Origin of the sequence: Pseudomonas sp. LABIM340, from assembly GCF_040017195.2 — a bacterium.
GTDB lineage: Bacteria > Pseudomonadota > Gammaproteobacteria > Pseudomonadales > Pseudomonadaceae > Pseudomonas.
In genome coordinates, this window is record NZ_CM200227.1 from 884,693 (window position 1) to 995,588 (window position 110,896).

105 protein-coding genes, 1 tRNA gene and 1 pseudogene (2 of these 107 cut by a window edge) are annotated in these 110,896 nt (G+C 65.9%); 49 read left to right on the top strand and 58 right to left on the bottom strand.

All coding sequences use genetic code 11. The features are described from left to right. The 3 genes in view from mpl to ABKS89_RS04350 are tightly spaced (at most 2 nt apart) and all read left to right on the top strand, a layout consistent with a single transcriptional unit that may run on beyond the window. On the top strand, positions 1–821 hold the 3' portion of the coding sequence (gene mpl / locus ABKS89_RS04340; RefSeq protein ID WP_348589627.1) for a UDP-N-acetylmuramate:L-alanyl-gamma-D-glutamyl-meso-diaminopimelate ligase. 532 nt of this gene lie to the left of the window's left edge; the window shows 821 of its 1,353 coding nt (coding positions 533–1,353); its start codon lies off the left edge, out of view; it ends in the stop codon at positions 819–821. A 2-nt stretch (positions 822–823) separates the two neighbouring features. Continuing rightward, on the top strand, positions 824–1,453 hold the full coding sequence (ubiX, locus tag ABKS89_RS04345; protein ID WP_017521701.1) for a flavin prenyltransferase UbiX: 630 nt from the start codon (positions 824–826) through the stop codon (positions 1,451–1,453). Beyond that, positions 1,443–1,730 carry a YceK/YidQ family lipoprotein gene (locus ABKS89_RS04350; RefSeq protein ID WP_138212921.1) on the top strand — a complete coding sequence of 96 codons (288 nt, stop codon included), beginning with the start codon at positions 1,443–1,445 and terminating at the stop codon, positions 1,728–1,730. Before ubiX ends, ABKS89_RS04350 begins: the two co-directional genes overlap by 11 nt. Before the next feature lie 377 nt (positions 1,731–2,107). Here the strand turns inward: ABKS89_RS04350 and ABKS89_RS04355 are convergent, their stop codons facing one another. From ABKS89_RS04355 to ABKS89_RS04365, 3 genes are all read right to left on the bottom strand, one after another. Continuing rightward, a complete protein-coding gene (locus ABKS89_RS04355; RefSeq protein ID WP_138212106.1) occupies positions 2,108–2,749 on the bottom strand; it encodes an oxidoreductase in 642 nt (213 codons plus the stop codon). 30 nt (positions 2,750–2,779) lie between these two features. Then, a complete protein-coding gene (locus ABKS89_RS04360; RefSeq protein ID WP_348589626.1) occupies positions 2,780–4,510 on the bottom strand; it encodes a C13 family peptidase in 1,731 nt (576 codons plus the stop codon). Positions 4,511–4,603: 93 nt separating this feature from the next. Continuing rightward, positions 4,604–5,059, bottom strand: coding sequence for a MaoC family dehydratase (locus ABKS89_RS04365; protein ID WP_045217066.1), 456 nt, complete (start codon positions 5,057–5,059; stop codon positions 4,604–4,606). Between the two features lie 179 nt (positions 5,060–5,238). On the opposite strand from ABKS89_RS04365, the gene ABKS89_RS04370 reads away from it, so the two are divergent. Genes ABKS89_RS04370 through ABKS89_RS04380 form a run of 3 tightly spaced genes read left to right on the top strand, consistent with a single transcriptional unit; the run spans position 5,239 to position 6,923 of the window. After that, entirely contained in the window at positions 5,239–5,601 is a 363-nt protein-coding gene (locus ABKS89_RS04370) for a CidA/LrgA family protein (RefSeq protein WP_045217069.1), read from the top strand. Continuing rightward, a complete protein-coding gene (locus ABKS89_RS04375; RefSeq protein ID WP_138212109.1) occupies positions 5,601–6,314 on the top strand; it encodes an LrgB family protein in 714 nt (237 codons plus the stop codon). The genes ABKS89_RS04370 and ABKS89_RS04375 overlap by 1 nt, the downstream gene beginning before the upstream one ends. A gap of 18 nt (positions 6,315–6,332) precedes the next feature. Next, entirely contained in the window at positions 6,333–6,923 is a 591-nt protein-coding gene (locus ABKS89_RS04380) for an LON peptidase substrate-binding domain-containing protein (RefSeq protein ID WP_138212110.1), read from the top strand. Positions 6,924–7,197: 274 nt separating this feature from the next. On the opposite strand, the gene prpF is transcribed toward ABKS89_RS04380, so the two are convergent. The 5 genes from prpF to ABKS89_RS04405 form a co-directional block, all read right to left on the bottom strand. Next, positions 7,198–8,385, bottom strand: a complete 1,188-nt coding sequence (gene prpF / locus ABKS89_RS04385) for a 2-methylaconitate cis-trans isomerase PrpF (RefSeq protein WP_348589625.1) — start codon at positions 8,383–8,385, stop codon at positions 7,198–7,200. Positions 8,386–8,519: 134 nt separating this feature from the next. Next, the gene (gene acnD, locus ABKS89_RS04390) at positions 8,520–11,129 is read right to left on the bottom strand and encodes a Fe/S-dependent 2-methylisocitrate dehydratase AcnD (protein ID WP_171039337.1); all 2,610 of its coding nucleotides are present in this window, start codon (positions 11,127–11,129) and stop codon (positions 8,520–8,522) included. A gap of 29 nt (positions 11,130–11,158) precedes the next feature. Then, on the bottom strand, positions 11,159–12,319 hold the full coding sequence (gene prpC, locus ABKS89_RS04395; protein WP_138212113.1) for a bifunctional 2-methylcitrate synthase/citrate synthase: 1,161 nt from the start codon (positions 12,317–12,319) through the stop codon (positions 11,159–11,161). A 215-nt stretch (positions 12,320–12,534) separates the two neighbouring features. Continuing rightward, positions 12,535–13,422, bottom strand: a complete 888-nt coding sequence (prpB, locus tag ABKS89_RS04400; protein ID WP_138212114.1) for a methylisocitrate lyase — start codon at positions 13,420–13,422, stop codon at positions 12,535–12,537. Continuing rightward, positions 13,419–14,141, bottom strand: coding sequence for a GntR family transcriptional regulator (locus ABKS89_RS04405; RefSeq protein ID WP_081517269.1), 723 nt, complete (start codon positions 14,139–14,141; stop codon positions 13,419–13,421). The genes prpB and ABKS89_RS04405 overlap by 4 nt, the downstream gene beginning before the upstream one ends. Before the next feature lie 244 nt (positions 14,142–14,385). Between ABKS89_RS04405 and ABKS89_RS04410 the strand changes: the two genes are divergently transcribed. Continuing rightward, entirely contained in the window at positions 14,386–14,997 is a 612-nt protein-coding gene (locus tag ABKS89_RS04410) for a class I SAM-dependent methyltransferase (protein WP_138212115.1), read from the top strand. Here ABKS89_RS04410 and ABKS89_RS04415 read toward each other — a convergent pair. The 3 genes from ABKS89_RS04415 to ABKS89_RS04425 form a co-directional block, all read right to left on the bottom strand. Further along, a complete protein-coding gene (locus tag ABKS89_RS04415; RefSeq protein ID WP_348588169.1) occupies positions 14,976–15,233 on the bottom strand; it encodes a hypothetical protein in 258 nt (85 codons plus the stop codon). The genes ABKS89_RS04410 and ABKS89_RS04415 overlap by 22 nt on opposite strands. Positions 15,234–15,340: 107 nt before the next feature. Beyond that, positions 15,341–15,583 (bottom strand): hypothetical protein, encoded by a 243-nt coding sequence (locus ABKS89_RS04420; protein WP_348588168.1) that lies wholly within the window; start codon positions 15,581–15,583, stop codon positions 15,341–15,343. Positions 15,584–15,704: 121 nt separating this feature from the next. After that, complete coding sequence (locus tag ABKS89_RS04425) at positions 15,705–16,598, bottom strand: NmrA family NAD(P)-binding protein (protein WP_348588167.1); 894 nt, start codon at positions 16,596–16,598, stop codon at positions 15,705–15,707. A gap of 168 nt (positions 16,599–16,766) precedes the next feature. Between ABKS89_RS04425 and ABKS89_RS04430 the strand changes: the two genes are divergently transcribed. After that, positions 16,767–17,735: an AraC family transcriptional regulator gene (locus tag ABKS89_RS04430; RefSeq protein ID WP_348588166.1), complete on the top strand. Its 969-nt coding sequence runs from the start codon at positions 16,767–16,769 to the stop codon at positions 17,733–17,735. A 38-nt stretch (positions 17,736–17,773) separates the two neighbouring features. Here the strand turns inward: ABKS89_RS04430 and ABKS89_RS04435 are convergent, their stop codons facing one another. The 10 genes from ABKS89_RS04435 to ABKS89_RS04480 all read right to left on the bottom strand — a co-directional run bounded on the left by ABKS89_RS04435 (position 17,774) and on the right by ABKS89_RS04480 (position 28,747). After that, positions 17,774–18,100, bottom strand: a complete 327-nt coding sequence (locus tag ABKS89_RS04435; RefSeq protein WP_348588165.1) for a LasR-specific antiactivator QslA — start codon at positions 18,098–18,100, stop codon at positions 17,774–17,776. A gap of 767 nt (positions 18,101–18,867) precedes the next feature. Continuing rightward, entirely contained in the window at positions 18,868–19,317 is a 450-nt protein-coding gene (locus ABKS89_RS04440) for a hypothetical protein (protein WP_138212121.1), read from the bottom strand. A 240-nt stretch (positions 19,318–19,557) separates the two neighbouring features. Further along, positions 19,558–20,892 carry a two-component response regulator AauR gene (gene aauR / locus ABKS89_RS04445; RefSeq protein ID WP_138212122.1) on the bottom strand — a complete coding sequence of 445 codons (1,335 nt, stop codon included), beginning with the start codon at positions 20,890–20,892 and terminating at the stop codon, positions 19,558–19,560. Further along, positions 20,889–22,781, bottom strand: a complete 1,893-nt coding sequence (locus ABKS89_RS04450) for a sensor histidine kinase (protein WP_138212922.1) — start codon at positions 22,779–22,781, stop codon at positions 20,889–20,891. Before ABKS89_RS04450 ends, aauR begins: the two co-directional genes overlap by 4 nt. An 80-nt stretch (positions 22,782–22,861) precedes the next feature. Continuing rightward, the gene (gene ggt, locus ABKS89_RS04455; protein ID WP_348588164.1) at positions 22,862–24,535 is read right to left on the bottom strand and encodes a gamma-glutamyltransferase; all 1,674 of its coding nucleotides are present in this window, start codon (positions 24,533–24,535) and stop codon (positions 22,862–22,864) included. A 113-nt stretch (positions 24,536–24,648) separates the two neighbouring features. Beyond that, positions 24,649–25,383 carry an amino acid ABC transporter ATP-binding protein gene (locus tag ABKS89_RS04460; RefSeq protein ID WP_348588163.1) on the bottom strand — a complete coding sequence of 245 codons (735 nt, stop codon included), beginning with the start codon at positions 25,381–25,383 and terminating at the stop codon, positions 24,649–24,651. Then, positions 25,380–26,048, bottom strand: a complete 669-nt coding sequence (locus ABKS89_RS04465; RefSeq protein WP_138212125.1) for an amino acid ABC transporter permease — start codon at positions 26,046–26,048, stop codon at positions 25,380–25,382. The genes ABKS89_RS04460 and ABKS89_RS04465 overlap by 4 nt, the downstream gene beginning before the upstream one ends. Next, positions 26,045–26,791 (bottom strand): amino acid ABC transporter permease, encoded by a 747-nt coding sequence (locus ABKS89_RS04470; RefSeq protein WP_081517282.1) that lies wholly within the window; start codon positions 26,789–26,791, stop codon positions 26,045–26,047. Before ABKS89_RS04470 ends, ABKS89_RS04465 begins: the two co-directional genes overlap by 4 nt. A 194-nt stretch (positions 26,792–26,985) precedes the next feature. Beyond that, positions 26,986–27,894, bottom strand: coding sequence for a glutamate/aspartate ABC transporter substrate-binding protein (locus ABKS89_RS04475; protein ID WP_045217115.1), 909 nt, complete (start codon positions 27,892–27,894; stop codon positions 26,986–26,988). 238 nt (positions 27,895–28,132) lie between these two features. After that, positions 28,133–28,747 (bottom strand): phosphatase PAP2 family protein, encoded by a 615-nt coding sequence (locus ABKS89_RS04480; RefSeq protein ID WP_348588162.1) that lies wholly within the window; start codon positions 28,745–28,747, stop codon positions 28,133–28,135. A 143-nt stretch (positions 28,748–28,890) separates the two neighbouring features. On the opposite strand from ABKS89_RS04480, the gene ABKS89_RS04485 reads away from it, so the two are divergent. After that, positions 28,891–29,484, top strand: coding sequence for an MFS transporter permease (locus tag ABKS89_RS04485; RefSeq protein WP_348588161.1), 594 nt, complete (start codon positions 28,891–28,893; stop codon positions 29,482–29,484). Here the strand turns inward: ABKS89_RS04485 and ada are convergent. Next, a complete protein-coding gene (gene ada / locus ABKS89_RS04490) occupies positions 29,428–30,516 on the bottom strand; it encodes a bifunctional DNA-binding transcriptional regulator/O6-methylguanine-DNA methyltransferase Ada (protein WP_348588160.1) in 1,089 nt (362 codons plus the stop codon). The two genes, ABKS89_RS04485 and ada, sit on opposite strands and share 57 nt — an antisense overlap. Positions 30,517–30,651: 135 nt before the next feature. Here ada and ABKS89_RS04495 point away from each other — a divergent pair, with 135 nt between their 5' ends. From ABKS89_RS04495 to ABKS89_RS04515, 5 genes are all read left to right on the top strand, one after another. Next, complete coding sequence (locus ABKS89_RS04495) at positions 30,652–33,003, top strand: ATP-binding protein (protein WP_348588159.1); 2,352 nt, start codon at positions 30,652–30,654, stop codon at positions 33,001–33,003. A 101-nt stretch (positions 33,004–33,104) separates the two neighbouring features. Then, the gene (locus ABKS89_RS04500) at positions 33,105–34,286 is read left to right on the top strand and encodes an HD domain-containing phosphohydrolase (protein WP_348588158.1); all 1,182 of its coding nucleotides are present in this window, start codon (positions 33,105–33,107) and stop codon (positions 34,284–34,286) included. Between the two features lie 72 nt (positions 34,287–34,358). Beyond that, positions 34,359–35,255, top strand: a complete 897-nt coding sequence (locus ABKS89_RS04505) for a PA4780 family RIO1-like protein kinase (protein WP_045217128.1) — start codon at positions 34,359–34,361, stop codon at positions 35,253–35,255. Positions 35,256–35,260: 5 nt separating this feature from the next. Beyond that, a complete protein-coding gene (locus tag ABKS89_RS04510; RefSeq protein WP_348588157.1) occupies positions 35,261–35,812 on the top strand; it encodes a nucleotidyltransferase family protein in 552 nt (183 codons plus the stop codon). A 247-nt stretch (positions 35,813–36,059) separates the two neighbouring features. After that, the gene (locus ABKS89_RS04515) at positions 36,060–36,944 is read left to right on the top strand and encodes an EamA family transporter (protein WP_348588155.1); all 885 of its coding nucleotides are present in this window, start codon (positions 36,060–36,062) and stop codon (positions 36,942–36,944) included. 10 nt (positions 36,945–36,954) lie between these two features. Here ABKS89_RS04515 and ABKS89_RS04520 read toward each other — a convergent pair whose 3' ends face one another. From ABKS89_RS04520 to ABKS89_RS04540, 5 genes are all read right to left on the bottom strand, one after another. After that, positions 36,955–37,281: a type II toxin-antitoxin system HicB family antitoxin gene (locus ABKS89_RS04520; protein ID WP_348588154.1), complete on the bottom strand. Its 327-nt coding sequence runs from the start codon at positions 37,279–37,281 to the stop codon at positions 36,955–36,957. Further along, positions 37,278–37,532 carry a type II toxin-antitoxin system HicA family toxin gene (locus tag ABKS89_RS04525; protein ID WP_348588153.1) on the bottom strand — a complete coding sequence of 85 codons (255 nt, stop codon included), beginning with the start codon at positions 37,530–37,532 and terminating at the stop codon, positions 37,278–37,280. Before ABKS89_RS04525 ends, ABKS89_RS04520 begins: the two co-directional genes overlap by 4 nt. A gap of 92 nt (positions 37,533–37,624) precedes the next feature. After that, positions 37,625–38,026, bottom strand: a complete 402-nt coding sequence (gene cueR, locus ABKS89_RS04530) for a Cu(I)-responsive transcriptional regulator (protein ID WP_081517293.1) — start codon at positions 38,024–38,026, stop codon at positions 37,625–37,627. A 51-nt stretch (positions 38,027–38,077) separates the two neighbouring features. After that, entirely contained in the window at positions 38,078–40,483 is a 2,406-nt protein-coding gene (locus tag ABKS89_RS04535) for a heavy metal translocating P-type ATPase (RefSeq protein ID WP_138212134.1), read from the bottom strand. A gap of 105 nt (positions 40,484–40,588) precedes the next feature. Further along, positions 40,589–41,071, bottom strand: a complete 483-nt coding sequence (locus ABKS89_RS04540) for a hypothetical protein (RefSeq protein ID WP_138212135.1) — start codon at positions 41,069–41,071, stop codon at positions 40,589–40,591. Between the two features lie 153 nt (positions 41,072–41,224). On the opposite strand from ABKS89_RS04540, the gene ABKS89_RS04545 reads away from it, so the two are divergent. Then, positions 41,225–41,422, top strand: a complete 198-nt coding sequence (locus ABKS89_RS04545; RefSeq protein WP_081517296.1) for a heavy-metal-associated domain-containing protein — start codon at positions 41,225–41,227, stop codon at positions 41,420–41,422. Positions 41,423–41,458: 36 nt separating this feature from the next. Here the strand turns inward: ABKS89_RS04545 and ABKS89_RS04550 are convergent, their stop codons facing one another. Beyond that, positions 41,459–42,091, bottom strand: a complete 633-nt coding sequence (locus ABKS89_RS04550) for a TetR family transcriptional regulator (RefSeq protein WP_045217146.1) — start codon at positions 42,089–42,091, stop codon at positions 41,459–41,461. Positions 42,092–42,247: 156 nt separating this feature from the next. On the opposite strand from ABKS89_RS04550, the gene ABKS89_RS04555 reads away from it, so the two are divergent. From ABKS89_RS04555 to ABKS89_RS04565, 3 genes are all read left to right on the top strand, one after another. Further along, positions 42,248–43,432, top strand: coding sequence for an efflux RND transporter periplasmic adaptor subunit (locus tag ABKS89_RS04555; RefSeq protein ID WP_138212136.1), 1,185 nt, complete (start codon positions 42,248–42,250; stop codon positions 43,430–43,432). A gap of 12 nt (positions 43,433–43,444) precedes the next feature. Continuing rightward, positions 43,445–46,597 (top strand): efflux RND transporter permease subunit, encoded by a 3,153-nt coding sequence (locus tag ABKS89_RS04560; RefSeq protein ID WP_138212137.1) that lies wholly within the window; start codon positions 43,445–43,447, stop codon positions 46,595–46,597. A gap of 211 nt (positions 46,598–46,808) precedes the next feature. After that, complete coding sequence (locus ABKS89_RS04565; protein WP_348588152.1) at positions 46,809–47,984, top strand: multidrug effflux MFS transporter; 1,176 nt, start codon at positions 46,809–46,811, stop codon at positions 47,982–47,984. Here ABKS89_RS04565 and ABKS89_RS04570 read toward each other — a convergent pair whose 3' ends face one another. Continuing rightward, on the bottom strand, positions 47,985–48,164 hold the full coding sequence (locus ABKS89_RS04570; protein WP_138212139.1) for a hypothetical protein: 180 nt from the start codon (positions 48,162–48,164) through the stop codon (positions 47,985–47,987). 304 nt (positions 48,165–48,468) lie between these two features. Between ABKS89_RS04570 and ABKS89_RS04575 the strand changes: the two genes are divergently transcribed. Then, entirely contained in the window at positions 48,469–50,364 is a 1,896-nt protein-coding gene (locus tag ABKS89_RS04575) for a propionyl-CoA synthetase (protein WP_138212140.1), read from the top strand. A gap of 153 nt (positions 50,365–50,517) precedes the next feature. Beyond that, the gene (locus tag ABKS89_RS04580; RefSeq protein WP_138212141.1) at positions 50,518–50,952 is read left to right on the top strand and encodes a response regulator; all 435 of its coding nucleotides are present in this window, start codon (positions 50,518–50,520) and stop codon (positions 50,950–50,952) included. Positions 50,953–50,974: 22 nt separating this feature from the next. Here the strand turns inward: ABKS89_RS04580 and ypfJ are convergent, their stop codons facing one another. Both ypfJ and ABKS89_RS04590 read right to left on the bottom strand, forming a co-directional pair. Continuing rightward, positions 50,975–51,880 carry a KPN_02809 family neutral zinc metallopeptidase gene (ypfJ, locus tag ABKS89_RS04585; protein ID WP_138212142.1) on the bottom strand — a complete coding sequence of 302 codons (906 nt, stop codon included), beginning with the start codon at positions 51,878–51,880 and terminating at the stop codon, positions 50,975–50,977. A gap of 67 nt (positions 51,881–51,947) precedes the next feature. Then, entirely contained in the window at positions 51,948–52,808 is an 861-nt protein-coding gene (locus ABKS89_RS04590) for a PhzF family protein (protein WP_348588151.1), read from the bottom strand. 172 nt (positions 52,809–52,980) lie between these two features. Here ABKS89_RS04590 and alaC point away from each other — a divergent pair, with 172 nt between their 5' ends. Further along, entirely contained in the window at positions 52,981–54,198 is a 1,218-nt protein-coding gene (gene alaC, locus ABKS89_RS04595; RefSeq protein ID WP_348588150.1) for an alanine transaminase, read from the top strand. A 173-nt stretch (positions 54,199–54,371) separates the two neighbouring features. Here the strand turns inward: alaC and ABKS89_RS04600 are convergent. Continuing rightward, a pseudogene (locus tag ABKS89_RS04600) lies at positions 54,372–54,823 on the bottom strand (DUF411 domain-containing protein). 184 nt (positions 54,824–55,007) lie between these two features. On the opposite strand from ABKS89_RS04600, the gene ABKS89_RS04605 reads away from it, so the two are divergent. The 3 genes from ABKS89_RS04605 (at position 55,008) to ABKS89_RS04615 (ending at position 56,375) form a co-directional block, all read left to right on the top strand. Next, entirely contained in the window at positions 55,008–55,466 is a 459-nt protein-coding gene (locus tag ABKS89_RS04605) for a DUF4345 family protein (RefSeq protein WP_024763055.1), read from the top strand. Between the two features lie 164 nt (positions 55,467–55,630). Continuing rightward, positions 55,631–55,969: a hypothetical protein gene (locus tag ABKS89_RS04610; protein ID WP_138212146.1), complete on the top strand. Its 339-nt coding sequence runs from the start codon at positions 55,631–55,633 to the stop codon at positions 55,967–55,969. A gap of 103 nt (positions 55,970–56,072) precedes the next feature. Continuing rightward, positions 56,073–56,375 carry a DUF1883 domain-containing protein gene (locus ABKS89_RS04615; RefSeq protein WP_138212147.1) on the top strand — a complete coding sequence of 101 codons (303 nt, stop codon included), beginning with the start codon at positions 56,073–56,075 and terminating at the stop codon, positions 56,373–56,375. Positions 56,376–56,378: 3 nt separating this feature from the next. Here the strand turns inward: ABKS89_RS04615 and ABKS89_RS04620 are convergent, their stop codons facing one another. The 3 genes from ABKS89_RS04620 to ABKS89_RS04630 all read right to left on the bottom strand — a co-directional run bounded on the left by ABKS89_RS04620 (position 56,379) and on the right by ABKS89_RS04630 (position 59,470). Further along, positions 56,379–56,876, bottom strand: coding sequence for a DUF4136 domain-containing protein (locus ABKS89_RS04620; RefSeq protein ID WP_348588149.1), 498 nt, complete (start codon positions 56,874–56,876; stop codon positions 56,379–56,381). Between the two features lie 89 nt (positions 56,877–56,965). After that, the gene (gene trmA, locus ABKS89_RS04625) at positions 56,966–58,051 is read right to left on the bottom strand and encodes a tRNA (uridine(54)-C5)-methyltransferase TrmA (protein WP_348588148.1); all 1,086 of its coding nucleotides are present in this window, start codon (positions 58,049–58,051) and stop codon (positions 56,966–56,968) included. 123 nt (positions 58,052–58,174) lie between these two features. Then, positions 58,175–59,470 (bottom strand): NCS2 family permease, encoded by a 1,296-nt coding sequence (locus ABKS89_RS04630; RefSeq protein ID WP_054908404.1) that lies wholly within the window; start codon positions 59,468–59,470, stop codon positions 58,175–58,177. 401 nt (positions 59,471–59,871) lie between these two features. On the opposite strand from ABKS89_RS04630, the gene ABKS89_RS04635 reads away from it, so the two are divergent. Next, positions 59,872–60,267: a SecDF P1 head subdomain-containing protein gene (locus tag ABKS89_RS04635; protein WP_242015289.1), complete on the top strand. Its 396-nt coding sequence runs from the start codon at positions 59,872–59,874 to the stop codon at positions 60,265–60,267. A 223-nt stretch (positions 60,268–60,490) separates the two neighbouring features. On the opposite strand, the gene glyA is transcribed toward ABKS89_RS04635, so the two are convergent. Together glyA and ABKS89_RS04645 are read right to left on the bottom strand one after the other, a co-directional pair. After that, the gene (glyA, locus tag ABKS89_RS04640; RefSeq protein ID WP_024763060.1) at positions 60,491–61,744 is read right to left on the bottom strand and encodes a serine hydroxymethyltransferase; all 1,254 of its coding nucleotides are present in this window, start codon (positions 61,742–61,744) and stop codon (positions 60,491–60,493) included. A gap of 220 nt (positions 61,745–61,964) precedes the next feature. Then, positions 61,965–66,128 (bottom strand): EAL domain-containing protein, encoded by a 4,164-nt coding sequence (locus tag ABKS89_RS04645; protein WP_348588182.1) that lies wholly within the window; start codon positions 66,126–66,128, stop codon positions 61,965–61,967. Between the two features lie 420 nt (positions 66,129–66,548). Between ABKS89_RS04645 and ettA the strand changes: the two genes are divergently transcribed. Continuing rightward, positions 66,549–68,213, top strand: coding sequence for an energy-dependent translational throttle protein EttA (ettA, locus tag ABKS89_RS04650; protein ID WP_348588147.1), 1,665 nt, complete (start codon positions 66,549–66,551; stop codon positions 68,211–68,213). A gap of 64 nt (positions 68,214–68,277) precedes the next feature. On the opposite strand, the gene ABKS89_RS04655 is transcribed toward ettA, so the two are convergent. Beyond that, complete coding sequence (locus ABKS89_RS04655) at positions 68,278–68,574, bottom strand: hypothetical protein (protein ID WP_348588146.1); 297 nt, start codon at positions 68,572–68,574, stop codon at positions 68,278–68,280. Positions 68,575–68,791: 217 nt separating this feature from the next. Here ABKS89_RS04655 and gdhA point away from each other — a divergent pair, with 217 nt between their 5' ends. Next, positions 68,792–70,126: an NADP-specific glutamate dehydrogenase gene (gene gdhA, locus ABKS89_RS04660; protein ID WP_138212153.1), complete on the top strand. Its 1,335-nt coding sequence runs from the start codon at positions 68,792–68,794 to the stop codon at positions 70,124–70,126. A gap of 51 nt (positions 70,127–70,177) precedes the next feature. Here gdhA and ABKS89_RS04665 read toward each other — a convergent pair whose 3' ends face one another. The 8 genes from ABKS89_RS04665 to ABKS89_RS04700 all read right to left on the bottom strand — a co-directional run bounded on the left by ABKS89_RS04665 (position 70,178) and on the right by ABKS89_RS04700 (position 76,665). After that, positions 70,178–71,209: a cytochrome-c peroxidase gene (locus tag ABKS89_RS04665; RefSeq protein WP_348588145.1), complete on the bottom strand. Its 1,032-nt coding sequence runs from the start codon at positions 71,207–71,209 to the stop codon at positions 70,178–70,180. A 128-nt stretch (positions 71,210–71,337) separates the two neighbouring features. Then, the gene (locus ABKS89_RS04670) at positions 71,338–71,697 is read right to left on the bottom strand and encodes a hypothetical protein (RefSeq protein WP_138212155.1); all 360 of its coding nucleotides are present in this window, start codon (positions 71,695–71,697) and stop codon (positions 71,338–71,340) included. 102 nt (positions 71,698–71,799) lie between these two features. Then, entirely contained in the window at positions 71,800–72,825 is a 1,026-nt protein-coding gene (rtcA, locus tag ABKS89_RS04675) for an RNA 3'-terminal phosphate cyclase (protein WP_348588144.1), read from the bottom strand. 19 nt (positions 72,826–72,844) lie between these two features. Next, positions 72,845–73,423: a hypothetical protein gene (locus ABKS89_RS04680; protein WP_348588143.1), complete on the bottom strand. Its 579-nt coding sequence runs from the start codon at positions 73,421–73,423 to the stop codon at positions 72,845–72,847. Between the two features lie 9 nt (positions 73,424–73,432). After that, entirely contained in the window at positions 73,433–74,659 is a 1,227-nt protein-coding gene (locus ABKS89_RS04685) for an RtcB family protein (RefSeq protein WP_348588142.1), read from the bottom strand. After that, complete coding sequence (locus ABKS89_RS04690; protein ID WP_348588141.1) at positions 74,656–75,054, bottom strand: zinc-ribbon domain-containing protein; 399 nt, start codon at positions 75,052–75,054, stop codon at positions 74,656–74,658. Before ABKS89_RS04690 ends, ABKS89_RS04685 begins: the two co-directional genes overlap by 4 nt. Positions 75,055–75,085: 31 nt before the next feature. After that, positions 75,086–76,228: a slipin family protein gene (locus tag ABKS89_RS04695; protein WP_348588140.1), complete on the bottom strand. Its 1,143-nt coding sequence runs from the start codon at positions 76,226–76,228 to the stop codon at positions 75,086–75,088. A 364-nt stretch (positions 76,229–76,592) separates the two neighbouring features. After that, positions 76,593–76,665: transfer RNA gene (locus ABKS89_RS04700), tRNA-OTHER, on the bottom strand. 285 nt (positions 76,666–76,950) lie between these two features. Here ABKS89_RS04700 and rtcR point away from each other — a divergent pair. Genes rtcR through ABKS89_RS04720 form a run of 4 tightly spaced genes read left to right on the top strand, consistent with a single transcriptional unit; the run spans position 76,951 to position 81,155 of the window. Further along, the gene (gene rtcR / locus ABKS89_RS04705; RefSeq protein ID WP_348588139.1) at positions 76,951–78,564 is read left to right on the top strand and encodes an RNA repair transcriptional activator RtcR; all 1,614 of its coding nucleotides are present in this window, start codon (positions 76,951–76,953) and stop codon (positions 78,562–78,564) included. A gap of 35 nt (positions 78,565–78,599) precedes the next feature. Beyond that, positions 78,600–79,169 (top strand): riboflavin biosynthesis intermediates N-glycosidase, encoded by a 570-nt coding sequence (gene ybiA / locus ABKS89_RS04710; protein WP_348588138.1) that lies wholly within the window; start codon positions 78,600–78,602, stop codon positions 79,167–79,169. Beyond that, a complete protein-coding gene (locus ABKS89_RS04715; RefSeq protein WP_348588137.1) occupies positions 79,162–80,103 on the top strand; it encodes an SMI1/KNR4 family protein in 942 nt (313 codons plus the stop codon). The genes ybiA and ABKS89_RS04715 overlap by 8 nt, the downstream gene beginning before the upstream one ends. Further along, positions 80,100–81,155: a hypothetical protein gene (locus tag ABKS89_RS04720; protein WP_348588136.1), complete on the top strand. Its 1,056-nt coding sequence runs from the start codon at positions 80,100–80,102 to the stop codon at positions 81,153–81,155. Before ABKS89_RS04715 ends, ABKS89_RS04720 begins: the two co-directional genes overlap by 4 nt. Positions 81,156–81,203: 48 nt before the next feature. On the opposite strand, the gene ABKS89_RS04725 is transcribed toward ABKS89_RS04720, so the two are convergent. Both ABKS89_RS04725 and ABKS89_RS04730 read right to left on the bottom strand, forming a co-directional pair. Continuing rightward, positions 81,204–83,069, bottom strand: coding sequence for an Lnb N-terminal periplasmic domain-containing protein (locus tag ABKS89_RS04725; protein WP_348588135.1), 1,866 nt, complete (start codon positions 83,067–83,069; stop codon positions 81,204–81,206). 61 nt (positions 83,070–83,130) lie between these two features. Further along, positions 83,131–83,619, bottom strand: a complete 489-nt coding sequence (locus ABKS89_RS04730; RefSeq protein ID WP_038803701.1) for a DUF3015 domain-containing protein — start codon at positions 83,617–83,619, stop codon at positions 83,131–83,133. 231 nt (positions 83,620–83,850) lie between these two features. On the opposite strand from ABKS89_RS04730, the gene ABKS89_RS04735 reads away from it, so the two are divergent. The 6 genes from ABKS89_RS04735 (at position 83,851) to ABKS89_RS04760 (ending at position 89,090) form a co-directional block, all read left to right on the top strand. Then, entirely contained in the window at positions 83,851–84,174 is a 324-nt protein-coding gene (locus ABKS89_RS04735) for a TraR/DksA family transcriptional regulator (RefSeq protein WP_045217219.1), read from the top strand. A 96-nt stretch (positions 84,175–84,270) separates the two neighbouring features. Then, positions 84,271–86,778: a Lon protease family protein gene (locus ABKS89_RS04740; protein ID WP_348588134.1), complete on the top strand. Its 2,508-nt coding sequence runs from the start codon at positions 84,271–84,273 to the stop codon at positions 86,776–86,778. A gap of 146 nt (positions 86,779–86,924) precedes the next feature. Further along, positions 86,925–87,266 (top strand): PA4575 family protein, encoded by a 342-nt coding sequence (locus ABKS89_RS04745; RefSeq protein WP_024763074.1) that lies wholly within the window; start codon positions 86,925–86,927, stop codon positions 87,264–87,266. Positions 87,267–87,453: 187 nt separating this feature from the next. Further along, positions 87,454–87,948: a TIGR00645 family protein gene (locus tag ABKS89_RS04750; RefSeq protein ID WP_017521628.1), complete on the top strand. Its 495-nt coding sequence runs from the start codon at positions 87,454–87,456 to the stop codon at positions 87,946–87,948. 126 nt (positions 87,949–88,074) lie between these two features. Next, complete coding sequence (locus ABKS89_RS04755) at positions 88,075–88,371, top strand: DUF6482 family protein (RefSeq protein WP_138212167.1); 297 nt, start codon at positions 88,075–88,077, stop codon at positions 88,369–88,371. A gap of 101 nt (positions 88,372–88,472) precedes the next feature. Next, positions 88,473–89,090 carry an FKBP-type peptidyl-prolyl cis-trans isomerase gene (locus tag ABKS89_RS04760; RefSeq protein ID WP_348588133.1) on the top strand — a complete coding sequence of 206 codons (618 nt, stop codon included), beginning with the start codon at positions 88,473–88,475 and terminating at the stop codon, positions 89,088–89,090. A 133-nt stretch (positions 89,091–89,223) separates the two neighbouring features. Here the strand turns inward: ABKS89_RS04760 and ABKS89_RS04765 are convergent, their stop codons facing one another. Together ABKS89_RS04765 and ABKS89_RS04770 are read right to left on the bottom strand one after the other, a co-directional pair. Next, positions 89,224–89,448 carry a PA4570 family protein gene (locus tag ABKS89_RS04765; RefSeq protein WP_045217230.1) on the bottom strand — a complete coding sequence of 75 codons (225 nt, stop codon included), beginning with the start codon at positions 89,446–89,448 and terminating at the stop codon, positions 89,224–89,226. A 170-nt stretch (positions 89,449–89,618) separates the two neighbouring features. Continuing rightward, positions 89,619–90,587 (bottom strand): polyprenyl synthetase family protein, encoded by a 969-nt coding sequence (locus ABKS89_RS04770; RefSeq protein WP_081517332.1) that lies wholly within the window; start codon positions 90,585–90,587, stop codon positions 89,619–89,621. 241 nt (positions 90,588–90,828) lie between these two features. On the opposite strand from ABKS89_RS04770, the gene rplU reads away from it, so the two are divergent. From rplU to ABKS89_RS04795, 5 genes are all read left to right on the top strand, one after another. Next, entirely contained in the window at positions 90,829–91,140 is a 312-nt protein-coding gene (gene rplU, locus ABKS89_RS04775) for a 50S ribosomal protein L21 (RefSeq protein WP_138212169.1), read from the top strand. 41 nt (positions 91,141–91,181) lie between these two features. Continuing rightward, entirely contained in the window at positions 91,182–91,439 is a 258-nt protein-coding gene (gene rpmA, locus ABKS89_RS04780) for a 50S ribosomal protein L27 (RefSeq protein WP_017521622.1), read from the top strand. 159 nt (positions 91,440–91,598) lie between these two features. Further along, positions 91,599–92,819 carry an Obg family GTPase CgtA gene (gene cgtA / locus ABKS89_RS04785; RefSeq protein ID WP_138212170.1) on the top strand — a complete coding sequence of 407 codons (1,221 nt, stop codon included), beginning with the start codon at positions 91,599–91,601 and terminating at the stop codon, positions 92,817–92,819. A 116-nt stretch (positions 92,820–92,935) separates the two neighbouring features. Beyond that, positions 92,936–94,054, top strand: coding sequence for a glutamate 5-kinase (gene proB / locus ABKS89_RS04790; protein ID WP_081517334.1), 1,119 nt, complete (start codon positions 92,936–92,938; stop codon positions 94,052–94,054). 11 nt (positions 94,055–94,065) lie between these two features. Continuing rightward, positions 94,066–94,521, top strand: a complete 456-nt coding sequence (locus ABKS89_RS04795) for a CreA family protein (protein WP_348588132.1) — start codon at positions 94,066–94,068, stop codon at positions 94,519–94,521. A 130-nt stretch (positions 94,522–94,651) separates the two neighbouring features. Here ABKS89_RS04795 and rpsT read toward each other — a convergent pair whose 3' ends face one another. Beyond that, positions 94,652–94,921, bottom strand: a complete 270-nt coding sequence (gene rpsT / locus ABKS89_RS04800; protein ID WP_009617555.1) for a 30S ribosomal protein S20 — start codon at positions 94,919–94,921, stop codon at positions 94,652–94,654. 253 nt (positions 94,922–95,174) lie between these two features. Here rpsT and murJ point away from each other — a divergent pair, with 253 nt between their 5' ends. The 6 genes from murJ to ispH all read left to right on the top strand — a co-directional run bounded on the left by murJ (position 95,175) and on the right by ispH (position 102,604). After that, positions 95,175–96,713 (top strand): murein biosynthesis integral membrane protein MurJ, encoded by a 1,539-nt coding sequence (gene murJ / locus ABKS89_RS04805; RefSeq protein WP_348588131.1) that lies wholly within the window; start codon positions 95,175–95,177, stop codon positions 96,711–96,713. Between the two features lie 106 nt (positions 96,714–96,819). Further along, positions 96,820–97,758 carry a bifunctional riboflavin kinase/FAD synthetase gene (gene ribF, locus ABKS89_RS04810; protein WP_138212174.1) on the top strand — a complete coding sequence of 313 codons (939 nt, stop codon included), beginning with the start codon at positions 96,820–96,822 and terminating at the stop codon, positions 97,756–97,758. Positions 97,759–97,779: 21 nt separating this feature from the next. Beyond that, positions 97,780–100,614, top strand: a complete 2,835-nt coding sequence (ileS, locus tag ABKS89_RS04815) for an isoleucine--tRNA ligase (protein ID WP_348588130.1) — start codon at positions 97,780–97,782, stop codon at positions 100,612–100,614. After that, positions 100,607–101,116, top strand: a complete 510-nt coding sequence (gene lspA / locus ABKS89_RS04820) for a signal peptidase II (RefSeq protein ID WP_081517339.1) — start codon at positions 100,607–100,609, stop codon at positions 101,114–101,116. Before ileS ends, lspA begins: the two co-directional genes overlap by 8 nt. Continuing rightward, the gene (gene fkpB, locus ABKS89_RS04825; protein ID WP_138212176.1) at positions 101,109–101,561 is read left to right on the top strand and encodes an FKBP-type peptidyl-prolyl cis-trans isomerase; all 453 of its coding nucleotides are present in this window, start codon (positions 101,109–101,111) and stop codon (positions 101,559–101,561) included. Before lspA ends, fkpB begins: the two co-directional genes overlap by 8 nt. 98 nt (positions 101,562–101,659) lie before the next feature. Next, complete coding sequence (gene ispH, locus ABKS89_RS04830) at positions 101,660–102,604, top strand: 4-hydroxy-3-methylbut-2-enyl diphosphate reductase (RefSeq protein WP_348588129.1); 945 nt, start codon at positions 101,660–101,662, stop codon at positions 102,602–102,604. Positions 102,605–102,667: 63 nt separating this feature from the next. On the opposite strand, the gene ABKS89_RS04835 is transcribed toward ispH, so the two are convergent. The 7 genes from ABKS89_RS04835 to ABKS89_RS04865 all read right to left on the bottom strand — a co-directional run bounded on the left by ABKS89_RS04835 (position 102,668) and on the right by ABKS89_RS04865 (position 110,664). Then, positions 102,668–103,096, bottom strand: a complete 429-nt coding sequence (locus ABKS89_RS04835; RefSeq protein ID WP_348588128.1) for a type IV pilin protein — start codon at positions 103,094–103,096, stop codon at positions 102,668–102,670. After that, positions 103,093–107,808, bottom strand: a complete 4,716-nt coding sequence (locus ABKS89_RS04840) for a pilus assembly protein PilY (protein WP_348588127.1) — start codon at positions 107,806–107,808, stop codon at positions 103,093–103,095. The genes ABKS89_RS04835 and ABKS89_RS04840 overlap by 4 nt, the downstream gene beginning before the upstream one ends. A gap of 17 nt (positions 107,809–107,825) precedes the next feature. Next, on the bottom strand, positions 107,826–108,305 hold the full coding sequence (locus ABKS89_RS04845; protein WP_192290201.1) for a pilus assembly PilX family protein: 480 nt from the start codon (positions 108,303–108,305) through the stop codon (positions 107,826–107,828). Continuing rightward, complete coding sequence (locus ABKS89_RS04850; protein ID WP_192290199.1) at positions 108,302–108,979, bottom strand: PilW family protein; 678 nt, start codon at positions 108,977–108,979, stop codon at positions 108,302–108,304. Before ABKS89_RS04850 ends, ABKS89_RS04845 begins: the two co-directional genes overlap by 4 nt. Continuing rightward, positions 108,976–109,458, bottom strand: coding sequence for a type IV pilus modification protein PilV (pilV, locus tag ABKS89_RS04855; protein ID WP_192290197.1), 483 nt, complete (start codon positions 109,456–109,458; stop codon positions 108,976–108,978). Before pilV ends, ABKS89_RS04850 begins: the two co-directional genes overlap by 4 nt. Next, the gene (locus tag ABKS89_RS04860; protein WP_348588126.1) at positions 109,455–109,982 is read right to left on the bottom strand and encodes a GspH/FimT family pseudopilin; all 528 of its coding nucleotides are present in this window, start codon (positions 109,980–109,982) and stop codon (positions 109,455–109,457) included. Before ABKS89_RS04860 ends, pilV begins: the two co-directional genes overlap by 4 nt. A gap of 151 nt (positions 109,983–110,133) precedes the next feature. Beyond that, positions 110,134–110,664, bottom strand: coding sequence for a GspH/FimT family pseudopilin (locus ABKS89_RS04865; protein ID WP_138212183.1), 531 nt, complete (start codon positions 110,662–110,664; stop codon positions 110,134–110,136). A 194-nt stretch (positions 110,665–110,858) separates the two neighbouring features. Here ABKS89_RS04865 and thiO point away from each other — a divergent pair, with 194 nt between their 5' ends. Beyond that, on the top strand, positions 110,859–110,896 hold the beginning of the coding sequence (thiO, locus tag ABKS89_RS04870; RefSeq protein WP_348588125.1) for a glycine oxidase ThiO. Its footprint extends 1,072 nt past the window's final position; 38 of the gene's 1,110 nt are visible here — the first part of the coding sequence; it begins with the start codon at positions 110,859–110,861; its stop codon lies off the right edge, out of view.

Here is a 110,896-nt window from a genome sequence, read left to right on the forward strand (position 1 = left end):
CGCGCACGGCGATCCTGAACAACCTGGAATTCGACCACGCCGACATCTTCCCCGACCTCGCGGCCATCGAGCGGCAGTTCCACCATCTGGTGCGGACCATCCCCGGCGAAGGCCTGGTCATCCACCCGACGTCCGAGACCGCACTCAAGCGCGTGATCGACATGGGCTGCTGGACGCCGGTGCAGACCACCGGCGAAGGCGGCCAGTGGCAGGCGCGCCTGCTCAGCGAGGACGGCTCGCACTTCGAGGTGCTGTTCGACGGCAAGGCCCAGGGCACCGTGGATTGGGAACTGACCGGCCAGCACAACGTCGCCAACGCTTTGGCCTGCCTCGCGGCGGCCCGTCATGTCGGCGTGGTGCCGGAGTTGGGCTGCGCCGCGCTGTCGGCGTTCAAGAGCGTCAAGCGGCGCATGGAGAAGGTCGCCGAGGTCAAAGGCGTGACCATCTACGACGACTTCGCCCACCACCCGACCGCCATCGCCACCACCCTCGACGGCCTGCGCAAGCGCGTCGGCGATGCCAGGGTGATCGCCGTGGTCGAGCCGCGCTCCAACTCCATGAAGCTCGGCGCCCACCGCGACGGCCTGCCGGAGTCCGTGGTGCAGGCCGACAATGTGTTCTGGTACGCACCGCCGAACCTCGGTTGGGACCTGGCCGCCACCGTCGCCAGCTCCACCGTGCCCACTCAGGTGTGCGATTCGCTGGAAGCCATTATCGAGGGCGTGAAGGCCATCGCCACGCCGGGGACCCAGGTGGTGGTCATGAGCAATGGCGGATTCGGCGGCCTGCACGGCAAGCTCGCCCAGGCGCTGGAGGGCTGAGCATGGCCGGAGCCGAACGCGTCACCCTCGCCATGACCGGCGCCTCGGGCGCCCAGTACGGCCTGCGCCTGCTCGACTGCCTGGTGCAGGAAGACCGCGAGGTGCACTTCCTGATTTCCAAGGCCGCGCAACTGGTGGTGGCTACCGAGACGGACGTGACCCTGCCGAGCAAGCCGCAGGCGATGCAGGCTTTCCTCAGCGAATACACCGGCGCCGCGCCGGGGCAGATTCGCGTCTACGGCAAGGAAGACTGGATGGCCCCGGTGGCCTCCGGTTCCGGCGCGCCGAGTGCGATGGTGGTGGTGCCCTGCTCGACGGGGACGCTCTCGGCCATCGCCACCGGCGCCTGCAACAACCTGATCGAACGCGCCGCCGACGTGGCGCTGAAGGAGCGCCGCCAGCTGATCCTGGTGCCGCGCGAGGCGCCGTTCTCCAGCATCCACCTGGAGAACATGCTCAAGCTGTCCAATATGGGCGCGGTGATCCTGCCGGCCGCTCCGGGCTTCTATCACCAGCCGCAGACGGTCGACGACCTGATCGACTTCGTCGTCGCGCGCATCCTCAATCAGCTGGGCATTCCCCAGGACATGCTGCCGCGCTGGGGCGAACACCATCTTGTCAGTGACGAATAAGCTCCTCGCCGCCCTGTTGCTGCTGCAACTGGGCGGTTGCGCCACCGTGAAGACCCTCAATGACGGCCGGCCTGGCGATCCGCTGATCTATGCCGGCACCCGGCTGGACTGGTATTCGCTCAATGGCGGTTGCTGTCCGAAGGACCACTTCGGCACCGACGCGCCGGCCTACCCCGGCCTCGACCTGCCCGGCAGCGCGCTGCTGGATACCTTGCTGCTGCCGCTCTCGCTCGCCGCAGAGCTGGGCATCGGCCTGCAGGTGTGGGGCGGTAACTAGCCGCTTCCGCCCATTGCCGCAACGCCTCCCCCTGTGGAGCGGGCCACGCCCGCGAGCGCGGACTAGGTCCGCGCTCACATGAACGCACGTTGTTGGCCGGCTGGATGGGCATTCCCCTGCAAGGGCGCCTGCCGGCGCCTTCGCGGGCATGGCCCGCTCCTACACGGTGGGGCGTATCCGCCCGGCGATTGCTGCAGACTTCCCCTGTAGGAGCGGGCCACGCCCGCGAGCGCGGACAAAGTCCGCGTTCACTTGAGCGCACATTGCGACCGGATGGATGGGCATTCCCCTGCAAGGGCGCCTGCCGGCGCCTTCGCGGGCATGGCCCGCTCCTACAGGGAGTGCCGATCCCCCGAAAGCAGGGACACGGTGGGGGGTTATTTGCCCAGCTTGCGCAGTTCGTCCGACTCGACGACGCGCACGCCCTTGCCCGGCTCCAGGGCCAGGCGCCAGAGCGCACGGGCCAGGGCGATGGCTTCGATGCCGTGCAGCTTGCCCGGCAGGATGCGCGAGAAGGGCGCGGCGAGCAGTTCGGCGAGGCGGATCTCCTCGCGCTGGCCCAGCAGCAGCGATGGCCGGGCGATGGTCAGTTGCTGCCAGCCTTGCTGGCGCAGGGCGTCTTCCAGTTCGCCCTTGGTCCGGCTGTAGAAGATCGATGACTTGCTGTCGGCGCCCAGCGCGCTGACCACGATGTAGTGCCGCGCGCCCAGCGCGAGGCCGCGCTCGCCCAGGGCCAGCGGCAGGTCGAAATCGACGCTGCGGAAAGCCTCCTCGGAACCGGCCTCCTTGAGCGTGGTGCCCAGGCAGCAGAACACCGTGTCCACCGGCTGGAGCAGGTGCGGGATGAGCTCGGCCAGCGGGCCGATGGGATTGTCCAGGCGTGGGTGCTCCGCCAGCTTCCTTCGGGCCGGGGCGATGACGCGCTTGACCGTGGGCTCGTTGAGCATGCGGTCGAGCAGATGCTCACCGGTCAGGCCGGTGGCGCCAGCTAGCAGGATATTCGTCGGTTTCGAGTACATCTGTGTTTCCCCTCTGACACACCTTCCAGCTTAGTTGTCGCCCTGTCCTTTTGCCTGCGCATCGTTGCTGCCGAGCGCCAGGGCGCCGTGCGTCTGTTGCGCACGCAGGGCCTGCCAGCGAGTAATGACCGCATCCGGCGCCCAGAGTTGCGGCTCCGATGGCTCGAACTCTTCCTCCTTCTCGCGCTTGGCCACGGTGGCGCTGGCGAGCTTGAACGCCTGCCTGAGGTCGTCGGTCTGCTGGAAGGCCTTGGCAAAGAGCGCATCGCCGAAGTAGGTGAAGTCAGCCTCCTCGGAGCAACCGAAGGACACCCGGTCGCTGCGCGCGGCGGTCATGATCAGGGTCTTGTCGTCCTTGAGCGCGGGGATGAAGCCGCCGCTGTAGCAGGCGGAGATCACCAGCACCTTGGTGCGGTCCTTGAGCGGAGCGAGCAGCGTGGCCAGTTCGCTGGCCGGCAGGTCGTCGAGCTTCAGGCCCGGCATGTCCAGCACCAGTTGGTGGTCGTGGGAGCCGTGGCTGGTCAGGTAGATGAACACCAGGTCTTCCGGGCCGCTGCGCTCGGCGATGGTGCGCAGGGTGCGGGCGAGGGTTTCGCGGGTGGCCATGGGGCGGTCGGCCAGGTGATCGCGGTGGTTCACCAGGCGCACTACGCCGCGCGCGCCGAAGCGATCGCCGAGCAGGTTGGCGACGTAGTCGGCTTCGCGCAGGAACACGCTCTGCTTGCCGTCGCCGCCCAGGCTGACGCCGTAGAGCTCGATTGCCGGGGTGGACTGCGGGACGGCAGCCAGGGCTTTCTCCAGCATGGCGCCCTGTTCCAGCAAGCCGACTTCCAGTGGGTTGGGCAGTAGCTTGCCGGCGGCATCCTGGCGCAACTGGCCGGCGCTCCAGGTGCCTTTCTGCACGGTGCCGTCATGGCGGGTGAGGGTGCCGGCGCCGGAGTACTCGCCACGGGCGAAGCCGCCGCTGTAGGTCTGGCCGTCGGCCTTGGTCAGGGTGCCCTGGCCGTCGAAGCGCCAGAAGCGGAAGTCGCCCTTGTAGCGGCTGCCATCGGTGCCGATGAACTCGCCCGGCCCGCTCAGCGCGCCAGCCTTGAAGCGGCCGAACCAGACATCGCCGTCGGCGTTCTGGAAGCGTCCGGTGCCGTCGAACTGGTCGTTGCGGAACTCGCCGGCGTACTGGTCGCCCGCGTCGTCGCGGAAGATGCCCTTGCCTTCGAGCACGCCGTTCTTGAACGGGCCGCTGTACTGGTTGCCGAGGCTGTCGCGGCGGGCGCCTTCGCCATTGGCTTCGCCTCGGGCGAAGGCTCCCTGGTGGTGGGTCCCATCGGCTTGTTCGAGGCTGCCCAGGCCCTCGTAGCGACCCTTGCGGAAGCCGCCGCTGTAGGTGGTGCCGCCCTGGGAAATCCGCCCTTCGCCGTCGAATTCGCCGCGCTTGAACTGGCCCTCGTAGAAGCTGCCGTCGGCATACTGCAGGCGGCCACGACCTTCGAACAGGCCGTCGCGGAACTCGCCTTCATAGCTCGTGCCGTTGCCGTCGTTCCACTTGCCCTGGCCGCTCTGCAGGCCCTTGTCGAAGCCGCCCTCGTACCAGGAACCATTGCTGTAATCCAGCCGACCCGGGCCCTGCAGCTGGCCGTTCACCAGTTCGCCACGGTAGCGCGCGCCGTCGGGCAGGCGGGCGTCCGGGGGTGTCAGCGGTTCGCCTTCGCCGCAGGCAGTCAGGAGCAGGGCGAGGCTCAAGGGCAGGAGTTGGCGTGGCATCGGGACTCTCGAATCGACGGTGGGTCGCAGATTGAGTGTGACGTAAAAAAGCCCGCGGACGCGGGCTTTTTTCTCAACGCTGTGCCAGAGCCGTCAGACGAAGCACAGGCTCAGCGATTCGGCGATGTAGGCCGGCTTGGGCAGGCCTTCGATCTCCAGGGTGCAGCGGGCCTTGATCAGCCACTGGCCGGGGTTCTTCTCGGTGATGTCGGTGATGGTCACCTGCAGGCGCACGCGCGAATCCACCGGTACCGGCTGGATGAAGCGCACGCTGTCGAGGCCGTAGTTGACCACCATCTTGGGGTTCTCCGGCAGGACCAGCAGGCCCTCGCAGAGTTTGGGGATCAGCGACAGCGACAGGAATCCGTGGGCGATGGTGCCGCCGAAGGGCGTCTTCTTCGCCTTCTCCGGGTCGACGTGGATGAACTGGTGGTCCTCGGTGCACTCGGCGAACTGGTTGATGCGCTGTTGATCGACGGTGATCCACTGCGAATGGCCCAGGTCCTTGCCGATGTAGTCCTTCAGTGCGCTTACGGGTACGAATGCCATGTTTCCTCCGGGGATATCGTTGTTCTTCTAGTGCGGCCTGCGTAAGAGTCCGCCAACAGATCAGCATGGGGTCCGCGGCCGGTCAAGCCGCAGCGGCATTCATGCTTTGGGCGAATGCCGAGCCATAGCGGGTGCCGGGCGGGCATAATGGCGGCTCCTTGCGCTGGAGATGTTCCCTGATGTTGCTACGCGGCCTGACCTGGCTGGTGCTGTTCCAACTGCTCGGCACGGGCCTGAATGCTCTCATCCTGCACATGATTCCCGGCCCCATCATTGGGCTGGTGCTGCTGTTCGCCTTCCTGGTGTGGAACGGCGAGGTGAGCAAGCCGGTGAACGAGGCGGCCGCCTCGCTGCTGCGCTACCTGCCGTTGCTGCTGGTACCGGCGGCGGTGGGCGTGATGGCCTACGCGAAGCAGATCGCCGCGGACTTCTGGGCCATCGCCGGGGCACTGGCGCTGTCGCTGCTGGTGTCTTTCGTGTTCGCCGGCTGGCTGATGCAGAAGCTCATCGACCGCCAGCGCAAGCAGAAGGAGGGCGCGTGATGTTCGATTGGCAAGGCGCGCTGAACTCCGTCATCCACCATCCGCTGTTCTGCGTCGGCGTCACCCTGGGCGCCTACCAGCTGGCGCTGGCCGCCTACGAGCGCACGCGCTGGGTGTTCCTGCAGCCGGTGCTGGTGTCGATGCTGATGGTCATCGCGGTGCTGCTGGCCTGTGGCATCGACTACGCGGAATACAGCAACAGCGCCAAGGTGCTGACCATCCTCCTCGGCCCCGCCACTGTCGCGCTGGCGGTGCCGCTGTTCCTCAACCTGAAGCGCATCCGCCAGCTGTTCTGGCCGACGCTGATCACCCTGCTGGTCGGCGGCCTGTTCGCCACCGCGCTGGGCATCGGTCTGGGCTGGCTGTTCGGCGTCGACCACGAATTGCTGATGAGCCTGGCGCCCAAGTCGGTGACCTCGCCGATCGCCATGCTGGTGGCCAGCCAGATCGGCGGCGTAGCGGCGCTGGCGGCGGTGTTCGTGCTGATTACCGGCGTACTCGGCGCCATCCTTGGCCCGGAACTGCTGCGCCGCTTCGGCGTCCATCACCCCGCTGCGCAGGGCATGGCGCTGGGGATGACCGCCCACGCCGTGGGCACCTCCCGCGCCCTGCAGGAGGGCGAGGAGTGCGGCGCCTTCGCTGCTCTGGCCATGAGCCTGATGGGCGTGGCCACCGCTGTGCTGCTACCGTTGGCGGTAGCGCTGATCGCCTGACGAATCGACGGAGTGTCCATGAGTTTCCCGCTGTTCCCCCTCAACACCGTGCTGTTTCCCGGCTGCCGCCTCGACCTGCAGATCTTCGAGGCGCGCTACCTGGACATGATCGGCCGCTGCATGAAGCAGAACGGCGGATTCGGCGTGGTGGCCATCGTCGAGGGCGAGGAAGTCGGCGATGCGCCGGAGCGCTACAGCCTGGTCGGCTGCGAAGCGCATATCCGTGACTGGCAGCAGCGGCCCAATGGTCTGCTGGGCATCCGTGTCGAAGGCGGGCGGCGCTTCCGTGTGGTCTCCGCCAACGTGCAGACGGACCAGCTGACCGTAGCCGAAGTGCAGTGGCTGGACGAGCAGCCCGACCAGCCGCTGACCAAGGAGCACGACGACCTCGCCGCGCTGCTCGAGGCGCTGTCCATGCACCCGATGGTTTCCGCGCTGGAGATGGGCGGGGAGGTCAACGGCCAGCAGGCACTGGCCTGCCAGCTCGCCTACCTGCTGCCCTTTGAGCGCGACCAGAAGCAGGTGCTGCTGGAGATGGACGACCCCACCGTGCGCCTGGCGCGCATCCAGGTGCTGCTGGAGCAGTTGCAGGGCGATTTCATCGCCTGACACGCCGGCTCACCCTGCACTCCGCCTCACACTGTAGGAGCGGGCCATGCCCGCGAAGGCGCCGACAGGCGCCGTTGCCGGGGGAATGCCCATTCAACCTGTCGGCGCGGTGTGTCCATGGAAACGCGGACCTTGTCCGCGATCGCGGGCATGGCCCGCCCCTACAGGGATATATCGGCGCGCTGGGGAGGGGGAGCCCAGGCACGATTTACCCAGGAAAAAACGACAAGGCCCGCAATCGCGGGCCTTGTGCTTTTACGGGCAAGGCGAGCGCTTAGAACGAATCGCCCGGCACCCGTACCCAGCCTTCCATGAGGATGCGCGAGCTGCGGCTCATGATGGCCTTGGTCACGGTCCACTCACCGTTCACCTGTTTCGCCTCGGCGCCCACGCGCAGGGTGCCGGAGGGGTGGCCGAAGCGTACCGCGCTGCGTTCGCCACCGCCTGCGGCGAGGTTCACCAGGGTGCCGGGGATGGCCGCGGCGGTGCCGATGGCCACGGCGGCGGTGCCCATCATGGCGTGGTGCAGCTTGCCCATGGACAGCGCGCGCACCAGCAGGTCGACGTCGCCGGCCTGGACTTCCTTGCCGCTGGAAGTGACGTAGTTCTTCGCCGGCGCGACGAAGGCGATCTTCGGCGTGTGCTGGCGGGTGGCGGCTTCTTCCGGGGTCTTGATCAGGCCCATGCGCAGGGCGCCGGCGATGCGGAATTTCTCGAAGCGCGCCAGTTGCTCGGGGTCGCCATTGATCGCTTCGCGCAGCTCGGCGCCGGTGTAGCCGATGTCCTGGGCGTTGACGAAGATGGTCGGGATGCCGGCGGTGATCATGGTCGCCTTGAAGGTGCCGATGCCGGGGACTTCCAGGTCGTCCACCAGGTTGCCGGTGGGGAACATGGCGCCGCCGTCTTCACCGTCGTCGGATGGGTCGAGGAACTCCAGCACGATCTCGGCGGCGGGGAAGGTCACGCCGTCCAGCTCGAAGTCGCCGGTCTCCTGCACCTGGCCGTTGGTGACCGGTACGTGGGCGATGATGGTCTTCTGGATATTCGCTTGCCAGATGCGCACTACGCAGGTGCCGTTGTCCGGGATGCGCGACGGGTCGACCAGGCCGGCATGGATGGCGAAGGAGCCGGCGGCGGTGGAGAGGTTGCCGCAGTTGCCGCTCCAGTCGACGAAGGCCTTGTCGATGGAAATCTGCCCGTAGAGGTAGTCGACGTCGTGGTCCGGCTGGGTGCTTTTCGACAGGATCACGCACTTGCTGGTGCTGGAGGTCGCGCCGCCCATGCCGTCGATGTGCGCGCTATACGGATCGGGGCTGCCGATCACGCGCATGAACAGCTTGTCGCGGGCCGCGCCGGGCACCTGGCAGCGCTCGGGCAGGTCCTGCAGGCGGAAGAACACGCCCTTGCTGGTGCCGCCGCGAATGTAGGTGGCGGGGATCTTCACTTGGGGTACGTGGGGCATGGGGTACGTCCTGACAGATCAGTTGTAGGAGCGGGCCATGCCCGCGACATCCCCGCGCGGAGGCCGATCGCGGGCATGGCCCGCTCCTACAGGGTTCGATCCGGCACGCCGAGAGGCGTGCCGGAGCCGTTACATCACGCCACGGACGACTCGAGGAAGTCCTTGGCGAAGCGCTGCAGCACGCCGCCGGCGTTGTACACCTTCACTTCGGCGGCGGTGTCCAGGCGGCAGGTGACCGGGACTTCGACCACTTCACCGTTGCGGCGATTGACCACCAGGGTCAGGTCGCAGCGCGGCGAGACGTCGCCCTTGATGTCGTAGGTCTCGGTGCCGTCCAGGCCCAGGGTCAGGCGAGTGGTGCCCGGCTTGAACTCCACCGGCAGCACGCCCATGCCCACCAGGTTGGTGCGGTGGATGCGCTCGAAGCCTTCGGCCACGATCACTTCCACGCCCGCCAGGCGAACGCCCTTGGCCGCCCAGTCGCGGGACGAGCCCTGGCCGTAGTCGGCGCCGGCGACGATGATCAGGTTCTGCTTGCGGTTCATGTAGGTTTCGATGGCTTCCCACATGCGCATCACCTTGCCTTCGGGCTCGACGCGGGCCAGCGAACCCTTCTTCACCTCACCGTTGACCACGGCCATTTCGTTGACCAGCTGCGGGTTGGCGAAGGTGGCGCGCTGGGCGGTCAGGTGGTCGCCGCGGTGGGTGGCGTAGGAGTTGAAGTCCTCCTCCGGCAGGCCCATTTTCGCCAGGTATTCGCCGGCCGCGCTGTCCAGCAGGATGGCGTTGGACGGCGACAGGTGATCGGTGGTGATGTTATCCGGCAGGATCGCCAGCGGCAGCATGCCCTTGAGCGTGCGCTCGCCGGCCAGTGCGCCTTCCCAATACGGCGGGCGGCGGATGTAGGTGGACATCGGGCGCCAGTCGTACAGCGGGCTTTCCGCTTCCTGCACGCTGCCCAGGTCGAACATCGGGATGTAGACCTGCTTGAACTGCTCGGGCTTGACGCTGGCGGCGACGATGGCGTCGATCTCTTCGTCGGACGGCCAGAGGTCCTTCAGGGTGACGGGATTGCCGTCCCTGTCGGTGCCCAGCGGGTCCTGCTCGATGTCGAAGCGCACGGTGCCGGCGATGGCATAGGCGACCACCAGCGGCGGCGAGGCGAGGAAGGCTTGCTTGGCGTACGGGTGGATGCGCCCGTCGAAGTTGCGGTTGCCCGAGAGCACGGCGGTGGCGTAGAGGTCGCGGTCGATGATCTCTTTCTGGATCACCGGGTCCAGCGCGCCGGACATGCCGTTACAGGTGGTGCAGGCATAGGCGACGATGCCGAAGCCGAGCTTCTCCAGCTCCGGCAGCAGGCCGGCTTCTTCCAGGTACAGCTTGGCGACTTTCGAACCCGGCGCGAAGGAGGTCTTCACCCACGGCTTGCGCAGCATGCCCAGCGCGTTGGCCTTCTTCGCCACCAGGCCGGCGGCGATGACGTTGCGCGGGTTGGAGGTGTTGGTGCAGCTGGTGATGGCGGCGATGATCACCGCGCCGTCGGGCATCAGGCCCTGGGCTTCTTCACCCTTGCCGGCCTGCAGCTTGGCTTCGTCGGCGATGCCGCGCTCGGCCAGTGCCGAGGTCGGCAGGCGGCGGTGCGGGTTGGACGGGCCGGCCATGTTGCGCACGACGCTGCCCAGGTCGAATTCCAGCACGCGTTCGTACTCGGCGGTTTCCAGAGCGCTGCTCCAGAGGCCGAGGGTCTTCGCGTAGTTCTCCACCAGCTCCACCTGCTCGGGCTCGCGGCCGGTGAGCTTGAGGTAGTCGATGGTCTGGCCGTCGATGTAGAACATCGAGGCGGTGGCGCCGTATTCCGGGCACATGTTGGAGATGGTCGCGCGGTCGCCGATGGACAGGCTGTCCGCACCTTCGCCGAAGAACTCGACATAGGCGCCGACCACGCGCTCCTTGCGCAGGAACTCGGTGATCGCCAGGACGATGTCGGTGGCGGTGATGCCCGGCTTGCGCTTGCCGGTGAGCTTGACGCCGACGATGTCGGGCAGGCGCATCATCGACGGGTGGCCGAGCATCACGGTCTCGGCTTCGAGGCCGCCGACGCCGATGGCGATCACGCCCAGGGCGTCCACGTGCGGGGTGTGCGAGTCGGTGCCGACGCAGGTGTCGGGGAACGCGATGCCGCCGCGCGCCTGGATCACCGGGCTCATTTTCTCCAGGTTGATCTGGTGCATGATGCCGTTGCCGGCCGGGATCACATCGACGTTCTTGAACGCGGTCTTGGTCCAGTCGATGAAGTGGAAGCGGTCCTCGTTGCGGCGATCCTCGATGGCGCGGTTCTTCTCGAACGCATCCGGGTCGAAGCCGGCGGCTTCCACGGCCAGCGAGTGGTCGACGATCAGCTGGGTCGGCACCACCGGGTTGACCTTGGACGGGTCGCCACCTTTCTCGGCGATGGCGTCACGCAGGCCGGCGAGGTCGACCAGCGCGGTCTGGCCGAGGATGTCGTGGCAGACCACGCGCGCCGGGTACCAGGGGAAGTCGAGGTCGCGCTTGCGGTAGACCAGCTGCTCCAGGGAGGCGGTCAGGTCCGCCGGCTCGCAGCGGCGCACCAGCTGTTCGGCCAGCACGCGGGAGGTGTAGGGGAGCTTGTCCCAGGCGCCGGCCTGGATCGCCTCGACCGCCTCGCGGGCGTCGAAGTAATCCAGCGCGGTGCCGGGCAGGCGCTTGCGGAATTGGCTGTTCACGGAAGAAGTCATTTTTTTATCCACGAAGGCTATTTACGGTCCTTGAGCGGCACGAACTTCAGGTCTTCAGGGCCTGTGTAGTTGGCGCTCGGGCGGATGATCTTGCCGTCGATGCGTTGCTCGATGACGTGGGCGGACCAGCCGGCGGTGCGGGCGATGACGAACAGCGGGGTGAACATCGCGGTGGGCACGCCCATCATGTGGTAGCTCACGGCGCTGAACCAATCGAGGTTGGGGAACATCTTCTTGATTTCCCACATCACGCTTTCGAGACGCTCGGCGATGTCATACATCTTGGTGTTGGACTGCTCGCTCGACAGCTGGTGAGCGACTTCCTTGATCACCTTGTTGCGCGGGTCGGACACGGTGTAGACCGGGTGGCCGAAGCCGATCACGACTTCCTTCTTCTCGACGCGGGCGCGGATGTCGGCCTCGGCTTCGTTCGGGTTGTCGTAGCGCTTCTGGATCTCGAAGGCCACTTCGTTGGCACCGCCGTGTTTCGGGCCGCGCAGCGCGCCGATGGCGCCGGCGATGCAGGAGAACATGTCCGAACCGGTGCCGGCGATCACGCGGGAGGTGAAGGTGGAGGCGTTGAACTCGTGCTCGGCGTACAGGTTGAGCGAGGTGTGCATGGCGCGCACCCACGACTCGCGAGGCTTCTCGCCGTGCAGCAGGTGCAGGAAGTGGCCGCCGATGGAGTCGTCGTCGGTCTCGACGTCGATGCGCTTGCCGTTGTGGCTGAAGTGGTACCAGTACAGCAGCGCGGAGCCCAGGGAAGCCATCAGCTTGTCGGCGATGTCACGGGCGCCCGGATGGTTGTGGTCGTCCTTCTCCGGCGACAGGCAACCGAGCACGGATACGGCGGTGCGCATCACGTCCATCGGGTGGGCCGAGGGCGGCAGGGTTTCCAGGGCGGCCTTGACGCCGGCCGGCAGGCCACGCAGGGCCTTCAGCTTGGCCTTGTAGCCGGCCAGTTCGGCAGCGTTGGGCAGCTTGCCGTGGACCAGCAGGTGGGCGATTTCCTCGAAGTCGCAACGGTTGGCGAAATCCAGAACGTCATAACCACGGTAGTGCAGGTCGTTGCCGGTACGGCCGACGGTGCACAGGGCGGTGTTGCCAGCGGCGGTGCCACTCAGGGCCACGGACTTCTTCGGCTTGAAGCCGGTGGTGGTTTCTGCGGTAGCGCTCATCGCGTGTCTCCTCATCAAATCCGGTTGCTTGTTCTTGTCCCCGGCGCGGCCGGGATATCGGTTCGAATCTGGTTGGCCGGCTCCCGCGCGGGAGGTCGGCCTGGCGTAGGGCGAACAACGCGAAGCGTTATCCGCCCTCACAGCCAATGGTGGATAACGTCTGTGACGTTATGCACCCTGCGCTTCGTTCAGGCCTGGCCCGGACGAAGGGGAAATCACTTCTTGCCAGCGGCGAACAGCGCGTCGAGCTTCTGCTCGAAAGCGTGGTAGCCGATGCGGTCGTACAGCTCGGCACGGGTCTGCATCAGTTCGATCACATTCTGCTGGTGACCTTCCTGGCGGATCGCGGTGTACACGGCTTCGGCGGCCTTGTTGGCGGCGCGGAAGGCGGACAGTGGATACAGCTGGATGGCCACGCCGACCGAGGCCAGCTCGTCGCGGGTGAACAGCGGGGTGGCGCCGAATTCGGTGATGTTGGCCAGGATCGGCACGTTCAGCGCATCGACGAAGCGCTTGTAGGTCGGCAGGTCGTAGGCGGCTTCGGCGAAGATCGCATCGGCGCCGGCCTCGACGTAGCGCAGGCAGCGCTCGATGGCGGCGTCCACGCCTTCGGCCTGGATGGCGTCGGTGCGGGCGATGAGGAAGAAGTTCGGGTCGGTCTTGGCGTCGGCGGCGGCTTTCACGCGGTCAGCCATTTCCTCGACGGAGACGATTTCCTTGCCCGGACGGTGACCGCAGCGCTTGGCGCCGACCTGGTCTTCGATGTGCGCGGCAGCGGCGCCGGCCTTGATCAGGTTCTTGACGGTGCGCTCGATGTTGAAGGCACTGGGACCGAAGCCGGTGTCGATGTCCACCAGCAGCGGCAGGTCGCAGACGTCGGTGATGCGGCGAACGTCGGTGAGCACGTCGTCCAGGGTGTTGATGCCCAGGTCCGGCAGGCCGAGGGAACCCGCCGCCACGCCGCCACCGGAGAGGTAGATGGCCTTGAAGCCGGCGCGCTTGGCCAGCAGGGCGTGGTTGGCGTTGATCGCGCCGATCACCTGCAGCGGCTTTTCTTCGGCAAGGGCTTCACGGAAACGTTGGCCGGCGGTCTTGTTGCTCATTGTTCACCTCGTTCGTTGGCTGTCTTGGCTTGGGCGTCCAGGTAGTGACGCTCCATATTGCGTTTCGAGGCGCCGATGTGACGGCGCATCAGCAACTCGGCCAGTTCGCCGTCACGATCGGCGATGGCATCGAGAATCCGGTGGTGCTCGGAGAAGGCCTGGCGCGGGCGGTTGGGCGTCGCCGAGAACTGCAGGCGGTACATGCGCACGAGCTGGTACAGCTCGCCGCAGAGCATGCGGGTGAGGGTGCGGTTGCCGCTGCCCTGGATGATCCGGTAGTGGAAGTCGTAGTCGCCTTCCTGCTGGTAGTAGCCACGGCCGGCCTGGAACGCCTCGTCGCGCTCGTGGGTGTCGAGCACCCGGCGCAGCTCGTCGATCTCGGCCTGGCTCATGCGCTCGGCGGCCAGGCGGCAGGCCATGCCTTCGAGGGACTCGCGGATCTCGTAGAGCTCCAACAGCTCCTCGTGGCTAAGCGAAACCACCCGCGCACCGACGTGCGGCACGCGCACCAGCAGCTTCTGGCCTTCCAGGCGGTGGATCGCCTCGCGCAGCGGGCCACGGCTGATGCCGTAGGTGCGCGCCAGTTCCGGCTCGGAAATCTTGCTGCCGGGGGCGATCTCGCCCTTGACGATGGCCGACTGGATCTTGCGGAACACGTGTTCCGACAGGGTCTCGCCGTCGTCGCTGGCAGGGGTGGGGAGAATCAGGCTATCGCTCATGGTGTCGACAATCTTCTTGATGTGCGGCGAAAGCTACCCCCGGAAAAGCCTTCGGTCAATCAAGATCTGATGAATTGTCGACAATCGTCTAATGGGGACCTTTGGTTATGCCGAGGCGGGCGCCTCGCTGGGGGCCGTTGTACGGGAGAATGGTGCGCGAGAATGGCGGATATCCCCTCGTCGGCCGCTGTGCCGGCGCGCTGCAGGCCCGCTAGGATCGGGGGAAACGACGGAAGAATCGCCCATGCAACTCTATGACCGCTATGTGCTGCCCCGACTGATCGACTTCGCCTGCGGCATGGGTGATGTGATGAAGCAGCGCTCGCTGCTGGTGCCCCGTGCGCGCGGCCGGGTACTGGAGATCGGCATGGGCACCGGCCTGAACCTGTCGTTCTACGATCCGGCGAAAGTGTCGACAATCGTCGGCGTTGACCCGGCGGCGCAGATGCAGAAGCTCGCCCGCAGCCGGGCCGAGGCGATCGGCATTCCGGTGGACATGGTGGCGCTGGAGCTGGGGCAGATTCGTGCCGACGCCGGCAGCTTCGACAGCATCGTCTGCACCTTCACCCTGTGCAGCATCCCCGATGCGGTGGCGGCGCTGAAGGAAATGCGCCGGGTACTCAAGCCCGGTGGCGAGTTCCTCTTCTGTGAACATGGCCTGGCGCCGGATGCTGGCGTGCGCGCCTGGCAGCACCGCCTGACGCCGGTCTGGAAGCCGCTGGCCGGCGGCTGCCACCTGGACCGCGACATGCCGGGGCTGATCGAATCCGGTGGCTTCCACCTGCGCGAACTGATCCAGGACTACCTGCCGGGGCCGCGGCCGATGACCTACGTCTACCGTGGCATGGCCGACTGACGCGCGGGCAGGCGGTCGAGCACCTCGATGCTGAGGATGTAGGCACTGCGTACGTAGAGGTCTTCCGGGCGCTGGAGCAGCCCCATGTCCGACTGGCAGTCGTTCATGCGCACCACGAAAGGCGCCTCGCCATCGCACAGCGCGCAATAGTCCCCCTGGCTGATCCAGCCCTGGAGCACAGAGGACTCGCGGTTGTGCGCGCGAACCACGACTTCGACCTTGAGCTGATTGTCCATTGCCACATCACTCCACGGCGGGGAAAAGAGGTGGCAGACCTTAACGCCCGTCCTGAATGGTCTCTGTCAGGTTGTTCTGAATGGCCTGTGGGACTATCCCTGGCGCATCAGGCGACCCGGTCGGCCGGGGTGACATTGAGAATGTGCGTGCCGCTGAGGAACAGGTCCTGCACCGGGCCGGTGGGGCAGTGGCGGCTCTGGCAATCACCCAGGCGCACCTCGAAGGGCGCGCGGCCGTCGCGAAGGGCCAGGTAATCCTCGCGGCTGATGCGGCCGTGGAGGATGCGTTGCGGGCGGTAGGGAGACCAGGTCTCCACATCGACCCAGAGACTGTCGGGAGCGAGGTTCATGGCGGTGGTCCGGCCGTTGGGAAAGGGGCGAGTACTCTAGACAGCGGACCAGCGCCAAATTCATCAGAACCCTCCGAGATATTTGTAGGAATTTATTTTTTGGCTGACTGACGGCACCGTCTTACGGCAGCGCCCGGTAGGCCTCGGCCCAGTCCTGGGCGAAGTCTTCGAAGCGCGTCGACGTGGTATTGGCTGGCGAGCGCACCTCCTGCGCCCGAACCCGCCCGCTGCTGATCGCCTCGCCCAGTTCCGCGTAGCACGCGGCAACGCTGGCGGAGCAACCGGCTTCGCGCAGTGCGCTCTCCAGCTCCCGAGGCGAAACCGGTACGTAAGGCAGGTCCGGCCGGCCGATGGCCGCCCCCAGCAGCCCGGTTGCCTGGGCGTAGCTGATATCGCGTTGGCCGAGCACCTCGCGGGTCACGCGGCCCTGCCAGTCGCGGCCCAGCAGGGCGCGGCTGGCGGCATCGGCGACATCCCGGGTGGCGACCATCGGCACCGGCACATCCGGCGCCACCGCATCGCTGTAGCAGTCGTAAGCGCGGACGATTTCCAGCGCACCGTACAGGTTCTCGAACAGCGCGCCGGAACGCAGCATCAGCACATCCACCTCCGGCGGCAGCTCGCGCAGGCGTTGTTCCTGATCGTGCATGCTGATGATCGGCCCGGTGCCGGCGGGCACCTCGGCGCCCACGCTGCTCAGGAACACCACCCGGCGCACGCCGCTGTCACGGATCGCCGCGAGGATCGCCTCGCCCTGGGCAGCCTGCTGCTGGCGATAGTCCTCGGTGTCCGGGCCGTAGGCGAGCAGGGTGTAGACCGCTTCCGAGCCGCGGAAGGCCTTGCTGAGGAAGGCGGCGTCGTGCGGCTCGCCCACGGCGATCTGCGCACCGGCGGCCGCCAGCGGCGCCAGGCGTTCGGCATTGCGGCCCAGGGCGCGAACGGGCACGCCGGCTTCCAGCAGGGTCTGGCAGATTCTCGAACCGGTGCGGCCGGTGGCTCCCATTACGGTAATCATGGCGGTGTCCTCGCTGTTGGCCGTCCCGCGGCGCCCGCCGTGGGTTCGTTGGCCCGGGTTCAGTCTCCTGCCAAAGCGCTGGACGGTTAATGCCTGTAAATCGCTGCTTCATGCTCATTCGTCCAGAACGGCTGGACGCCGTCGGACTACCGGACCAGTCTCAAGACCATGAACGCTCCTACCGCCATTCCGGACCCGACCGACGCCTGGGCTTCCACCGATCCCCTGGGCGAGGCCCTGCATTTCCTGCGCATGAGCGGCACCTTCTATTGCCGCTCCGAATTCACCGCACCCTGGGGGCTGGGTCTGCCGGCCCTGCCGCAGTGCCTGATGTTTCATGTGCTGACCGTCGGCGAATGCTGGCTGGAAGCCAAGGGCGACGAACCGCGCCGGCTGGCGCCGGGCGACCTGGTGCTGGTGCCCCACGGCGAGGGCCACCGGCTGGTGAGCGCGCCGGGCGAAGCAGCGGCGGGGTTGTTCGACCTGCCGCGCGCCTACGCCAGCGACCGCTACGAAGTACTGCGCCAGGGCGGTGGCGGGGCGCCGACGGCGATGATCTGCGGCGCGGTGCGCTTCGACCATCCCGCCGCGCTGCAACTGGTGCGCCTGCTGCCGCGCGTGCTGGAAGCGCAGGTGCGCGACCCCGGCCAGCGCGACTGGCTGATGAGCACCCTGCAACTGATGGAGCACGAAGCGCGGGCCATGCGCCCCGGCGGCGAAACGGTGATCACCCGGCTGGCCGACATCCTGGTGATCCAGGCCATCCGCGCCTGGATCGAGCAGGACCCGGCCGCCCAGACCGGCTGGCTCGGCGCCTTGCAGGATCGCCAGCTGGGCCGCGCGCTGAGCCTGATCCACCGCGACCCGGCGCGGGACTGGAACCTCGCATCGCTGGCCTGCGTGGCGGCGATGTCGCGCTCCGCCTTTGCCGCCCGTTTCGCCGAAAAGGTCGGCATGCCCGCCATGCACTACGTCACCCGCTGGCGTATGCACGTGGCGCTGAGCTGGCTGCAGGAGCGGGAGATCGCCGTGGCCGAACTGGCCGAGCGCCTCGGCTACCAGTCGGAGGCAGCGTTCAGCCGGGCGTTCAAGCGCTTTATCGGCGTCTCACCGGGCAGCGTGCGGCGCGGCCTGTAGGAGCGCGCCATGCGCGCGATCGCGGGCATGGCCCGCTCCTACAGAGAGCTTCCCGCGTTCCGTGAGGCTTCCAGCGCATTGCTTTCGCTGGCCATCAGCCGCTGCTGCAGGCGCCAGAGAAAGGCGGTTTCGTAAGCGAGCATTTCCACGGTCGGTTCGTACTCGGCGCGGCCGACATGCAGGGTGATCCACAGGTTGGATTTGTTCGGTTCGGTGAGCCAGCGTTCGACCCGCCGGATACCGGCATCCACTGCGCTCTGGCAGATCGCCGGCCAGTCGAGGGCGAGGCCCGGTTGGCCATCGGCAGGAGGAATGTGGACCAGAAAGGCAGCGGGAAAATCGTCGGCGCGTATTTGTCGACCCATGACGAACTCCTTGCTCGCCGTGTTTCAGCAGGGCGGGCATCGATTGAGGGAATGGCCAGGAAATCGCCGGGCAGGATCGCCCGGCGATCTGCCGCAAGCTTCAGCGGGGTGCGAGCGCGGGGAGGAGCGCGAGCGACGCTGGAGATCGGCGAAGGGTCTGTCTCAATAGAAGGATGGCGTGGGGAATTCGTGGGTGGGGCGCGGGGGTAAAAGCGGGGTAGTGCATTTTCCATTTGCTCCTGCAATTTAGAAGAGCCGCTCCTCAATGCCATCTCACTGGTAAAGAGGAGGCGGACCGTGCAGGGGTGAGATACCGGGATGCAGGCAACCGGTCGGGCCGTCGCCCGCCCTGCACGGTCCACCATGGAACGCCCTTCGTGAGCAACGTTCACCCACTTCTGAGCCATGGCACTACCGCAGCCTCATCGATCTCCGAGATCTCACTCCCAGGTCACGACAACCGTCGCGACCGGGAAACCTTATCGATGACCGTGCAGGCGCAGCAATGCGCGATCCTACCGGGAATTCCGATGCCCGTGCAGGACAGCTCCTGAGTACGCAGTCGCATTTACGTAGGAAGATTTCTTCGCCTCAGCAGCGAGGCTTCCGGCGACTTCGAAGCCCCCTGTAGGAGCGCGCCATGCGCGCGATCGCGGGCATGGCCCGCTCCTACAGGGTGATGCCGGTGCCGACGGTCGTGCTGCCCCGTAGGGCGAGTAACGCGTCAGCGTTATCCGCCCTACGATTCTGCCGGCGGCAGGAAGGGGTCAGAGCTGGATATCGTCGCGGATCAGCACGCAGGTGCAGCCGTCTTCGTCTTCGCGCCAGTCGTGGAGGAAGTACATCTGGATCTTGCCGCCGTCCATCACCGCCAGGTAGTCGCCCACTTCCGGGACGAAGAAGGCGGAGGTGCCGGGCTGTGCTTCGCACTCGATGCGGACGCTGAAGAACAGCGCCGGGTCGGCGTCGTCGAAGAAGTCTTCGCGCTCGGCGGCGTCCCACTCGATGGGCGCTTCGAAGGGGCCGAGGAAGAGCACCTTGGCGTCGCCCATGTCCAGTTCTTCGGCATCCGGGTCGTTGTCGTCCGGGCGGTAGACGGTGGCGTCCAGCGCGTTGCTGTCGGCGAGGATGGCCTGGCGCGAGGCCATGCGCTGCTGCGGGTCGACGCCGGCGTCGGCGCAGAGCTGGTTCCAGAGGGTTTCGGCTTGGGTGGACATGATGGCTCCCGCTCGTGCGGCCGGTTCAAAGGCCGATAGTGTCCGGGACGGGGCGGCGCAGATCAATGGGAACTGCTCGTGTAGGAGCGGGCCATGCCCGCGAACGCGCCGGTAGGCGCGCTTGCAGGAGAATGCCCATTTACCCGGTCAGCAAGGTGTATTCATGTGGACGCGGACCTTGTCCGCGATCGCGGGCGTGGCCCGCTCCTACAGGTCAGGCACTTGCGAAGCAGGTGCCGTTCATTCGCTTTTCAGACCGTACTTCTTCACCTTGTCGAACAGCGTGGTCTTGGCCATGCCCAGTGCGTGCGCGGCCTGGCTGAGGTTGCCGGCGTGGCGTTCGAGGGCGGTGGACAGCAGGCTCTTCTCGAAGGCTTCCACGGCCTCGGCGAAGCGCGGCTCGCCGGCGTCCGGGCCGAGGTTGCCGCCGGCCAGCACCGGCAGGCCGAGGGCGAAGCGTTCGGCGACGTTGCGCAACTCGCGTACGTTGCCCGGCCAGTCGTGGGCCATCAGGGTGGCGGCGGTGGCGTTGTCGATGGGCGGCGCCGGGCGGTCGAAACGCAGCGAGGACTGCTGCAGGAAGTGCTCGAAGAGCATCAGGATGTCTTCGCGGCGCTCGCGCAGCGGCGGCAGGTTCAGGGTGATGACGTTGAGGCGGTAGTAGAGGTCGCTGCGGAAGGTGCCTTCGCGGCCCATGGCGGCGAGGTCGGATTTGGTCGCGGCGATCACCCGGCAGTCCACGCGGATCAGTTCGTTGGAGCCCAGGCGCTCCAGTTGCTGTTCCTGCAGCACGCGCAGCAGTTTGATCTGCAGGTTCAGCGGCATGCTCTCGATCTCGTCGAGGAACAGGCTGCCGCCGTCGGCGTGCTCGATCTTGCCGATCCGGCGCTTGCCGGCGCCGGTGAAGGCGTGGGCCTCGTGGCCGAAGATTTCGCTGTCGATCAGGCTTTCCGGCAGGCCGCCGCAGTTGAGCGCGACGAAGGGCTTGGGCTGGCGCCGGCTGGAGTCGTGCAGGCAGCGCGCGACCAGCTCCTTGCCGGTGCCGGTCTCGCCTTCGATGAGCACGTTGGCGGAGGTGTCGGCGACGTTGGCGATCAGTTCGCGCAGCGCCTGCATGGCCGGCGAGCGGCCGATCAGCCGGCTTTCCAGGGCCTGTTTGCCGGCGAGCTGGCGCCGCAGCTGGCTGACTTCGCGGGTCAGCGCGCGCTGGGCAAGGGCGCGGCGCGCGGTGTCTACCAGCTTCTCGGGGGAGAAGGGTTTCTCCATGAAGTCGTAGGCGCCGTCGCGCATGGCCTTGACCGCCATGGCGATGTCGCCGTGGCCGGTGATCAGCACCACCGGCAGGCTGGGGTCACGCTCCTTGAGTTTCTCCAGCAATTGCAGGCCGTCCATGCCGGGCATGCGGATGTCGCTGACGACGATGCCGGGGAAGTCGGCGCCGACCTTCTTCAGCGCTTCCTCGGCGCTGCCCACGCTGTCGGTCTCGATGTCTTCCAGGGCTAGCGCCTGCTGGCAGCCGAGGCGCACGTGGGGGTCGTCCTCGACGATCAGGACACGCAGGGATGGGTCGCTCATGCGGGTGTCTCCATGGCGGGCAGCAGCGGCAGGTTCAGCTCGAAGGCGGTGCCGCCGGCCTCCGGGTAGGCCACGCCGAGGCTGCCGCCTGCGGCGGTGGCGAGGCTGGCCGATAGGGTCAGGCCCAGGCCCAGGCCGAGTTCGCCGGGCTTGGTGGTGAAGAAGGGTTCGAACAGGTGCTGGCGTTGGTCCTGCGGGATGCCGGGGCCGTTGTCGCGGACTACCAGGCGGTAGTGACCGTCGCCCTCGCTGCGGCCTTCCAGCCAGAGCTGGCGGTCGGCTTGCGGGCCCATGGCGTCGAGGGCGTTGGCGATCAGGTTGACCAGGATCTGTTCCAGGCGCGTCTGGTCGATGGCCAGCTGCGCGTCGGGGTAGTCGCGGTGCAGGGTCACCGGCACTTCGGAGAGTCGCCCCTGCAGCACCATCACGGCGGCGTCCACCGCCTTGCTCAGGGTCGCCTGGCCGTGGTCGTCGGCGCGCCGGGCGAAGGCGCGCAGGCTGGCGGTGATGCGACCCATGCGGTCGACCATTTCGGCGATGGCTTCCAGGTTGCTGCTGGCGACGTCCAGCTTGCCGCGTTCGAGGAAGCGCACGCTGTTGCTCGACAGGGTGCGCAGCGCAGCCAGCGGCTGGTTGAGTTCGTGGGCGATGCTGGTGGACATCTGCCCGATCACCGCCAGCTTGCCGGCCTGCACCAGGCGGTCCTGGGCCTTGCGCAGGGTGTCCTCGGCCTGCCGGCGTTCGCGGATCTGCTCGCGCAGGTGCTGGTTGCTGGCGCGCAGGTCGGCGGTGCGGTCGGCGATGCGCCGTTCCAGGGCGTTGTTGGCCTGCTCCAGTGCCTCACGGGCGGCGAGGCGGGTGGCGATGACCTTGCGCCGCTCGTTCCAGGCGATCAGCAGGAAGGCGAACAGGGCGAAGCCGACGGCGGCCAGCACGCCGTGCATCAGCGCTTCGCGGCGCAGGTCGGCCAGCGGGGTGAGCAGGGTGAAGTTCCACGGCGTGTCGCTCAAGCTGCGCGTCTGCATCAGGTAGCTGAGCGGCTTGTGGCTGTCGGCGTGCTCGCCGGGTGGGAAGCTGATTTCCTCGACGCCTTCACCGAGAGGTTTGCGCGCCAGCGGCTGCCATTCGTTGAGCGCCCACCAGTAGTACTGCAGGCTGCGGGCGAGGCGTTCCTTGTCCTGGTCGCTGAGCGGGCGCACGGCCTTCAGGCGCAGGGCCGGGTCGCTGGAGAGGATGATGATGCCGTTCTCGTCGCTGACGAAGGCTTGCAGGCGTGCCTTCTCCCAGCGTTCTTCGAGGGATTCCATGCGCACCTTGACCACTGCCACGCCGACGATCTTGCCGCCATGAACGAGGCCGTGGGCGAGGTAGTAACCGGGCTCGCCGGTGGTGCTGCCGATGCCGTAGAAGCGTCCGGGGCGGCCGTTCACCGCTTCCTGGAAATAGGCGCGGAAGGACAGGTCTTCACCCAGGTAGCTGTCGGCGTCCTGCCAGTTGCTGGTGGCGAGCACCCGGCCGGAGGTGTCCAGCAGGTACACGGCGCGGCTGCCGGCGCGGCGGTTGAGGCCTTCCAGGTAATGGTTGACGCGGTCGCGGTGCAGCGGCGTCGGGTCCACCAGCAGGCGGCTGACGCTGCCTTCGAGTTCCAGCAGGCTGGGCAGGTAGGTGTAGCGGCTGATCTCGCTTTCCACGCCACGGGCGTGCAGTTCGAGCTGGCGTTCGCCGGTCTCGATCAGGGTGCGGGTGCCGGCGCCTTCGCTGATGAGGTAGCCGCCATAGCCGAAGCCCAGGGTGAGCAGGAGCAGCAGGAAGGGCAACAGGTAGTTGCGCACGAGGCGTGGCTTCACGGTGAGCGGCGGCGGCAGTGGGCTGGAAGCGCATTGCAGCACAGTCGCCGAGGCCGAACCAGCCCAACGCCGGGGGGCGGCGATGGACTGGCTCGGGTACCACACGGTGCGTCCGCCGGGGCTTAGGGCTTGACCACCATGCCGATGCCGCGGCCGCGCGGATCGGAGGCGGTTTCCAGAGCCTTGCCGTTGACACGGATGGCCTGGATGTCACCCATGTTCCAGCCCTGGTCTTCCAGGGTGTAGCCCATGGCTTTGAGCTCGTCGGCAACCTTGCCGGTGAGCGGCGCGTATGCGTCGTAGTAGATGGTGTCCTTGGGCAGCAGCTGGTGGTGCACGCGCTGCGCGGCGACTGCCTTTTCCAGGGGCAGCTTGTAGTCGTAGACGTTGTTCAGCACCTGGAAGATCGAGGTGAAGATCCGCGAGCCGCCGGGGGTGCCTAGCACCAGGCTGACGTGGCCGTCGCGGGTGACGATGCTCGGGCTCATGGAGGAGAGCATGCGCTTGCCCGGCTCGATGGCGTTGGCGTCGCTGCCCACTACGCCGAAGGCGTTGGCCACGCCCGGCTTGGAGCTGAAGTCGTCCATCTCGTCGTTGAGCAGGAAGCCGGCGCCCTTGACCACCACGCCGCTGCCGAAGTCCCAGTTGAGGGTGTAGGTGTTGCTGACGGCGTTGCCGTCCTTGTCGACGATGGAGAAATGCGTGGTCTGGTGCGGCTCAAGACCGGGGCGGACTTTCTCGGTGGCCGAGATGGCGTCCGGGTTCACTTCCTTGGCGCGCTTGGCGATGTATTTTGCATCGGTCAGCTGGGCCACCGGCACCTTGGAGAACTGCGGGTCGCCCAGGTAGTCGGCGCGGTCAGCGAACACGCGCTTCTCGATTTCGGCGAGCAGGTGGATGTACTTGGCGGAGTTCAGCTCGACGCCCTTGAAGTCGGCGGCGCGCTGTTCCTTGATGCCGATCAGCTGGGCCAGGGCGATACCGCCGGAGCTGGGCAGTGGCGCGGTGTAGAGGGTGTTGCCTTGCCAGTCGACGCGCATCGGTTCGCGCCACTTGGCTTCGTAGGTGGAGAGGTCGTCGGCGGTGACCAGGCCGCCGTCCTGCTTCATCTGCGCGACCAGCAGCTTGGCGGTCTCGCCCTTGTAGAAGTCGTCCGGGCCCTTGTCGGCAATGCGCTCCAGGGTCTTGGCCAGCTCGGGCTGCTTGAAGGTCTCGCCCGGCTTCATGGTGCCGAAGTAGTCGCCGAAGTTGGTCTTGCCGTTGAACAGCGCGATGGCGTCCTGGCGGTACTGGTACTGCTGGTCGGCGACCCGGAAGCCGCTCTGCGCGTAGCCGATGGCCGGGGTCAGCAACTCGCTCCACTTCAGTTTGCCGAAGCGCTTGTGCGCTTCCCACAGACCCATCACGGTACCCGGCACGCCGGCGGCCTTGGCGCCGACCAGGCTGAGGTTCTCGATTACCTCGCCTTTCTCGTTCAGGTACATGGTCTTGGTCGCCGCCTTGGGGGCGATCTCGCGGTAGTCGAGGAAGTACGGCTTGCCGTCGACGTACAGGGTCATGAAGCCGCCGCCGCCGATGTTGCCGGCTTCGGGGTAGGTGACCGCGAGGGTGAAGGCGGTGGCGACCGCGGCGTCGACGGCGTTGCCGCCTTTCTTGAGAATCTCGGCGGCGACCTTCGCGCCGTACTGGTCGGGGGAGGCGACCGCGCCGCCGTCGAGGGTGACGGCGAATACCGAAGAACTCGCCGCGAGGATCGCGACGCCCAGGGGCAGTTTGCTGAAGTGGAACACGCGCATGGAACTTCCTTATTTATTCTTGTGCTTGCGGTGAGGTTGAACGCCCCGGTGAACCGGGGCCTTCGGGTGGAACGGTAAAGCAGGCTCAGAGCGGCTGATCCAGAACGAATGGCTCAGTGCGGCAGGATCTTGGCGAGGAACTGCTGGGTGCGCTCGGCACGGTTCTGCAGGTCGCCGAAGAATTCCTCCTTCGGGCAGTCCTCGACGATCTGCCCGCGGTCCATGAATATCACCCGGTCGGCGACCTTGCGCGCGAAGCCCATCTCGTGGGTCACGCACATCATGGTCATGCCTTCGTGGGCGAGCTGGACCATCACGTCGAGCACCTCGTTGACCATCTCCGGGTCGAGCGCCGAGGTCGGTTCGTCGAACAGCATGACGATCGGGTCCATGGCCAGCGCGCGGGCGATCGCCACGCGCTGCTGCTGGCCACCGGAGAGCTGGCCGGGGTGCTTGTGCGCATGGGCCTTGAGGCCGACGCGGTCGAGCAGCTTCATGCCCTTGTCCAGCGCCTCTTCCTTGCTCCGCCCCAGCACCTTGCGCTGGGCGATGGTGAGGTTCTCGGTGATGGTCAGGTGCGGGAACAGCTCGAAGTGCTGGAACACCATGCCGACCCGCGAGCGCAGTTTTGGCAGGTCGGTCTTCGGGCTGGCGATGGAGGTGCCGTCGACGGTGATGTCGCCCTTCTGGAAGGGCTCCAGCGCGTTGACGCACTTGATCAGGGTCGACTTGCCCGAGCCGGACGGCCCGCAGACCACCACCACTTCACCCTTGGACACCTTGGTGTTGCAGTCGGTGAGCACCTGGAAGTCGCCGTACCACTTGCTGACGTTATCGATGGAGATCATACGGTTAACCTTTTCTGCAGGCGCTTCACGCCGAAGGACGCGGCGAAGCTGATGACGAAGTAGACGAGTCCGGCGAAGATCAGGAACTCATGGGGCTGGCCGATGATGTCGCCACGGGAACGGGCGGCGTTGAGGAAGTCCATCAGGCCGACGCTGTAGACCAGCGAGGTGTCCTGGAACAGGATGATGCTCTGCTGCAGCAGCAGCGGGGTCATCTTGCGGAATGCCTGGGGCAGGATGATCAGGCGCATGGACTGGCCGTAGGTCATGCCCAGCGCGTAGGAGGCGCCGATCTGGCCCTTGGGGATGGCCTGGATGCCGGCGCGGACGATCTCGCAGTAGTACGCCGCCTCGAACATCATGAAGGCCACCAGGCACGAGGTGAACGCGCCCACGGGGGTGTCCTGGCCGGTGATCCAGCGCAGGATGAACGGCACCGCGAAGTAGAACCAGGTGATCACCAGCAGCAGCGGGATCGAGCGGAAGTAGTTCACGTAGAAGCCGGCGATGTTCGACAGCAGCTTGCTGCTCGACAGCCGCATCAGCGCGAGGATGGTGCCCAGCACCACGCCGCCCAGCACGCCCAGCACCATCAGTTGCAGGGTGGTGAGCATGCCTTCCCAGAGGCCGGGGAGGGCGGGGACGATCTGACTGAAGTCCATCATTTACCTCCCACGGAGATCAGGCCCGGCACCGCTACCTTGCGCTCGACGAAGCGCATGATCAGCATCAGGCTCATGTTCAGGGTGAAGTAGATCGCGGTGGCGAGGGTGAAGGCCTCGAACAGGTTGGCGCTGAATTCGGCGGTCTGCTTGGTCTGCGCCAGCAGCTCCATCAGGCCGATCAGCGAGGCCACCGAGGAGTTCTTGAAGACGTTGAGGAATTCCGAGGTCAGCGGCGGAATGATGATCCGGAAGGCCTGCGGCAACAGCACGTGGCGGTAGATCGACGGCAGGCGGAAACCGACGGCGCTGGCGGCGGCGAGCTGGCCCTTGGGCAGCGCCTGGATGCCGGTGCGCACCTGTTCGCAGACCCGCGCGGCGGTGAACAGGCCCAGGCACACGACGACGCTGATGAAGGCCGAGGTTTCCGGGGCGATGCCCAGCTTGAACCAGTCCTGGATCGGCTGCGGCAGGTAGTCCGGTACGAAGAAGTACCAGAGGAACAGCTGCACCAGCAGTGGCACGTTGCGGAACAGCTCCACGTAGGCCGTGGCGATGCCCGACAACCAGCGGTTGGGCAGGGTGCGCATCACGCCCAGCAGCGAGCCGAGCGCCAGGGCGATGACCCAGGCCGCGAGCGAGACGGCGATGGTCCAGCCCAGGCCGGTGATGTACCAGTCCAGGTAGCGTTCGTCGCCAATCCCGGTGGACTTGAAGAACACGCCCCAGTCCCAGTTGTAATCCATGACGGGTTTCCCCTCGATTGCTTTGCACGGTTGCTTGGTACGCTACGGGGCCGGACGCGGGCGCAAGGCCGCCCGCCACCCGCGGGTAGCGGGTGTTCCGGCATCGTCATCAGGAGTAGTGGGCTCGGGAGCGCTGGCGTGCGCTCCCGATCCCCCGCGTGGCTACGCCTTGTGGGCGCAGCCGCGCGCGACCGTTACATCTGCTCGGCAGACTTGTCGGTCGGATTGGCGATCAGCTTCTTGAGCTCATCACTCATCGGGAAGTTGAGGTTCAGGTTCTTCGGCGGGATGGGCTGCATGAACCACTTGTCGTAGATCTTGTTGACCTCACCCGAGGCGAAGGTGTCGGAGATGGCCTTGTCGACGACCTTCTTGAACGGTGCGTCGCCCTTGCGAACCATGCACGCGTAGATCTCGTAGGACTGCGGCTTGCCGACCACGTGCCAGTCGTCGGGCTTCTTGGCCTTGGCCATTTCGCCGTAGAGCAGCGCGTCGTCCATCATGAAGGCCACGGCGCGGCCGGACTCGAGCATCAGGAAGGACTCGCCATGGTCCTTGGCCGAGATGATGTTCATGCCCATCTTCTGGTCGGCGTTCATCTGCTTGAGCAGGCGCTCGGAGGTGGTGCCGGCGGTGGTCACCACGTTCTTGCCCTTGAGGTCCGGGAAGTCGTTGATGCCCGAGCTGGTCTTGGTCAGCAGGCGGGTGCCGACCTCGAAGATTCCGACGGAGAAGTCGACCTGCTTCTGGCGCTCGAGGTTGTTGGTGGTGGAGCCGCACTCGATGTCCACGGTGCCGTTCTGCACCAGCGGGATACGGGTCTGGGAGGTCACCAGGTTGTAGCGGACCTTGAGGTCGGGAACGTTCAGCTCTTTCTTCAGGGCTTCGACGACCTTGATCTGCAGGTCGTGGGAATAACCTTCCGGCTGACGCGGATCGCTGCCGAGGTAGGAGAAGGGAATGGAGGCGTCACGGTGGCCGAGAACGATGGTGCCGGAGTCCTTGATCTTCTTCAGGGTACCGGTGAGTTCTTCGGCGACGACGGGAGTGGCGAGCAGGGCCGCGACAATGGCGACGCCCAACGCACGGGGTGCGAAACGCATGGAGACTACCTCGACTGGTTGTGTTTGTTATTCAGTCCTGCGCCGACGAGGCTCACTCCAGGCCGGTCGCATGTTCGAGGTGGAGCAGAGCAGGCTCCGTGCCAAGCTTTTGCGTTTCTGGTAACTGATTGAATTATAAGGATTAATTTTGATTTCACGACCGTGACGAAGCGACGCCTCGTTCGGTCATCCGGATATTCGTGGAATTCTCGTTCGGAAATCCGAACGAATCGCCCGCTCAGACGTCCGGCTGGCCGGCCCACTGGCCGCGCTGATACGGCTGGTCGCGATCGGCCAGGTGCGCGGCGATGCGCTCCAGCAACTGGTGCGTCGGGGCGCGCACGCCGGTGACCGCCTGGCCCAGCCCCAGCGCGATGACCAGCAGCAGAAGCGCGGGCTGGAAGGCCGGCAGGTGGATGCGCGTGGCGCCGAGGAAGGCCGCGCTGGTGCCCAGGCCCAGCGCCAGGCCGGCGTAGACTTCGGCCGGCGAGTGCACGTTGATCGCCAGTCGCGAGAGGCCCACCAGCACGGCGATCAGCGCCGCCACCCCCGCCGCGACGAGGCCGGCGCGCCGCGAGCTGAACAGCTGCGCAGCCAGGGTTGGCAGCACGGCGCCGGCCATCATGCTGTGGCCGGAGATGCCGGTGAAGTTGAGGTTCGGAATTCCGATTCCCCAGCCCATGAAGGCCAGCTTCGAAACCACCACCAGCGCGGTCGAGAAACCGAACAGCATCGCCCACAGCCCGGCCTTGGCGGTCTCGCGGCGGTACAGCAGCCAGCAGAAGACGAACACGGCGGCCGGCGCCAGCAGGGAGCTGTCGCCTAGGCGGGTGATCAGGGGCCAGAAGGTCATGGGGCGTCGGATGGTGGGACGAAGGCTGGCAACGGTAGCACAGGCCGGTGCCGGCACCGGTCGCCAGGCGACAGGATGTGCCCCTTGGCCGTGATCCGGGTGCTGGCCCACAATGTCGCCTTCAGCCCAAAGGAATGCCCGCCATGGAAATGGAAAACCCCTACCGCGCCCCGGAAGCCCCGCTGGTCGAGGAGCGTACCGGCGCCGAGCAGGCCAATCGATTCTTCGTCATCTCCATCACCAAGATGATCGTGCTCTACGTGGCGACGCTGGGGCTGTTCAACCTGTACTGGATGTACAAGCACTGGTCGATCCAGAAGCCGCACATGCCGGGCAAGATCAACCCGCCGCTGCGCAGCCTGTTCATGATCTTCTATATCCACTCCCTCGCCCGGCGCGTGCACGAAGCCTTGCCCGAGGTGCAGCGCCAAGGCTGGAGCTACAGCAGCGATGCCACCTGGGCGGTCGTGCTGCTGATCGTCTCCAATGTCGCCGACAAGCTGACCAGTCGCATTCCCGAGCTCAGCCACTACAGCCTGCCGTTCATCATCCTGGGCCTTGTGCCGCTCATTCCGCTGACGAACATCCAGCGCCGCGCCAATGAGGCCAGCGGTGATCCGCTGGGCCAGGGCAATGCCTCGATCACCCGCTACAACGTGCCGTTCCTGATCCTTGGCGGCCTACTCTGGGTGCTGATCGTGATCGGCTCGGTGGCGGAGTTCGCGGGCGTCGCCTGAGCCGCCTTCGCGGCGCAGCAGTTCGCGCTTGCGCGGCAGGCCCCAGCGATAACCCCCTTCGCCAGTGCCGCCGACCACGCGGTGGCAGGGCACCAGCAGGCCGACATTATTGCTGGCGCAGGCGCGGGCGATGGCGCGCGGATGGGTGCCCAACTGCTCGGCCAGCTCGCCGTAGCGCCGCGTCTCGCCGCTGGGAATGCGCGTGAGGGCGCGCCAGACGCGCAGCTGGAAGGCGCTGCCGTGCAGGTCCAGCGGCAGGTGGGCAGCCTGTTCGGGCTCTTCCAGCTGGGTGATCACTTCGCGCAGCCAGTCGCCCAGGCCGGCGTCGTCGCGGCTGCGTTCGGCGGCGCTGAAGCGCTCGGCCAGCTGGCGCTCCAGTTCGCTCGCATCGTCAGCGAAGAGCAGGGCGCACACGCCCTTGTCGGTGGCTGCCAGCAGCACCAGCCCGAGCGGACAGGGCGCGATGGCGTAGCGCAGGCGCTCGCCGGCGCCTTTCTGCCGGCGTTGCGCGGGGCTCAGCGGTGTGGCGCTTTCATACAGGGCGCGGGTGCCGGAGTAGCCGGCCTCCAGCGCGGCGTCGAGCACCGAGCGCGCTTGCGGCAAGGCAGCGGCCAGGCGCTGCTCGCGGCGGGAATCCGCCCAGGCACGTGGCGTGAGGCCGGTGCGGGCCTTGAAGGCGCGGGCCAGGTGCGAGGCGGACAGACCGATGCGCCCGGCCAGCTCCTCCAGCGTCAGCGGCTTCTCGGCCTTGTCGAGCAGCTCGCAGGCCGCGGCGACCAGCGCATCCAGTTGTTCGCGCGGGCTCGGGCCGCGCGGCGAACAACGCTTGCAGGGGCGGAAGCCGGCGGCTTCGGCCGCTTCGGGGGCAGCGTGGAAGGCCACGTTCTCCCTTGATGGCCGGCGCGCCGGGCAGTTCGGCCGGCAGTAGACGCCGGTGGAGCGCACGCTGAAGACGAAGCGCCCTTCGTAGCGCTCATCGCGCTCGCAGACCGCCTGCCAGCAGCGCTCGGGGTCAAGTCGGGTGGTCGTCATGGCAGCTCTCCGGGGCAATGGCCGTTGGGGCGATTGTCCGTCCCGACACGAAGTGCAGCAATCCGCATCGCGTTTTCAAACTCGAAGCGCGGCGGCAGGGGCTACGCTTGCTGGGTATTCCCTGAAGAAGACCCCATGTCCTTGCGCCGATTCTGCCTGTGCTGCCTTCTGCTGCTCCTCGCGCTGAGCGCCCAGACCCGTGCCGCGAGCCTGGCGCTGAGCGAGCAGGAGCGAGCTTTCATCTCAGCCCACGAGCCGATCCGCGTCGGCCTGTTCCGCGCCGGCTGGCCGCCGTTCGAGGTGATCGACGAGTTCGACCAGTTCCACGGCATCAGCGCCGATTACCTGCAGTTGCTGTCCGAGCGCCTGGGGATGAAGGTCCAGCCGGTGCTCTACAACACCTGGGAAGAGGTATTGGCAGCGGTGAAGGCCGGCGAGGTGGACCTGTTGCCGTCCATGGCGGCTACCGAGGAGCGCCAGCATTTCCTGAGTTTCACCCAGCCCTACGTCACCACCAGCAGCCTGATCTTCGCCCGGCGCGACAGCACCATCCGCACGCTGGACGACCTGTCCGGCCGCCGCGTGGCCGTGGAGCAGGGCTATGCCGTCCATGAACTGCTGACCAAGGCGGTGCCGGGGATCGACTTCGTGCTGGTAGAAGATTCCCCCAGCGCGCTCAAGGCGGTCTCCACCGGGCGCGCCGATGCCTACGTCGGCAACCTCATCACCACCACCTTCCTGATCGAGCAGCTCAGCCTTTCCAACATGGAGGTGCGCGGCGACAGCGGGCTGGGCAACAGCCAGGTGCGCTTCGCCACGCGCAAGGCGCTGGAACCGCTGGTGCCGCTGCTGGACCGCGCGCTTGGCAATATCACCCGCAACGAGCAGGAGGCGATCCAGGCGCGCTGGCTGCCGTCGCTGGATGTCTTCGACTGGATGAACCTGCTGCAGATCGCCTGGCCGTGGGTGGTGGGTTTCCTCGCCCTGCTGACCTTCGTGCTGGTGTGGAACCGCCGGCTGTCGATCCAGGTGGCCGAGCGCGCCCGTGCCGAGGCGGAGGAACGGCGCCAGCGCAGCACGCTGCTGGCGCTGATCAACTCGATCCCCGATCCGATCTGGTTCAAGGACACCCAGGGCCGCTACCTGGGGGTCAACCAGGCGTTCGCTGACTGCCTGGGGCGCGCGCCGGAGGACATAGTCGGGCGCAGCGACCAGCAGATGTTCAGCCGAGCCGCCGGCACCGGCCGCCAGGAGCGCGACCGCCAGGCGCTGACCGAGCGCGAGCCCTACGCCAGTGAAGGCTGGGTGGTCTATCCCGATGGCCGGCGGGTGCTCTTCGATACCCTGCGCAGCGCTTTTCACGACGACCAGGGCCGGCTGCTCGGCCTGGTCGGCGTCAGCCGTGACGTCACCGCGCGCAAGTCCACCGAGCTGGCGCTGGCCGAGGCCCGCGACCTGGCCGAGGAGGCCGCGCAGCTCAAGAGCGACTTCCTGGCCAACATGAGCCATGAGATCCGCACGCCGCTGAATATCATCATCGGCCTGGCGCACCTGCTCCAGGAAACCACCCTGGACCCGCAGCAGGTGGACTACCTGGGCAAGATCCAGGGCTCGGGCCAGTACCTGCTGGAACTGATCAGCGACATCCTCGACCTGTCCCGCGTGGAGGCCGGCAAGCTGGAGTTCGAGCACATCGACTTCGACCTGGAGCGCCTGCTCGGCGAGTTGTTCGACCTGTTCAATATCCGCGCGGCGAGCAAGGGCCTGGCGGTGCGCTGCGAGATCGACCCACGGGTGCCTGCCCAGGTGGTGGGCGATTCGCTGCGCCTGCGACAGATCCTGATGAACTACGGCAACAATGCGCTGAAGTTCACCGAGCAGGGCGAGGTGGTGCTGATCGTCCGCCTGGAAGACGAGGACGAAGACAGCCTGCAGCTCTACTTCGCCTTCCGCGACACCGGCATCGGCATCACCGAGCCGCAGCAGGAGCGCCTGTTCGAATCCTTCCAGCAGGCGGACAGCTCCATCACCCGCCGTTATGGCGGCTCCGGCCTGGGCCTGGCGATCTGCAAGAAACTGGCGGAGGCGATGGGCGGCAGCGTCGGGGTGGAAAGCGAGCCGAACCGCGGCAGCCTGTTCTGGTGCCGGCTGCCCATGGGCCGGGTGGATGACTCGGTCAGCCTGAGCCTGCAGAACATCAGCCACGAACCGCTGCCGGTGCCCCTGCTGCCGGCGGCCGCGGCCGCTCCGGCGCTGCTGGAGAGCGGCAACGTCGCCGAAGTCGAGCAGGTCTGCCGGCGCCTGGCGCACCTGCTGGCGGCGGACGACCCGCGCGCCGGACGGTTGCTCGGCGAACGTGCAAGCCTGCTGCGCAGCGTCTTCAATGAGGGCTACGAAGGCATTGCCACGAGCGTGCGGCGTTTCGAGTTCGAGCGGGCCCTGGAAAGTCTGGTGAATCTCGCGAGGGAGCGCGACATCCGGATCTGACGGGGTGGATAGACAGGAAAGGTGCGACAGGAACACGCGGACAGGGCCGTGGTCCGATCACCCATGGCATGTCACGAATCTGACCGATGCGAGGAGTTGCGATGGATAGCATGCTGGACCGGCCGGAGCAGGAGATGATCCTGGTGGTGGACGATCAGCCCGACAACCTGATGCTCATGAGCGAGCTGCTCATGGACCGCTATCAGGTGCGCGTCGCCTCCAGCGGGCCGAAGGCACTGCGCCTGATGCAGAGCGACCCGCGCCCGGACCTGGTGCTGCTCGACATCATGATGCCGGAGATGGACGGCTACGAAGTCTGCCGCCAGCTCAAGGCCGACCCGCTGACCCGCGACATCCCGGTGATCTTCCTCACCGGCATGGTCAGCGCCGCCGATGAGCAGAAGGGCCTGGACCTGGGCGCGGTGGACTACCTGACCAAGCCGATCAGCCCGCCGGTGACCCTGGCGCGCATCCGCGCGCACCTGAACCTGAAGTCCAACGCCGACTTCCTGCGCGACAAGAGCGAGTACCTGGAGCTGGAGGTACGCCGTCGCGCTCGCGAGCTGCAGGCCATCCAGGACGCCACCCTGGAAGCCATGGCGACCCTCTGCGACCTGCGCGACAACCCCCACAGCAACCACCTGGTGCGCATCGAACATTACATGCGCCTGCTGGGCAGCTCGCTGTCCCTGCACAACGAGTTCGCTGCCGAGCTGTCGGTGGAGAACATCGAGTTGCTGGTGCGCTCGGCGCAGTTGCACGACATCGGCAAGGTCGCCGTGCCCGACCGCATCCTGCACAGCCCCGGCCAGTTGGAAGAGGCCGACCGGCTGATCCTGGAAAGCCACACCACCGTCGGCCGCGACGCCCTGGCGGCGGCCGAGCGCAAGCTGGGGTCGCCGGCGGAATTCCTGCGTTTCGCTAAGGAAATCGCCTACAGCCACCACGAACACTGGGACGGCAGCGGCTTCCCCGAGGGGCTGGCCGGCGAGCAGATTCCCCTGGGCGCGCGGATGCTCTCGCTGATCGACTGCTATGACGAACTCACCTGCCGCCACGCCTACCGCACCTCGCTGACCCCGGAGGATGCCGCCGGGCGCATCAAGGCGGGCGCCGGCAAGCAGTTCGACCCGCGCGTGGCCGAGGCTTTCAGCGAGGTCGCCGAAGGCTTCGCCAACATCGCCCAGCGCTACGCCGACAGCGACGAAGCGCTGGGGCTGGAATTGCAGCGGCTGGAAGACGCGGTGGTGGAAAGCATCGAGCTGACGCCGCCTGAACCCTGATCGCGCTGGGCGGTTGTCGAGGATTGCCGTATAAGGAGCGCAGCGCCCCAGAGAGGTACGCCAGGAAGCCTGATGAAAACCCCGAAACGCCTGGAGCCGTTGATCGAAGACGGCCTGATCGATGAAGTATTGCGCCCGCTGATGAGCGGCAAGGAAGCAGCGGTCTACGTGGTGCGCTGCGGCGCCGAGCTGCGCTGCGCCAAGGTCTACAAGGAAGCCAACAAGCGCAGCTTCCGCCAGGCCGCCGAGTACCAGGAAGGCCGCAAGGTGCGTAACAGCCGCCAGGCCCGCGCCATGGCCAAGGGCACCAAGTACGGCCGCAAGGAGCAGGAAGACGCCTGGCAGAACGCCGAGGTGGCTGCGCTGTTCCGCCTGGCCAACGCCGGGGTACGCGTACCCAAACCGTATGATTTCCTCGACGGCGTGCTGCTGATGGAGATGGTCGCCGACGAAGAGGGCGACGCCGCGCCGCGTCTGAACGACGTGGTGATGGAGCCCGAGCTGGCCCGCGACTTCCACGAATTCCTCATCCGCCAGATCGTCATGATGCTCTGCGCGGGCCTCGTGCACGGCGACCTGTCGGAATTCAACGTGCTGGTCGGCCCGGACGGCCCGGTGATCATCGACCTGCCGCAGGCCGTGGATGCCGCCGGCAACAACCACGCCTTCCGCATGCTTGAGCGCGACGTGGGCAACATGGCCGCCTACTTCGGCCGCTTCGCCCCAGAGCTCAAATACACCCACTACGCCAAGGAAATGTGGGCCCTCTACGAGGACGGCAAGTTGCAGCCGGACACCCCGCTGACCGGGCACTTCGATGATCCGGAAGACGAGGCGGACGTGGATTCGGTACTGCGTGAAATCGCCGAAGCCATGCGTGAGCAGGAACGCCGCGAAGCCGGCCGTGCCGCTCAGGACGCTCCGCAGCAACGCGATGAGCCGCCGCCCCCGCCGTGGGAGCAGGCCTGAGCCCATTGCCCGGCGAGTCGGAGCTTCTCGCGCTGATCGCCGGGCAACCTGAACGCCTGCACCTGCTGCGCGTGGTGCGCGATCACGGCCCGCGAGGCGCCTGGGTCGCTGCCGGTTTCGTGCGTAACGCAGTGTGGGACGCCTTGCACGGTTACCGCGAACCCACGCCGCTCAGCGATATCGACGTGCTGTATTTCGCCGCCGGCAACCTGGAGCCCGAGGCGGACTATGCCTGGGAGCGTCGGTTGTTGGAGGTTTGCGCGGACGCGCCCTGGTCGGTGCGCAACCAGGCGCGGATGCACCTGCGCAATGGCGATGCGCCCTACGGCGATTGCGCCGATGCCATGTGCCGCTGGCCGGAGGTCTGCACGGCGGTAGCGCTGCGCCTGCGGGGTGATGCCCTCGAGCTGCTCGCGCCGCTGGGGATCGACGACCTCTGGGCGCTGCGGGTCCGGCCCACCGAGCACTTCCGTGCCAAGCCGCACTTCTACCGCGAGCGCCTCGCCGCCAAGAACTGGCCGGCGCGTTGGCCGAAGCTGCGTATCGAACCCCTGTGAGGACCTGCTCGCGGATATCCCCGGCCCGCTCTGCGTAGGATGGGTGGAGCGCAGCGATACCCATGCTGATGGTTTCCCGGGATTGATGGGTATCGCTTCGCTCCACACCATCCTACGCACGGTTCCTGCTTTGGCCTGGGTTGGATTCCCGTCTGGTCCTGCGAAAAAACTGTAAGCCCGCAACTGTATCCATACATTTCAGGCGTGGGCTGTTAGTTTTGCCTGATCCCACCCCGAGCGCTCTGCCATGCCCCTCCGCCACGTTCTCCTCGCCCTATTGGTCACCCTGATCTGGGGCGTCAACTTCGTCGTGATCAAGGTCGGGCTGCACGACTTCCCGCCGCTGCTGTTCTGCGCCCTGCGCTTCGCCCTGGCGGCGCTGCCGCTGATCTTCCTGCGCGGCCCGCTGCCGGCGCCGTTCTGGCGCATCGTGCAGATCGGCGTACTGCTGGGCGTGGTCAAGTTCGGCCTGCTGTTCGTCGGCATGCACATCGGTATGCCCGCCGGGCTGTCGTCGCTGGTGCTGCAGAGCCAGGTGTTCTTCACCGTGCTGATCGCCGCCGCCTTCCTCGGCGAGCGTCCCAGCCCGCGCGCCCTCATCGGCCTGGCGCTGGCCGCCGGCGGCCTGTTGCTGATCGGCCTTGAGCGCCCCCTGGGCGACAGCCTGGTGGCCTTCCTGCTGGTGATCGCCGCCGCGCTGGCGTGGGCCTTCTCCAACATCGCCACCAAGCGCTCCGGCGCCAGCGACATGCTGCGCCTGATCAGCTGGGTCAGCCTGATCCCGCCGTTGCCGCTACTGCTGCTGTCGTGGATCTTCGAAGGCCAGGAGGCCATCGAGCACGCCGTGCTGAATATCAGCTGGGGCGGGACAGGTGCGCTGCTCTACATCGCCTTCCTCGCCACCACCGTCGGTTTCGGCCTGTGGAGCGTCCTGCTGCGCCGCTATCCGGCCAGCCAGGTCACACCTTTCGCCCTGGCGGTACCGGTGTCGGGCCTGCTGTCGGGCTGGCTGTTCCTTGGCGAAGACCTCACCACCCAGGACTGGATGGCTTGCGTGCTGGTGTTCCTCGGTCTTGCCGTGACGGTACTGCCGGCTTCGCTGTGGCGCCGCCGCGCGGTGGCCAGCGCATAAGGCGGATGAGTCAGACAGCCTCGCCGAGGCGGTCCACTACCCACTGGTTGATGCTTTGATTGCTCAGCTCCGCCTTGATCGCTACCTGCGCGTGCAGTTGCGGGTCCAGGCGCAAGCTGAGCTTGCCGGAGAAGGGCCGTTGCGGTTCGCGACCGAGCTTCTCGCAGGTCGCCAGGTAGTCGTCCACCGCCTCTTCGAATGCCACGCGCAACTCGCTGACCGATTCGCCGTGGAAGCCAATCACATCGCGGATTCCGGCGATATGGCCGATGAACAGCCCGTCATCGTCGCTGTATTCGATCCGGGCGGCGTAGCCCTGGTATTTCATGGGAGTCATGGGTGGATTCCTGCCTGTTCGAGCAAGGCGCGCGCATCGCGCACCTGATAGGGCTTGGCTTCCTTGGCCGGATGCGGGCGATGGAAGGTGGCGATTGTGCCATTCAGCTCGAAGCGCACCCGCGAGCCATTGCCCTCGATCACCTGCGCGCCGAGCGCGATCAGCAGCGACTCGATGCGTAGCCATTCCAGTGAGGCCGGGACGGGGAGGGCGAAGATCAGCTCCAGCGTCCTGCGGTGCCGGGCATTCATCCTGTGCTCCGGTGGTTGGTATCAGATTATGCTACCAATCGATGCCGTGAGCCAGCTGTCGGACATATCGCCAAGGGCCGCGTGAATAGTCCTCAGTGACAGCAATTCCCCGACTCCAGGTCCTTGAGGATCGGGCAGTCCGGGCGGTGGTCGCCCTGGCAGTGGTCGCTCAGCTCCTGCAGGGTGTCGCGCAGGCTGCTGAGTTCGGCGATCTTGCGGTTGAGTTCGTCGATGTGTCGGGCGGCCAGGGCCTTCACGTCGGCGCTGGCGCGGGCGCGGTCCTGCCAGAGGGCGAGCAGTTGGCCGACCTCTTCCAGCGAGAAGCCGAAGTCCCGCGAGCGGCGGATGAACGCCAGGGTGTGCAGGTCCTGCTCGCTGTAGTGGCGGTAGCCGCTGGCGCTGCGGCCGGCGGGGGCGAGCAGGCCGGTGGATTCGTAGTAGCGGATCATCTTCGCGGTCAGGCCGCTCTTCTTCGCCGCTTCGCCGATGTTCATGCCGATGTCTCCTGAACGAACACCCCCGCCGTTCGGGCGGGGGCGCGGGGCTTATTGGTGATCGCGGGGTTTCCAGCGCTTGAGCAGCAGGGCGTTGCTCACCACGCTGACGCTGGAGGCGGCCATCGCCGCGCCGGCGACCATGGGGTTGAGCAGGCCGAAGGCGGCCAGCGGGATGCCCACCAGGTTGTAGATGAAGGCCCAGAACAGGTTCTGGCGGATCTTTGCGTAAGTGCGCCGGGAGATATCCAGCGCCGCCGGTACCAGGCGTGGATCGCCGCGCATCAGGGTGATGCCGGCGGCGTGCATGGCGACGTCGGTGCCGCCACCCATGGCGATGCCCACGTCTGCCGCGGCCAGTGCCGGGGCGTCGTTGATGCCGTCGCCGACCATCGCCACGACCTTGCCTTGCTGGCGCAGCGCGCCGACCACGGCAGCCTTGTCGCCGGGCAACACCTCGGCGTGCACGTCGTCCAGGCCCAGGGCGTCGGCCACGACCTTGGCGCTGCCACGGTTGTCGCCGGTGATCAGGTGGCTGGCGATGCCGCGCTCGCGCAGGGCGTCGATGGCGGTCTTCGCGCCTTCCTTGAGGCTGTCGCCGAAGGCGAACAGGGCGATCACCCGTGCCTGCGGTTCGCGCTCGATGAGCCAGGACAGGGTGCGGCCTTCGGCTTCCCATTGCCGGGCTGACTCGACCAGCGCGCCAGGCTGCAGCTGGGCTTCGTCGAGCATGCGGCGGTTGCCCAGGGCCAGCAGGCGACCGCCGATGCGGCCTTGAATACCGCGCCCGGTCAGGGCCTGGGTAGCCTCGGCAGCAGCGGGGTTCAGGCTGCGTTCGGCGCAGGCGTCGAGCACGGCGCGGGCCAGCGGGTGTTCGCTGCCGCGTTGCAGTGCGCCGGCCAGGGCGAGGGCTTCAGTCTCGTCGCCGTCCGCCGCGAGGTTGGTGATGCGCGGCTGGCCGGAGGTGAGGGTGCCAGTCTTGTCGAAGGCCACGGCGGTCACCGCGTGGGCGACTTCCAGCGCCTCGGCGTCCTTGATCAGGATGCCGTGTTTGGCCGCCACGCCGGTGCCGGCCATGATCGCGGTCGGGGTGGCGAGGCCGAGGGCGCAGGGGCAGGCGATGACCAGCACGGCCACGGCGTTGATCAGTGCCTGTTCCCAGCCGGCGCCGGCGATCAGCCAGCCGACCAGGGTGACGAGGGCGATGCCGATCACCACCGGGACGAACACGTTGCTGACCTTGTCCACCAGCTTCTGGATCGGCGCCTTGGCCGCCTGGGCGTCTTCCACCAGACGGATGATCCTGGCCAGCACGGTTTCGCCGCCCAGCGCGGTGGTCTTCACACGCAGCACGCCTTCGCCGTTGATCGCGCCGCCGGTGACCGGGTCGCCGGCGTCCTTGGGCACCGGCAGGCTTTCGCCGGTGATCAGGGCTTCGTCGGCGTGGCTCTGCCCGGCCAGGACTTCACCGTCCACCGGGAAACGTTCGCCGGGGCGTACCAGCACTTCGTCACCCAGGCGCAGTTCGGCGATGGCGACGTCTTCTTCGATGCCGTCACGCACACGGGTGGCGCGCTCCGGGCGCAGGGCCTCGAGGGCGCGGATGGCGGCGGCGGTCTGGCGCTTGGCGCGGCTTTCCAGGTACTTGCCGAGCAGGATCAGGGTGATGACCACGGCGCTGGCTTCGAAGTACAGGTGCGGCATCTGCCCGGGAGCCGCGGCATACCAGAGGTACAGGCTCAGGCCGTAGCCGGCACTGGTGCCGAGGGCAACCAGCAGGTCCATGTTGCCGCTGCGGGCGCGCACGGCCTTGTACGCGGACACATAGAAGCGTGCGCCAATGAGGAATTGCACGGGCGTGGCGAGGAGGAATTGCGCCCAGGCCGGCAGCATCCAGTGCTGGCCGAACCAGTCGCCCACCATCGGCAGCACCAGCGGCAGCGACAGCAGGATGGCGGCGGCCAACCACCAGCGTTCGCGCGCCAGGCGGGCCACGGCCGGATCCACGGCGGGCCGGTCGGGTTCGATGGGGCGGGCCTTGTAGCCGGCCTTGTCGACGGCGGCGATCAGCACGCCAGTATCCACCGCGCCGAGCAGCTCGACGTGGGCGCGCTCGCTGGCCAGGTTGACGCTGGCCGAGCGCACGCCGGGAACCTTGTTCAGGGCGCGTTCGACGCGGCCGACGCAGCTGGCGCAGGTCATGCCTTCGATGGCCAGTTCCAGGCTGTGGGCCGGTACCTGGTAGCCGGCCTGTTCGACAGCGGCGACCAGCGCCGGCAGGGTATCGCCGCTGGACGGCGCGGCAAGCTGCACGCGGGCCTGCTCGCTGGCGAGGTTGACGCTGGCTTCCTGCACGCCGGGTACTTTGCGCAGGGCGCGCTCGACCCGGCCTGCGCAACTGGCGCAGGTCATCCCGGAGACGGGCAGGTCGAGTTCGATGGGGTTGGCGCTGTTCATGGGGCTTCTCCCTGAAGTTCCCCGATAGCATCAACCTTGACACGAGGGCAAGGTCAACCCTCGTTCGCTGCCACTTTGTCGCAGGTCAGACCGCTGAGCGGATCGTCAGCTGCCGCTGGAGACCGGCATGAGATACAGCCCGCTCTCGCTGTTGGCGATGCGGAACTTGCGCACTTCGCCGGCGTGCAGTTGCACGGACTGGGCGCGAAGCGGCTGGATGCCGCTGCGGCAGAGCCCGGAGTTGGCGGTCTGCAGGCGCAGGGAAACTTCGCCCGGCGGCAGGTTGAGGGCGATTTCGCCTTCGGGCTGCAGGCGCGAGACTTTTTCATCCTGCACGTACAGGTCGATGTCGCAGGCGGTGCCGGTATCCAGCCGTTCGCGGCTGACGATCAGCACGGCATAGGCCACCGGCTGGGCGTCGGGCACCGGCCAGGAGCCAGGTGTGCTCGGTGGCGGCATGGCCGGGGAGGTGGGCGCGGGTGGCGCCGAGGGTTCCTCGGGCATGCCATCGGCCCAGGCACTCGAAGGCAGGCCGGCGAAGGGCAGGGCGGCGGCGAAGCCGGCGGCGATTAAAAGGGAACGGCGCATGGCGTTCTCCGACGAGTCAGCTACTTCCGCAGCTTGGCTGAGAGGCTGACGTAGGACAAGTCCAGGGCGAGTGCAACGCGAGAGGCTTGACCTTGCCACGGTGGCAAGGTTGAGACTGCACCCAACGCTTCAATCCATCAGAGGAGAGATTCCATGCATACCTTCAATGTCAAAGGCATGAGCTGCGGCCACTGCGTGCGGGCCATCACCCAGGCGGTGCAGGCGCTGGACGCGGCGGCGGACGTGCAGGTCGACCTGGGCGCCGGTGAAGTCCGCGTCGCCAGCCGGCTGGACGAACCCGCGATCCTCGCGGCGATCCGCGAGGAAGGCTACGAGGCCGAGGCGGCCTGAGGATTCAACCCTTCCGGGCCGGCGTTCTGCCGGCCCTCACGCCTGTGCCGGGTGCCAGTCGCGCACCAGGCCACGGAACACGGCGTCGAACAGTTCGCGGGTTTCCTGCAGCGGGTCGAACAGGGCCGGGTCGCGCAGCCAGTCGCTGAGCAGGCCGAAGATCATCGCGTGCACCGCGCGCGAGGCAATCTTGGGCGTCACGCCGGGCATCAGTCGAGTGCGGCAATCCTCGCGGTTGAACAACTGCTCGCAAAGCTCGATGAACTGCCGGACGAACTGGTTGTGGCGCTCCTCGGCGTCGCGCAGTTCATCGGTGAACTCGCAGCGCTGCAGGAGGATGGTGAGGATGCGTCGGCGCTGCTCATCGCGGGCGAGGTTCTCGACCACTTCCACGCTGAGCTGGAACAGCGATTCGATCGGGTCGTGACCGTCGCAGCCGGACAGCCGCTGCGCCAGTTGCTCGGGCGGCAGGCGGACCTGGTTGAGCATGTCGTTGAATAGGTGCGCCTTGTTCTGGAAGTGCCAGTACACCGCTCCGCGGGTGACGCCTGCGGCGCGCGCGATCTCTTCCAGGCTCGTATTTGAGACGCCTTTCGCAAAGAAAAGGCCTTCAGCCGAGTCGAGAATCGTCTGACGGGTTCGTTCCGAATCTTCTTTAGTTCTTCGCATGGCGCTTGGTGGTATACAGGCTAGGATCACTGGGTGACAGGCAGTTTACTGATTTTATTGCGCTAACAGTGCTTTACAGACACTGGCGTAGGTAAAAGTCACACAGTCGTCGTCCTTTTGGGGTTCCGCCGTCAGTCATTTCCATGGAGAGGTTACATGCCGTTTGCCCGTCGTTTGCCCGTCGCGCTTGCTGTCGTTGGGTTGCCAGTTCTGTTCGCTGCCTGGGCCCAGGCCGAGGACAAACCGGCTACGGCAGCGCCTCCGCCCCCGGCAGTGACGGTCGAAGTGGCCAAGAGCGCTCCGGTGCCGCTGACCTTCGAATACGCCGCGCGGACCGCCGGCTACCGCGAAGTGGAAGTGCGCGCCCAGGTCAGCGGCATCCTGCAGCGTCGCACCTATGAGGAAGGCCGGCCGGTGAAGGAAGGCCAGGTGCTGTTCCGCATCGATCCGCGCCCCTACCAGGCCGCGCTGGGCCAGGCCAAGGGTTCGCTGGCGCAGACCCAGGCGCGCTACCGGCAGACCGAGCGTGATCTCAAGCGGATTCGCGAACTGCAGGCCAAGGGCTTCGCCAGCGAAAGCGAACTGGACCGCTACACCTCCGATTTCGAACAGGCCAAGGCCGACGTCGAGGCCGCCCGCGCCACCGTCCAGGCCAAGCAGATCGACCTCAACTACACCACGGTGACCGCGCCGATCTCCGGCATGGCGAGCAAGGAAGTGCGCTCCGAAGGCAGCCTGGTGGTGGCCAGCGACCCGAACTCCAGCCTGCTGACCAAGCTCACCCAGCTCGATCCGGTGTACGTCAACTTCGCCTACCCCGACACCCAGGCGACGCAGATGAACGACGGGGTGAAAAGCGGCCGCTACATCCTGCCCAAGGACGGCAAGCTGACCGCCGAGCTGCGCTTCGGCGACGGCAGCAAGTACCCCATCGAGGGCGTCGTCGACTTCACCGACAGCTTCGTCAACACCGGCACCGGCACCGTGAACGCCCGCGCCGTGGTGCCCAACCCGCATAACCTGCTGATCCCCGGCCAGTTCGTGCGCATCCTGATCACCGGCATCACCCAGAGCAACGCCGTGACCCTGCCCGAGCGTGCGCTGGCCCAGGGGCCGCGCGGCACCTTCGTCTACGTGGTGGACAAGGACGGCTTCGCCCGCGTGCGCCAGGTGACCACGACCAAGACCGTGGACGGCCGCTGGATCATCGATGCCGGGGTGGATGACGGTGACCGGGTGATAGTCGACGGGCTGCTCAAGGTGCGCCCCGACCAGCCGGTCAAGGCTGTGGAAGGTGGCGCGCAGGAATCTGCAGCCAAAACTGCTTCGTCCCAGTCCTGAGGAGCGCCCATCGTGATTTCGCGCTTCTTCATCGAACGTCCGGTGTTCGCGATGGTGATTTCCATCGTGATCCTGCTCGCGGGCCTGGTGGCCATGCGCGCGCTGCCCATCGCCCAGTACCCGGAGATCGTGCCGCCGGAAGTGTCCGTGTCGGCCTCCTACCCGGGCGCCAGTTCCCAGGTCATCGCCGAAACCGTGGCCGCTCCGCTGGAGCAGGAAATCAACGGCGTGGAGGGCATGATCTACCAGCTGTCCAACTCCGACGCCAGCGGCGCCATGAGCCTGACGGTGTACTTCGAGGTCGGCACCGACCCCGACCAGGCCACCATCGACGTCAACAACAAGGTCCAGGCGGCGCTCGCCAAGCTGCCCGAGGAAGTGCGTCGGCAGGGCGTGAAGGTGGAGAAGAAATCCTCCGACATCCTGCAGGTAGTGACCCTGTTCTCGCCGGACAACTCTCGCGATCCGATCTTCATCAGCAACTACGCGCTGATCAACGTGATCGACGACCTCAAGCGGATTCCCGGCGTCGGCGACGTCAGCCAGTTCGGCTCCAAGGACTACGCCATGCGTGTCTGGCTGCGCCCGGACAAGCTGGCGCAGTACAACCTGACGCCCACCGATGTGGTCAACGCGATCCGCGAGCAGAACTCGCAATTCGCCGCCGGCAGCTTCGGCCAGCAGCCGATGAAGGAGCCGCAGGATTTCACCTACATGGCCACCGCGCAGGGCCGCTTCACCGATCCCAAGGAGTTCGAGAACGTCATCCTGCGCAGTGATTCCACCGGCGCCAGCCTGCTGCTCAAGGATGTGGCGCGGGTCGAGCTGGGCGCGCAGGACTACTCCCTGGTGACCTCGCTCAACGGCCAGCAGAACGCCGCCTTCGGTATCTATCTGCAACCGGGCGCCAACGCGCTGGATACCGCCCAGGCCGTGCGCGACCACATGGACGCCATGGCCAAGCGCTTCCCGCAGGGCATCACCTACAAGATTCCCTACGACACCACCACCTTCGTGAAGGTCTCCATCGAGGAGGTGATTCACACCTTCGTCGAGGCGCTGATCCTGGTGATGGTGGTGGTCTTCATCTTCCTGCAGAACATCCGCGCGACGCTGATCCCGGTGCTGGCGATCCCGGTGTCGCTGGTCGGCACCTTCGCCGGCATGTACCTGATGGGCTTCTCCATCAACCTGCTGTCGCTGTTCGGCATGGTGCTGGCGATCGGAATCGTGGTGGACGATGCCATCGTGGTGCTGGAGAACGTCGAACGGGTGATGCGCACCGAGAAGCTGAGCCCGAAGGAAGCGGCGATCAAGGCCATGGAGGAGGTGACCGGGCCGATCGTTGCCATCGTTCTGGTGCTCTGCGCGGTGTTCATCCCGGTGGGCTTCCTCGGTGGCCTGGCCGGCCAGATGTACAAGCAGTTCGCGATCACCATTGCGGTATCCGTGGTGATCTCCGGCATCGTCGCGCTGACCCTGTCGCCGGCGCTCTGCGCGCTGATCCTCAAGGCCGAGCACAAGGAGCCGGCCGCGCCGTTCCGCTGGTTCAACCGCACCTTCGAACGCATCACCAACGGCTACGGCGCCGGTGTGCAGTTCTTCCTCAAGCGTGCGGCACTGGGGCTGGTGCTGTTCGGCGGCATGATCGCCCTGCTGGTCATCCTGTTCGGCCGGGTGCCCGGCTCACTGGTACCCGACGAGGACCAGGGCTACGTGCTCAACGCCTACTTCCTGCCGCCGGCGGCCTCGCTGACCCGCACCGAGAAACTCACCAACGACGTGACCCACCAGCTGATGAAGCATCCGGCGGTGCAGGACGTGGTGACCTTCGCCGGTTTCGACATCCTCACCTTCGGCACCCGCAGCAACGCCGGTGTGTCCTTCGTGCCGCTCAAGGACTGGAAGGAGCGCACCACGCCCGAGCTGGACGCGCGCAACCTGACCCGCGAATTCATGAAGATGGGCGCCGGCCAGGAAGACGGCGTGGTGATGTCCTTCAACCCGCCGCCGATCACGGGCATGAGTACCACCGGCGGTTTCGAGGCCTACATCCAGGACCGCAGCGGCGGCACCTCCGAGCAGCTCGAAGAGGTGACCATGAAGTTCCTCGCCGCCGCGGCCAAGCGCCCGGAGCTGGCGGGGGTCAACACCACCTTCAACGCCAACGTGCCGCAGTACTACGTCGACCTGGACCGCACCAAGGCGCGCTCCCTGGGCGTGGCCATCAACGACGTGTTCACGGCGATGCAGTCCACCTTCGGCAGCTACTACGTCAACGACTTCACCCTCTACGGGCGGACCTGGCAGGTCTCCCTGGAGTCGGAGCCGGAGTTCCGCCGCAAGCCGGACGACCTCAGCCAGGTCTTCGTGCGCTCGTCCACCGGCGACCTGGTGCCGCTGACCACGCTGGTGTCGGTCAAGCGCATCCTCGGCCCGGACTCCTACGCGCGTTTCAACGTGTTCCCGGCAGCCAAGCTGCTCGGTGGCCCTGCGCCGGGCTACAGCTCCGGCCAGTCGCTGGCGGCCATGCAGGAGGTCGCTGACCAGGTGCTGGGTGAGAACTACTCGCTGGCGTGGATCGGCTCGGCCTACCAGGAGCTGGCGACCCAGGGCTCGGGCAGTACCGCGTTCATCTTCGGCCTGATCCTGGTGTTCCTGATCCTCGCCGCCCAGTACGAACGCTGGACCCTGCCGCTGGCAGTGGTCACCGCGGTGCCCTTCGCGGTGTTCGGCGCGATCCTGGCGATCTGGCTGCGCGGGCTGGATAACGACGTGTACTTCCAGGTCGGCCTGGTGACCCTGATCGGCCTGGCGGCGAAGAACGCCATCCTGATCATCGAGTTCGCCGTGCTGTGCCGCGAAGAGCAGGGCATGGGTCCGGTCGAGGCGGCGCTGGAAGCGGCCAAGCTGCGCTTCCGCCCCATCGTGATGACCTCGCTGGCCTTCATCCTAGGTTGCGTGCCGCTGGCCATCAGCACCGGCGCCGGCTCCGCGAGCCGTCACTCGATCGGCACCGGGGTGATCGGCGGGATGCTCGCAGCGACCCTGCTGGCGACCTTCCTCATCCCGATGTTCTACATGCTGGTGGAGTCGGCCGCGGACAAGCTCGGTGCGCGTAAAGCCAAGGCCAAGCCCGAGCCAGAGGGCGCGCACGAAGCTTGATGCAGTAGCGGGTCCGGTCAGCGCGGCCGGACTCGCATCTCCCATTGTTTCGGGAGTTGTTTCGGGAGTTGCTTAGGGAGCTTGCTAATTTCCCGGCGCTCGCCACAATGCATGGCTTCGCCGCGCCTTTCCTGTGCGCCAACTCGTTATCCACACCGACCTGCCTGCGGCCTCAGCCGCGCTTCGGCGGACGCGTGTGACCAGGTGATCCATGAATCTCCGCATCCTGCTGATCCTCGGCGCGCTGAGCGCCTTCGGGCCCATGGCCATCGACTTCTACCTGCCCAGCTTCCCGGCGCTGGCGCAGTCCTTCGGTACCGACGTCGAACATATCCAGCTGAGCCTTTCGGCCTACTTCGCCGGCCTCGCCATCGGCCAGCTGCTCTACGGCCCGCTGGCCGACCGCATCGGTCGGCGCATCCCGCTGCTGCTGGGGGTGAGCATCTTCACCCTGGCGTCGCTCGCCTGCGCCTTCGCGCCGAACCTGGAATGGCTGATCGGCGCGCGCTTCGTCCAGGCGCTCGGTGGTTGTGCGGGGATGGTGATCTCGCGGGCGGTGGTGCGTGACCTGTGCGACCCGATTGCTGCCGCCAAGGCCTTCTCGCAGTTGATGCTGGTGATGGGGCTGGCGCCGATCCTGGCGCCACTGGGCGGTGGGCTGCTGCTGAGCCTGTCCGGCTGGCAGTCGATCTTCTATTGCCTGACGCTGTTCAGCGCCCTGGCCGGCGGCGCCATCGCGCTGTGGCTGCCCGAGACCATCCCGAGCGGCCCGCGCCCGCCGTTGCGCGGCGCACTGAAGCAGTACCGCGCACTGTTCCGCGACCGCTCCTTCATCACTTATGCACTGACCGGCGGGGTCGCCATTGCCGGGATGTTCTCCTACATCGCCGGTTCGCCCTTCGTCTTCATCGAACTCTACGGCGTGCCGGCCGAGCACTACGGCTGGATCTTCGGCAGCAACGCGGCGGGCTTCATCCTGATGGCGCAGGTCAACGCGCGGCTGCTGCGCTATCGCGGGCCGGGGTTCTGGCTGCGCCGGGCGGTGTGGGTGTACTTCGGTTGCGGCGTGGCGCTGCTGGCGATCACCCTGGCCAAGCCCGACCACCTGTGGCCGCTGCTGGTGCCGCTGTTCGGCGCCATTGCCAGCCTGGGCTTCCTGCTGCCCAACTCCTCGGCCTGCGCCATGGCCAGCCAGGGCCGGCACGCGGGCAGCGCGTCGGCGCTGATGGGCAGCCTGCAGTTCACGGTCGCCGCCTGCGCTTCGGCGCTGGTCGGTGCGTTGCACGACGGTTCGGCATTGCCGATGGCGGTGGTCATCACCGTCTGCGGCCTGGTGGCCGCCGTGCTCGGCTGGCTGAGCGGGCAGATCAGCGAACGCGCGGCCTGATCAGCTGGCGGCGCGTTGCGCCAGCTCGGGTAGCCGGTGCGGGGCCTTCAGGCGGGCTTCGAGGATAGCGACGAAACTGCGCGCCTCGAGCTCGCTGCGGAAGCCCACGGCCTGCTGGTCGAGGCAGACTTCCCACGGTTGGTCTTTGCGCAAGCGGGACGGACGGACGAGGATGTTCACGGTGCTCACCCCTGTGCTGTCAGGTGAAAAGGGACTCTCAGTGTAGTCCTGTCATAGGGCGGTAGTAGGTGCGACCTGTGGTCGCCGACATGCGGTGGCGGCGCTGCCGGAAAACTCTCCAGCCACCGTGCCAGAGCGCTCCGTCCGCCGTTGTGCCGCTTCGCTGAAAAATCCTGCAAAGCATTACTGCCGGACCCGCTTGCGGGGCGCGCGGCAGGACTACGACCAAAGGTTGATGGTGGGGTGGCGATCCCCGTCCATACTCGTTGTTCGACCTCGATAACAACAATAAGAGGCAGTGACGATGAGTTACCGGCAGTCCCATGACCGCTCCATCGCGGAGCCTTCCGCCTTCTGGGCCGAACAGGCCGGCCGCGTGGCCTGGTACCGCGCGCCGCAGGACACCTTGCAGGCCCTGCCCGACGGCAGCCACCGCTGGTTCGCCGATGGCCGCCTGAACACCTGCTACCTCGCCCTCGACCGGCAGATCGAACTCGGCCGCGGCAACCAGGCCGCGCTGATCTACGACTCCCCCGTGACCAATACCCAGCAGCGCTTCAGCTACCTGGAGCTGCGCGATGAAGTCGCGCGCCTGGCCGGCGCCCTGCGTGCGCTGGGGGTAGAGAAGGGCGACGGGGTGATCATCTACATGCCGATGGTGCCCCAGGCGGCCATGGCCATGCTCGCCTGTGCCCGGCTCGGCGCGGTGCACTCGGTGGTCTTCGGCGGCTTTGCGCCCCACGAGTTGGCGCTGCGCATCGACGACGCCAGACCCAAGCTGGTGCTCACCGCTTCCTGCGGCCTGGAGTTCGAGCGGGTGATCGAATACAAGCCGCTGGTGGACAAGGCCCTGGAACTGGCCAGCCACCAGCCGGCCCATGTGCTGGTGCTGCAACGTCCGCAGGCGATGGCCGAGTTGCAAGCCGGTCGCGACCTCGACTGGCGCGAAACCCTCGCCCACGCGCAACCGGCCGACCCAGTGGAAGTCGCCAGTGGTGACCCGCTGTACATCATGTACACCTCCGGTACCACTGGGAAACCCAAGGGCATCGTGCGCGACAACGGTGGCCACGCGGTAGCGCTGAGCTATGCGCTGCCGACCATCTTCGGCCTGCAGCCGGGGGATGTCTGGTGGGGCGTCTCCGACGTCGGCTGGGTGGTCGGCCATTCGCTGATCGTCTACGGACCGCTGATGAATGGCTGCACCACGGTGTTCTACGAAGGCAAGCCGGTGCGCACGCCCGACGCCGGCAGCTACTGGCGGGTGATCGAGGAACACAAGGTCAACAGCCTGTTCTGCGCGCCCACGGCGATCCGCGCGATCCGCAAGGAAGACCCCCAGGGCGACCTGCTCAAACGCTACGACCTGAGCTCGCTGCGCCACCTGTTCCTCGCCGGCGAGAAGCTCGACAGCAGCACCCAGCACTGGCTGGAGGAACTCACCGGCAAGCCGGTGCACGACCACTGGTGGCAGACCGAGACCGGCTGGCCGGTGACCGCGCCCTGCACCGGCCTGGGCGACCACGACCTGCGCGCCGGCTCCACCAACCGCGCGGTGCCCGGTTACCACGTGCAGGTGGTGGACGACGAGGGCCGGCTGCTCGGGGCGAACGAGCAGGGCTCCATCGTCATCGCCCTGCCGCTGCCGCCCGGCTGTGCGCAGACGCTGTGGAACGACCACCCGCGCTACCTGCAGGCGTACTTGAAGACGTACCCCGGCTACTACCACACCGGCGACGGCGGCTATGTGGACGAGGAGGGCTTCGTCTACATCATGGGCCGCACCGACGACGTGATTAACGTCTCCGGCCACCGTCTATCCACCGGCGAGATGGAGGAACTGCTGGCGCTGCACGAGGCCGTCGCCGAGTGCGCGGTGATCGCCGTGCAGGACGACCTCAAGGGGCATGTGCCGCTGGGGCTGGTGGTGCTCAAGGATGGCGCGCAGGCGACCGAGGCCAACCTGCAGCGCGAACTGGTAGCGCTGGTGCGCGAGCGCATCGGCGCGCTGGCCTGCTTCCAGCGCGCGGTGGTGGTCAAGCGCCTGCCCAAGACCCGCTCGGGCAAGATCCTGCGCGCGGTGCTGCGCAAGATCGCCGACGGCGAGAGCTATGCGCCACCGTCCACCATCGACGACCCGGCGATCCTCGGCGAGATCGCCGAGCGTCTCGGCCAGGCCGGCCTCGCCAAGGCGGGCTGATATCCCACGACGCCGGCAGTGCCGGCGTATTTCCAGGGCCGCACTCGTTGCGGCCCTTTTTTTATCTGCGTTGCGCCTGCCGGGGTGATAGGAATAAAGGCCATTTGCCATCTAAACTGATGTCAACGAGCCTCTACTTGCGGTGTGGCGTTCATGGTCAATCCTGTGGTCCTCGACGAGGAGGAGCTCGAAGCGCTGCGCGAAGTTACCGCGCGGGCGCCGCGCAAGCCGCTGGTGCTGGTGGTCGATGACGACCTTGAGGTCCTGGCCGAGCTGCGCGAACTGATCGAGGGCGCGAACCTGCGCTGCCTGACCGCCGGCAGCGCTGCCGAAGCACTGCGGCGCATCCGTCGCGATGAGTCGGACATCGACCTGCTGGTGACCGACCTGCGCATGGAGCACGAGAGTGCGGGTTTGGACCTGGTCCGCGAACTGAACGAGGTCGGCACCTTCCTGCCGATCATCGTCCTGTCCGGCCAGGCTGACGCCCGCGACGTGATCGAGGCGATGCGGCTGAACGTGCTGGACTTCATGGTCAAGCCGCTGGACCCGCTGTACTTCCTGGACCTGCTCAGCCGTTATCTGTAGGACTGCGAACCGGGCGGGAGCGCTACAGCGTCTGCGCCTTGAAGGTATCGCACTTGCCCGGTGCGCCGCTCTCGAAGCCGATCTTGAACCAGCGCACGCGCTGCGCGGACGAACCGTGGGTGAAGGAATCGGGCATCACCGTGCCGCGCGCCTGGCGCTGCAGGTGGTCGTCGCCGATGGCGTTCGCGGCGTTCAGCGCCTCTTCCACATCGCCCGGCTCCAGCCAGTTCAGGCGTTGCTGGGCGTGGTTGGCCCAGACGCCGGCGAAGCAGTCGGCCTGCAGTTCCTGGCGCACCGAAAGGCCATTGGCGCCTTCCATGCGCGCGCCGCGCTGGCGGGCGGCGTTGATCTTCGCGGAGATGCCCAGCAGGTTCTGCACGTGGTGGCCGACCTCGTGGGCGATCACGTAGGCTTGGGCGAAGTCGCCGGCGGCGGAAAACTTCTGTTCCATCTCGCGGAAGAAACCGAGGTCGAGGTACACCCGGTGATCGCCCGGGCAGTAGAACGGTCCGACCGCCGAGGAGGCGAAGCCGCACGCCGAGTTCACCCCGCCGTTGAACAGGATCAGCTTGGGCTGCTCGTACTGCTGGTTGCTGCGGGCGAAGATCTCACCCCAGGTGTCCTCGGTATCGCCGAGAATCGAGCGGACGAAATCCACCTGCGGATCGTTGCCGGTGGCCGGCTTGCCTTGTGTCGGCCGCGCCGGCGCCTGCTGCTGGGAGACGTCCATCTGGCCGAGCAGCGAGCCGAGGATGGTCATCGGGTCCTGCCCGGAGAGCAGGCCGATCACCACCACGATGGCCACGCCGCCCAGGCTCAGGCCGCGGCCGCCGATGCGCATGCCTCCGCCACCGCCCATGCCACCGCCGCCGCTGTCATCGCGGGCATCCACTACGTTGTCGCTGCGTCGTCCTTTGCGCCAGAGCATGGCGGCATCTCCATCGAACAGGTGGGTTCAGTGTTGTCTTGAGTGGGGCTGGCCGCCAGCCCGGTCGTCAGGCGAAACGGTGCAGCAGTTCGGCGCGGGCGAGCAGTTGCACGTCGCCGCCGACGCGGACCTCATCGTCCTGGCCGACCTGCACGTCGAGCCGGCTGGGGCGACCAACGAAGCGGCCCTGAGCCAGCTGGAACAGCTCGCCACGGCGTGCCTTGCCCAGTTCCACCAGGTAGGCGGCAACGGGGCCGGCGGCGCTGCCGGTGGCAACGTCCTCGATGATTCCGGCGCCGTCCCAGGTGCGGCCCTCGCGATTATCCACATCCAGCACGAAAACGAAGGCGGCGTTGAGCTTGGCCAGCTCGGCTGCCAGATCCGTGCGCTGGCGCACGCGACCCAGGGCCTCGCTGCGTACCGGCAGCAGCAGGTAGGGCAGGCCGGTGCTGACCACGGCAGCGGGGTAGTCGGCGAGGTCGCTGGCGCTCAGCGAGAAGGCCTCGGCGAACCAGCGGCGCGCGTCATCGTCGAGCACGCTGCCGAAGTCAGCGGCGCCCTGGTTCATCTCGGCGTGGAAGCCGGCGCCGCGACGGCGCGTGGCGACCTTCACGGCCTTGGCCGGCAGCTCCAGCGTCCAGTGTTCTTCCTCGCCGCGCTGGTGCAAGTGGTGCAGCAGCGCGGCCGCGCCCAGCACCGGGTGGCCGGCGAAGGGCAGTTCCTCGTCGACGGTGAAGATGCGCGCCGAGTAAGTGTCCAGCGAGGCGGACGGGAACAGGAAGATCGACTCGAACTGGCGCAGCTCCTGGGTCAGCCCCAGCAGGGTCTGGTCGGAAATGCCACGGGCATCGGGGAATACCGCCAGGCCATTGCCGGTGAGCGGTTGGTCGGCGAAGACGTCGAGCTGCCAGTACTGTTGCGCGGACATGGGCCTCCAGATGCCGCCCTTGAGCGGCGCAAAGAAAAACTCGACAGCCAGCCTAGCGAGCTATATGTTCGCCGACAAGAAAGCGCCGGTCACAGCGCCGCGCTTTCCAGGCCACCGCAGTGGCCGGCGTCGCTCGGACGGTTCCGGGCGCCTACGTTCATCAGAGGACACCATGACTGAACCCCGTTCAGCTCGTCGCTTTGCGCGCATCGATCGCCTGCCCCCCTACGTCTTCAACATCACCGCCGAACTGAAGATGGCCGCCCGCCGCCGTGGCGAGGACATCATCGACCTGTCCATGGGCAATCCGGACGGGGCCACGCCGCCGCACATCGTCGAGAAACTCTGCCAGGTCGCCCAGCGCGAAGACACCCACGGTTACTCCACGTCCCGTGGCATTCCGCGCCTGCGCCGCGCCATCTCGCATTGGTACCGCGACCGCTACGAGGTGGAGATCGACCCGGAATCCGAGGCCATCGTCACCATCGGTTCCAAGGAAGGCCTGGCGCACCTGATGCTGGCCACCCTGGACCACGGCGACACCATCCTGGTGCCCAATCCCAGCTACCCGATCCACATCTACGGCGCGGTGATCGCCGGCGCCCAGGTGCGCTCGGTGCCGCTGGTGCCGGGGATCGACTTCTTCAACGAGCTGGAGCGGGCGATCCGCGAATCGATTCCCAAGCCGAAGATGATGATCCTCGGCTTCCCCTCCAATCCCACCGCGCAGTGCGTGGAGCTGGACTTCTTCGAGCGCGTGGTCGACCTCGCCAAGCGCTACGACGTGCTGGTGGTGCATGACCTGGCCTATGCGGACATCACCTTCGATGGCTGGAAAGCCCCGTCGATCATGCAGGTGCCGGGCGCCAAGGACATCGCGGTGGAGTTCTTCACCCTGTCCAAGAGCTACAACATGGCCGGCTGGCGTATCGGCTTCATGGTCGGCAACCCTGAGCTGGTCTCGGCCCTGGCGCGGATCAAGAGCTACCACGACTACGGCACCTTCACCCCGCTGCAGGTGGCGGCCATCGCCGCGCTGGAAGGCGACCAGCAATGCGTGCGCGACATCGCCGACCAGTACCAGAAGCGCCGCGACGTGCTGGTGAAAGGCCTCCACGAGGCCGGCTGGATGGTGGAGAACCCCAAGGCCTCCATGTACATCTGGGCCAAGATTCCGCCGGCCTATGCGCACCTGGGTTCGCTGGAGTTCGCCAAGAAGCTGCTCAAGGACGCCAAGGTCTCGGTGTCGCCGGGCATCGGCTTTGGCGACTACGGCGATGACCACGTGCGCTTCGCCCTGATCGAGAACCGCGACCGCCTGCGCCAGGCCGTGCGCGGGATCAAGGCGATGTTCCGCGCCGACGGCCTGTTACCGGCCAAGGCCGAGTAACGAAGCATGGATAACGAAAAGGGCGGCCAACTGGCCGCCCCTTTCGTTCTGGAGTCCCTCACCCCATCCTGCTAGTGGAGCCATGTCGCGCGGGAACCTGGAGAGTGCCCCGCGCGTCGGAAGCCCCATCCCACCTCCACAAGCGTTCAGGGGTGAGGGAGTGCCTCGGTGTGTCAGTGAGCGGGGTAGTCCGCCAGCACTTCGCGCTGGCCGGCCTTGTTCAGGCCGACTACCTGATAGGCGTCATGCCGGTCACCCATCTCCATGCCCGGCGAGCCCATCGGCATTCCCGGCACGGCGGCGCCGACCAGATCGGCACGCTCGCGCAGCTTGAGGACGTCGGCTGCCGGCACGTGGCCTTCGACGAACTTGCCGTCGATCACGCCGGTGTGGCACGAGCCCATGCTGTAAGGCACGCCAAGTTTGGTCTTCACTGCACTCATGTCCGCCTCGACGTGGTCGTTGACGGTGAAGCCGTTGCTTTCCAGGTGCTTGATCCAGTCCTTGCAGCAGCTGCAGTTGGCATCGCGGTGAACGTCGATGGTCAGCGGCTCGGCGGCCTGGGCGGCGCCGGCGACAAGGGCGGTGAGCAGAAGCAGGGTGCGCATGGTTGGAACCTCGAAATACGAACGCGACCGAGCATACTCCCGAGTGTCTTCAGCCCCCACCCGGCGTTTGTTTCCCCATATGACGCGCTGGCCCGAACTTGCCGCGCCGTGCGGGGTCTTTAGCTGATCGGTGGTGCGTCCGCGACTCCCGGTCGCAGGTCAGGACGCTCGGCAATGGCTGCAAGGCCAAGGAGAAATCGGATGCTCTTCGCCCGTCTCGTCCTGTTGGTCCAGGCTCTGGTCTGGGGTGGCCTGGGACTGCTCTACTGGATTCGCCCCTACGAGATGGCCAACCTCAGCGGCATGCTGCTGATGGAGCCTTCGTCGGTAAGCGACGCCCGCGTCTTCTATGGCGGCCACCAGTTCGCCCTCGCGCTGTTTCTCGTCTTCGCCCTGCGTCGTCGCCTGCTGGTGCGGCCGGCGCTGATCCTGGTGATCCTGGTGCAACTGACCCTGACGCTGTCGCGCCTGCTGATCGCCTGGACTGAAGGCGGCATGGAGTGGGACGCACAATTGGCTGGGGTGGTCTACCGCGGGGTGATCTCGGCGCTGGCGATCTTCGCCCTCTACTGGCTGGAGCGGCAGTCGCGCAATCGCCAGGTGGTGGTGCGTGAAGAGCCGGAGCCGGAGGAGCGCAAGGCCGACTTCGAAGGTCTGTGATTTCGGGTCGTTTGTACCTTTAATGCAGTCATTCAGACCTCCTTTAATTGCGGTCATTTACACCTCATTTGTTTTTAACGCATTGAATTAAAACGGTTTTCTACCTGGCACGAATCCTGGAATGGTCAAGCTGCCCTTTCAAGATTCAGTGAGTGGAGAAACCCATGCGTGAAGTCATTGCGTTGTGCAGCATGCTGCTTTGTACGTCGGCCCTGGCGGACGAGATCGTTTCAGAAGTGCCCGACAATACTGTCGGCGGTGGTTTTGGTGCCGGCTCCGGCGTGCTGCTGGGCGGCGCACTGGGCGGGCCGATTGGCGCGCTGGTCGGTGCCGGGATCGGTGCCCTGGGTGGTGCCGAGGCGCAGGAGGCGACGGGCAGCAGCGGGCATTCCTATGTCGTACGCGATGCCCAGGGCCATGAGCGCACCGTGCGCTCGCCCAATGCCGAATTCGAGGTTGGCCAGCAGGTGAGCGTCAGCGGCGACCGGCTCAAGCCGCTGTAGCGCCGCCGATGAGCGGGCGCCATGGAATGCCACGGCAAGGCGAAGGTGCCCCCGCTGTCGTGCTATCGTATTGATTTCGCGGTAGAAGCAAGGCGGAGCCAGCATGAAGTTCGTACATCAACGTGAGCACCTGAACGAAGGCGATCTGGTCGTCATCGAGTGCTCCATGACCTGCAACATCCGCCTGATGACCGATGCCGCCTTCCGCAGCTTCAAGAATGGCGGGCGCCACGTCTATCACGGCGGCGCGTTCGACCGGTTCCCGGCCAAGATCAAGGTGCCGAGTACCGGCAACTGGAACATCACCATCGACACCGTCACCCGCCGCGCCATCAGCGTCACGCGCAAGGCCGACTTCAAGTACAGCATCAAGTTCGTGCGCAAGTCGCCGTCGAACTTCAGCTGATCCTCAGTTCCCCGCCTGCGCGGGGAAGTCCTTGAGCAGGCGGGCGATGCCTTCGTCCACAGCCTGCTGGGTGATCTTCGGATCGTGCAGCTGGCGCGCCACCTGCGCCTGATAGAGCACCGCACCCGTCGCCTCGTCGAGAATCTGCAGCGCCAGGCGCGCCTGTTCCTGGTCGGTGATCTGCGTCTGGGTCATCACGCCCGCGCCGGTTACCACCGGGCGCTGGACGATGCCGGTCTGGCTATCCAGGCCGACGGCATAGATCACCCGCAGCTCTCCTGAATTGTCCTGATAGCGGTAGCCCTTGGCTTCCAGTGCGCGGCGCACGGCGAGATCGAAGCGATCTTCCAGGTCCTCGCGGTGGCCCTGTGCGCGCACGGCCTGGATGAAGAAGGTGCTTTGCCGGCCATTGGCGGCGGGGGAGACGCTGATGTTGGCGGGGTCGGTACCGGCGCAGGCGGCCAGCAGCAGGCAGAGCAGGGGAAGGATCAGGCGGGACATGGACGTGCCTCTTGTCATTGTCCCGCAAGCGTAGCCGCCTGGTGCTGGCTCGCCGCCCAACCCTTGGTTGGGCGGCGGGTGAGCAGGCTTCAGCGGCGGGTCAGCAGGACGCCGGCTTCCATGTGGTGCGTGTAGGGGAACTGGTCGAACAGGGCGCAGCGGCTCACCTGGTGGGTGTCGTGCAGTTGGGCGACGTTCTGCGCCAGGGTCTCCGGGTTGCAGGAGATGTACAGGATGTTGTCGAAGCGCCGGGTCAGCTCGCAGGTGTCCGGGTCCATGCCGGCGCGCGGCGGGTCGACGAACACGCTGCCGAACGCGTAGGACTTCAGGTCGACGTCGGCCAGGCGGCGGAACGGGCGTACATCATTCAGCGCCTGGGTCAGCTCCTCGGCAGAGAGGCGTACCAGGGTGACGTTGTCCACGGCGTTGTCGGCCAGGTTGGCCAGGGCGGCGTTCACCGAGGTCTTGCTGATCTCGGTGGCCAGCACCTTGCGCACGCGGGTGGCCAGCGGCAGGGTGAAGTTGCCGTTGCCGCAGTACAGCTCCAGCAGGTCGTCCTCGCGCTGGCCCAGGGCTTCGTACGCCCAGTTGAGCATCTTCTGGCAGACCTCGCCGTTGGGCTGGGTGAAGGCGCCCTCCGGCTGGCGGTAGCGGAAGGTGCGGCCGGCGACGGTCAGTTCTTCGCTCACGTAGTCACGGCCGACGACCAGGCGCTTGCCGCGCGAGCGGCCGACGATACTCACACCCAGTTCGGCAGCCAGCTTCTCGGCGGCGGCCTGCCAGGCGGCATCCACCGGGCGGTGGTAGCAGAGAGTGATCATGGCGTCGCCCGCCAGGGTGGTGAGGAACTCCACCTGGAACAGCTTGTGGCCCAGCGTCGGCTCTGCCCAGGCGGCCTTCAGGCGCGGCATCAGTTCGTTGATGCGCTGGCTGGCGATGGGGAACTCCTCGATCAGGATCGGCGTGTGCTTGTCGCCCTGCTCGAACATCGCGTAGTGACGGGCCTCGCCCTCGCGCCACAGGCGGAACTCGGCGCGCAGGCGGTAGTGCTCACGGGGCGAATCGAACACCTCCGGCTCTGGCGCGGCGAAGGGCGCCAGCAGCTCGCGCAGGCGCGCGGCCTTGTCGGCCAGTTGGCTGTCGTATTGGGAGGGATCGAAACGCGGACTGCTCATGGGGCGGGTAACTCGTGTGGGTCGGCGGCAGTTGATGGGTATCGCTGCGCTCCACGCCATCCTGCTCCGGTGTCATCGGCAGGATGGCGGGGCGCGGCGATAGCCCTGCCGCGAAAGGGAATATCAGGCGTTGAACCAGCCCAGCTTGATCACGAACAGCACGGACAGGATGACCAGCGCCGGGTTCAGCTCGCGGAAGCGGCCGGAGAGCAGCTTGCAGGCGGTCCAGGTGATGAAGCCGAAGGCGATGCCGTTGGCGATGGAGAAGGTCAGCGGCATGGCCAGCGCGGTCACTACCACGGGGGCGGCAACGGTCAGGTCGTCCCAGTCGATCTCGGCCAGGCCCGAAGCCATCAGCACGGCGACGAAGAAAAGCGCCGGGGCGGTGGCGAAGGCCGGCACGTTGCCCGCCAGCGGGGCGAAGAACAGCGCCAGCAGGAACAGCACGGCGACCACGATGGCGGTCAGGCCGGTGCGGCCGCCAGCGGAAACGCCCGCCGCCGACTCGATGTAGCTGGTGGTGGTGGAGGTGCCCAGCAGCGAACCGACCATGGCGGCGGAGCTGTCGGCGATCAGGGCGCGGCCCATCTTCGGCATGTGCCCGTCCTTGCCCATCAGGCCGGCGCGCTTGGCCACGCCGATCAGGGTGCCGGAGTTGTCGAACAGGTCGACGAAGAGGAAGGCGAAGATCACGCTGAACAGGCCGATGTCCAGCGCGCCCTTGATATCCAGCTGCAGGAAGGTCGGCGCCAGCGACGGCGGCATCGATACCACGCCGCCGAACTGGGACACGCCGATGGCGATGGAGATGAAGGTCACCACGAGGATGCCGATCATCACCGCGCCGGTCACGCGACGGGCTTCCAGGGCGACGATCAGAATGAAGCCGAGGATCGCCAGCAGCGGCGCCGGCTTGGCCAGGTCACCCATGCCCACCAGGGTGGCCTGGTTGGCGACAACGATGCCCGATTCCTTCAGCGCGATCAGCGCGAGGAACAGGCCGATGCCGGCGGCGATCGCCGAGCGCAGCGCCAGCGGGATGCTGTTGATGATCCACTCGCGGATGCGGAAGATCGAAATGATGAAGAACATGCACGCGGAGAGGAACACCGCGCCGAGGGCCACCTGCCAGGTGTGGCCCATGTGCAGGACCACGGTGTAGGTGAAGAAGGCGTTCAGGCCCATGCCGGGAGCCAGGGCGATCGGGTAGTTGGCGATCAGGCCCATCACCGCCGAGCCGATGGCGGCCGCCAGGCAGGTCGCCACGAAGATCGCGCCCTTATCCATGCCCGTCTCGCCGAGGATGCTCGGGTTGACGAAAAGGATGTAGGCCATGGTCAGGAAGGTAGTGATACCCGCCAGGATCTCGGTGCGCACATTGGTGTTGTGCGCCTTGAGTTGGAACAGCTTTTCCAGCATGTTTGGCTCCCCGTGACGCTCTCGCGCCGTTATCGTTCTGGCCGGGAAAAGCAAGGTGCATGCCCAGGTGGGCCGTGCGCCTTTTCTTGTGACCGGCAAAAGGCGCGCATGATACCAGCTCGTCCTGCGCCGGAGAATTTCTGACCGGACCGCCAGCATCCGTTCGTCTGCAAGCTTAGACGCGAGTGCCGACCAAGGGAGTGCAACTTGTGCGCTGTAGGTGGTCTGACTGTTCATGACCTTGGCTATAACCCTGGCCTGACCGGGCCATCCTGTCCGATTCGCAGTCGATGAAACGCTCTATTCCGATCCTCCTTGCCTCATTGTTGGGCGCCTCTTTGTTGGGTGCGTGTGCCGGTGCGCCGCCGTCGGCCCCGCAGCATACGTTCGATGTCCACGCCGTGGCCGAGAAGCCCACGGCCAGCACCCGCACCCTGGCCGACCCGCAGGGCAAGGCCGTGCTGGTGACCACTCATCCCGCCCTGACCCAGCGCGACGTGCAGCGGGCCGAGCTGGCCAGCGTGGCCGACGGCACACCGGCCGTGCGCGTGCTGTTCACGCCCGAAGCCAGCCAGCGCCTGGCGAAGCTGACCCAGGAAGAGCAGGGCAAGGCCCTGGCGGTGGTCATCGACGGGCAGCTGCGCCTGCTGCCCAAGGTGACGCGGGTGGTGACCGACGGGCAGGTGATGCTCAAGGGCTTCGCCAGCCCGGAAGAGGCCCAGACGCTGGTGCGCCGGCTCAACGAGCTGCGTGATGTGCCGGTGCAGCCGGAGCAGAAGTCCGGTGGGCAGCCGTAGCTTCTATATAGAGCGCCCGGCGGGCGCTGATCGCGGGCATGGCCCGCTCCTACAGGTTCGGGTTTCGTAGGGCGAATAACCTGGAACAGGTTATTCGCCGATGCCCCTGCGGCGGATAACGCTGGCGCGTTATGCGCCCTACAGGACTGCCTTCTTGGTGGGACGCGCATGAAAAAGCCCGGCATCTGCCGGGCTTTTTCCTTTCGCGGTTCGCGGGCTGGGCTTAGGCGCCGTATACCGGGAACTTGGCGCAGATGGCCTTGACCTTCTCGCGCACGCCGTCCACCACGGACTCGTCGCCCATGTTGGTCAGAATGTCGCAGATCCAGCCGGCCAGCTCGCGGCACTCGGCTTCCTTGAAACCACGAGTGGTGACAGCCGGGGTACCGATGCGCAGGCCGGAGGTGACGAACGGGGAACGCGGGTCGTTCGGCACGCTGTTCTTGTTCACGGTGATGAAGGCACGACCCAGGGCGGCGTCGGCGTCCTTACCGGTGATGTCCTGCTTGATCAGGGAGAGCAGGAACAGGTGGTTCTGGGTGCCGCCGGAAACCACGTCGAAGCCGCGCTCGATGAACACGCTGGCCATGGTCTGGGCGTTCTTCAAGACCTGCTGCTGGTAGGCCTTGAACTCGGGCTGCAGGGCTTCCTTGAAGCACACGGCCTTGGCGGCGATCACGTGCTCCAGCGGGCCACCCTGGGCACCCGGGAAGACAGCGGAGTTCAGCTTCTTCTCGATCTCTTCGTTCTTGCGAGCGAGGATCAGGCCGCCGCGCGGGCCGCGCAGGGTCTTGTGGGTGGTGGTGGTGACCACGTCGGCGAACGGTACCGGGTTCGGGTAGACGCCAGCAGCGACCAGACCGGCCACGTGGGCCATGTCGACGAACAGGTAGGCGCCGACCTTGTCAGCGATCGCGCGGAAGCGGGCGAAGTCCAGGACCTGGGAGTAGGCGGAGAAGCCGGCAACGATCATCTTCGGCTTGTGCTCGACGGCCAGGCGCTCGACTTCGTCGTAATCGATCAGGCCGGCGTCGGTGATGCCGTACTGAACAGCGTTGTACAGCTTGCCGGAGGAAGAAACGCTGGCGCCGTGGGTCAGGTGACCGCCGTGGGCCAGGCTCATGCCCAGAATGGTGTCACCGGCCGACAGCAGGGCCAGGTAAACAGCGGCGTTGGCCTGGGAGCCGGCGTGCGGCTGGACGTTGGCGTAGTCGGCGCCGAACAGCTCCTTGGCGCGGTCGATGGCCAGCTGCTCGACGACGTCGACGTACTCGCAACCACCGTAGTAGCGCTTGCCCGGGTAGCCTTCGGCGTACTTGTTGGTCAGCACCGAACCCTGGGCTTCCATCACCGCCGGGCTGGTGTAGTTCTCGGAGGCGATGAGCTCGATGTGCTCTTCCTGGCGCTGGGCTTCCTGCTCCATCGCGGCGAAGAGTTCGGCATCGTAGCGGGCGAGGGTCAAATCACGGCTGAACATGGCGGTCCTCTTAAGGATCGGGTGCTGGGGGAAAGGCGCGCATTCTAACCCAAGGCGCCGGTGCTGGCACATGAAAGGCGGTCATGTGGCTGACAAGCGGGGTTCAAGGCCCGGATCGCGCGCGGGCGAGTGGCCGAAATGGCGTGACGAGCCACTTGCCGAAGGTGCAGGAGAAGCTCCACGCCATCCTACAAAGGCGCTCTCCTGCGCCGCTGTGCGTTCAGCCCAGCAGGAACAGCGCGTTGCTGGCGAACAGCGCGGCGAACTGGTCCGCCGGCACCGGGCGGCCGAAGAGGAAGCCCTGCACCTCGTCGCAGCCGTGCTCGCGCAGGAACTCCAGCTGATCGTGGCTCTCCACACCCTCGGCGATCACCATCAGGTTCAGGCTGTGGGCCATGGCGATGATGGCGCGGGCGATCTGCGCGTCCTGCTCGCCGTGCGGCAGGCCGTCGACGAAGCTGCGGTCGATCTTCAGCACGTCGATGGGGAACTGCTTCAGGTAGTTGAGCGAGGAATAGCCGGTGCCGAAGTCGTCCACCGCAATCGCCAGACCCAGGCGCTTCAGGCCCTGGAGTATCTGCATCGCCTGGGAAACGTCGCTCATCAGGATGCTTTCGGTCAGCTCCAGCTCCAGGCACGCCGGGGCGATCCCGGTGTCCTCGAGGATGCTGGCGATACGTTCGCCCAGTTGGCCGTCGGCGAACTGCCGGGCCGAGAGGTTCACCGAAATCTTCGGCACCCGCACCTTGTCGCGGTGCCAGGCGCGCAGTTGCAGGCAGGCCTGCTCGAGCAGCCAGTCGCCGACCTGGGCGACCAGACCGAGCTCCTCCAGCACCGGGATGAACTCCGCCGGCGGGATCAGCCCGCGCTTGGGATGCTGCCAGCGCAGCAGAGCCTCGGCCCCGGTCAGGCGGCGTCCGTCGCCGGTGAACTGCGGCTGGTAGTGCAGGACGAACTCGTGCAGCTCGATGGCGCGGCGCAGGTCGCTTTCCAGCTCCAGGCGTTCCAGGGCGCGGGCGTTCATCTCGGCCTGGTAGAACTGGAAGTTGTTCTTGCCCATTTCCTTGGCGTGGTACATCGCCGTGTCGGCGTTCTTCATCAGTTGGCTGAGCTCGGCGCCGTCCTGCGGCGAGAGCGCCACGCCGATGCTGGCGGTGACGAAGAACTCGCGGCCCTCCAGGGTGAAGGGGCGGGCGAGGCTGGAGAGAATCTGCTCGGCGACCTGGATCGCCTGGCGCAGCGCCTTCTCGCGGTCCTTCTGGCCGGGCAGCAGCAGGGTGAACTCGTCGCCGCCCATGCGCGCCACGGTGTCGTCGTCGCTGACACAATGGCTCAGGCGTTCGGCCACTTCCTTGAGCATGCGGTCGCCCGCGGCATGGCCGAGGGAGTCGTTGATCGGCTTGAAGCGGTCGAGGTCGAGGAACATCAGCACCACCCACTGCTGGTGCCGTTCAGCCTGCAGCAGCGCGGTGTGCAGGCGGTCCTGGAACAGCGTGCGGTTGGGCAGGTGGGTCAGGGCGTCGTAGTAGGCCAGGCGGTGGATGCGCCGCTCGCTGGCCTTGCGCTCGCTGATGTCGCTGAAGAAGCAGACGAAGCTGACCAGATCGCCTTCCTCGTCGTGGACCGCGGTGATGCCGACCCAGCTCGGGTACAGCTCGCCGCTCTTGCGCTTCTGCAGGATCTCGCCTTCCCAGCTACCGCTCTTGCGCAGGCTTTCCAGCACGTGCTTGAGCTGGTTGGCCTCCTGGCGGTCGGCGGTGAGCAGGCGCGGCAACTGGTCGAGCACTTCCTCGGCGGAGTAGCCGGTGAGGCGGCTGAAAGAGTCGTTGATCTGCACGATGTAGCCGGCCGGATCGGTGACCATGATCGCTGCCGTGGAGTGCTCGAATACCGTCGCCGCCATGCGCATTTCGCGCTCGGCGCGGCGCTGCTGGCTCACGTCGCGGGCGACGCCGAGCAGGCCCTCGAAGCGGCCGTGGTCGTCCCACATCAGGGCGATGCGCAGCTCGACGGGAATCTTGTGGCCGTCGGCGTGCAGGCAGTCGAGGCTGAACAGCTGCGGCTCGGCGCTCTCGCGCAGTTCGGCCAGGCGCTTGGGCTCGCCGATGGCGGCCTGCACGCGGTTCAGCAGTTCGTCCAGGCGCTCCAGCTGCGCCGGGTTGGCGGCCACCTGCTGGAAACCGTTGGACAGCACCCACTCGGGGCTGTAGCCGAGCACCTGGTGGATCGACGGGCTGAGGTAGTTGAGCTTGACCTGGGCGTCGGTGGAGAGGATCACGTCGCTGATGCTCTCGGCGAGCATGCGGTAGCGGCGGCCGCTCTCGCGCAGGGAGTTGTGCGCCTCGACCGTGTCGGTGATGTCCTTGGCCACGCCAATCAGCCGCGCCACGCGGCCGGAGGCGTCGCGGGTGAAGGCCTGCTCGCGGATGTCGAACCAGTGCCAGCTGCCGTCGCGGTGGCGCCAGCGCAGCTGGCTGTCCAGCAGCAGGCCATCGCCCACCACCTGCTGCAGGTTGCGCACGCGCCAGTAGTACTCGACGTCATCCGGGTGCAGCACCTTCTCCCAGAAACGCTCGCCCATCTCGCGCAGCTCGTCGCTGTCGTAGCCGAGCTGGTGGCCGAGGTTGTGGTTGCTGAAGATCACCCGGCGCGCGGCGATGTCGTGGATGTAGAGGGTGTCGGGCACCGCGCGCACCGCGTCGGACCAGAACTTCTCGCGCTCGATCAGCGACAGCTCGACCTGCTTGCGGCTGGTGATGTCCGACAGGCTCAGGGTGACGGCGTGGAAGTCCTGGATCATCTCCGGCACGCGCAATTGCAGCCACAGGTGGCGCTGCTCGCCCTGGCGGGTGTGGATGCAGGCTTCCAGCTCGACCATGCCATGGCCGTGCAGCACGGCTTCGAGCACTTTGCTGCGTACGCCGTCCGGGCGCATGCCGGCGCCGCCGACGAGAACCTGCCAGGCCTGCTCGGTGGTGCTCACGCCCATCAGGCGCTTGGCGACGTTGTTGATCTCGGTGATGCGAACCTGGCGCAGCAGCCAGGGCAGGCGCTCGGGCTGCGAGGCGATCCACTCGCGCAGATCGCTCTGCCGGCGCAGGTTGAGGTCCATCAGGCTCTGACGCAAAGCGGAGAGGTCGAGCACGCAGAGGGCAACGCCGACGCCGTCGAAGATGTCCTGGTAGCGCCGGCGGGTCTCTTCGAGGATGTGCAGCGCCTGCTGCTCCTCGGTGACGTCGCGCAGCACCCAGACCTGCCCGCCCTGGGGCAGGTTGCCGCGCAGTACCCAGGTCTGCTCCGGCGACAGCGGGCTGTCGTCCAGTGAATGGTGGCTGACGGCGAACAGCCGGGCCTGGCCGGTATCGTTGACGCGCACCAGCTCCGAGCCGTTCTCCGCCGTGGCATCGCTGCCATGCAGCAGGCCGCCCAGGCCGGGCAGCAGCTCCAGCAGGTGATGCTCGCCGGCCTTGTCGGCGGTGATGCCGAACAGCTGCTCGGCCTGCGGATTGAGGTAGGCAAGACGACCGTCGGCGCGGGTCACCAGCACCCGTTCGTCGATCGCACCGAGGGCCTGCGCAGCCTGGCGCAAGCTCTGCTGCGACTCCACGGTCAGCGCGCGCAGGTTCTGCTGTTCGCGTTGCAGGCGCAGCAGGGCGGCGCCGGCGATGCCTGCCAGCACCAGCAGCAGCGCCAGCTCGCCGCCCAGGCGCGGCAGCAGGGTGGCGCGGATCTGCCGGTCGTCGAATTGCGGGTGCAGCTGCCAGTCGGTGTTCTGGATGTCCAGGCCGTCCAGGCTCTGCGCCTGCTCCAGCGGCGAGGCGGCGGACAGCGGGCCGGGACGATAGCCGCTGGAGCGGCCGAGGACCTTCTGCTGGACGTCGTCGACCAGGATCCAGTCCGGTGACTCGGGACGGATTTGCGCCGCCCAGCCACGCCGGGCGACCTTTTCGTCGAGACGGATGACGCTGTCGCCTTCGCCCGGCTCGGTGGCCTTCAGCCAGACATAGAAGTGGCCGCCATTTTCCTCGCTGAAGGCGTAGTGATAGGCCTGCTGGGCGCTGCGCTGGCGCAGGGCCTCGATGAAGGCGACATCCTTGATGCCGCTGGCGGAGTCGCGCACGGGCGCGCCGCTGGCGTCCAGCCGGACCAGACTGTGGAAGGACGGGTAGATGTGCTTCAGGCCGGCGATCAGCGGCGCGTGGACATCGCTGTGCTCGCGGTCCTGCTCCTGCTGCAGCAGGGCCTGGGCCGCCACGGCCTTGAGCTCCAGGGTCAGGGAGATCCGCTGGGCCATCTGTTCGCCGTGCAGCACCACCCGCTCGCGCTCGAAGCGCTCCTGGCTGCGGAACTCCTGGTGCAGCTGCCAGCCCAGCAGGCCGAGCATGAACAGCACCAGCAGCACCAGGGCGGTCCGGGTCGCCACGCGGCCAGGCCTGGCCAGGGCGTCCGGATGAGTACGGGGGAAAATAGACAAGGACTTAAGGACCTGGGGCGATACGGCTGAATTCGGCGCAGGCTAGGATGCCCGGAAAGGCGGCGAAGTGCCAGTATGGCCGACGAGCGTCGTTTGCCCTTCCTGGCTCATTCCGGTAGCTTTGCCGCACGCGCGCGTGGTGTGGGTTGCATAAAGTACATCCGCGCAGAGTCCCGCGCGAAGGGCCGTCCATCGGCCGTTCGCGCCCACCGGCAGCCCGCTCGCAAGCGTTCGAGCGCTGCCGCTCCGGCCAGTGAGCCGGCGTCCCGGAACCTGCCGTCGTCCGTTCCGGCCATCCCGATCACAATTCATCCCAGAAGTCAGGTATCCATGGCTCAATACGTCTATACCATGCACCGGGTCGGCAAGGTCGTGCCGCCCAAGCGTGAAATCCTCAAGAACATTTCCCTGTCGTTCTTCCCCGGCGCCAAGATCGGCGTGCTCGGCCTGAACGGCGCGGGTAAATCCACTCTGCTGCGCATCATGGCCGGCGTCGACACCGAGATCGAAGGTGAAGCCCGCCCGATGCCGGGCATCAACGTCGGCTACCTGCCGCAGGAGCCCAAGCTCGACCCGCAGGCCACCGTTCGCGAGATCGTCGAAGAAGCCGTTGGCCAGATCAAGGCCGCCCAGGCCCGCCTGGACGAGGTCTACGCCGCCTACGCCGAGCCGGACGCCGACTTCGACGCCCTGGCCGCCGAGCAGGCCAAGCTGGAGGCCATCCTCCAGGCTTCCGACGGTCACAACCTGGAGCGCCAGCTGGAAGTCGCCGCCGACGCGCTGCGCCTGCCGCCGTGGGATGCCAGGATCGAACACCTTTCCGGTGGTGAGAAGCGCCGCGTCGCCCTGTGCCGCCTGCTGCTGTCCGCCCCGGACATGCTGCTGCTGGACGAACCGACCAACCACCTGGACGCCGACTCCGTCGCCTGGCTGGAACACTTCCTCCACGACTTCCCGGGCACCGTGGTAGCGATCACCCACGACCGTTACTTCCTCGACAACGTCGCCGGCTGGATTCTCGAGCTGGACCGTGGCCAGGGCATCCCGTTCGAAGGCAACTACTCCGGCTGGCTGGAATCCAAGGCCAACCGCCTGGCCCAGGAAGCCAAGCAGGAAGCCTCCCACGCCAAGGCCATGAAGGCCGAACTGGAGTGGGTTCGCCAGGGCGCCAAGGCTCGCCAGTCCAAGTCCAAGGCCCGTCTGCAGCGTTTCGAGGAACTGCAATCGCAGGAATTCCAGAAGCGCAGCGAGACCAACGAGATCTATATCCCGGCCGGTCCGCGCCTGGGCGACAAGGTCATCGAGCTGCACAACGTCAGCAAGGGTTATGGCGACCGCGTACTGATCGACAACCTGTCGATGAGCATTCCCAAGGGCGCCATCGTCGGCGTGATCGGCGGCAACGGCGCGGGTAAGTCCACCCTGTTCCGCATGCTGACCGGCAAGGAGCAACCGGACTCGGGCAGCATCGAGATCGGCGAAACCGTGCAGATCGCCAGCGTCGACCAGAGCCGTGAAGTCCTCGAAGGCAACAAGACCGTGTGGGAACAGGTGTCCGACGGCTTCGAGCAGATCAAGATCGGCAACTACGAAGTCCCCTCGCGCAGCTACGTCGGCCGCTTCAACTTCAAGGGCGGCGACCAGCAGAAGTTCGTCAAGGACCTCTCCGGTGGTGAGCGTGGCCGTCTGCACCTGGCCCTGACCCTGAAGCAGGGCGGCAACGTGCTGCTGCTCGACGAACCGTCCAACGACCTCGACGTGGAAACCCTGCGTGCGCTGGAAGAAGCGCTGCTGGACTTCCCCGGCGCCGCCATCGTGATCTCCCACGATCGCTGGTTCCTGGACCGCATCGCGACCCACATCCTCTCCTACGAGGACGACGGCAAGGTGGTCTTCTTCGAAGGCAACTACACCGAGTTCGAAGCCGATCGTAAAAAACGCCTGGGAGACGCTGCCTCGCAGCCGCACCGCGTGCGTTACAAGAAGCTGGCGTAAGCCGCTTCCCATGGAAAACGGGGCCTTCGGGCCCCGTTTTTTTTGCGCCGTGTTCCGGCAGGGATCATCGGCTGCGCTTGAGATCGTCCAGGGCGCGGCGCTGTTCCTCCAGTTGGCGCTGCAGTGTGTCGATTTGCCGCGCCTGGTCCTGCAGGCTGCGTTGCTGTTCTTCCAGCTGGCGCGACATGCGCTCCAGGTCGTCGGTGCTGAACTTCGACTTGTGGATCACTTCGCTGTCGAATGTATCCGCCACCACCAGCGCGCCGGATTCGGTGAAATTGCCCAGTTTCATGGCCCCGTGGGCGGGCAGGGCGAGGGCGCAGGTGAGGGCGGCGAGAAGCGCAAGCGGGCGTGCGAGCATCGGGATCGTCCTGATGGATTGAGTGGTGTGCGTGCAACTACCTATTGATTTTGTATACAAAAATCTGGTTTTCTGCCGGTCCGGCAGAAGTGGGATTTATATTTTTGCACCATAAAGATTCATAAAAGCGTCACGCTGCACTATCTCGGGGCGGCGTGGATTGTTAGAGTCTGCCGGCAAAAAAGCATCACATAATCAGAAAAGTACCGGTGTAGACATGACGCAATCCGTTGACTCGTTCCTCGAGCGCCTCAAGCGGCGCGACCCCGATCAGCCCGAATTCCACCAGGCGGTGGAAGAGGTGCTGCGCTCCCTCTGGCCCTTCCTCGAAGCCAATCCGCACTACCTGCAGGCCGGCATCGTCGAACGCATCGTCGAGCCCGAACGCGCGATCCTGTTCCGCGTACCGTGGGTGGATGATGCCGGACGAGTGCGGGTCAACCGCGGTTTCCGCATCCAGATGAGCAGCGCCATCGGCCCGTACAAGGGCGGCCTGCGCTTCCACCCCTCGGTGAACCTGGGCGTGCTGAAGTTCCTGGCTTTCGAACAGGTCTTCAAGAACTCCCTGACCTCGCTGCCCATGGGCGGCGGCAAGGGCGGCTCGGACTTCGATCCCAAGGGCAAGAGCGACGCCGAAGTCATGCGCTTCTGCCAGTCGTTCATGAGCGAGCTGTTCCGCCACGTCGGCGCTGACCTCGACGTGCCGGCCGGCGACATCGGCGTGGGTGCCCGCGAGATCGGCTACCTGTTCGGCCAGTACAAGCGCCTGTCCAACGAGTTCACCTCGGTGCTGACCGGCAAGGGCATGTCCTACGGCGGCAGCCTGATCCGCCCGGAAGCCACCGGCTACGGCTGCGTGTACTTCGCCCAGGAAATGCTCAAGGCCCGCGAGAGCGGTTTCGACGGCCAGCGCGTGGCCATCTCCGGCTCCGGCAACGTGGCCCAGTACGCCGCGCAGAAGGTCATGGAACTGGGCGGCAAGGTGATCTCGCTGTCCGATTCCGAAGGCACCCTGTTCTTCGAGGCTGGCCTGACCCTGGAGCAGTGGGAAGCTGTCATGGAGCTGAAGAACGTCCGTCGCGGCCGTCTCAGCGAGATGACCGGCCCCGGCCTGCGCTTCATTGCCGGTGAGCGTCCGTGGTCGCTGGCCTGCGATATCGCGCTGCCCTGCGCTACCCAGAACGAGCTGGACGCCAACGACGCGCGCACCCTGCTGGCCAACGGCTGCGTCTGCGTGGCGGAAGGCGCGAACATGCCGTCGACCCTGGAGGCTGTGGATATCTTCCTCGAGGCCGGCATTCTCTACGCGCCGGGCAAGGCTTCCAACGCCGGCGGCGTCGCCACCAGCGGCCTGGAGATGAGCCAGAACGCCATGCGTCTGCTGTGGACCGCCGGTGAAGTGGACCAGCGCCTGCACGGCATCATGCAGAACATCCACCATGCCTGCGTCGCCTACGGCGAGGAGAATGGCCGGATCAACTACGTGAAGGGCGCCAACATCGCCGGCTTCGTCAAGGTCGCCGACGCGATGCTGGCCCAGGGCGTGGTCTGATCGCTCCCCTGGCATGAAGAACGGGCCCATCGGGCCCGTTTTTCATTTCGCTCAGTCCACCGGCTTTGGCGTGGTCGCCGTGCTCGGCGGCAGCAGCGGGTACTCTACCTTCGGCTGCTTGCCGGTGACGGTCTTGAGGAAGGCGACGATATCGCCGACTTCCCCGGCGTCCAGCTGCTTGCCCAGCTGCGCGGTGCCCATGATCGCCACCGCTTCCTCCAGGTCCCAGACCTGCCCGCTATGGAAGTACGGCGCGGTCAGCGCGATGTTGCGCAGGGGCGCGGCGCGGAACACGTACTGGTCGTTCTGCGTCTTGGTCACCTCGAAGCGGCCCTTGTCGCCGGTGGGCAGGATCTTGCCGTCGGGCTTCTTCACCAGACCGAACGGGAAGTAGGCCTGGCCGCCCAGGTTCACGCCGTTGTGGCAGCTTATGCAGCCCGAACTCATGAAGGCCTGCAGACCCTTTTTCTCCTTGGCATCGAGGGCATTGTCATCGCCCTTGAGGTAGAGGTCGAAGCGCGAGTCCGGGGTGATCAGGGTCGACTCGAAGGCCTGAAGCGCGCGGGCCATGTTGTCGAAGCTGACCGGTTGCTTGTCGGCGGGGAAGGCCTTTTCGAAGGAGGCGACATACTCCGGCATGCTGCGCAGCGTGGCCTCGACGTTCTTCGGCGTGTTGTGCATCTCCACCGGGTTCTGCACCGGGCCCTTGGCCTGTTCTTCCAGGTCCTTGGCGCGGCCATCCCAGAACTGCGCGACGTTGAATACCGCGTTGAATACGGTGGGCGAGTTGCGTGCGCCTTTCTGCCAGGCGTGGCCGCTGGAAGCGGGCACGTTGTCGGCGCCGCCGGTGCCGATGTTGTGGCAGGTGTTGCAGCTGATCACATGGCTGGCGGACAGGCGCGGCTCGAAGAACAGCTGCCGGCCCAGTTCGATCTGGTTGGGGTCGAGCTTGTCGCTGGCCTGCTCCGGGATGGGCTTGAAGATGCTGTTGGCGCTGTCGCGCAGGACGTCGGCGTTCGCTTGCGCCGCCGCCGTGCTCACGGCCAGCAGCAAGCTGCCCAGGGCCAGTTTGATGGGCTGCATGTGGAGTCTCCTTTTCTCAGGCTTTGGTTTCTTTCTTCTGAGTTCAAGGAGAGGGCAGTGGGAGGGCTGGCGGCTTGACCGAAATCAAGCGAGCGGCCCGATGCAGGTGCGGATGGTTGCCGCAGCGGTCAGTTGCCGCGCAGGGCATGGGACAGCGCGCGGTCCTTCTGCTGTTCCCAGTCGCGGTCCCGGTCGCTGTTACGCTGTTCTTCGTACTGCTGGCGTTCCTGGCTCACGCGCATGGCCTGGCATTGCTGGAAACCGTCGTTCCAGCCCAGAGCGTATTTCGCCTCGCCGAGGTAGCGCGGCACGTTCTTGCGGAACTCGCCGGTGATCGCGCCGGCGGCCTGGCGGCCGCTGCCGCAGCCATCGTCATAGCCGTCGGCATAGGCGGGCGGATAGCCCTGGGCGACGAGGGTTTCGTGGGTGGTTTCACAGCCGGCGAGCAGCGCGGCGCAGAGCAGGACGAGGGCGGCGCGCTGCGCCATGGAGACTCCCGTGTGCCGGTAAGGCGGGCACACGCGCCGGAAGAAGTAGCGCCACTCGAGGTGACATGGCGCGACTCTATGGCGCGGCTCGTGAGGAAAGCGTCAAGCCGGCGTGATGCGGATGTGCTGGCCAGCTGCCTGCCCTACCGCACAGTCGATCCGCACCGGCAGGAAGGCTTGGATCACCGCGCGGTTGCTCAAGAGATGATCGCTCGCAACCGGGGTGCTGAAGCTGCCGCCGCCGGCCAGCGCCATGGGCAGCAACAACTGGTCGGCGAGGTGTTCCTCGACGCTGGTGCCGCTGCGGCGCCAGTCATCGGCGTGGCGCAGCGCCTGGCTGGCGACGCGCTCGGCGCTGACCCCGGACTGGCCGAAGGCGCAGAACACCAGGGTGAGCTGCTCGCACTCGACTTCCAGCAGCAAGGCGTTGCCCGGGCCCTGGTCTTCCGGCAGGCGGACGAGCTGTGCGGAGGCTGAGTGCCAGTCCTGATGCCGCTTCACCTTCTCCAGCTCGCGATCCCCCACGTGACCGGGAATGGCCGCCAGCAGGGCGCGCGCCGAACGCGAAAGCACGGCGCCGGCTTCCGGCAGATGCAGCGGCTGCAGCTCGCCGGGCGTGGTGCGCACCAGCAGCTCACCGCCGCCCGCTGGCATGAAGCCATGGCGCAGCAGCTCGAAGTCGACCTTCGCGCCCATGCGCCGCAGCAGCGGCAACCAGCTGCGCTCGATGAAGTCCGCCGGCGGCGCCAGCGGGTTGTGCGTGCCGCCGCTGATCGCCAGGCTGCTCGGCCCATCGGCGAACAGCAGGGCCGGCAACAGCGTCTGCAACACCAGCACGGCGCTGCCCGCGCTGCCGATGGCGAAGCGGTAGTCGCCGCCGCGAATCGCGCCGGGGCGGAAGGTCAGGTTGTGCGAACCCAGCTCGTCGCCTTCCACCGCCGCGCCGCAGATTTCCGCCGCCGCACGCACTGCCGTCAAGTGCTGGCGCAGCAGCCCCGGCCGCGAACGCCGGCCACGGATATTGACGATGCGCAGCGCCTTGCCGGTGATCATCGACAGGCTCAGCGCACTGCGCAGAATCTGCCCGCCGCCTTCGGCGCCGTCGAGTTCGATGAGGTGCTTGTTCATTGCTTCGATCCTTGCAGCTTCAGTCCGTCGCGCTGGCGGCCAGCGCGGACAATGTCCGGCGTCGCGGGTTGTACAGGGTGAGGCACCAGATGCCCCACCATTCCTTGCCGTCGTCGAAGTAGCAGCTCCAGTTGCTGCGGTGGGGTTCGGCATCGCCGTCGCCAACCCAGTCGAGCACCTGCAGGCCTTCGTCCGGGTACAGCCGCAACGCCTGCAGCCATTCGCGGAAGTCTGCTATCTGCAGCTGGGTGCCATAGGGCGGATCGCGGAAGGCGCGGCACAGCGGACCGTCGTCGCGGGCCAGTTCGCGCACTGCTTCGGCGCTGAGGGCCTGCGGGCGGGCCTGGGCCAGGTCCGGCGTCAGGTCCGCCCATTCGTGGGTGGCGTACTGCGGGTGGCGGGCGATGACTTCCGCCTGCCACTTGCGCGCGCGTTCCTGGATGGACTCGAACAGCAGCTGCAACCCCAGGCGATGTTCCGCCTCGCCGGGCGTGGCGGTCGGGTCGAGCGTCAGTACGCGGAAGTCGAAGACACAGCGCTCCTGTTCCAGGCGGCTGCGCAGCTCCTGTATGCGCTGGTTTTCCATGGGTTGCAGCATGTCTTCACCTCATCCTTTCACGCACACCACCTGACGCAGGGTATGCAGCACTTCCACCAGCTCGCGCTGGGCGTCCATCACGGCGTCGATGTCCTTGTAGGCCATCGGGATCTCGTCGATCACGTCGGCGTCCTTGCGGCATTCGACATGGGCGGTGGCACGAATCTGGTCCTCGACGCTGAACAGCTTCTTCGCCTTGGTGCGGCTCATGGTTCGCCCGGCGCCGTGGCTGCACGAGCAGAACGCCTCTTCGTTACCCAGACCGCGGACGATGAAACTCTTGGCGCCCATCGACCCCGGAATGATGCCGAGCTGGCCCTTCTGCGCAGACACCGCGCCTTTACGCGTTACCAGTACCTCTTCACCGAAGTGGCGTTCCTTCTGCACGTAGTTGTGGTGGCAGTTCACCGCTTCCAGGCTTGCCTCGAACGGTTTGCGGATGATCTGCCGCGCGGCGGCGATCACCGATTGCATCATCAGCTCGCGGTTCTGCCGGGCGAAGTCCTGGGCCCAGCCCACGGCTTCCACGTAGTCGTCGAAGTGCTGGCTGCCTTCCTCGAAGTAGGCCAGGTCACGGTCCGGCAGGTTGGCGATGTGCCGGCGCATATCGGCCTGGGCCAGTTCGATGAACAGGTTGCCGATGGCGTTACCCACGCCGCGCGAACCGCTGTGCAGCATGAACCAGACGCGGTCCGCTTCGTCGAGGCAGACCTCGATGAAGTGGTTGCCGGTACCGAGGGTTCCCAGGTGCTTGCGGTTGTTGGTTTTCTCCAGTTTCGGGTGCTTGTCGGTGATCACCTTGAAGCGGCCGGCCAGCATGCGCCACGCGTCGTCGGCGTGATCGGGCACGTTTTCCCAGGCGCCCTTGTCGCGGCCTGCCCGGGTGTTGCTGCGTCCGTGGGGCACGGCCTTCTCGATGGCGGTACGCAGACCGTGCAGGTTATCCGGCAGGTCCGATGCCACCAGCGAGGTGCGTGCGGCGATCATGCCGCAGCCGATATCCACGCCCACGGCAGCCGGGATGATGGCGCCCTTGGTAGGAATCACGCTGCCGATGGTCGACCCCTTGCCCAGGTGCACGTCCGGCATCACGGCCAGGTGCTTGAAGATGAAGGGCATCTTCGCGGTGTTCATCAGTTGTTGCCTGGCGTCGTCTTCCACCGGCACACCCTGGGTCCAGAGCTTGATCGGTTTGCCGTTGGCGACTTCCAGCAGTTGGAAGGTCTTGGTGCTCATTTTTCGACTCTCTTCATTTGCTTGGCGAGCTGGCCGGCAGCGGGTTGTGCCCGACCATCGCGAATTCGTTTGTTCAATCGACAGGTGCGGCAGCGTATCGCTGTGGAAAACACCTGTCCCTTACAGTCTTCGTACCACCACTTCTGTTGGGCGGCGGTCCAGGTCTGCTCGGCGCCGCAGTCGTGGCAGGTGAACTCTCGGTCCTCGTACCAGCCGAGGCGCACGAACAGCGGGTCGCCGTAGCTGTTGTAGGGCGCCAGGTTCGAGCGGTTGACCGGGACGCTGCCAGGCGGCGCCAGGCGGCTTTCCGGCTGCTTGGCCCGTTCGGCCTTCCAGGCCTTGCGTTGCTCGCGCTTCTGGCGGATTTCCCGGCGGCGTTGCTTGTTGCTCTTCACGGTGCCGACTCCTGCGCTGGGCAGGCCCTCGTCAGGCCTGCTTCAGCGTTACCAGTCCATTCAATACCTGATCCAGGCCGCCGAATACCGAGATACGGTCGATTCGTTCGGCTACCCGCTCCAGGGTTTCCAGTTCCTTCAGGCGCAGGGCAGTGGGGTTGTCCTCCATCACCTTGGCCGTGTTCAGCAGCGAGCGGGTCGCCGAGGTTTCTTCGCGACGACGGATCACGTTCGCCTGCGCGGCCTTCTCCGCCTCCACCACCTGGGCCAGCAGGGTCTTCATCTCGCCCGGCAGGATGATGTCGCGCACACCCAGGCCGCTGACCTCGATGCCGGTGCCCGGCAGGCGCTCCTTCAGGTAGGCGCTGACCGAGTCGTCGATGAGTTGCTTGTTCTCCAGCAACTCATCCAGTGAGCGAGTGCCCACCGCCGCACGCAGACCGAACTGCAGCTCGCGGTAGAGGTGCTCCAGCGGCTTGGACAGGCTGGAAAACGCCGTCAGCACGTCGCTGTAACGCCAGTTGGCGGCCAGGTTCAGGCGCAGGCTCACCTTGTCGCGGGTGAGGATTTCCTGGCCGCTGACTTCCAGCGCCTGGATCCGCGTATCGATCAGCTCCACGCTCACCTGGCGGTTGTAGCGCCAGAAGCCGTACTGGCCAGCGGGCAGCAGCTCGACCACCGCACCGTCGACCTTCAGCACGCCCACCTGATAGGCCGGCACCAGGGTCACCAGCAGCGCCTCGACGCCGATCACGCTGCGGCCGCGCAGGTTGCCCTGCATCTGCTGCAACAGCACCGGAGCCACGCGGTACTCCTGGCTCAGGTCGATTCGCTCCAGGCGCTGCTCGGTCTGGCCTTTCCAGTACAGCCGGCGGCTGCCCGGCGCGAGGATTTCCGCCAGCACGCCGTCCTCGAAGCGCAGGCCGGCCTCGTTCTCGGCCAGGTCCATGCGGGTGAAGTAGCGTTCGACCAGCGCCGATTCGGACTGGCGCAGGTAGCCGGCCAGGCGGTGCTCGAACAGCGGGGTGTTCAGGCTGAAGGTTTCCACGCTCAGGCGGTTGTACAGGTCCAGGTGGCGGTGGATGCCCGGCTCAAGGATCGCCAGGAAATCGCCCTCGGAGTACAGCAGGCCGCGTTCGTTCTTTTTCACGGTAAAGCGCTTCAGCAGTTTCATATTTCTCTCTTCCTTCTTCTGTTGTGCCTGCTTCTGTTGTGCAGGGTGCCGGTGTCCGCCAGCCCGTCGGGTGGCGAGGCGGGGGCCTGCGAGAGCCAGGTGCTGCGGACTGCCTGTCCATTGCGCCGAATCCATCGGCCAGCACTTGTCTTGTCGCGGGCCCGGTCCTCGTACCGGGCGGGCCGGCGGTGGCTTCGGGTCCCTGGCGTATCCGGCCTTCCTGGCCGCTTTGCGCCTGTCCCGTCGCCCACCGGCGGGGTGTTGCATTCATGAGTAGCTGCCTTAACAGGGCAGTGTTCGAGCGGGAGTCGAACCCGCGACAGGCCATCCGAAAACGGCTGCTCTACCGGACTGAGCTATCGAACGGCGCGGGCAGGATTCGAACCTGCGACGGCTCCATCAAAGTGGAGTGCTCTACCGGGCTGAGCTACCGCGCCATCGACCGTGACTGCTGCAGCGGCATGCACGAAGCCGACACCAGGGGTGGGCTCGGGCACCGGCGGGAGTTGAAGTCCCAGCCCGTGGGCTGCATCAGCGATGCGGTCGAGGGAGATATAGCGAGGGGCGTGCCAAGGTTGCTTTCTGGTTGTCTTATTTGTTTTCAAGTTATTGATAAAGAAGGATTTAATTTTATTTTTAGCGTGAATGGCCGGATCTTCGGATTGGCCGGCTGATTGATATGTGGATATTCTTGGATCGTTATTTATCTGTATGGATAAAAGATGAAAGCCAAGAAAACCGTCGCCATCGGCTTCCTCGGTTCCACCCTGGATCGCGTCGGCAAGGGCGCAGCGCGCTGGCAGAAGTGGCGGCCCACGGTCGGCCTGTGCCAGCAGCAAGACCTGCTGGTCGACCGCCTGGAGCTGATCCACGGGCTGGACGCGCGGGATGTCGGGCTGGCCGAGCGTATTGCCGCCGACGTGAGGCTCGTCTCCCCGGAGACCGAGGTGCGCCTGCAGCCCATGGCGCTGCGCAACCCGTGGGACTTCGAGGAGGTCTACGGTGCGTTGCACGATTTCGTCGGCGGCTACGCCTTCGATACCGAGCACGAGGACTACCTGGTGCACATCACCACCGGGACCCACGTCGCGCAGATCTGCTGGTTCCTCCTGACCGAAGCGCGCTACCTGCCGGCACGGCTGGTGCAGGCTTCGCCGTCACGGCGCAAGGACGAGGCGCGGCAGCCGGAAGGGACGGTCACGGTCATCGACCTCGACCTGTCGCGCTACGACCGCATCGCCACGCGCTTTCGTCGTGAACAGGAGGAAAGCCTGGCCTTCCTCAAGTCCGGCATCGCCACGCGCAACGCCGACTTCAACCGCTCCATCGAGCAGATCGAACGGGTTGCCGGGCGCTCCCGCGCGCCGATGCTGCTGATCGGCCCGACCGGCGCCGGCAAGTCATTCCTCGCTCGCCGGGTGTATGAACTCAAGCGCGCGCGGCACCAGTTCCAGGGCCGCTTCGTCGAGGTGAACTGTGCGACCTTGCGTGGCGACGGCGCGATGTCCGCGCTGTTCGGCCATATCAAGGGTGCTTTCACCGGTGCGCAGAACGCCCGCGAAGGCCTGCTGCGCGCGGCGGACGGCGGCATGCTGTTCCTCGACGAGATCGGCGAACTGGGCCTGGACGAGCAGGCGATGCTGCTCAAGGCCATCGAAGAGAAACGCTTCTTCCCGCTGGGCTCGGACCGCGAGGTGGGCAGCGATTTCCAGCTGATCGCCGGCACCCACCGCGACCTGCGCGAGCGCGTCGCCGAAGGGCTGTTCCGCGAGGACCTGTTCGCCCGCATCAACCTCTGGACCTTCGACCTGCCGGGGCTGGCCGGGCGCCGCGAGGACATCGAGCCGAACATCGATTTCGAGCTGGAGCGCCACGCCCGCGAGCAGGTTCGCCTGGTCCGCTTCAACCGCGAGGCGCGCACGCGCTACCTGGCTTTCGCCAACTCGGCGCAGGCGCTATGGAGCGGCAACTTCCGCGAGCTGTCGGCGTCCATCACGCGCATGGCGACCCTGGCCGACAGCGGGCGGATCGATGAGGCGCTGGTGGAGGAAGAGATCGGCCGGCTGCGCCGCTCCTGGGGCGCTACCCAGACGCAGAGCCTGCTGGATCGCTTGCTGGGGGAGGAGGGCGCCGAGGCGCTGGACCTGTTCGACCGCCTGCAACTGGAAGCGGTGATCGATGTCTGCCGGCAGGCGCGCAGCCTGTCCGACGCCGGCCGCCAGCTGTTCGCCGTCTCGCGTCAGGAAAAGCAGAACCCTAACGACGCCGACCGCCTGCGCAAGTACCTGGCGCGCTTCGGCCTGGATTGGTCCGGGATCACCGACGGGGTGCGCTAGAATCGGCGTTTTGCGCCAGCGGCAAGGAGCCGATCATGGAAGAACCGATGAGTGTCGAGCAGCTCTGCCGACGCATTGAGGCGGGCGAAGTGTTCAAGTACCTGTACTTCTGGGGGCATCGCCCGAAGCACTCCGTGGAAGTCGACAAGAGCTGCTTCAGCCAGTGGTTCGAGGCGGACTTCGAGATCGACGGAGTGACCTACACCAGCGCCGAGCACTACATGATGGCCGGCAAGGCCCGGCTGTTCGGTGACGAGGCGGCGCTGGCGCGGATTCTCGCGGCGCGCACGCCGGCTGAGGCCAAATCCATCGGCCGCGAGATCCTCGGCTTCGACGAGGCGGCCTGGAACGCCGAGCGACTGGCCATCGTCACCCGCGGCAACCACGCCAAGTTCGGGCAGAACCCCGCCTTGCGCGAGTTCCTGCTGGGCACCGGTGATCGCGTATTGGTCGAGGCCAGCCCGGTGGATGCCATCTGGGGCATCGGCCTGGCGGTCGATCATCCCGACGCGGGCGACCCGGCGCGCTGGCGCGGGCTGAACCTGCTGGGCGTTGCCCTGATGAGCGCGCGCGATGCGCTGCGCCGGGAGGGCCAGAATGCCTGAATTCACGGCTGCCCAGCAGCAACTGCTGCGCGAGCACCGCCTGGCCTGGTTCGCCGGGCGCATCATCCACGACGCACAGCCGCCGATCAGCGACGCCCAACTGGCCGAGGTCGAGCAACGCCTGGGCAGCCAGCTGCCGCCCGAACTGGTCGCCTTGTGGCGCTGCAGTTTCGGTGGCCGGCTGGATTACGAGCTGTGCGTGAACTACGACGGCCACCTGCATCCTTACTCCTTCAATGAGCTGTTCTACCCGGACAGCGACGGCTACCACGACCTGTGGGGCTGGCTGGAGCACGAGCAGGAGTGCGCCGAGGAAGTCGCCGAGGAGAATGGCGCGGAATGGGATGGCCGCGTGGGCTTCCTGCCCATCGGCGGTTTCGAGTACCTGGAGCGGGTGTACGTCTGCGTCGAGCCGGAAGAGTTCGGCGCCATCTACGCCTGGAGCCGCGCCTTGCCGCCAGCCTGGCCGCTGCGTCTGCATGAGGATGCCCTGACCAGGGTGGCTGACGATCTTTACGGCCTGTTCGCGCTGCTGGGCTTCGATGACGACCCGCTCGCCGAGGGTGCGGATGCCGGGCAGGAATTGCTTGAGGCACTGGATGAACTGGCGGCCTCGGGTGCCGAGGGCGAAGCGCTGGCGCAGCAGCTGCGGGACTCGCTGCGGCCGCTGGTACGCGACTGGCGCGCGGCGCTGGAGCAGGGGCGTATTGCCGGTGACCCGGAGCTGCAACGCCTGGCGCTGACGCACGCGGTGCGCAGCGGCAATATCGCGCTGCTGGAACAGCTGCGCGACCGGGGTTGCGACCTTGGTCGGCTGTTGACCGGCGGCGGCAATGCGCCGGTGCATGCGCGGGTGATGCAGCGCGAGGCGGTGATCCGCTGGTTCGCCGAGCAGGGCGTCGAGGAGCATCAACTCGACGGAGACGTGGCATGACGCTGGCGACAGGTTTGCCGGAGTCGCTGGTGGAGTTCCTGCGCCAGCCGGTGGAGGCGCCGGAGGATCGAATCGAGGCGCAGGATTTCGTCCGTCGCACCGACGTTCGCGAGCTGTACCGCGAGACCCTGGGTACACCTCGCGCAGACGAGATGCTTGCCCTTTGCGCGGAGCTCTTTGCCGAACTCAACCCCAACCGCGCTTCGCTGCTGGCGCTGTTCTGCGGCAGTTGGGTGGAAGGCGGTGCGAGCCCGCGTATTGCCTTCGCCGCGGTGCTCGGCGCGTTGGCGCGTGCGCTGGCGATGCTGCGTCCGTACTGCGCTGACGAAGAGGTCGAGGACGACGAGGAGGCGCAGGCCGCAGCGAGGCAGGCTCGCGAGCGGCTCGACAGCCTGACGCCCGCACAGTCGCTGCTCATCGATAGCGCGCATCCGGCGGTCGATCTGCTGGTGCTGCCGCTGATGACCATGCTGATGCGCTCGCGGGAAAATCACCGCGACTTCCTGGCCCATGGCGAGCTGCTGCGCGATATCGACGCCATGGTGAAATCCAACACCACGCTGCCCTTCGAGAATCTGCATTTCCTCGACCATGCGGCGGCGCTGACCTACGAAGACGAGTTGGTGGTGGTGCTGCCCGCGACTCGCAGTGGTCTGGTGGTGAGTGCGCAGGGCATCAACTGCAACTTCCATGCGTTCTCCCTGCTGCAGCCGCTGTTGGCTGCCCATGGCGAGCGGCTCGGGTTGAGGGTCGATGTGCCGGTTGGAGCGCAAGAAGTACCGAGGGAAGACAGCGCGCAGTACCTGTGGCTGCAGGCCTTCGCCTTCGAGAAGGGCGAGCTGGTCAACAGCCTGGCCTGGGCCTGGGGCGAGGCGCCTCTGCGCAGCAATAGCCGCAAGCACGGCCGCTGCGTGCTGATTGCGCTGGATACCGAAGAGGGCGTGTCGCGCTCCTGGTCGGGCTTCGCCGATCGGCTGCACGATGCGCATCAGCCGTCGGTCGAGCTGGTGCGTTTCCTCAGTGCGGAGGAAGTGGCGGCCTATCTGGAGTGACGCTGGCAAAGGCGCGCCACGGCATTGGCCGCAGCGCGCCTTCCTCGGTCAGTAGTGGTACCAGCGCAGCTCCAGCATCACTTCGTTGAGCGGGCTGGCCTCATGGCTGAATTCGCGCTGGGCTGACAGGCGCAGGCCGAGGTTGCGGCCTAGTTCCACCTGCTGGCCGAAGCTCAGGGTGCGGCGCACTTCGCCGTTGTGGAAGTAGTCGCCCTTGCCTTCGAGGCTGAGGTTGCCCAGCGGGTTGCTCCACAGCACGCCGGTGTCGAAGCCCATGGCCGGGGCGATGGTGGCGGCGAAGTCCGGGTTGTTCTCGATGCGCGCGGTGCCCAGGGCGTAGGCCTGCAGGTCGTCGGTCAGCTTCCAGCTGCCGCCGGCGCCGCCATTTAGGTGGCCGACCAGGGTGTCGTGGTCGTTGTCGCTGTGCTTGCCGATCACCCGCTCCCAGCCGCCAGCGACCTGCCAGGACAGCGGCTTCAGCAGCTCGTTGCGCGGCGTCATGGAGCGGATGGTGACCAGGTCCAGTTGCTGCAGCTGCCAGCGGTTGCCTTCGTACTGGCGCAGCTTGAGCTGGCCGATCTCGATCTGCGCGCCGAGGGGGAAGCCGTAGGCGTTGTCGTCGAGGTCGTGGTAGGCCATGCGCAGGCCGTACTGGGCGAAAGCTTCGCCGTCGCGGCTGCCGGCGCCTACCTGCCAGGTGCGCGATTCGTGGCCGTTCTCCGGCTGGCCGGGGCGCTCCACGTCCAGCGCCGGCGGCGGGTTCTTGTTGATCGCCTTGAGCAGGTTGTAGCTGCGCGAGGCGGTGGATTGGTCGCGCTCCTGACCGGTGGCGCGGTAGCGCACCAGGCGGAAGGCGGTGTCCTGCACCAGCGCCTGGCGGTCGGCGGGCAGGGCGGCGAACTCGGGGCTTTGCAGCTGACTGTCGTCGTCGGCGATGTGGCGGGCCAGCACCTTCTCGTCGTGGCTCAGCGGTTCACCGCGGGCCAGCAGCTCGCGCTCGCGGGAGGGGCGGTAGTCCACCCGGTCGATCAGCCCGGCGTCCTTCACCGCGCGCACCGTGTCGGTGGGGATGGCGGTGATCGGGAAGTGGTCGGTGAGCTCAGTTCCGGGGCGGGCGATCTCCAGCAGCTCCAGCAGGCGGAAGGAGCAGTTCTCGTCGAAGAAGTAGTACTTGAAGCGGATCTGCTTCAGCTCCCAGACGTGCTCGACCATGCGCGCGGTTTCTTCCGGCGTGAGGTTCAGGCGGTATTCCCAGAGGTCGCGGTTCTCCAGGCGGCTGTATTCGGAGAGCTTCTCGCGGTAGGGCACCAGGGCGAACAGGCCGGGATAGCCGCCCATCAGGCCCTTCCAGGCGTAGAGGATGCTGTTGTCCATGCCCTCGATGTAGGCGCCGAAGTTGAGCGCGTAGCTGAGCAGGGCGGTGTTGTCGGAATCGACATCGGCCTGGTCGATGCGCAGCAGGGTGTGGCCGAACATCGAGGACGGGCTGTTCAGGTAGGCGGCCGGGAACACCAGCACGGCGCTGTTCGGGTTGATGTCCTGGTACCAGGTGGTGAATTCCTTGCACTCCACGGCCGGCAGGTCATCGAGCTGCAATTGCTGGCGCAGCCAGCGGGTGCGCGCCGGGTACACGCACTGGGCGTGCTTGTCGCCGAGGCTGGCCGGGGCGTAGAGCGCCTTCAGGGTGGCGGCCAGTTCGGATTGCGGGTGGCGGTCTCCGTCCTTGGCGAGGAAGAACTTCGGGTCGTCGACGAAGCTGCGCCAGCCACCGAGCTTGGCGTGTTCGTAGTGACCCAGGGCCAGCCAGTAGGGCTCGTCGGCCAGGCTCTGCAGGCGTTGTGGGTCGATCGCCGGCGAAGCCAGCAGTGGGGTGCAGGCGCACAGCGCCATCCAGGGCAACAGGCGTTTGGGCATCGAGTGGGCTACTGGGAGGGAAGGGTGAGCCCGCCCTCAGGCGGCGGGCTCGCGTCGGCCATCAGGCCTGTTCGGCGTACTTGGCCAGGGTGCTGTCCTGCTTCAGGACGGCCTGGGTGTTGGCGTAGACGTCTTCGGCGGTGACGTCGGACTTGTTGAAGATCTGCGCGAAGTGCTCGTGGGTGACCTGGGCGAAGTGCGCGCGGTCCTCGGGCTTCACGCCCAGCACGACGGCGTAGGTGGTCAGCGCTTCGCCGTCACCCTTGGCCATGTCTTCGGAGAGCTCGTCCATCATGCTGCTGAGCACGATCATCGGCTTGCCGCCGTAGGTCAGCGCGCCGTTGGTGTGGCAGCCGTTGGTGCCGGTGGTCATGCCGAAGGTGTTGTTGCCGCTGGTGCCGTTGGTGGTCGCTGCCAGGACGTGGGTGGCGGTGCCGCGCTGGCCCTTGAACAGCATGTTGCCCCAGCCGCAGCCGTCGCTGCCGGGGGCATCGGCGAGGGCGCTCAGGGAGGCGGTGGCGAGGAGGGTACCGAGCAGAATCCTTTTCATCGTTTTTCTCTCTTTTTGAGGTCGGGGACCGGTGAACAGTCGCTGACAGCAAAACAGCGCCTGGTCAGAGCTTTTCTCCAATGCCTTGCGAGTGTCAAGGCAACCGCTGCCGCAGCCAGTATGGCCGGTCACGGCTGAATGGGCCGGGATGACCGGCAGTTGATCGGCATCAGCGGCGGAAGTCTTGGAACCGACCACACTTGAATCAGTTCCCCTTGCGAGGAAGTAGTCATGGTCGATTTCGATCCACGGCCAGCGCTGGACCAGTTGGCGGCCGAGTATTCCAAGCGTGCCGAAGCCATCCGCCGCGACCTCGGTCGCAGCCATTCGCCGGACTTCGCCGAGCAGGCCCAGCAGCGGCAGAACGACGACGTGTTGCGCGCCTTGCTCGCCGAAGCCGACGCTGGCATGCGCCTGGTGGGCCTGGCGCGCCTGCGACTGGCTGACGGCACCTACGGCGAGTGCGCGCGTTGCGGCGAGGCCATCGAGGAACGCCGCCTGCGCGCGCTGCCGGCCGCCGAGCACTGCCTGCGTTGCGCCGATGCGGTGGACTGAAACTGTCACCAATACTGCCTTGCCAGTGGCGCGCGGGCGGCGCGAGAATGCGGACGAATCTCCGCGGCCTCGCGCCGCCCGAAGCAAGGACCTCCAATGCCCGATTCCGTTGCTGCCGGCCTGCGCCTGGCGCCCGATGAACTGACCCGCCCCTTCACCCCCGAACAGTTTCCCTTCAAGACCACCGAAGAACTGGAGCCTTTCCTGGGCGTGCTCGGACAGGAGCGCGCGGTCGAGGCGCTGCAGTTCGGCGTGGCGATGCCGCGTCCGGGTTACAACGTATTCGTCATGGGCGAGCCGGGCACCGGCCGCTTCTCCTTCGTGCAGCGCTATCTGAAGGCCGAGGGCAAGCGCCTGCCGACGCCGGCCGACTGGGTCTACGTCAACAATTTCGACGATTCGCGCGAGCCGCGGGTGATCGAGCTGCCGCCGGGCAGCGCCGCCGAGTTCGGCACCGATATCGACCACCTGATTGACAACCTGCTGTCCACCTTCCCGTCGGTGTTCGAGAACCCGGCCTACCAGCAGAAGAAGAGCGCCATCGACCGCGCCTTCAACCAGCGTTACGACAAGGCCCTGGACACCGTCGAGCGCCTGGCGCTGGAGAAGGAGGTCGCCCTCTACCGCGACAGCTCCAACATCGCCTTTACCCCGATGAAGGACGGCAAGGCGCTGGATGAAGCCGATTTCGCCCAGCTGCCGGAAGAGGAGCGCGAACGCTTCCACGCCGACATCGCCGACCTGGAAGAACACCTCAACGAGGAGCTTTCCAGCCTGCCGCAGTGGAAGCGCGAGTCGAGCAACCAGCTGCGCCAGCTCAACGAGGAAACCATCACCCTGGCGCTGCAACCGCTGCTGGCGCCGCTGGTGGAGAAGTACAACAACAACTCCGGGGTCAGCGCCTACCTGCAGGCCATGCAGCTCAACCTGCTGAAGACCGTGGTCGACCAGCTGGTGGACGCCGAGCGCACCGACCCGCAGCGCAAGCAGAGCCTGGAGGAGCAGTACGCGCCGAACCAGGCGATCGGCCACCATGCCACCAGCGGCGCGCCGGTGGTGTTCGAGTCGCACCCGACCTACGACAACCTGTTCGGCCGCATCGAATATGCCTCCGACCAGGGCGCGCTCTACACCAGCTACCGCCAGCTGCGCCCCGGTGCCCTGCACCGCGCCAACGGCGGCTTCCTGGTGCTGGAGGCGGAGAAGCTGCTGAGCGAGCCGTTCGTCTGGGACGCCCTCAAGCGCGCGCTGCAGTCGCGCCAGCTGAAGATGGAATCGCCCCTGGCCGAACTCGGCCGCCTCACCGCCATGAGCCTGACGCCCCAGGTGATCCCGCTGAACCTCAAGGTGATCATCATCGGCTCGCGGCAGATCTACTACACGCTGCAGGACCTCGATCCGGACTTCCAGGAGATGTTCCGCGTGCTGGTGGACTTCGACGAGGACATCCCGCTCGCCGAGGACAGCCTCGAACAGTTCGCCCAACTGCTCAAGACCCGCACCTCGGAAGAGGGCCTGGCGCCGCTCACCCGTGAAGCCGTGGCGCGCCTGGCGACCTACAGTGCCCGCCTGGCCGAACACCAGGGCCGCCTCTCGGCGCGCATCGGCGACCTGTTCCAGCTGGTCAGCGAAGCGGACTTCATCCGCCAGCTGGCCGGCCAGGAAGTGACCGACCTGGGTCACATCGAACGTGCCCTGAAGGCCAAGGAAACCCGTACCGGCCGCGTGTCTGCGAGGATTCTCGACGACATCCTCGCCGGCATCATCCTGATCGACAGCGAAGGCGCCGCGGTGGGTAAGTGTAACGGCCTGACCGTGCTGGAAGTCGGTGACTCGGCCTTCGGCATGCCGGCGCGCATCTCCGCCACCGTCTATCCGGGCGGCAGCGGCATCGTCGACATCGAGCGCGAGGTCAACCTCGGCCAGCCGATCCACTCCAAGGGCGTGATGATCCTCACCGGCTACCTCGGCAGCCGCTACGCCCAGGAGTTCCCCCTGGAGATTTCCGCGAGCATCGCCCTGGAGCAGTCCTACGGCTACGTGGACGGCGACAGCGCTTCGCTGGGCGAGGTCTGCACGCTGATCTCCGCCCTGTCGCGCACGCCGCTGCGGCAATGCTTCGCCATCACCGGCTCGATCAACCAGTTCGGTGAAGTGCAGGCGGTCGGCGGGGTCAACGAGAAGATCGAAGGCTTCTTCCGCCTCTGCGAGGCGCGCGGCCTGACCGGCGAGCAAGGGGTGATCATCCCGCGCGCCAACGTCGCCACCCTGATGCTCGATGAGCGTGTGCTGCAGGCGGTGCGCAACGGCCAGTTCCACATCTACGCCGTGCGCCAGGCCGACGAAGCGCTGAGCCTGCTGGTCGGCGAGCCGGCCGGTGCGCCGGACGCCAAGGGCCACTTCCCCAAGGGCAGCGTCAACGCCCGTGTCGTCGAGCGCCTGAAGGAAATCTCCGAGCTGGGCATGGACGAGGAAGAGAAGGAAAAACCCGCCAAGGAGCCCGCCGCCGCCAAGCCCGCCGGCAAGCCGAAGGCTGAGAAGGTGCCGGTCGAGAAGGCTCCCGTCGAAAAAGAACGCGCCCGCAAGAAGAAGGACGTCGACTGATTGACGTCAGGACAGGGGCGCCGCCATGGCGTCCTGTCCGCGCGTTTTACACTCCGTTGTCTGCAAGATGACCGGATAAATCCGCGCTTTCGCGTGTCGGAACCTGGGTGTAGTCTCGAACTCAGGACAACCGCGAGGGTGCCGCCATGCCGCGTAACCTCTGCCTTATCCGCCCCTGTCTGGGGCTGACCACGCGCATCGAGTGCGAGATCAGGCCGCTGGCCGGAGAGAATGGACTCTGGACCTTGTTGTGCGCTGCCGGGATGTCCGGTGCGCAGCCCACCGCCATCAAGGCGCAGGGCCCGTTCTGCGGGCCTTTCGTGGCTGAGGGCGTGCTCGAAGCGATCTCCGACTGCCTGGCCCAGCAGGGCTACATCGTGGCGGACGATCCCCCCATCTGGCAGTTGCACCTGCAGGGCGAACTGCGCCGCCTGAACGGCGAACGCTCGCGCCATGTCGGTAACTTCCAGTTCCGCCCCGAAGGTTGACGGCCGCTTGTGCAGCCCCCGCACAATCCGCTGAAGCCCGCGGGGCTCCTGGTCGCTACGGTTTAGTGCCGTGGCGCCCCGCCTGTTTATCCACAGACATATTTATCCATAGAAAGCCGGGATAACTCGCAAAAGCCATCCGCTATACTGCGGCCGCCCTTTTCCCAAGATATTTCCTACGATCACCATGGAACGATTCGTCGAAAACTCCCTGTACGCCGCGCGCTGGCTGCTGGCGCCGATCTACATCGGCCTGTCGCTGGCCCTGCTGGCGCTGACCATCAAATTCTTCCAGGAAATCTTCCACATCCTGCCCAGCATCTTCAGCATCGCCGAGGCGGACCTGATCCTGGTGCTGCTGTCGCTGATCGACATGGCGCTGGTTGGCGGCCTGCTGGTGATGGTGATGTTCTCCGGCTACGAGAACTTCGTGTCGCAGCTGGATATCGATGAAGGCAAGGAGAAGCTCAGCTGGCTGGGCAAGATGGACGCCAGTTCGCTGAAGAACAAGGTGGCCGCTTCCATCGTGGCAATCTCCTCGATCCACCTGCTGCGCATCTTCATGGACGCCAAGAACATCGAAGACAACAAGCTGATGTGGTACGTGATCATGCACCTCACCTTCGTCCTTTCGGCCTTCGCCATGGGCTACCTGGACAAGGCCACGCGCCACGACCACTGAGGCGTTGCTGCGTCATCCCCGCCGCCCGGCCGTTGTAAAACGGACGGGCGGTTGCGTTTTCGGCTTGCGGTGAGCGCCTGCTGGTCAAGACTTTTGGCGTGGATCAATCCGCAGGAGGTGCAGCACATGAATCTGCAGGAACTGACCAGCCGCTCCGTCGCCGGCGACATCGACGAGATCAACCTGGTGTCGCTGGAAGGCGATATCTACGTGCTGGAGGCGCGGATGGGCGCGCGCTTCTATCCGGTCCAGGACGAGGCAGGGCATGTCATCAGCGTGCGCTCGGTCGCCCATGCGCGGGAGGTGCTCAAGGCGCTGCCCAACGTCCCGTTCCATCTTGTGCACGCGGTGGTGCATGACGAGATGTGTGGCATGGACGACGAGCGCGATATCGGCGCTGGCGTGACCATGCCGTTGCACTGAGCCTATTGTGCGGCGCGCTGCGCGAGGCTCGCGCGGTGGGGGAGGCGGTGCATCTGTGCTAGGCTGGCGGCCCTTTTTTGAACCCCCAGCGGAGCGCCGCCATGAGCGAACTCAACCTTTCCACCGACGAAGCCCGCGTCAGCTACGGCATCGGCCGTCAGCTGGGCGACCAGCTGCGCGAGAACCCGGTTCCGGGCATGACCCTCGACGCTATCGTGGCCGGCCTGTCCGACGCTTATGCCGGCGCCGAAAGCCGCGTTCCGGGCGAGGCCCTGTCCGCCAGCTTCCAGGTGATCCGCGAGCGCATGCAGGCCGAAGCTCAGGCGAAAGCCGAAGCCGCCGCCGCCGTTGGCCGCGAGTACCTGGTGGATAACGCCAAGCGCGAAGGCGTGACCGTCCTGCCGTCCGGCCTGCAGTACGAAGTACTGACCACCGGCGAAGGCGCCAAGCCGTCCCGCGAAGACACCGTGCGTACCCACTACCACGGCACCCTGGTCGACGGCACCGTCTTCGACAGCTCCTACGAGCGCGGCCAGCCGGCCGAATTCCCGGTGGGCGGTGTGATCGCCGGCTGGGTCGAGGCCCTGCAGCTGATGAACGCCGGCAGCAAGTGGCGCCTGCACGTGCCGAGCGAACTGGCCTATGGCGGCCAGGCCGTCGGCAGCATCCCGCCGCACAGCGTGCTGGTATTTGACGTCGAGCTGCTGGAAATCCTCTGATTCCCGAAGGTTCGCTGCGCAGTGCCATCCCTGGCGACTGCGCAGGAAAAGGGGCGCTCAGGCGCCCCTTTGTGCATCCGCCTCCCGGGCGGCGGAGCACCGACGGCGCTTCCTGCTCCATCGTAAAGTGCGTCTAGCGCAATGCGCGGGCGTAACAGAACAGGAAGAGGTTGCGCACCAGCTCCTTGAGCACCAGCGGTTCGCTGGTATTGAGCTCGGACAACTCCAGGCCGCCCTGTTCGCGCAGTTCATCCAACGCTTCTTCTTCCAGCACCGCGCAGACTTCCCCGGTGTCCCGATGCAGGATGCGCAGGTAGGGGTGCGGGCGATCCAGCCAGGCGTCGATCATGTAGGTCATGGCATGTTCCTCCGTGCAGACCGTTTAATGAGAATAATTCTTATTATCTTAATAGCAAGCCTGAATTGGAAAAATTTTTACGCAGGCGACGATCTGTTGTTCCCGGTCAAAAGACAGGCAACAAAAAGCCCGCCGCGGCGAACCGGGGCGGGCTTTGGTGAAGCGGCAGATCAGTGCGTGCGGGCGACGGCGAACTCGGCCAGTTCGATCAGCGCGGCGCGGTATTCGTTGTCCGGCAGCGCCTTCAGGCAGTCGATGGCGCGGGCGGCGTACTCGCGGGCCAGGTTGGCGGTGTAGTCCAGCGCGCCGGCGGCTTCCACGGCGGCGCGGATGCCTTCCAGATCCTGGCTGCCACCCTGCTGGATGGCTTTGCGCACCAGTGCGGCCTGTTCCGGGGTGCCGTCGCGCATGGTGGCGATCAGCGGCAGGGTGGGCTTGCCTTCGGCGAGGTCGTCGCCGACGTTCTTGCCCAGGCTGGCGGCGTCGCCGCGGTAGTCGAGCAGGTCGTCCACCAGCTGGAAGGCGATCCCTAAGGCGTCACCGAACAGGCGCAGCGCCTCGGATTGCTCCGGCTGGGCGTTGGCCAGCGCGGCGGCGCTGTGGGTGGAGGCTTCGAAGAGCATCGCGGTCTTGCCGCGGATGACTTCCATGTAGGTTTCTTCGGTGGTGCTGGCGTCGCGGACCTTGGACAGCTGCAGCACTTCGCCTTCGGCGATCACGCGGGTGGCCTGGGAAATGATGCGCATGACCGGCATGGAGCCCAGCTCGACCATCATTTCGAAGGAGCGCGCATAAAGGAAATCGCCCACCAGTACGCTCGGCGCGTTGCCCCACTGGGCATTGGCGGTGGCGCGGCCGCGGCGCAGGCCGGAGGCGTCAACCACGTCGTCGTGCAGCAGGGTAGAGGTGTGGAGGAATTCGATGGTGGCGGCCAGCAGCTTCAGGTCATCGCCCGAATAGCCCAGTGCCTTGCCCGAGAGGAGCACCAGCAGCGGGCGAAGACGCTTGCCGCCGGCGGAGATGATGTAGTCGCCGATCTTTTCCACCAGGGGAACGCGGGAAGTGAGTTGGCGACGGATGATGCCGTCGACGGCGGTGAAGTCGTCCGCCACCACGCGATAGAAAGCCTGGGGTTGCATTAAAGACAGCGCTCCTCGTAGATTGCGCGGCATGCTAGGTGCCGCTGTTTGGGCTGTCAAGGCAAGGCCCCATGGGGCTTGATCCGCACCAGGGGTTTGCGTACAATCGCGGCCCCGAACTTCCCTGGCATATCCTGCCTTACGCAATTGCACGGGCGTCCTTTCCGGCCCCATGCAGCCATGCCGACCGATTCCTCTTTCTATAAAGCGTCGGGTGAGCAGGTCTAACGGAGACATCCAGATGTACGCAGTAATTGTTACTGGTGGCAAGCAATACAAAGTCACCGAAGGCGAATTCCTCAAGGTCGAGAAACTCGACGTTGCCACCGGCGAAGCGATCAACCTGGATCGCATCCTGCTGGTCGCCAACGGCGATGACGTCAAGATCGGCCTGCCGGTGGTAGAAGGCGCGAAAGTGACTGCAGAAGTGGTTTCCCACGGTCGTCACGATAAAATCCGCATCATCAAGTTCCGCCGCCGCAAGCACCACATGAAGCGTCAGGGCCACCGCCAGTGGTTCACTGAAATCAAAATCACCGGCATCCAGGCCTAATTCCTTTTTAGGGCTGCTTCCTGTTTTAGGAGAATTGACTCATGGCACACAAAAAAGCTGGCGGTAGTACCCGCAACGGCCGCGACTCAGAAAGCAAACGCCTTGGCGTGAAGCTGTTCGGTAGCCAGGCTGTGAAAGCAGGCAACATCATCGTGCGTCAGCGCGGTACCCAGTTCCACGCTGGCTACGGCGTTGGCATGGGCAAGGATCACACCCTGTTCGCTAAAGTCGACGGCGTGATCAAGTTCGAAGTGAAAGGCGCCTTTGGCCGTCGCTATGTAAGCGTCGTCGCTGCCTAAGCGAGCTCTCACTGAAAAAGCCCTGTCTCGCGACGGGGCTTTTTTGTTTCTGGCGTTTCCAGGCGAGGTGCCGTCGGTTCGGGCGTTTGCGCGGACTTGGCTGTATCCTATGCTCCTTTTCTTATTTTCAACCCGCCAGCTCGGCGGGAGGCGTTCGCAATGAAATTCGTCGACGAAGTATCCATCCACGTGAAAGCCGGTGACGGCGGCAACGGCCTCATGAGCTTCCGCCGCGAGAAGTTCATCGAGAAAGGCGGTCCCAACGGCGGTGACGGTGGCGACGGCGGCTCGGTGTACCTCGAGGCCGACGAGAACCTGAACACCCTGGTGGACTATCGCTACACCCGTCGTTTCGACGCCCAGCGCGGCGAGAACGGCGGCAGCAAGGACTGCACTGGCGCCAAGGGTGACGATCTCGTCCTGCCCGTGCCGGTCGGTACCACCATCATCGATGCCAACACCCAGGAAATCATTGGCGACCTGACCACTGCCGGTCAGCGCATCATGGTTGCCCAGGGCGGCTGGCACGGCCTGGGTAATACCCGCTTCAAGTCCAGCACCAACCGTGCGCCGCGCCAGACCACTCCGGGCAAGCCCGGTGATGCGCGCGACCTCAAGCTGGAGCTGAAGGTGCTGGCCGACGTGGGCCTGCTGGGCTTGCCGAACGCCGGCAAGAGTACCTTTATCCGCTCGGTCTCTGCCGCCAAGCCGAAGGTTGCCGACTATCCCTTCACCACCCTGGTGCCGAACCTGGGCGTGGTCAGCGTGGGTCGCTTCAAGAGCTTCGTGGTCGCCGACATTCCCGGCCTGATCGAGGGTGCCGCCGAGGGTGCTGGCCTGGGTATCCGCTTCCTCAAGCACCTGGCGCGCACCCGCCTGCTGCTGCACATCGTTGACATGGCGCCGCTGGACGAGAGCGATCCGGCTGATGCTGCTGAAACCATCGTCCATGAGCTGGAGAAATTCAGCCCGGCGCTGACCGAGCGTGATCGCTGGCTGGTGCTGAACAAGATGGATCAGATCCTCGAGCCCGAGGAGCAGGAGCGTCGCAAGCAGGCCGTGGTCGATCGTCTGGGCTGGGAAGGTCCGGTCTACGTGATCTCTGCCCTGGAGCGTAACGGCACCGAGGCTCTGAGCCAGGACATCATGAAGTACCTCGACGAGCGCACCCTGCGCATCGAGGAAGAGCCGGCCTATGGTGAAGCCCTGGCGGCCCTGGATCAGCGCATCGAAGACGAGGCTCGTGCCCGTCTGCAGGCACTGGACGATGCTCGTGCTCTGCGTCGTTCCGGTCTGAAGAATGTCGACGATGTGGATGACGATGATTTCGAGGATGACGAAGACGACGGCGACGGTCCGGAAATCTTCTACGTGCCCTGATCGGCGCGTTGTCAGTCCTCTGGTTGTAGCGTGTAGCCCGGCGCCGCAGGTTGCCGGGTCCTCCAGTGTTCCCCGTGGATGCGGGGATGAACCGCCTGATTGTTAAGGTTGAGGCTATGCGTGAGAAGGTCACTGGCGCCAAGCGCTGGGTAGTCAAGATTGGCAGTGCGTTGCTGACCGCCGATGGTCGCGGTCTGGATCGCGACGCCATGGCGGTATGGGTCGAGCAGATGGTCGCGCTGCATTGCGCGGGTGTCGAACTGGTGCTGGTGTCCTCGGGCGCCGTCGCGGCGGGCATGAGTCGCCTGGGTTGGGTTTCCCGACCTAGTGACATGCACGAGCTGCAGGCGGCTGCCGCGGTGGGGCAGATGGGTCTGGTGCAGGCCTGGGAGTCCAGCTTCGGCGTGCACGGTCTGCAGACCGCGCAGGTGCTGCTGACCCACGACGACCTGTCCGACCGCAAGCGCTACCTGAACGGCCGCAATACCCTGCGCACGCTGGTTGATCTTGGGGTGATCCCGGTGATCAACGAGAACGACACCGTTGTCACCGACGAGATTCGCTTCGGTGACAACGACACCCTGGCGGCGCTGGTGGCCAACCTGGTCGAGGCTGACCTGCTGGTGATCCTCACTGATCGCGATGGCATGTTCGACGCTGATCCGCGCAATAACCCCGATGCCGAGCTGATCTTCGAAGCTCGCGCTGATGATCCTGCCCTGGATGCGGTCGCTGGCGGTACCGGTGGTGCGCTCGGTCGTGGCGGCATGCAGACCAAGCTGCGTGCAGCTCGTCTGGCGGCGCGTTCCGGTGCGCACACCGTCATTGTCGGTGGTCGTATCGAGCGCGTGCTGGATCGCCTGCGTGTGGGTGAGCGTCTCGGCACGCTGCTGACTCCCGAGCAAAGCCGCAAGGCGGCGCGCAAGCAGTGGCTAGCCGGCCACCTGCAGATGCGCGGCACCCTGGTGCTGGACGATGGCGCGGTGAAGGCTCTATCGCAGGATCACAAGAGTCTGCTGCCGGTCGGCGTGAAGGCCGTGCAGGGCAGCTTCCGTCGCGGTGAGATGGTGGTCTGTGTGGATCAGCAGGGTCGCGAGATTGCTCGTGGCCTGGCGAACTACAGTGCTCTCGAGGCGCAGAAGATCATCGGTCAGCCGACCGATGCCATCGAAGGCATGCTTGGCTATGTCGATGGTCCGGAGCTGGTACACCGCGACAACCTGGTGCTCGTCTGAGGAGAGTCTTCATGCGCAAGGGATTGATGGCGGCGTTGATGCTGCTGCCGGTGCTGGCCCGGGCCGACGTGATCGGCGAGGTGTCCACCGTCTTCAAGTGGGTTGGGCCGAACGACAAGATCGTCGTCGAGGCTTTCGATGATCCGAAAGTGCAAGGCGTCAGCTGTTACCTGTCCCGCGCCAAGACTGGCGGCGTGAAGGGTGGGCTGGGTCTGGCGGAGGATCGTGCCGAGGCGTCGATCTCCTGTCGTCAGGTCGGGCCGATCCGTTTTGCTGGCGAGTTGAAGGATGGCGAGGTGGTCTTCCAGCAGCGCACTTCGCTGGTATTCAAGACCATGCAGGTGGTGCGTTTCTTCGACAAGAAGCGCAATGCGCTGGTCTATCTGGTCTACAGCGACCGGGTGATCGAGGGCAGTCCGCAGAATGCGGTGACGGCGATTCCGATCATGCCGTGGCCTGAGAAGTAGAAAAGAGAAGGGCGGGTGACCGCCCTTTCTTTTTGCCTGTGCAAAAGTGCGCCTGTGGATAACGGTGCGCTGAACAAATTGCAGGCAATAAAAAACCGGCCCTGAGGCCGGTTTTTCAAGAACGGAACGCTTACGCGGTGGCCAGGGCCTTCACGTGGGCGTTCAGGCGGCTCTTGTGGCGAGCGGCCTTGTTCTTGTGGATGATGCCTTTGTCAGCCATGCGGTCGATGACCGGTACGGCAGCAACCAGAGCGGCCTGGGCCTTCGGCAGGTCCTTGGCGTCGACTGCTTTGACTACGTTCTTGATGTAGGTACGAACCATGGAACGCAGGCTGGCGTTGTGGCTGCGACGCTTCTCAGCCTGTTTGGCGCGTTTTTTGGCGGAAGGTGTGTTGGCCACCGTCGAGCTCCTCGAAAAAAACTTGGGATGTTGCGAATAAATTAAGGCCGCGAATAATGCCGTTGCATCAGGGCCTTGTCAAGGGTATGCGCGGCCTCCGACGAGTGGTGCGACGGGCGCACGCTGTCCGGCGGATGGGGTGATTTATTCGCCCCGCGGCCCTACACTGCTGCGCTTCGCCTGACGGTCGAGCAATCGCTCTAGGCCAGGGCTGCACCCTGCAGGGGCGGCCATTCTACCAGTTCTGGACGCTATGAACCTACTCAAGTCGCTGGCCGCGGTCAGCTCGATGACCATGATCTCGCGGGTGCTCGGCTTCGTGCGCGACACGATAGTTGCGCGCATGTTCGGCGCCGGCATGGCCACTGATGCCTTCTTCGTCGCCTTCAAGCTGCCCAACCTGCTGCGCCGGATCTTCGCCGAGGGCGCTTTCTCCCAGGCGTTCGTGCCGATCCTGGCGGAGTACAAGACCCAGCAGGGCGAGGAGGCGACCCGCACCTTCATCGCTTATGTGTCCGGTCTGCTGACCCTGATCCTGGCGCTGGTCACTGCGCTGGGCATGCTCGCCGCGCCCTGGGTGATCTGGGTGACGGCACCCGGCTTCGTCGATTCGCCGGAGAAGTTCGAACTCACCAGCTCCCTGCTGCGGGTGACCTTCCCTTATATCCTGCTGATCTCGCTGGCCTCGCTGGCGGGGGCGATCCTCAATACCTGGAACCGCTTCTCGGTGCCGGCCTTCGTGCCGACCCTGCTGAACGTCAGCATGATCCTCTTCGCGCTGTTCCTGACGCCGTACTTCGACCCGCCGATCATGGCGCTGGGCTGGGCGGTGCTGGCCGGCGGCCTGGCGCAGCTGCTCTACCAACTGCCTCACCTGAAGAAGATCGGCATGCTGGTGCTGCCGCGCATCAACCTGCGCGATTCCGGTGTCTGGCGCGTGCTCAAGCAGATGGGCCCGGCGATCCTCGGCGTCTCGGTCAGCCAGATCTCGCTGATCATCAACACCATCTTCGCTTCCTTCCTGGTCGCCGGTTCGGTGTCCTGGATGTACTACGCGGACCGCCTGATGGAGCTGCCGTCTGGCGTGCTCGGCGTCGCGCTGGGCACCATCCTGCTGCCTTCTTTGGCCAAGACCTACGCCAGCGACGACCGCCACGAGTACTCGCGGCTGATGGACTGGGGCCTGCGCCTGTGCTTCCTGCTGGTGCTGCCGTGCTCCCTGGCGCTGGCGGTGATCGCCGAGCCGCTGACGGTCGCGCTGTTCCAGTACGGCAAGTTCAGCGCCCACGACGCCCAGATGACCCAGCATGCGCTGATCGCCTATGCGGTCGGTCTGCTCGGCATCATCCTGGTGAAGGTGCTGGCCCCGGGCTTCTATGCGCGGCAGAACATCAAGACGCCGGTGAAAATCGCGCTGTTTACCCTGGTGTCCACCCAATTGATGAACCTGGTGTTCATCGGCCCGCTCAAGCATGCGGGCCTGGCACTGGCGATCAGCCTGGCGGCCTGTCTGAACGCCGGCCTGCTGTTCTGGCAACTGCGCAAGCAGCAGCTGTTCGAGCCGCAGGCGGGTTGGGGCAAGTTCATCGCCAAATTAGTCGTATCTGTACTGGTGATGTGCGCGGTGCTGATCGGCATGATGCACTTCATGCCGGCCTGGGATCAGGGCGGCATGCCGATTCGCCTGGTGCGCCTGGGCGCGCTGGTGGTGGCCGGTGTGGTCGCCTATTTCGGTATGCTGGCGATCCTTGGCTTCCGCTTGCGGGACTTCTCCCGCCGCGCGGTGCTGTAACCTTCGCCGGACAAAGCATTGCATCCGTTTTCGGCGACGGCATTTTGCCTGTCGCATGGCAACGGGTGCAGGTATAATCGACCACTTTCTGAGCAATACGCGCGCTATGCAGCTGCTTCGAGGCCTTCACAACCTGCGGCCCCTGTCCGGGGGCTGTGTCGCCACCATCGGTAACTTCGACGGCGTCCATCTCGGCCACCAGGCGATCCTGGGGCGTCTGCGCGAGCGTTCGCTGGAGCTGGGCGTGCCCAGCTGCGTGGTGATCTTCGAGCCGCAGCCGCGCGAATACTTCGCTCCCGATGCTGCCCCGGTGCGTCTGACGCGCCTGCGCGAGAAGCTCGAACTGCTGCGCCAGTATGGCGTCGACTTCGTTCTCTGCCTGGCCTTCAACCGCCGTCTGCGCGAGCTGTCGGCCGCCGAGTTCGTCCGCCAGGTACTGGTGGAGGGCCTGCGGGTCCGCCATCTGGAAGTGGGCGACGACTTCCGCTTCGGTTGCGACCGTTCCGGCGACTTCGCCTTCCTGGTCAACGCCAGCGCGGAGCAGGGCTTCACCGTCGAAGCCGCGACCACCGTGGAAGTCGATGGCATGCGCGTGAGCAGCTCGCGTATCCGCAAGGACCTGGCCGACGGCGACCTGCACATGGTCGAGCGCCTGCTGGGTCGCCCTTACAGCCTGAGCGGCCGCGTGCTGCACGGGCAGAAGCTGGGTCGCACCCTGGGCTCGCCCACCGCGAACATCCAGCTCAAGCGCCGTAAGGCGCCGCTCAACGGCGTTTACCTGGTCAGCACAATGGTGGCTGGTCAGCGCCGGAACGGGGTTGCCAACATCGGCACCCGACCGTCTGTGAATGGCGACGGCCGGCCCCACCTGGAAGTGCATCTGCTGGATTTCGCTGGCGATCTCTACGGCCAGCATCTGGAGATCACTTTCCACCAGAAGCTGCGTGATGAGCAGCGTTTCGCCTCGCTCGAGGCACTCAAGGCGGCCATCCTCGCCGACATCGCCGCCGCCCGGGCCTACTGGCTGGGCCAACCGCTTGATTGAAGATCCTGAACAGGCCCTGAGATGACCGATTACAAAGCCACTCTGAACCTTCCCGAAACCGACTTCCCGATGAAAGCCGGCCTGCCGCAGCGCGAGCCGCAGACCCTCAAGCTCTGGAACGACATTGGCCTGTACCAGAAGCTGCGGAAGATTGGCGAAGGTCGCCCGAAATTCATCCTGCACGATGGCCCGCCCTACGCCAACGGCAGCATCCACATCGGTCACGCGGTCAACAAGATCCTCAAGGACATCATCGTCCGCTCCAAGACCCTGGCCGGCTACGACGCCCCCTATGTGCCGGGCTGGGACTGCCACGGCCTGCCGATCGAGCACAAGGTCGAGACCACTCACGGCAAGAACCTGCCGGCGGACAAGACCCGCGAACTGTGCCGCGAATACGCCGCCGAGCAGATCGAAGGGCAGAAGGCCGACTTCATCCGCCTGGGCGTGCTGGGCGAGTGGGACAATCCCTACAAGACCATGAACTTCTCCAACGAGGCCGGTGAAATCCGCGCGCTCGCCGAGATGGTCAAGCAGGGCTTCGTGTTCAAGGGCCTGAAGCCGGTGAACTGGTGCTTCGACTGCGGTTCGGCCCTGGCCGAGGCGGAAGTCGAGTACGCCGACAAGAAGTCCGACGCCATCGACGTCGCCTTCCCGGTGGAAGATGCTGACAAGCTGGCCGCCGCCTTTGGCCTGGCCAGCCTGCCCAAGCCGACTGCCATCGTCATCTGGACCACCACCCCCTGGACCATCCCGGCCAACCAGGCGCTGAACGTCCACCCCGAATTCACCTACGCGCTGGTCGACACCGGCGAGCGCCTGCTGGTGCTGGCCGAGGAGCTGGTCGAGTCGAGCCTTGCGCGCTACGGCCTGGAAGGCAAGGTCATCGCCACCGCCCAGGGCGAGTCGCTGGACCTGATCCGCTTCCGCCACCCGTTCTACGAGCGCTTCTCGCCGGTCTACCTGGCCGAGTACGTCGAGCTGGGCGCCGGCACCGGCGTGGTTCACTCCGCCCCGGCCTACGGCGAGGACGACTTCCGTACCTGCAAGCAGTACGGCATGAGCAACGACGACATCCTCAGCCCCGTGCAGAGCAATGGCGTCTATGTGGCCGACCTGCCGTTCTTCGGCGGCCAGTTCATCTGGAAGGCCAACCCGAATATCGTCGCCAAGCTCGATGAGGTCGGCGCGCTGCTCAAGCACGCCAGCATCAGCCACAGCTACATGCACTGCTGGCGTCACAAGACCCCGCTGATCTACCGCGCCACCGCGCAGTGGTTCGTTGGCATGGACAAGCGGCCGCAGACCGGCGCCACCCTGCGCGAACGCGCGCTGGAAGCCATCACCCAGACCGAATTCGTGCCCACCTGGGGCCAGGCGCGCCTGCACGGCATGATCGCCGGCCGTCCGGACTGGTGCATCTCGCGTCAGCGCAACTGGGGCGTGCCGATCCCGTTCTTCCTGCACAAGGCCACCGGTGAGCTGCACCCGCGCACCGTCGAGCTGATGGAAGCCGTCGCCCAGCGCGTCGAGAAGGAAGGCATCGAGGCCTGGTTCAAGCTCGACGCCGCCGAACTGTTGGGCGATGAAGCCGCGCAGTACGACAAGATCAACGACACCCTGGACGTCTGGTTCGACTCCGGTACCACCCACTGGCACGTGCTGCGTGGCTCCCATGCTGAACTGGGCCATCCCAGTGGTCCGGCCGCCGACCTCTACCTGGAAGGCTCGGACCAGCACCGCGGCTGGTTCCACTCGTCCTTGCTGACCGGATGCGCCATCGACGGCCACGCGCCGTACCGCCAGCTGCTGACCCACGGCTTCACCGTCGATGAGTCCGGCCGCAAGATGTCCAAGTCCCTGGGCAACACCGTGGTGCCGCAGACCGTGATCGACAGCATGGGCGCCGACATCCTGCGCCTGTGGGTCGCGTCCACCGACTATTCCGGTGAGATCGCCGTTTCCCAGCAGATCCTCCAGCGCAGCGCCGACGCCTACCGCCGTATCCGCAATACCACGCGCTTCCTGCTGTCCAACCTGTCCGGCTTCGACCCGGCCAAGGACCTGCTGCCCAACGACCAGTTGCTGGCCCTGGACCGCTGGGCCATCGACCGCGCCCTGCAACTGCAGCGCGAGCTGGAAGAGGCCTACCGCGACTACCGCTTCTGGAACGTCTACTCCAAGGTGCACAACTTCTGCGTGCAGGAGCTGGGCGGCTTCTACCTGGACATCATCAAGGACCGCCAGTACACCACCCAGGAGAACAGCGTCGCCCGCCGTTCCTGCCAGACCGCGCTGTTCCACATCGCCGAGGCCCTGGTGCGCTGGATCGCGCCGATCATGGCCTTCACCGCCGAAGAGATCTGGAGCTTCATGCCGGGTGAGCGCGCCGAATCGGTGATGCTCAGCACCTGGTACGACGGCCTCTCCGAGCTGCCGGCCGACGCCGAGCTGGACCGCGCCTACTGGGACGAAGTCATGGCTGCCAAGGCTGCCGTGAACAAGGAGCTGGAGAACCTGCGCAGCGCCAAGACCATCGGCGGCAACCTGCAGGCCGAGATCACCCTTTACGCCGAAGACTCCCTGGCCAAGCGCCTGGAGAAACTGGGCAACGAGCTGCGCTTCGTGCTGATCACCTCTGCCGCCACCGTCGCGCCGCTGGCCGATGCGCCGGCCGATGCGGTCGAGAGCGAGCTGCCGGGCCTGAAGCTGAAGGTGGTCAAGTCCGCCCATGCCAAGTGCGGCCGTTGCTGGCACTTCCGCGCCGACGTGGGCAGCCACGCGGCGCATCCGGAACTCTGTGGTCGCTGCGTCGAGAACATCGATGGCGCGGGTGAGGTGCGTCACTATGCCTAATGCCGATCGTTTCGGCCGCCTGCCCTGGCTGTGGATCACCGTGGTAGTGTTCGTTCTGGATCAGGTTACCAAGGCCTTCTTCCAGTCCGAACTGACCATGTACCAGCAGATCGTGGTCATTCCCGACCTGTTCAGCTGGACCCTGGCCTACAACACCGGCGCCGCGTTCAGCTTCCTGGCCGACAGCTCGGGCTGGCAGCGCTGGCTGTTCGCCCTGATCGCCATCGTGGTCAGCGTCGTGCTTGTGGTCTGGCTCAAGCGCCTCAAGCGCGGCGAGACCTGGCTGGCCATCGCCCTGGCCCTGGTGCTGGGCGGCGCGCTGGGCAACCTGTACGACCGCATGGTTCTGGGGCACGTGGTGGACTTCATCCTCGTGCACTGGCAGGACCGCTGGCGCTTCCCGGCCTTCAACCTGGCCGACAGCGCCATCACCGTCGGCGCCATCATGCTGGCGCTGGACATGTTCAAATCGAAGAATTCCGGAGAGACCGCCAATGGTTGATTCCTCTGACACCATTCAGCGCATCGGCGGCGACTCGAAGGTCACCCTGCACTTCGCGCTGAAGCTCGATGACGGCAACGTCGTCGACAGCACCTTCGACAAGCAGCCGGCCACCTTCAAGGTCGGCGACGGCAACCTGCTGCCGGGCTTCGAGCAGGCGCTGTTCGGCCTCAAGGCCGGCGACAAGCGCACCCTGAGCATCGAGCCGGAGCAGGGCTTCGGCCAGCCGAACCCGGCCAATGTGCAGGTGATGCCGCGCGACCAGTTCGAAGGCATGGAGCTGGCCGAAGGCCTGCTGGTGATCTTCAACGACGCCGCCAAGACCGAACTGCCGGGCGTCGTGAAAGAGTTCGACGAGCAGCACGTCACCATCGATTTCAACCATCCGCTGGCCGGTAAGACCCTGGCGTTCGAAGTGGATATCATCGACGTACAACCAGCCTGACCGACTGCGCGGCCTGCCGCTGGCGGGCCGTTGCGCTTGAGGCGAAGTATTCCTACCGGCCCCTTTGTGGGCCGGCTTGCGTAGCACCCGAGGCCACCATGCAAATCAAACTCGCCAATCCCCGCGGCTTCTGTGCCGGCGTCGACCGGGCGATCGAGATCGTCAACCGCGCCCTCGACGTCTTCGGCCCGCCGATCTACGTGCGCCATGAAGTGGTGCACAACAAGTTCGTGGTGGAGAACCTGCGCAACCGCGGCGCCGTGTTCGTCGAGGAACTCGACCAGGTGCCGGACGACACCATCGTCATCTTCAGCGCCCACGGCGTTTCCCAGGCGGTGCGCAAGGAAGCCGAGAGCCGTGGCCTGAAAGTCTTCGACGCCACCTGCCCGCTGGTGACCAAGGTACACCTGGAAGTCGTGCGCTACAGCCGCGACGGCCACGAATGCATCCTGATCGGCCACGAAGGCCATCCGGAAGTGGAAGGCACCATGGGCCAGTACGACGCCTCCAATGGTGGCACCATCTATCTGGTGGAAGACGAGGCAGACGTGGCCGCACTGGAAGTGCGCAATCCTGAAGCGCTGCACTTCGTCACCCAGACCACTCTATCGATGGACGACACCTCCAAGGTGATCGACGCCCTGCGCGAAAAATTCCCCGCGATCATGGGCCCACGCAAGAACGACATCTGCTACGCCACCCAGAATCGCCAGGATGCGGTAAAGGAACTGGCCGATCAGTGCGACCTGGTGCTGGTGGTCGGCAGCCCGAACAGCTCCAACTCCAACCGCCTGCGCGAGCTGGCCGAGCGCATGGGCACTCCCGGCTACCTGATCGACGGCGCCGAGGACATGCAGAAGGAGTGGTTCGACGGTGTGCAACGCATCGGTATCACTGCCGGCGCTTCGGCTCCGGAAGTACTGGTGCGCGGCGTGATCCAGCAACTGCGTGACTGGGGCGCGGAGCCCGAGGTGGAGCTGGATGGGCGGGAGGAGAACATCACCTTCTCGATGCCCAAGGAGTTGCGGGTGAAGGCGATTTAACCGCACCTGCTGGCCGACAATAAAAAACCCGCCTTGGCGGGTTTTTTATTGTCGGCATTCGGCCTAGAGACCTCGGCAACTGCCCCAGGCGCCGGCCAGGTCTCCGGAGCCTCCACGCACACCGTTGGAGCTGAGGGTGATAGTGCCGCGACCTGCCAATACGCCTCCATTCACCGGCGTTGCGGTCAGGCCGTAGCTGGTGCCGGAACCGTCGATGGCGACGGCGATTGTGAAGATCGCGCCTCCGTCCACGGGGCTCTGGGCATAGGCTCCCAGCGTTGCGTTGCTGTAAGTGTTTCGTTGGGCGCGGAATCTTTCCAGTATCCCGGCGGCGCCGGCCAGGGTGCCTTTGGCATCTTCACATGCCGTTCGGCGTACGTAGCCCGTGTAGGAGGGAAGTGCAATGGCGGCGAGTATCCCCACCACCATGACGGCGATCATCAGTTCCAGCAGGGTGAAACCCTGCTGGGATTTGCGGGCCTTGGTGCTCAAAGGTTGTCCTCGTCAATCCAGTAGTACTCGTTGAGGTTCAGCTGCGGCGGCTTGCTCACCTGGGTGCCGTTGATCACGAAGCTGGTGCCGCCGATGCTGACCAGGGTCGGGTCTGGCAGCAGGCCGGTGGTTTTGACCACGTTATAGCGGGCCGAAGGCGAGGTGGAGTTGCCGGTGGTGCTGACCGGGGTCGCATCCGCCAGGTGCACGACGTAGGAACGGTTTACACCGACGCTGGCCTGGCAGGAGTTGGCGGCCGCCGTCGGTTCGTAGGTGTTGAAGTACAGATAGCCGTTCACTGTCAGGGAGCGGGTAAGGACCTTTTCCCCGCCGGCGCTGTTCATCTTGATCATCCAGCCGCCGGTGGTGGCGCTGAAGGCGGTAGTGGCATCGGCTTTCTCTGTGGCGGTGCCGGCCTGAATCAGGTTGGCGGTAGCGTCGTAGAGGCTGCTCTCGGTCAGGGTGCTCTCGCTGGTGGACGGTTTGGTCAGCACCGGGGTGCGGAAGGAGTAGAAGCGATCCTCCGTGAGCTTGTTGAGCGGGTGACCACGGTAGCCGGAGCCGATGTTGACTGTCAGTACCAGGGTGCCGTTGACGTTGACGATGGCCACGTCCGGTTCGTTGTAGAACCGGCGAATCTTGGCCTTGCGCTGGGCATCGGTGGTGTCGGCCGTGTCGGCCGGAACCACGTTGGCGAACACACCGTCGTTGCTGCTGCCGGCGGCAGTCACCAGGCCGGAACCGCTGCTGCCGTTGTTGATGTAGAAGCGCCAGACCTGGCCGCCCATGTCACCGACGAAGAACTGGTCGGCCAGTTGGTTTTCGTCGTTGGCCAGGGTGCCGTCGGTGTTCTGCTGCAGGTCGATGACGCGTACGGCGGACGGCATGCTGTAATTCATCTTGCTCAGACGCAGGGTGCCGGTGGTCTTGCTGGCAGACCAGAGGCGTTCACCGGTACGTGCGTTGACGATGTAGATGGCATTGCCCATGGTGTCGGCGGTCTGGGTGCTGACGTTGTCCTGGTTCGGGTCGTAGCCGCCAGCGAAGATCAGTACGTCGGTGATGGTGCCGTTGACGTTGATGCGGGTCTTGATCGGTGCAGACCAGGTCTGACCCAACTGCTCAAAGCCCGTGGTGGTGCCGCCCTTGATCAGCCACAGCAGTTTCGGGTTGGAGCGGTCGGTAAGATCCAGCGCGTAGATGTCGCGACCACCGCGACCCATGGTGCCGTAGGCGTAGACGAATTCGCCGGTGTTGAGCCCGGTGAGCAGGGTCGGCGTGGCGGCGCTGGGGTTGAGGCCACCGTAGAGCACGCCGTTCTTGTTGGCGTCGTTTACCCACAGGGTGACGGTGTTATCCATGCCGTAGGAGCGCGGCTTGGCACTGGTCGACTTCTGGTTGGCGGCCAACTGCGGGATATGCGCCAGCAGGGGTTCGGGCATGAAGGCCATCTGTTCCTGGCCGTTGCTGGAGTTGAACAGGTGCAGGTAGCCCTCGTTGGTCGACATGACCACGCTCTGGTCTTCGCTGCTGCAGTTCTTGTAGGTGCTGTCGGTATAGGTGTTGCACGCGTAGGTGACCAGGCGCGGGGATGAGTGCAGCGGGTCGCCCACGCTCTTGCGCTGTGCGCCGGCAGCGGTGAGGCCGCGGATATAGTTGATCGCCGCGGTACGAGCTGCAGTGTCGTTGGCGTCACTGATGCCCAGCTTGGCGTTGGTGATGGTGGTGTTCGCCGAGTTGAGCAGGTAGTTGTTCTGGTTCAGGTTCACCGCAGCACTGGGCGAGGAGCCAATGAAGGTATAGAGCGAGCGAGTCGCCGCATCCGGCAGGTTGGATGCCGCACCACCATTGGCGGTGTTGTTGCCGTCGGCGCTGGAGCTCCAGAAGCTGCGGGCAGAGCTTTTGAAGAAGCCGGTGAGCGGATCCACGGCGGCGGTGTTATCCGCATCGACGATCTGTGCGGTGGCGGTGTCCAGGCGATAGCGCTTCAGGTTGCCCGGCCAGGTGTCGGTCTCCTGCGGTTTGAATACCGAGAAGTAGAGCTCGTCCTTATTGTCCTGGCGGTTGAAGGTGTTCACCGGGGCACTGGCGCTGACGAAGGTGCTGTCGGTAGCGAGGACCTGCTGGATGATGTCGTTGAACGCCTTGGACAGGTCGCCTGCGGTGGTGGCGGTGTAGGTCGAGCCGCCGCCGCGCGAAGCCAGGTCGGCGAGGAACTTCTTGATATTGGCACTATCGCTTGCGCTACTGGCATCCAGGGCGAAGCCCACGGTGTGGGTGGTTACCTGGTTGTCGCCATCGATGCTGGAGGCCTGGTCGTTGGCGGCGATCCAGCCGGCGAGGGTACGGGCGCACTTTTCGCCGTCATCGCTGGCGTCGCTGGTACAGGCGCCGGTCAGTGCGGCGATGCCATTCTTGGCGGCCGTGGTGTTCTGGTTGGCTTGGCCGTCGGTCAACAACACCATGTGGGTGGTCTGGCAGGCGCTGTTTATGGGGCTGGCATAGCCGTCTGCACCGTTGCGCAGGTACTGCACTGCGTCATACAGGGTCGGCACGATGGGCGTGTTGCCCGTTGGCGTCATGGTTTGCGCCAGGCTGTTGAGCTGGTTGCGCACGGTGAACGGACTGGTGGTCATGCCGCCGTTGGCCAGCTTGATGCGCAGACGCAGGGACTGCGCCGGGTTGCTTTCGTAGGCCTGGGCATTGAGGCTGGAGTTCGCGCTCTGGGTCATGAACACCGTCAGTGCATTGCCGGGTGCCCAGCCGCTGCGGTTGAACACTGTCTGCAAGGAGGAAGCAAGGCCGCCACAGGCGAAGCTGGTGCCGGCGGTCCAGCCACCATTGGTGTTGTTGATGGTGCAACTGACTCCGGAGGTGCTGCTACGCGAACCGATGTTGCCGCTGCTCGCCTGCATGGCCGGTGAGCTGTCGGTGTTCTCGAAGCTGATCGAAGTGCTGACGTTCGGGCCGGTGACCGTGTTGTTCGGCGTGATGAACAGCTTGGCATCCAGCACGGTAGCGCCCTGGATGATGGGCAGGTTCTCGTAGCGGGCGGCGATGGAGCCCGAGTTCAGCGGCAGTGTGCTGTCGCCCAGGGTTGGCGTGTAGTAGTTGCGTCCCGGGGCGGTTTCGAAGCCGTCATTCTTCGCGTCGGTGACACGGGTTTCGATGATCGGGTTCAGGCAGCCGCCGCTGCCGCCAGTGTAGGTCACTGTCAGCGATGGCTGCAGGCCGATACCGCCCTCGATGCTGGTAGCAGTACGTGAACCGGAGCCACTCTGCGGTGTGAGGATGATCGCAGCGGAGTTGTTGCCACACCAGCCGCCCTGGTTGACGATCTGCTGCACCACGTTCTTGATGTCCGGACCTTCGACTGGAACGGGCGGGTTCTGTGCCGTCCATTCGGGAGCGGCCCAGTCGAGGTAGGCCGAAGTGGTGGCTCGCGCCGGGAGGTTTTCGGTGGCAGTGAAAGTGGTGGCGTCACTCGCCAGCTGGCCTTTGATCCGGAAGGTCACGGGGTCGCTGTTGGAGGTCGCCGGAACGAAGGACAACACGGCCTTGGTGACGGTCGCTCCTTGCGGAATGCCCAGGTTCTGGAAGCGCAGGGCGCCAATCCGGGTCTGCGCCACGGTGGAGGTGCTGGAGTAGTTCACCACCAGCGCCGGGGCGCTGTTGCCGCAGCTACGGGCGCAGAAGGTGTAGTCGGCCGCCTGGGTTGCGCGGAAACTCATCACCACGTCACCAATGTCACTGGTGGCGGGTGCTGTTCTCTGCAATGTCCTCAACTGGTTGGTGATGTCGATCTGCGCCGTGTTGCCGTTGATCCAGCTGGAAGCGGTGGATGTCGCGCTGCTGAATGTTCTGGTGCCTACCGGGCTGTTGTCGTTCAGGGCTGCCGGTGTTTTCGACAGCTCCATCTTCACATTCATTGTCGGCGGCGCGGTCCTGTTGGTGTTGGTAGGCACCAGCACCAGGTAGGCGCTCTGGATGGTCGCGTTGGCCGGGACGCCCAGTGAGCGGAAGTCGAACAGCGCCGTCTGGTAGTTGCTGTTATTGGTCGCGTTGACGTTCAGCTCGGTCATATTGCCGTTGGTGCAGACCGGTTTGCTCGGGCGGTTGAGGCCGGAAGTACGCATCCGGCACGCGTAGTCGGTGTTGCTCTGGGTGACGATGAAGAAGGCATCGTTCTGGACCAGCGTCGAGTTCGGCGTGCCAACCACCGTCGTGGTCGTGCTGGTATAGCCCATGGGCAGGCTGGATTCACCGATATCGCCGGTGCTGTTGGTGATGTTCTGGGTGGCGTCGTCGCTACCCTGACCGATTTCCGGGCTGCCGGCGTACTGGGTCGCGGAGCTCGGTATCACCGAGTCGATGTTGGTTACCGGATACAGCAGACGGTTGTCACCGTTGAGCACCATCAGGCCGGCGTTGATGCCGCTGGTGTTCTGGATGATGTCGGAGAACGCCTGCTTGAGCAGGGTCATACGCGATTGCTGGCCGCGCGAAGGGTTGCTGTTGCTGTCGGTGCGCCAGGCCATGGAGCCGGAGTTGTCCAGCACGAACAGCACGTTGGGGCGTACGTTCTGGTCGATGGACTGGCCGCCGAAGAAGATCTCGGTGTCGTCGGCATAGCTGAGGGTCGCGCAGGCTATGCCCGAGGTCAGCAGGGCACCACTCATCAGGCTGCGGAGGAAGGACTGTGGACGATTCATTCTGTGCACCTGATGCGTTAGAGGTGGGTGGCCTGGATGTAGCTGCGGCGATGCAGGGCACGCGCCTGGCCGTCCGAGCTGGTGACATCGCAGCTGCTCAGGTTCTTGCAAGCCTTAGCCTGGCTGCTCACCTGGTAGCAGGTGTAGGTCAGGGTGCCGGCAGCGACGCTCAGGCTCTGCGCTGGAATGAACTTGGCGCATTCGATGAAGCTGGCATTCAGGTTCACCTGCGCCGAACCAGAGTTGCCCGACGTTGGTTCCACCGCGATGGAGGTGCCGTTGGTGGGGGCGACGCCGCTCTGGGCGAACCGGTTCACCCAGAACTGCAGGCCGCTCTCCGCCGCCTGGAAGGCGATGTTCTGTTGCTGGGCGTTGGCCGAGACGCGCTGCTGCAGGGTCGAGTTACTGGCCATGGCAATCGCCAGCACGGTGAGAATCAGCAGTAGTACGAGGCTGACCAGCAGTGCCATGCCGCGTTGGGTCTTGGATGAAGTCATAGCCGGTTCCTCAGCTCGACGGTGCCGGTGAAATTGCGGGAAATGTTCTGCGCAGAATCGATGGCGGTGATGCTCAGTTGCACGCGATCGGCGCTCTGGGCTTCTGCGGTGCTGATGCTGCCGGCGGTTTTCCAGACGATCTTGCCTCCCGATTCGAAGCCCAGGGTGATGGCGGTGATGGTGGCGTTATCGACTATCGTCTGGTCGCCACCACTGGTGCTGGAGTTCATGCAGATCGAGGTGCCGTTGGCGCAGTTGCTGTAGGTGACGGAGTAGAGGTACAGCGTCTGGTTAGTGCAGGTTTTGTTGATGCCGGGCATGGCCACCGAGGTGGTGGTGGTCGTGGCGTAGTTGAAACGCACGCTGGTGTTCACACCGTTGGTGGTGGTGACCGCGTCGCGAGGGAACTGAACTCCATTGCTGACGGTCACGACGCTGCTGGGCAACTGGCAGCCCTGATAGCCCGCACGGCGGGCATCCATAGACACAAGGTCGAGGACGACCCGGCCACTGTCCTGCACACGGGTCAGCGCGCTGCTGGTCTTGTCCGACGCAGAACTGTTGCTGAACATCTGTAGTACGCCGAGCAGCAACAGCGAGCTGAGGAGCAGCGCCACCATCAGTTCGATCATCGACAGCCCTTGCTGCCGGTAGGAATATTGCCTGGTAGTCATAGGTTCACCCGCAGCGTGAAGTTCTGAGCCTGAGAGCCGGTGCTGTGTTGCTGCGCGTCGGACTCGGTCCAGCTGATGACGACCTGGTACTCATTGGTGTTCGCTTTGGTGACGGTGACGCCGGAGCCGGGGATCGCGGCCTGCAGGTTGCCCCACCAGTCAAAGATGTCCTGGTTGGCCAGTTCCGAAGCCGTGCAACCAGCGGTCTTGGTGCGGCAGTCCGGGTTGGTCCGGGTCGCGCCGGAGGTCAGGCTGATCACATAGGGTGAGGTGGCCAGCAGCGCTTGAGCCGAGTTGCCACGCATCCGCTCCACATAGTCATAGGCAAGCATGCTGGCCTGGCCGCGCAGGTAGGCGCCCTGGTTGCTTTGCAGGCTGGTCATGGTCAGCGAGGCCATGCCCAGCAGCCCGATGGCCAGGACCAGAAGGGCGATGAGCACTTCGATGAGGGTGAAGCCACCCTCGCGACGTTGGGTCATGGGCATGTTCCGTTTGCTCCGCTGGTGGCAACGCCAGCGATGTTCAGGGTGACGGCGCGCGAGCTTTCAGTGCCTCGTGAGTCGCAGACCCGAAGCGTTGCAGCGGTGGTCAGGGTCCCGTTCGGATTGAAGGTCAGGGTGCCGCTGCTGCGCAGGGTCAGGCCACTGGTGTTGGGTGGCAGTACACGGATCACGGCGGCCCGCGCGACCGACGTCGTTGTGGCGTCCGGGCTGCGGAAAACGATCGCGCCGGCTTCCCAGCTATTGCTGTTGCAGCTAAAGATGTCCGGGTTGGATCCTGCGTCGCTGCTGCCGCAGACGCGCACGATGCTGCGCTGGGTAATGGCTTCGCTGCGCGCCGATTGCAGCAACCCGATCACCATGTTGGTCTGGCTGGAGATCTGGTTGTTCAGCATCAAGGTGCGGAAACTGGGTATGGCGATGGTCGCCAGAATGGCAGCAATCGCTACCACGACCATCAACTCGATCAGCGTAAACCCTGCTGATTCCCTGGGGCGCGACATGGACGCATTCCTCACATTTTCGATAGCGGCGATGTTGCCTAGTCGTGTGGGAAATGTCTTTTTTCTATAGATGACCGTTCGTATTAGGGGGACGTTCGGTCATGCCTTCCGAGGTTCTGTGAACCCCGTCGCGCAAGGCGTGAGAAGTCGGTCAGCGGGGGCAGTAGTCCTCGGTGTATCCGGCCTCGGTGCGGATGCGCCCCGCCTTGTTGAACACGATGTGATAACTCGTTCGCCCCGCGCCGCAGAGCGTCAGCGTGCTGGCGTGGAAGGAGCCGTTGGGTTGGATTGCATTGCCGCGCGGGGTGAAGTGGAGGTAGCGGCGCGAGGTGCTGTCGGTGCGGATGCTGATACCGCTCAGGGGACCGTGGGCCGCGAGTGGAGGTTGTTGTGGGGCGCGGACGCCGCTATTGCCGGAATCGGCGAAAACCTCCCAGCCCGCGGCCCAGTCGCCGCCGGTTGCCGCGATGCTGATCGGTTGTCCGCGGTGCGCCGCCGATTCACGGGCGAAGTCCAGGGCGTTGCGCAGTTCCTGGGTGGCTGTGCTTGCGCGCTGGTTGTGCAGCAGTTCGCTGAAGCTGGGGGCCGCGATGGAAAGTGCGATCGCCAGTATCGCGAGGGTGAACAGCAGCTCGACGAGGGTGAAGCCCAGCTCCCTGATAACGGATTGCTTCCTGGCCATGGTGCGCTTCCGGGTAGTTGAGGAGCGGGAAGTATTGGTCGGCGCCTACCGTGTGCCTGTCAGCGAGTTGAACAGGCGCCGTAGGAGCGGTCCGATGCCGCACCGACTTCCGTCTTGCTCCCTCGAAGGTTCATGCCCGGTATAGTGTGCGGCCGGCGATGGGCCGTTGATTTTCCTGTGATGTGGGGCGTGGTATGCCGGACATGATCGTGGTGGGCGGTGGAGTAGTGGG

Excerpts from the sequence above, each read along its gene's own strand:
- ubiX (WP_017521701.1), top strand. The coding sequence starts at position 824 with ATGGCCGGAGCCGAACGCGTCACCCTCGCCATGACCGGCGCCTCGGGC.
- ABKS89_RS04355 (WP_138212106.1), bottom strand. The coding sequence starts at position 2,749 with ATGTACTCGAAACCGACGAATATCCTGCTAGCTGGCGCCACCGGCCTG.
- ABKS89_RS04360 (WP_348589626.1), bottom strand. The coding sequence starts at position 4,510 with ATGCCACGCCAACTCCTGCCCTTGAGCCTCGCCCTGCTCCTGACTGCC.
- ABKS89_RS04365 (WP_045217066.1), bottom strand. The coding sequence starts at position 5,059 with ATGGCATTCGTACCCGTAAGCGCACTGAAGGACTACATCGGCAAGGAC.
- ABKS89_RS04370 (WP_045217069.1), top strand. The coding sequence starts at position 5,239 with ATGTTGCTACGCGGCCTGACCTGGCTGGTGCTGTTCCAACTGCTCGGC.
- ABKS89_RS04375 (WP_138212109.1), top strand. The coding sequence starts at position 5,601 with ATGTTCGATTGGCAAGGCGCGCTGAACTCCGTCATCCACCATCCGCTG.
- ABKS89_RS04380 (WP_138212110.1), top strand. The coding sequence starts at position 6,333 with ATGAGTTTCCCGCTGTTCCCCCTCAACACCGTGCTGTTTCCCGGCTGC.
- prpF (WP_348589625.1), bottom strand. The coding sequence starts at position 8,385 with ATGCCCCACGTACCCCAAGTGAAGATCCCCGCCACCTACATTCGCGGC.
- prpC (WP_138212113.1), bottom strand. The coding sequence starts at position 12,319 with ATGAGCGCTACCGCAGAAACCACCACCGGCTTCAAGCCGAAGAAGTCC.
- prpB (WP_138212114.1), bottom strand. The coding sequence starts at position 13,422 with ATGAGCAACAAGACCGCCGGCCAACGTTTCCGTGAAGCCCTTGCCGAA.
- ABKS89_RS04405 (WP_081517269.1), bottom strand. The coding sequence starts at position 14,141 with ATGAGCGATAGCCTGATTCTCCCCACCCCTGCCAGCGACGACGGCGAG.
- ABKS89_RS04410 (WP_138212115.1), top strand. The coding sequence starts at position 14,386 with ATGCAACTCTATGACCGCTATGTGCTGCCCCGACTGATCGACTTCGCC.
- ABKS89_RS04415 (WP_348588169.1), bottom strand. The coding sequence starts at position 15,233 with ATGGACAATCAGCTCAAGGTCGAAGTCGTGGTTCGCGCGCACAACCGC.
- ABKS89_RS04420 (WP_348588168.1), bottom strand. The coding sequence starts at position 15,583 with ATGAACCTCGCTCCCGACAGTCTCTGGGTCGATGTGGAGACCTGGTCT.
- ABKS89_RS04425 (WP_348588167.1), bottom strand. The coding sequence starts at position 16,598 with ATGATTACCGTAATGGGAGCCACCGGCCGCACCGGTTCGAGAATCTGC.
- ABKS89_RS04430 (WP_348588166.1), top strand. The coding sequence starts at position 16,767 with ATGAACGCTCCTACCGCCATTCCGGACCCGACCGACGCCTGGGCTTCC.
- ABKS89_RS04435 (WP_348588165.1), bottom strand. The coding sequence starts at position 18,100 with ATGGGTCGACAAATACGCGCCGACGATTTTCCCGCTGCCTTTCTGGTC.
- ABKS89_RS04440 (WP_138212121.1), bottom strand. The coding sequence starts at position 19,317 with ATGTCCACCCAAGCCGAAACCCTCTGGAACCAGCTCTGCGCCGACGCC.
- aauR (WP_138212122.1), bottom strand. The coding sequence starts at position 20,892 with ATGAGCGACCCATCCCTGCGTGTCCTGATCGTCGAGGACGACCCCCAC.
- ggt (WP_348588164.1), bottom strand. The coding sequence starts at position 24,535 with ATGCGCGTGTTCCACTTCAGCAAACTGCCCCTGGGCGTCGCGATCCTC.
- ABKS89_RS04460 (WP_348588163.1), bottom strand. The coding sequence starts at position 25,383 with ATGATCTCCATCGATAACGTCAGCAAGTGGTACGGCGACTTCCAGGTG.
- ABKS89_RS04465 (WP_138212125.1), bottom strand. The coding sequence starts at position 26,048 with ATGATGGACTTCAGTCAGATCGTCCCCGCCCTCCCCGGCCTCTGGGAA.
- ABKS89_RS04470 (WP_081517282.1), bottom strand. The coding sequence starts at position 26,791 with ATGGATTACAACTGGGACTGGGGCGTGTTCTTCAAGTCCACCGGGATT.
- ABKS89_RS04475 (WP_045217115.1), bottom strand. The coding sequence starts at position 27,894 with ATGCGTTTCGCACCCCGTGCGTTGGGCGTCGCCATTGTCGCGGCCCTG.
- ABKS89_RS04480 (WP_348588162.1), bottom strand. The coding sequence starts at position 28,747 with ATGACCTTCTGGCCCCTGATCACCCGCCTAGGCGACAGCTCCCTGCTG.
- ABKS89_RS04485 (WP_348588161.1), top strand. The coding sequence starts at position 28,891 with ATGGAAATGGAAAACCCCTACCGCGCCCCGGAAGCCCCGCTGGTCGAG.
- ada (WP_348588160.1), bottom strand. The coding sequence starts at position 30,516 with ATGACGACCACCCGACTTGACCCCGAGCGCTGCTGGCAGGCGGTCTGC.
- ABKS89_RS04495 (WP_348588159.1), top strand. The coding sequence starts at position 30,652 with ATGTCCTTGCGCCGATTCTGCCTGTGCTGCCTTCTGCTGCTCCTCGCG.
- ABKS89_RS04500 (WP_348588158.1), top strand. The coding sequence starts at position 33,105 with ATGGATAGCATGCTGGACCGGCCGGAGCAGGAGATGATCCTGGTGGTG.
- ABKS89_RS04505 (WP_045217128.1), top strand. The coding sequence starts at position 34,359 with ATGAAAACCCCGAAACGCCTGGAGCCGTTGATCGAAGACGGCCTGATC.
- ABKS89_RS04515 (WP_348588155.1), top strand. The coding sequence starts at position 36,060 with ATGCCCCTCCGCCACGTTCTCCTCGCCCTATTGGTCACCCTGATCTGG.
- ABKS89_RS04520 (WP_348588154.1), bottom strand. The coding sequence starts at position 37,281 with ATGACTCCCATGAAATACCAGGGCTACGCCGCCCGGATCGAATACAGC.
- ABKS89_RS04525 (WP_348588153.1), bottom strand. The coding sequence starts at position 37,532 with ATGAATGCCCGGCACCGCAGGACGCTGGAGCTGATCTTCGCCCTCCCC.
- cueR (WP_081517293.1), bottom strand. The coding sequence starts at position 38,026 with ATGAACATCGGCGAAGCGGCGAAGAAGAGCGGCCTGACCGCGAAGATG.
- ABKS89_RS04535 (WP_138212134.1), bottom strand. The coding sequence starts at position 40,483 with ATGAACAGCGCCAACCCCATCGAACTCGACCTGCCCGTCTCCGGGATG.
- ABKS89_RS04540 (WP_138212135.1), bottom strand. The coding sequence starts at position 41,071 with ATGCGCCGTTCCCTTTTAATCGCCGCCGGCTTCGCCGCCGCCCTGCCC.
- ABKS89_RS04545 (WP_081517296.1), top strand. The coding sequence starts at position 41,225 with ATGCATACCTTCAATGTCAAAGGCATGAGCTGCGGCCACTGCGTGCGG.
- ABKS89_RS04550 (WP_045217146.1), bottom strand. The coding sequence starts at position 42,091 with ATGCGAAGAACTAAAGAAGATTCGGAACGAACCCGTCAGACGATTCTC.
- ABKS89_RS04555 (WP_138212136.1), top strand. The coding sequence starts at position 42,248 with ATGCCGTTTGCCCGTCGTTTGCCCGTCGCGCTTGCTGTCGTTGGGTTG.
- ABKS89_RS04565 (WP_348588152.1), top strand. The coding sequence starts at position 46,809 with ATGAATCTCCGCATCCTGCTGATCCTCGGCGCGCTGAGCGCCTTCGGG.
- ABKS89_RS04575 (WP_138212140.1), top strand. The coding sequence starts at position 48,469 with ATGAGTTACCGGCAGTCCCATGACCGCTCCATCGCGGAGCCTTCCGCC.
- ABKS89_RS04580 (WP_138212141.1), top strand. The coding sequence starts at position 50,518 with ATGGTCAATCCTGTGGTCCTCGACGAGGAGGAGCTCGAAGCGCTGCGC.
- ypfJ (WP_138212142.1), bottom strand. The coding sequence starts at position 51,880 with ATGCTCTGGCGCAAAGGACGACGCAGCGACAACGTAGTGGATGCCCGC.
- ABKS89_RS04590 (WP_348588151.1), bottom strand. The coding sequence starts at position 52,808 with ATGTCCGCGCAACAGTACTGGCAGCTCGACGTCTTCGCCGACCAACCG.
- alaC (WP_348588150.1), top strand. The coding sequence starts at position 52,981 with ATGACTGAACCCCGTTCAGCTCGTCGCTTTGCGCGCATCGATCGCCTG.
- ABKS89_RS04605 (WP_024763055.1), top strand. The coding sequence starts at position 55,008 with ATGCTCTTCGCCCGTCTCGTCCTGTTGGTCCAGGCTCTGGTCTGGGGT.
- ABKS89_RS04610 (WP_138212146.1), top strand. The coding sequence starts at position 55,631 with ATGCGTGAAGTCATTGCGTTGTGCAGCATGCTGCTTTGTACGTCGGCC.
- ABKS89_RS04615 (WP_138212147.1), top strand. The coding sequence starts at position 56,073 with ATGAAGTTCGTACATCAACGTGAGCACCTGAACGAAGGCGATCTGGTC.
- ABKS89_RS04620 (WP_348588149.1), bottom strand. The coding sequence starts at position 56,876 with ATGTCCCGCCTGATCCTTCCCCTGCTCTGCCTGCTGCTGGCCGCCTGC.
- trmA (WP_348588148.1), bottom strand. The coding sequence starts at position 58,051 with ATGAGCAGTCCGCGTTTCGATCCCTCCCAATACGACAGCCAACTGGCC.
- ABKS89_RS04630 (WP_054908404.1), bottom strand. The coding sequence starts at position 59,470 with ATGCTGGAAAAGCTGTTCCAACTCAAGGCGCACAACACCAATGTGCGC.
- glyA (WP_024763060.1), bottom strand. The coding sequence starts at position 61,744 with ATGTTCAGCCGTGATTTGACCCTCGCCCGCTACGATGCCGAACTCTTC.
- ABKS89_RS04645 (WP_348588182.1), bottom strand. The coding sequence starts at position 66,128 with ATGCTCGGCCTGCTGGGCTGGCAGCTGCACCAGGAGTTCCGCAGCCAG.
- ettA (WP_348588147.1), top strand. The coding sequence starts at position 66,549 with ATGGCTCAATACGTCTATACCATGCACCGGGTCGGCAAGGTCGTGCCG.
- ABKS89_RS04655 (WP_348588146.1), bottom strand. The coding sequence starts at position 68,574 with ATGCTCGCACGCCCGCTTGCGCTTCTCGCCGCCCTCACCTGCGCCCTC.
- gdhA (WP_138212153.1), top strand. The coding sequence starts at position 68,792 with ATGACGCAATCCGTTGACTCGTTCCTCGAGCGCCTCAAGCGGCGCGAC.
- ABKS89_RS04665 (WP_348588145.1), bottom strand. The coding sequence starts at position 71,209 with ATGCAGCCCATCAAACTGGCCCTGGGCAGCTTGCTGCTGGCCGTGAGC.
- ABKS89_RS04670 (WP_138212155.1), bottom strand. The coding sequence starts at position 71,697 with ATGGCGCAGCGCGCCGCCCTCGTCCTGCTCTGCGCCGCGCTGCTCGCC.
- rtcA (WP_348588144.1), bottom strand. The coding sequence starts at position 72,825 with ATGAACAAGCACCTCATCGAACTCGACGGCGCCGAAGGCGGCGGGCAG.
- ABKS89_RS04680 (WP_348588143.1), bottom strand. The coding sequence starts at position 73,423 with ATGCTGCAACCCATGGAAAACCAGCGCATACAGGAGCTGCGCAGCCGC.
- ABKS89_RS04685 (WP_348588142.1), bottom strand. The coding sequence starts at position 74,659 with ATGAGCACCAAGACCTTCCAACTGCTGGAAGTCGCCAACGGCAAACCG.
- ABKS89_RS04695 (WP_348588140.1), bottom strand. The coding sequence starts at position 76,228 with ATGAAACTGCTGAAGCGCTTTACCGTGAAAAAGAACGAACGCGGCCTG.
- rtcR (WP_348588139.1), top strand. The coding sequence starts at position 76,951 with ATGAAAGCCAAGAAAACCGTCGCCATCGGCTTCCTCGGTTCCACCCTG.
- ybiA (WP_348588138.1), top strand. The coding sequence starts at position 78,600 with ATGGAAGAACCGATGAGTGTCGAGCAGCTCTGCCGACGCATTGAGGCG.
- ABKS89_RS04715 (WP_348588137.1), top strand. The coding sequence starts at position 79,162 with ATGCCTGAATTCACGGCTGCCCAGCAGCAACTGCTGCGCGAGCACCGC.
- ABKS89_RS04720 (WP_348588136.1), top strand. The coding sequence starts at position 80,100 with ATGACGCTGGCGACAGGTTTGCCGGAGTCGCTGGTGGAGTTCCTGCGC.
- ABKS89_RS04725 (WP_348588135.1), bottom strand. The coding sequence starts at position 83,069 with ATGCCCAAACGCCTGTTGCCCTGGATGGCGCTGTGCGCCTGCACCCCA.
- ABKS89_RS04730 (WP_038803701.1), bottom strand. The coding sequence starts at position 83,619 with ATGAAAAGGATTCTGCTCGGTACCCTCCTCGCCACCGCCTCCCTGAGC.
- ABKS89_RS04735 (WP_045217219.1), top strand. The coding sequence starts at position 83,851 with ATGGTCGATTTCGATCCACGGCCAGCGCTGGACCAGTTGGCGGCCGAG.
- ABKS89_RS04740 (WP_348588134.1), top strand. The coding sequence starts at position 84,271 with ATGCCCGATTCCGTTGCTGCCGGCCTGCGCCTGGCGCCCGATGAACTG.
- ABKS89_RS04745 (WP_024763074.1), top strand. The coding sequence starts at position 86,925 with ATGCCGCGTAACCTCTGCCTTATCCGCCCCTGTCTGGGGCTGACCACG.
- ABKS89_RS04750 (WP_017521628.1), top strand. The coding sequence starts at position 87,454 with ATGGAACGATTCGTCGAAAACTCCCTGTACGCCGCGCGCTGGCTGCTG.
- ABKS89_RS04755 (WP_138212167.1), top strand. The coding sequence starts at position 88,075 with ATGAATCTGCAGGAACTGACCAGCCGCTCCGTCGCCGGCGACATCGAC.
- ABKS89_RS04760 (WP_348588133.1), top strand. The coding sequence starts at position 88,473 with ATGAGCGAACTCAACCTTTCCACCGACGAAGCCCGCGTCAGCTACGGC.
- ABKS89_RS04765 (WP_045217230.1), bottom strand. The coding sequence starts at position 89,448 with ATGACCTACATGATCGACGCCTGGCTGGATCGCCCGCACCCCTACCTG.
- ABKS89_RS04770 (WP_081517332.1), bottom strand. The coding sequence starts at position 90,587 with ATGCAACCCCAGGCTTTCTATCGCGTGGTGGCGGACGACTTCACCGCC.
- rplU (WP_138212169.1), top strand. The coding sequence starts at position 90,829 with ATGTACGCAGTAATTGTTACTGGTGGCAAGCAATACAAAGTCACCGAA.
- rpmA (WP_017521622.1), top strand. The coding sequence starts at position 91,182 with ATGGCACACAAAAAAGCTGGCGGTAGTACCCGCAACGGCCGCGACTCA.
- cgtA (WP_138212170.1), top strand. The coding sequence starts at position 91,599 with ATGAAATTCGTCGACGAAGTATCCATCCACGTGAAAGCCGGTGACGGC.
- proB (WP_081517334.1), top strand. The coding sequence starts at position 92,936 with ATGCGTGAGAAGGTCACTGGCGCCAAGCGCTGGGTAGTCAAGATTGGC.
- ABKS89_RS04795 (WP_348588132.1), top strand. The coding sequence starts at position 94,066 with ATGCGCAAGGGATTGATGGCGGCGTTGATGCTGCTGCCGGTGCTGGCC.
- murJ (WP_348588131.1), top strand. The coding sequence starts at position 95,175 with ATGAACCTACTCAAGTCGCTGGCCGCGGTCAGCTCGATGACCATGATC.
- ribF (WP_138212174.1), top strand. The coding sequence starts at position 96,820 with ATGCAGCTGCTTCGAGGCCTTCACAACCTGCGGCCCCTGTCCGGGGGC.
- ileS (WP_348588130.1), top strand. The coding sequence starts at position 97,780 with ATGACCGATTACAAAGCCACTCTGAACCTTCCCGAAACCGACTTCCCG.
- lspA (WP_081517339.1), top strand. The coding sequence starts at position 100,607 with ATGCCTAATGCCGATCGTTTCGGCCGCCTGCCCTGGCTGTGGATCACC.
- fkpB (WP_138212176.1), top strand. The coding sequence starts at position 101,109 with ATGGTTGATTCCTCTGACACCATTCAGCGCATCGGCGGCGACTCGAAG.
- ispH (WP_348588129.1), top strand. The coding sequence starts at position 101,660 with ATGCAAATCAAACTCGCCAATCCCCGCGGCTTCTGTGCCGGCGTCGAC.
- ABKS89_RS04840 (WP_348588127.1), bottom strand. The coding sequence starts at position 107,808 with ATGAATCGTCCACAGTCCTTCCTCCGCAGCCTGATGAGTGGTGCCCTG.
- ABKS89_RS04845 (WP_192290201.1), bottom strand. The coding sequence starts at position 108,305 with ATGACTTCATCCAAGACCCAACGCGGCATGGCACTGCTGGTCAGCCTC.
- ABKS89_RS04850 (WP_192290199.1), bottom strand. The coding sequence starts at position 108,979 with ATGACTACCAGGCAATATTCCTACCGGCAGCAAGGGCTGTCGATGATC.
- pilV (WP_192290197.1), bottom strand. The coding sequence starts at position 109,458 with ATGACCCAACGTCGCGAGGGTGGCTTCACCCTCATCGAAGTGCTCATC.
- ABKS89_RS04860 (WP_348588126.1), bottom strand. The coding sequence starts at position 109,982 with ATGTCGCGCCCCAGGGAATCAGCAGGGTTTACGCTGATCGAGTTGATG.
- ABKS89_RS04865 (WP_138212183.1), bottom strand. The coding sequence starts at position 110,664 with ATGGCCAGGAAGCAATCCGTTATCAGGGAGCTGGGCTTCACCCTCGTC.